The sequence below is a fragment of the Pseudomonas sp. DW-iso17 genome, assembly GCF_058725345.1.
On the sequence record NZ_JBZXEA010000021.1, the window covers coordinates 443360 to 558702 of the forward strand.

The window sequence follows — 115343 nt, forward strand, 5'->3', positions numbered from 1 at the left end:
CCGGCTCCCACCTTTGGAATGCATTACCCTGTGGGAGCCGGGCTTGCCCGCGATGGCGCCGTAACGGGCAGCGTTATTTCACCTGATACACCACCGGCTCCTCCCCCTCCACAAGTACCGTCACACTGCGCCCGGCATACCCCTGTTTATCCACCGCCGAGAAATTCGCCACCAACCGCGTCCCGTCTGCGAAGGTGGTTTGCTGCAGCTGCTTGTCCACCGTCAGCCAGCGGAAATCCGTCATTTCCTGGGTTGCCAGGCGCTGGTGCAATGGCCGGAAAAAGCGGTCCTGGCGCTGAATAATCGGCAGCCGCGCCTTGAGCGTCGCCGCACTGAGGTGGTACAGCGGCGGCACGTTGTAGAGCAGTTGGGTCAGCTCATTGTCGCCCTGCACATTGCTCAGTTTGAGGCTGTCGAACAGCCAATGATGGGTGGTGATCACCGAGCCGTGGAACACCGCCTGATACAACGGCACGCGCATCGTCGGTTCGAAATACAGCGTGCGAAACGGCTCCTTCAACGGCACCGATTTGAAGAACACCGCCGGTTGCTCCGTGGGATACCAGTTGCCTACGAAGTACGGCGACTGCGGGTCCTGGGTCATCTCGCGGTCACCCCAGCCGATCACCGGGGTCTGCATGCCGTGGGCAAACAGGATGCCTTGGGCAGTGATCGCGTTGCCGTCTTCGGAGCCTGTGACCAGCTTCGGCACGGTGTTGATCCAGCGGGAAGCATCGATATTGCCTTCGGCGTTTTGTGCCTGAGTCATGCTGGCGTTGCTGCGATAGCTGTCGAACAACATGCTGGTGGCGTAGGCATCGAGAAACCAGGCATTGAAGCCAGCCTTGGCGTGTACTGCCTTCACCCGTGCCTCCAGCAGCGGCCGCACACAACGTGGATCCGTGTAGTGGCCGGATTTCTGGAAACCGGTTTTCAGCTTGCCGTCTTTCAACACGATCGCGCAGTCGCGGTAGGCCTTGGCGCCCAGGTGGGCAGTGGTCCAATCGGGGTTTTCGGTGGAGGACAGGGCCGTTTCGTAGGAGTCGTAAGGCGCCATCAGAAAACCGGCTTCCACCCCCGCGCGAATCGCTTCGGGATGCCAGAGGCCACCCTCCCAACCTTCGCCCAAGGTCAGCAGCAGACGCTGCAGCCCGGCGTCGCGCAGGGTTTGAATGGTGCTACTGCCCCAGGTCTGCGGGCTGTCACTCAAGGCTCCCGCAAAGTCCACGGCCAGTTCACTGCGCAGCTCACCATAACGGGCGGCAAGGCGGGTCATGTCTGGCTCTTGCACTTGCCAGGCCTGCCGGGCCTTGGTGTTGATCGCCGCGTTGAGGCCGCGCAGGAGCACGGTTTGTTCATAGCGATTCAGTGCAGCGGACTGCGCCAGCAGCTGTGCGCTCTCTTTGTCCATCAGGCTCTTGAGTTCATGGCTGCGCAGCCGTTGGATCAGTCTTGGCCAATCACGCACATCGCCCAAAGCCAGCAGGCCGTTGTCCCAGAGGTACACATGGCTGGCGCCCAGCAGTTTCTGGGCTTCGGGTGTTTGCCGCAGTTTGTCCGCCAACGGCTCATAGCGGCCCTGCTCCACCAGCCACTGGCGGTAGCGCTTGGCACCAGCCAATGGGTCGGCATCGCCCAGGTACAGCCGCAGCGTCATCGGCGCATCAGGCGCCAGCGAGGTGAATTCATGGGCCGCGGAGAGCGCCAGGCCGTTGCCGTCGGCTTGCCATTGCAGGCGGTTGTTGTAGGGGTTGGTCAACAGCCAGCTCAAGGTGAAGCCACCGTGATCCACGCCCCACAGCGGCAGGCTCAGGTCCTGGGTGGTATTGAACTCGCCCCGCTCCAGCAGAAACGTCTTCCAGATGGCATTGCCGGCAGGCACGTAATGCCCCTCGGCCAAGGGCCAGATCAACCCTCGCCCCATGGCCTCGGCAGGCTGACGCAGCAGGGCCAGCTCACCGGGCTCGCGGGCGTTGATGGTCAAGGCCAGGTCGCGCTGTTGCAGGCGGGCGGTCAGGCGATAGGCGCCGTTGTCCCATTGCCAAGTGGCTTGATCAGGCGTGTTCTGCAATTGGCTGACGGCATGCGAGGCCACACCACTGGATGCCTGCACTGAAGCCTGGCCTGCGGGTGTCACGCGCAGCGCCAGGGTGGCGGGGTCGAGTTCGACGCGCCACAAGGCATTTTCCAGTACGGTGGCGGCGAAGGCAGACGGTGCAAGGAGCAACGCGCAAAACAGCAAGGTGAAACGCAGGCACTGCATGAGGATCGACCTGGGTTTGGAATGAGGACCAGAGGGTACAACATGCAGTAGCGAGCCAGGACGACATGGGGATTTTTCAGAAACTTCACACAGTCTCAACCAGAATGAAGATCCAAATGTGGGAGCTGGCTTGCCTGCGAAAGCGACAGTTGAGTCACAGATGCAGCGACTGATACACCGCCTTCGCGGGCAAGCCCGCTCCCACAGGGGGTTTGCGCTTAACCGGCAGCCCCCTCTCTCAGTGTTAATCCTGTTGTGGCTGATGTTCGTGTTTCGGCTCGCGGATCTTGTACCAGGCCACATACAGCGCCGGCAGAAACAGCAACGTCAGTAACGTCGCAATGATGATCCCGCCAATCATCGCGTAGGCCATCGGCCCCCAGAACACTTCCCGCGCAATCGGGATCATGCCCAGGCTCGCGGCGGCGGCCGTCAGCAGAATCGGCCGACGCCGGTGTTCGGTCGCTTCCACCACCGCGTCCCACGGCGTGTAGCCGGCCTCTTCGTACTCGTGGATCTGTGTGACCAGAATCACCGAGTTGCGGATGATGATGCCGATCAGCGCCAGGATCCCCAGGATCGCCACAAAGCCCATGGGCGTGCCCGTGGGGATCAACGCCAGCACCACGCCGATCAGCCCCAGTGGCGCAACGCTGGCCACCAGGAACATCTTCTGCACGCTGTGCAACTGAATCATCAGGAACGTGGCCATCAGGAACAACATCAACGGCACCACGCTGGCAATCGGGCCCTGGGCCTTGCCACTTTCTTCCACGGTACCGCCGGTGGCGACTTTGTAGCCCACCGGCAAGCCTTCGCTGAATTTCTCGATGGTCGGCGCCAACTGCTTGACCAGGTCGGTCGGCTGCATCTCATCGCGCACCGCGGCCTTGATGGTAATCGTCGGCTTGCGGTCACGACGCCACACCAGCGGCTGCTCCAGTTCGTAACGCACCGTGGCAAAGGCCAGCAATGGAATCGAGGTGCCATTGGGCGTAACAATCTGCAGATTCTGCAAGGTTTCCGGCGTACCGCGCTCGGCATCCTCGGCGCGGCCGACCACGTTGATCAGGTAGATATCGTCGTGCACCTGGGTCACCGCCGCGCCGCTGACCACGCTGTTCATCAACTGCGCCACGTCTTCCGACGAAAGCCCCAGTTGCCGCGCCTTGTCCTGGGCGATGTCGACGCGCAGCACTTTGCCCGGCTCGTTCCAGTCGTAGATGATCTCGCCCAGGTGGGTGTTCTGATCCAGCAAGGTCGCCAGTTCAATGGCGTGCTTGCGCACCTGATCGGTGTCTTTACCAGAGACGCGGTACTGGATCGGCCGCCCGACCGGCGGGCCCATTTCCAGCGGCTGCACGTAGCTGCCGATACCGACAAAATCATCGCGCAAGCGTTTCTGCAATCGAGCGATCAGGGCGCCACGCTCTTCCAGGCCCTTGCTCACAATCACCAGCTGCGCGTAGTACGGGTTCTCCAGTTGCTGGTCCAGCGGCAGGTAGAAACGAATCGCGCCCTGGCCGATGTAGGTGCTCCAACGGGCGATATCCGGGTCGTCCTTGATGATCGCTTCGAGGCGGTCTACCGCCTTGCGCGTCTCGTTGATCGAGGCGTTTTGCGGCAGGTTCAGGTCGACGAGAATTTCCGGACGGTCCGACGACGGGAAGAACTGGTTCTGCACAAATTGCATGGAAAATACCGAGGCCACGAACAGCGCCACGGTGATGCCAATCGCCCACCAGCGGTTGCGCATGGCCCACAGCATGCCGCCATTGAAGGCACGGCCAATGCGCCCTGGCTCGGCGTTGTGCGGTTTCACATTGGCGCTGAGGATATGCACGCCGATCACCGGCGCAAACAGCACCGCCACCACCCACGACACCAGCATCGCCACGGCAATCACCGCGAACAGGGTAAAGGTGTACTCGCCTGCCGAACTGGCGTTGAGGCCAATCGGTACGAAACCGGCCACGGTCACCAGCGTGCCGGTGAGCATCGGGAACGCCGTGGAGGTATAGGCGTAAGTCGCCGCCTGTTCCTTGGTTTCGCCTTTTTCCAGGCGCGTGATCATCATCTCCACCGTGATCATCGCGTCATCCACCAGCAGGCCGAGGGCGATGATCAACGCGCCCAGCGACACGCGCTGCATGGTGATGCCGCTGTATTCCATGAACACGAATACCAGCGCCAGCACCAACGGAATCGAGCACGCCACCACCAACCCGGCGCGCATGCCGAGGCTGATAAAGCTCACCACCAGCACGATGATCACCGCCTCGAACAATGCGCTGGTGAAGCCGCCGACCGCCTCTTCCACCACTTCGGCCTGGTCGGACACCTTGTGCACGCCGACGCCCACCGGCAGGTCGGCGGTCAGCTCGTCCATGCGCCCGTGCAGGGCCTTACCGAACGACTGGATATTGCCGCCCTTCTGCATGGCGATGGCCAAGCCAATCGCCGGTTTGCCGTTGAAGCGAAACATCGGCCGCGCCGGGTCCACATAACCACGGCTGATGTCGGCAATATCCGCCAGCCGGTAGAAGCGGTCATTGAGGCGCAGGTTGACGTTGGCCAGGTCTTTCTCCGAGGCGAACTGCCCGGAGGTGCGCACGGAGATGCGTTCCGGCCCGGCCTCGATCACCCCGGCGGGGGTCACGGCGTTTTGCGATTGCAGGCTTTGCACGACCTGGCGCTGATCAATCCCCAGGGCCGCGAGTTTGCGCGTGGAGAAATTCAGGTAAATCACTTCGTCCTGCTGGCCGATCATCTCGACCTTGCCCAGCCCTGGCACCGAGCGGATTTCGGCGCGCACCTGTTCCACGTAGTCACGCAACTGGCGCATCGACAGGCCATCGCCGGTAAAGGCATACACCGAGCCGAACACGTCACCGAACTCATCGTTGAACGATGGCCCCTGCAAGCCCTGGGGGAAGGTCCCACGAATGTCATCGATCTTTTTGCGGACCTGGTACCAGATCTCCGGGATGGCCTTGGCACTGGTGGTGTCCTTGAGGAACACGAACACCGTGGACTCGCCGGGCCGGGTGTAGCTTTTCACATAGTCGAGAGAGTCGAGTTCCTCGAGTTTTTTCTCGATACGGTCGGTGACCTGCTTGAGGGTTTCTTCCTGGGTCGCGCCCGGCCAGCGGGTCTGGATCACCATGGTCTTGATGGTGAACGACGGGTCTTCTTCACGGCCCAGGTTCATGTACGAGAACACGCCCATCAGCAGCGCGACGAACATCAGGTACCAGACGAAGGACTGATGCTTGAGGGCCCAGTCGGATAAGTTGAAGCTCCCTTTCATCGCGGGCTGTCCTCGTCGATTTTGACTTTTTGCCCAGGTTTCAGGCTGTTCACGCCGGCGGTGACAATGCGCTCGCCGGGTTTGACGCTGCCATTGAGCAAGGCGCTGCGGGCATCACGGCTGATAACCGTGACCTCGCGGGGTTGCACGGTCTGGCTCTGGGTGTCGAGCAGCCAGATACGGGTCTTGCCGTCCACTTCCTGCAAGGCGCTCAGGGGCAGTTCGATACGCGGGGCGATGGCGGTGCTCAACGTCACGCTGATTGCCGTGCCCAGGCGGAACGCGGGCGGGGTTTCGGCCAGGCTCAGGCGTGCGCGACGGGTGCGCGTGGCGCTTTGGGCCTGAGGCTCGATCTCACGCACCACGGCGGTGGTGTGCACGCTGGGGTCCAGTTGCCCGGCGACCAGGAACACCACATCGGCAGGCAAGCGTTCAGCCAGGCCGGCGGGCAGGTCGATCACCGCTTCCTTGATGTCCGGACGGGCCAGGGTCACCACCTGCTGGCCGGCGCTGACCACTTGGCCAGCCTCAGCGTTCCAGGCAGTGACGATGCCGGCATGGTCGGTGCGCAGTTCGGCGTAGTTGAGTTGGTCCTTGGCCTGGTTGACCGAGGCACGGGCCTGGTCAAGGGTCGCCTGGGTGGTTTTCAGGTCGGTCTGGGCCACATCCAACTGAGCCTGGGCGCCGACGCCACGGTTGAACAGCTCCTGTTGCCGCCGAGCGTTGGCCTGGGCGTTGATGAACTGCGCCTGTACGCGCGCCAGGTCGCCCTGGGCAGCGCGTAATTGGTTCTGCTGGTCGGTGGGGTCAAGCACGGCGAGCAAGGCGCCCTTCTCCACCTCGGCGCCGACATCCACGGCGCGACGGGCGATGCGGCCAGGCACACGGAAACCCAGGTTGCTTTCATAGCGGGCCTGGATGGTGCCGGCGAAACGACCGAGGTTTTCCTGGTCTTCAGCCTTCACTTCCATGGACAGCACCGGGCGTATGGGTTCGGGCGGCGCCTCTTCCTTGGAGCAGGCCATCAGCAACAGGCTGGCGGCGACAATCAGCGTCAATTGCTTCATGGCTGCGCTCCGGGTTGGGCGATCTCGACGACCATGCCGGGGTGCAGCAATTGCCCACCGGCTATCACGACTTTTTCACCGCCTTTGAGGCCCTCGCCGATGATCACTTTGCCGGTGAGGTAGCGCGCCACGGTGACCTTGTGCAACTGCGCCTTGCCTTCACCGTCCACCAGCCACACGGCTGGCTCGTTGAGGTCTTTGGTCAGCGCTGACCAAGGCAGCTCGATGCTCGCCTTGGCCGGGCCATTGGCGGTGGCACTCACCACCGACCCCAGCTCCATACCCTTGGGCAGGCTTTGCAGGGCGATCTTCACTTGGACGGTGCCGGTATTGGCGGCCACGGCGGGCGTGACTTCGCGGACTTTGCCCACGGCCTTGATGCTCGGGTTGTCCAGCAGGCTCACCGTAATCGGCGCGTCGGGGGGCGGCTCCACCAGCAGGGACTCATACACGTTGAACACGGCGTCACGCTCGCCATCGCGGGCCAGGCTGAAGATCGGCACGGTGGCTTGTACCACTTGGCCGACTTCGGCCTGGCGCGCCGTGATGATCCCCGGGGCATCGGCGATCAACGCGGTGTAGCCCAACTGTTCGCGTGCATTGGCCAACTGCGCCTGGGCAGCGGCCAGGGCACTTTGACTGCTGCGCAGCGCGGCCTGGGCGGCGTCGTATTCGCTGCGGCTGGTATAGCCTTTGGGCAAGAGTTTTTCCTGGCGCACGAAGGCGGCGGCGGTCTGCTTGACCCGCGCCTGCTCGGCCACAACCTGGGCCTGGGCCGAATCGACGTTGGTTTGCAGGTCCTTGGGGTCGAGCTTGGCCAAGACTTGCCTGGCCGTGACGCGGTCGCCTACGTCGACCATGCGCTGGATGATCTTGCCACCCACGCGAAAGGACAGATCGGTTTGCACGCGCGCCTGGATATCGCCGGTCAGCGTGACCGCCGCGGCAAAATCCGCTGACTGCACGGTTTGCACGAATACCCGCGAATGCTGCTTGGGCTCGGCTTTGTCCTGGCCACAGCCGCTGAGCAGCGCCAGGAGGCCAAGGCTGAAAATAAATGTCGAGGTGCGACCGCCCATGCAGGCTCCTTTTGCGTGATGCCGACGTTCAAGTGTGTATGCGACTGTGAGCTTAGATCAGGGTTCCTTATCTGCATGGAGGATCCCATACTCCAATGGTTCCCATGCTGACTAATTACACATGCTTAAAACCCTCGCGGTGGCCAATTACCGCTCGATCAACAAATTGGTGGTGCCCCTGGACCGGCTGAACCTGGTGACCGGGCCCAATGGCAGCGGCAAATCCAACCTGTATCGCGCCCTGCGCCTATTGGCCGAAACCGCCCAGGGCGGGGTGATCAATGCGCTGGCCCGCGAAGGCGGGCTGGATTCGACCTTCTGGGCCGGGCCGGAAACCATCAGCCGGCGCATGCGCAATGGCGAAGTACCGGTCGAATCTACTGTGCGCCAGGGCGTCAAACGCCTGCGCCTGGGGTTTGCCGCAGAGGATTTCAGCTACGCGATCTCTTTGGGCTTACCCGAAAAAACCCTCTCGGCCTTCAAACTGGACCCCGAAGTAAAAAAGGAGTGCATCTGGGCCGGCCACGTCTACCGTCCGGCCAGCCTGCTGGTGCAGCGCTCAGGGCCGATGGTGCGTGCCCGCGAAGGCCGTGCGTGGGATGTGCTGGCGCATCACACACCGAACTACCACAGCCTGTTCGATCAGGTCGGCAGCCTGCGTGGCTCGCCGGAAGTGCTGCTGTTGCGTGAAAGCATTCGTGGCTGGCGCTTTTACGATCACTTTCGCAGCGACGTGGACGCGCCAGTGCGCCAGCCACAGTTGGGCACGCGCACGCCGGTGTTGCACCACGACGGCCGCGATCTGGCGGCCGCGTTGCAGACCATCCGCGAGATTGGCGATCCCGAGGCGCTACAACGCGCCGTGAGCGATGCATTTCCGGGCGCGCGTCTGCACATTGAACCGTTGCAGGGCGGACGCTTTGCCATCGAGTTCTATCAGGAAGGCTTGCTACGCCCATTGTCGGCGGCGGAGCTGTCGGACGGCACCTTGCGCTACCTGCTGCTGATCGCCGCGCTGCTGACCCCTCGGCCACCGACCATGATGGTGCTGAACGAGCCGGAGACCAGCTTGCATCCCGACCTGTTGCCGGCACTGGCCCGCTTGATTATCCAGGCGTCGAAGCAGTGCCAGGTATGGGTGGTGAGCCATGCCAGCCGCTTGATTGCGGCGTTGCAGCAGGATGAGGGGTGTAACTCGATTGTGTTGGAGAAGGTGTTGGGGGAAACGCGAATTGTGGGGCAAGGGATGCTGGATGGGCCGGCCTGGCATTGGCCGGAGTAGGCGGTGACTGCACTGGCGTCACCGGGGGCAAGCCCCCTCCCACATTTTGATGTGTGAATACATTCAAAGGTGGGAGCTGGCTTGCCTGCGATAGCTATCTCAGCCCTGCCACTTACCGCCTTCAACAATCACACTCTCAGGCTTGGTGTCATCGCTCAGCTCTTTACGCACATATTGGTCATAGAGCTTGAGCAGGAATTTCTCCTCCCCCAACTTCGCCAGCTCAGCGTTCACCCAGTCACGCAGCTCGATATTGCCCTTCTTCACCGCCGGGGCAATGGGTGCTTCATCACCGAGCTTCTCTTCCAGCACGCGGTAGCCAGGGTTCTGCTTGGCCCAACTGAACAGCACCAGGTTGTCTTGCGCATAGGCATCCCCACGGCCAGCCGACAGCGCCTGCAGCGACTCGGAGTTCTTCTCGAACTTGAGCAGCTTCCAGTCCGGATGGTTCTTGGTCAGCCAGATATCCGCCGTGGTGCCGGTGGTGACGATGGTCGTGCGGGTTGCCAGGTCATCCAGGCTTTTGACGGCGCTGTCATTCGGCACCAGAGCCTGCACCGCCACTTTCAGGTTGGGGTTGGTGAAGTCCACTGCTTCCTTGCGTTCAGGCGTCACGGTCATGTTGGCGAGAATCAGGTCGACCTTGTCGCTTTGCAGGAAGGGAATGCGGCTGGCCGGTTCCACGGCGACAAACTCCACCTTGTTTTCATCGCCCAGCAGGTCCTTGGCGAATTGCCGGCCGATGTCGGTATCGAAGCCGACATAACGACCCGCTTCGTCCACAAAGCCGAATGGCGGTTTATCGGTAAACACGCCGACAATCAGCTTGTCCCGCGCTTTGATTTTGTCGATGTAGCTCACAGCCGCAGGTTTTACCGGCTCTTCGGCCTTTTTATCGCAGCCGGCCAGCAAGGCGACGGCAAACAGTGGCAGCAGTAACTTTTTCATATCAGCTCCAGTTCCTTGATCTTTTTGGGCAGTGTTGAAACAAAGGAGAACTTCTCCAGGAACTGCTGCGCGCGTGCGGTCTGCGGGTTCGTAAAGAATGCCTCGGGGGTGTTGTGTTCGAGGATGCGACCGGCCTCCATGAACACCACGCGGTCGGCGACGGCGCGGGCGAAGGCCATTTCGTGGGTGACGATCAGCAGGGTCATGCCATCGCGGGCCAAGTCCTGGATCACTTCCAGCACTTCCTTGACCATCTCCGGGTCGAGGGCCGCGGTGACTTCGTCAAACAGCATGACCTGAGGGTTCATGCACAACGAGCGGACGATGGCGATGCGTTGTTGCTGGCCACCGGAAAGCTGGCGTGGGAAGGCGTCGCGCTTGTCGGCAAGGCCCACGCGCTCCAGCAATTTTTCCGCCTGCTCACGGGCTCCACGCGGGTCGCGCTTTTGCACTTTCAGCGGGCCGAGCAGGATGTTGTCGAGCACGCTCATGTGCGGGAACAGGTGGTAGCTCTGGAACACCATGCCAATGTCCTGGCGTACCTGGCGCCAGTCGGTGGTTTTATCCAGCAGCTCTTTGCCGGCAAAGCGCAGGCTGCCGCTGTGCGCGACTTCCAGCCCATTGAGGCAGCGCAACAAGGTGCTTTTGCCACAGCCGCTGGGGCCTAAGATCACCACCACTTCGCCGCGCTGCACGCTCAGGTCGATGCCCTTGAGCACCTGCGCCTCGCCGAAGAATTTGTTGAAACCCTGGAACTCGATCAATGCGCTCATGCTTGGGCCCAGCGCCGTTCCAGCAGCTTGGAGGCGGCCGACAACGGGTAGCAGATAAAGAAGAAAAACAGGAACAGCGCACCGTAGATCAATACCGACTCGTAGGTGCGCTCGATGATTTGCTGGCCGACCTTGATCACATCCACCACGCCGATCAGCACCGCCAGGGAGCTGGTCTTGATGATGCGCGTGTACACGTTGATGGTCGGCGGCGTCATGCGCCTGAGGGCCTGGGGCAGCAGTACGTAGCCGTACAACTGTAGGTCGGACAGGCCAATCGACAAGCCTGCTTCGCGTTGGCCACGGGGCAGCGAATGCAGCGCGCCACGCACCACTTCGCCCACCTCGCTGGCGCCCCACAACGACAGCACCAGCACCGCGCACCAGAAACTCGGGATGCTCAGGCCGAAGAAGATCGGCACGCCAAAAAACAGCAGGTACAACCACACCAGCACCGGAATGGCGCGGAACAGTTCCAGGTAGACCCGCAACACGCCGTTGATCGCCTTGTTATTCAAAGTGCGCAGCACGCCGTAGAGCACGCCGCCAACCGTACTGAAGCCGATGCTCAAAAACGAAATTGACAGGGTTTGCGCAGCGCCCTTGCCCAGTTGCGGCAACGACACCCAGAGCAACTCAAGACCCGAACTGGCCATGCTGGAGCCTCCTTTCCAGGCGGCTGAGCAACAGCGACAACGGCAAGAACAACAGCACGCAAATCAGCGTCAGCACGGCGAGCATTTCGTAGGTTTTATAGTAGAGGGCGATATAGCTCTTGGTGGTATAGAGAATCTCCGGCACCGCCACCGCCGACACCAGGGTGGTTTCCTTGAGTAGAAAAATGAAGTTGGCGAACAGCGCCGGCAGGCTGAGGATGCCGGCCTGGGGCAGGATCACATGGCGCAACAGTTGCCAGTCGGACAGGCCAATGGACTTGCCCGACTCGATTTGCGCTTGCGGCACCGCTTCCACGCCGGCGCGCAGCACCTCGGTGAGGTAGGCGCCGCCCAGAAAGGTCATGGTGATGATCGCCGCCCAGAACCCGGAAATATTGAAACCCAGGGCCGGCAGCGCGAAGTAGACGAAGAACAGTTGGATCAACAGCGGCGTGTTACGCGCCAGCTCCACATAGAGCGCCACCAGGCGCGACAGGTAAGGCGTACGAAACACCAGCAGCGCAGCGTTGATCAGCGCCACCAGCAAGGACGTGGCAATGGCGATCAGGCCGACTTGCAGCGTCACACCCACGGCCTTGAGAAACGCCGGCAGGGTGCTGAGGATAAAAGCGAAATCGAAGGTCATGTGCAGTCCATATCGCCGCATGGGTAATGCCGCGAGCGCAGTCCGTGCCGACGTGGATAACGTCAGCTAGCGCGAACTTTAAAGGTATAAAAATCAAAGTTTAAATACCGAAATAGCATATTGATATCACCCAAAAACCTAACCTCTGTGGGAGCTGTCGATCGTTCCCACGCTCTGCGTGGGAATGCAGCCCAGGACGCTCTGCGTCCGCTCTAAAGTCGTGACGCAGAGCGTCACAGGAGACGTTCCCACGCGGAGCGTGGGAACGAGCAAGCCAGCTCCCACAGTTTTGACTGTATTTCAGATAAAAAAACGCCGACGCTGTAGGAGCCGTCGGCGTTGAAACCTTGAAGGGGGTTTTGGCTTACATCAGAACGCTGGCACCACCGCGCCGTTGTACTTCTTCTCGATGAAAGCTTTGACTTCCGGGCTGGTCAGGGCCTTGGCCAACTTCTGGATAGCATCGCTGTCCTTGTTGTCCGGGCGCGCCACCAGGAAGTTCACGTACGGCGACTTGGCGTCTTCGATGATCAGCGCGTCTTTGGCCGGGTTCAGGCCAGCTTCCAGGGCGTAGTTGGTGTTGATCAGGTCGAGGTCAACCTGGTCCAGCACCCGTGGCAGCAGGGCCGATTCCAGCTCTTTGAACTTCAGGTTCTTCGGGTTGCTGGCGATGTCTTTCGGCGTGGCCAGGGCGTTTGTCGGGTCTTTGAGGGTGATCACACCAGCCTTTTGCAGCAACAACAAAGCGCGGCCGCTGTTGGAGCCTTCGTTCGGGATAGCCACGGTGGCGCCGTCTTTCAGATCTTCGATTTTCTTGATCTTTTTCGAATAGCCGCCGAAGGGTTCAACGTGCACGCCCACCACGGTAATCAGGTTGGTGCCCTTGCCCTTGTTGAAGTTTTCCAGGTACGGCAGGGTCTGGAAATAGTTGGCGTCCAAGCGTTTCTCAGCGACCTGCACGTTCGGCTGTACGTAGTCGGTAAAGACTTTGATCTGCAGGTCCACACCTTCCTTGGCCAGGGTCGGCTTGATCAGCTCGAGGATTTCGGCGTGCGGGATCGGCGTAGCGGCCACCACCAGTTTCTCGTTGGCCTGGGCAAAGCCAGCAGTCAGGGCAGCCGCCAGAGCGGTAAACAACAGAACCTTTTTCATGCAATGTCCTTCTAACGACCGTTTTTATGTGAGGTGCCAGCGAAGTGCTATCGCGGCGTGGAAGGGACAATACCTAGATTTTTTATTCCCGAACAATATCTTTTATTCACGTTGATATTCCATTTTGTTCATACAGGAATTTACGCACCGATTCCGTCTCGGCCGGGCTGGCGCTGGCCAAAATTCGTCGTACTTGCTCCAGCGGTGAGCCTGCCGTCGGTAGGTTCAAATGCTCGGGCAAGATTTCATCGCCGCTGCTCACCAGCAAGGCAAAGTGAATGACGTTTTCCAATTCTCGCGTATTGCCCGGCCACGTGTGGTGTTCCAGCACCTGCTGGGCGGCGTCGCTGATCAGTGGCACCGGAAGGTCCAGGCGCTGGCTGTAGATGCCGAGGAAATATTCGGCCAGAGACAAGATATCCCCCACCCGCTCGCGCAACGCCGGCAGGTCCAACCGGCCCTCACTCAAATAATGGAACAGACGCTCATGAAACTTGCCCACGGCCACGGCCTGGGCCAGGTCGATGCTGGTCGCGGCCACTAGGCGCACATCCACCGGGCTGGGCTGGTGGGCACCGACGCGGGTGACTTCGTGGTTTTCCAGGGCCGCGAGCAATTTCACCTGGATCGGCAGCGGCAAGTCACCAATTTCATCCAGGTACAAGGTGCCGCCATTGGCCGAGCCAAACCAGCCCGCGCGGCTGCTCGCCGCGCCACTGTGACTGCCGGCGGCATAGCCAAACAACTCGGCATCCGCATAGGTGGGGCTGATGGCGCCACAGTTGACCGAGACAAACAGGCCTGTACGGTCACTGCCACGGTGGATGTGCCGCGCCAGCAACTCTTTACCGCTGCCGGTTTCTCCTCGAATCAATACGGGTAAGGCGCGCGGCGCAAGGCTTTCCAACTCTTCACGCAGTTGGCGTGAGCGTGGGTCGACGAACACCAGCGCCTTGGCGCGGATGCTCAACGGGCTTTTTTCAGCATCTGGAAAGGTCAGCAGCGGCTGGCCGAAGGTTTCATGCAGACTCATGGCAGGCTCCCGCCCCAATCCACACAGGGACGGGGCGTTGAAAAAATATTAGGCGCTGCGCCGAGCATGGTGCTCGAGGCGATGTTGCAGGCGATAGAGGTAAGCAAACCCTTGCTCCCAGCGGCGGTGGCCGGACTTCACATTGATATGCCCGGCGCCCGCCAAGATGCCGGCTTCGGCGCCCCACTGACGCGCCAGTTCCAGAGCCCTGGGGGCGCTCACGGCACTATCGTTGTCGGAGCTGACCACCTGGCTGGGAAATGGCAGCAGGTCAGTTGGAATAGGTGCGAAATTGCGCAGTGCAGGGGCACACGCAGGGCGCTCGACATCCGCCGGTGCCACCAGCAACGCGCCGCGTACCTGCCGCAAGAAGTGCACGGGGGCAGTGGCGGCCCAGTGGGCCACGGTGATGCAACCCAAGCTATGAGCGATCAGGATGACCGGCGTGCTGTCGGCAGCGATGGCCTCGGCCAGTGCGGCGACCCAATCCTCGCGACGCGGTGTCAGCCAATCGGCCTGTTCCACGCGGGCGCTGTTGGGCAGGCTGTTCTGCCAATGGGTTTGCCAATGATCTTCTGGCGATCCTTGCCAGCCCGGCACGATCAGATAACGAATCGACTCGCTGTGCATGGGTGTGCCCTCCTGCAGCGTTTAACGTTGCTGACCAGTATAGAGGCGACCCAACAATCAAATAAGGAATAAAAAGGAATTTATTAATAACCAAATTGCATTTTCGACATCAGGTCACGTTATCCTCATCCGAGGCGATCGCCGTCACTGAAGCCAGTCGCTGAGGCGGATAAACCCGCTCCTCAGCGACTGCAATCGACACCAGGTTTGTTTTACCAATCAGCGAGAATGATGCATAGACTGCTCTGAGCCAATGGAGACCCCGAACTTATGATTCATCGGCATGTAATAATCTCGCGCGCTCATATAGTTGGCACCATAGTCCTTGGGAAGTAAAAGACAAGCGTTCAACAGTTCTGTCACCTCTTCAACTACCGCGAAAAACCCATACTCCTTTTTTGCCAATACATCCCCAAACATTTTCGGCCCGGTGATTTCAAAAATTTTCTTCTCGTATTCTTTATAAGCGTGCTGTTCGGCGGCTGTCGAACTGTCACTCAGGAAAGCACGATTACTTTTCAACCACTCCTCATTGGCCTTATAGCGCTCATAGGCCTCTTCCAGGATCTCATCCAGCAAAGGATTATCGGCATGACTGGCGAAATTACTGGTATTGAAACCACTGAAGTCTGCTGGTTCATAAGTCACTGGCGAATTCATCAGGATATCGTTCGGTGTGGCTTTCAACGTGACGTTTCCCACATTGAAAGTCAGTGTATCGTCCGCATCCAGATATATTCCACCGTACTTCTTAAGCAATGCAACGCGCATCACATCCGATGAGGCCGCTAGATTTTGCCCTTGGCCGGCACGAAAGTACTGATACATTTCCCCATACTTGCCAGCCTTCAGCTCCCTGAAAGCCTCATCTGCCTGCAAATCATGCACTTCCAGACCGCCTACTTTGTGATCCAATGCAGACTTTATCTTTTGAAAAACACTCGCATTATTGGCATCCACATGAACGATCGACTTATAGCCCGGACTTTTCCTGGAGTTCTCAACAATATTGTTGAGCAAGTTCTCTGGCATCTCATTGCCAGCCCAAAAATAGTGGATAACCTTGGGCACCTCAGTGGCGCCGGAGGGTAACGATGGCAGTCTCGGTAACTTCAATGTCTTATTTATCATTGAAGCCGGTGCATTTTTATTCCCTTCGATCGCTTCAGCTTTTGTACCACTCATCCAGTTTTCTTGGCCTTTACGCCAATAAAACACGTCATTCACTCGACCGTTTTCGCTGACCCCACGCCATAGGCGGGCCTCTACGTCATACGTCACTTTAGTGCCGTATCGATCGACGAAAATCATGTAGTCTTTCGAGACCATTTGATGGACATCGTCCATGGGGACTGTGAACGCCTCATGGAGTTTCGGGGGCGAAACAGGGCTCATCGGATAACCAATCTGCCCATTGATTCGCCGTGGCGGATTGAAGAATGGGCGCCCTTGTTCAGTCACTTGAGTAGAGGCCTGGGCTGCAGCATCCGCTCCGGCTGCGACGCCCCCGCTGGCAAACCTTTCTGTTATCACTTTCGCCAGCGGCGCCCCCGCATGAGTGGCTAACGGCGGAGCAGCGTTCAATACCCCAAAAACAATTCGGTCCGCACCGGTCGATTTTCCTTTGATGGCATCATCAATACCAATACCGGCCTCGGCGCCCCCGGCTGCCAGGAAGAAAACATCCAGGCCTATTGCGACTTCCGGCATGACCAGGGCCAGGGGCGTCATGAACATGGCGACTTTGGTGGCCTCTTCCACCCCTTGCAGCACTTTGTTCTTGGTGTAGTCCCCATCACTGACGATCGCATTATCCGCGTCCGAATAAGACCGGGCCTTTTGTCGAACCTTGACTGCTTCGAAAGGGTCGCCCTGCAGCTGATCCACTGTGATAAACCGGTCCGGCACCCAGCCGTTGAGCCCTTTAAGGAAAGCATTACCCGACGCCTGCGCGTCCGACCAATTTCCCATCCCTTCCAGAGACTGACGTACACCGTCTGAAAACGACTTGTCAGCTTGATCCTTGAGAGAAAAGTGCGTCAGCAGCGATTCGCGCTTAACGGGGTCTGACGCCTGCCCCGCCAGCCACGTTTTCATTTGCTGCGGATTATCGAACCGATGAATGGGTGAGGAATTGCCAGGGATGTATAGCAACGTCAGCTGGGTTTTCCGATCGGTCACACACATCAAGTCGGTCGACTGCAAGCCATTGATGCTCAGCAAGCCGATCTCCAGATTCGGATCCTTGACGGCAGGCTTGGTAAAATCCTGAACCGTCAGCTCGGACCAATCCTTTTGCGCAACCGCCCCCAACGCACGCTGAGCGAGTGCCGCCTCAACCGGTCCAAGTGTTCCTTCCAGACGCTGTAGATTGATCGCTTTAACAAAGGATATTTTACTCAACGATGCATACGAGGCGCTGTGTTTGTCCCAAAATCCATCAAGCGTATTCTTGTAAAGTTGGGTGCGGTCTGTATCCCAGACCAAGGCTTTGAAATCTTCAACCGGAATGGGCACCTCAGTGGCCGCACTGTAGAGCGCAGAGCCCGGAGAACTCGGTTCCCGGTAAATAGCTTGGCGACTGCCTGCTTCCTGCACCCAGCCGTCAATTTTGTTGTAAACATACACTGCCGGCGAAAAATATTTGGCGATTTTTCGAAACCAGCCCTCATTATCTTCAATCGTAACATCTTGCCTGTTTTTCAAAGCCGCCTGGGTCAGCGTTATTTTTTCCACAACATCCTTTTCGTCATCGCCATTATCCTTGAACGTCACCAGATACGTTTTATCAGGATCAACTTCAATGCCCCACTGTTGTTTTATCTTCGCGGACAAAATAGTGGCAATCTCTTTTTCAGGAGACATAAAATCAGACGCATGCGTACTGATATAAGCATCTATTACAGGATTTGGCTTCAATACCTTGGGCCCGGCATTGGGTGCGTTAATGTGCTGATAACCGGCGCGATTCAAAGATAAACTTTGCCCTAACGGATGCCGTGGGCCAGGCCTATCGGACGGCCCAGAAAAAGCGACAGGTTTTTTTTCATCGGGCTGAGAAACCGGTTGTTGCGGGCTGACGAATGTATCTACCAAACGAATCGGAAAACGTACCATTCTATAAATTCTCCATTTATCGAAACTTTCCATGCGCCAGCCAGAATAATCATACGGTCATGAATTGCACGCTCAGAAACATTTAAAAACGTGTGAATTCTTTTCCTTTACTAACGCTATACCCTTCCAATAAAAAAAGGGCCGCACCCTGCCAAGGAAACGGCCCAAAAACGTGTCGCGGCTCTTTGAAACTAACGTGCAGTAATCACCGACAATTTGGTAATGCCTGCGCGCTCGATCGACGCCATGGCTCGCGCCACTTCGCCGTAGTTCACTCCATCGTCGGCCTGCAATTGCACCCGCACGTCGGGGTCCTTGGCCTTGGCCGCCTGCAGGTTGAATTCCAACAGGTCCGGCTGGATTGCGTCCTTGTTGATAAACAGTTTGCCCGCGCCGTCGATGCTCACCACCAACGGGTCTTTCTGCTCAACCGGCGCTACGGCCTGGGTTTTGGGCAGGTTGATCGGGATGGAGTTGGTCAATAGCGGCGCGGTGACGATAAACACCACCAGCAGCACCAGCATCACATCCACCAGCGGCGTGACATTGATCTCGCTCAGCACCTCATCGCTGTCTTGCGTGGAGAAGGCCATTCAGGATGCCTCCTTCACTTTCTGCGGGCTGCCGGTGCTGGCCTTGGCCAACGTCGGGTGCAGCAGCACGCGGAACGCGTTTTTCTGCGCCAGGCTGTAGAAGTCGTGGGCAAAGTCATCCAGGTCTGCCGCCGTCAGCTTCAGGCGACGCAGGAAGTAGTTGTAAACCAGCACCGCAGGCACCGCGACGGCGATCCCCACGCCGGTCGCCACCAGTGCCGCGCCGATGGGCCCCGCCACGGTTTCCAGGCTGGCGGACCCGGCAGCACTGATCCCCTTGAGCGCTTCCATGATCCCCCACACGGTGCCAAACAGGCCGATAAACGGCGAGGTGCTGCCGATACTGGCGACCACAGCCAGGCCGGTTTCCAGGGAGCGACGCTCACGCACGATTTGCTGGCGCAGGGCGCGTTCGAGGCGGTCCTGGTGATTGATCGCCTGGCTCAAATCCGCAGCGTGGGGGGTATCGCCCACCTGGATCGCGGCATAGCCGGCCTGGGCTACACGGGCGGCGGCGCCAGGCTGGGTTTCGGCGAGTTCGGCGGCCGAGTCGAGGCTCGATGCCGCCCAGAACTGTTTGTGAAACTTGCGATCCTGGGCCTTGAGGCGACCGAACTGCACGCCCTTGAGCAAGGCCAGGCCCCAAGTGGCGACCGAAAAGGCCACCAGCAGCCAGATCACCGCGCTTTCGATGGATTCAAGTGGAGATGCCAATGCCATGATGTTTTCCCTCTGCGCCGCTGAATAATTAATGAATCTTGAAATCGATGGGCACGCTCACCCAGCCGTTCTGGGCCACATCGCCCTGTTTGGCAGGCACGAAACTCCAGCGCTTCACCGCCGCCAATGCCGCGTCATCCAACTGCTGGCGACCACTGCTTTTTTGCACCTGGATCTCACCCGGTTTACCACTGGCCAGCACCTGCACCCGCAGCAACACCGTACCTTCCCAACCGCGACGCTGAGCCAGTGACGGGTATTCCGGCGCCGGGTTCTTCAGGTACGCGGCGTTGGCCGAAGCAGGCGTCACCGGCGCTGGCGCCGCGGGTGCGGGCGGTGCAGGTGGCGCTGGCGTCGGTGGTGCAGGTGGCTGCTCGACGGCCTTGGGGGCCGGCTTAGGCTCAGGTTTAGGCACGGGCTTGGGTTTGGGTTTCGCAATGGGTTTGGGCGGCGCCGGCTTGGCCGCCAACTCATCCACCACCGGCGGCGGTGGTTCGACCACAGGCGGAGGCGGTGGTGGCGGTACAGGCGGTGGCGGTTCAACCACCGGCGGCGCCGGCTGGGAAAATTCGATGGTCATCGGTGGAATTTCCGGCGGCACAATCGGCAGCACCGGCGTGGGTTTCTGGCTCACCCAATAGATCACTGCACCGTGCAGCGCCAACACCAGCAACCCGAGCAAAACCCCCTCGCGGCGGCTGGAAAAACGCTTCGGGGTCTTCTGCAGGCGCAATTGCCCCAACGGCGCGTGATGCGGCCGGCCAAGGTCGACCAACTCACCACTCGGTGCCGGGCGCCACTGCGCCTCGGGTGCACTGGCGGCGGTCTGGACATTGCCCATTGATTCACTCCCTACGGTTTTGAAAAACCGACGGGCCAGCGAAGGCCCGTCGTGGGCTGAATCATCGGGGCCAGACACTTATCTCTTAAAGTAATCTTTAAAGTTATACATAGAACAAAAACACATAAACAAAACAGCCGATCACGCCAAAGCCACGTGGCCCGTGGCCTGGCTTCAAGTCGTTGTCTTTCAATGCCTTAAAGGCATACAAAATATTCGGCAAAGGTATGGGCTCAGTGCGGGTTTCCACTGCACAAGGCCAGCAATTCACCCAGCAAACTCTGGCCCGCTGCGCCCAGACCACTGCGGCCATACAGGGCCAATCGCACGCCATGAACAGGCGGCAAGCCACTCTCTGGACCGAGTATGCGATGGCCCGGTTGCAATACCCGTTCGGGCAATAAACTGATGCCCAAGCCTGCCGCCACCGCCGAACAAACGCTGGCCAGGCTGGCGCTGGAATAGCCGATGCGCCAACGCCAGCCGGCCCGTTCCAGATGGTGCAGCATGTCGTTGCGATACAGGCCGCCTACGGGGAAAGCCACCAGCGGCAGCGGGTCGCGGCCCAGGGCCGGAGTGCTCAGGCTGTCGACCCAGTACAAGGGCTCCGGCCACGACGCCACACAGTCGTCGCTGTCGCCCATCTGCTTGACCAGCAACACATCGAACTCACCGCCCCGGTACTGGCGCTGCAATTCAGGGCCCAGCCCGCTGGTGACTTCCAGTCGCACCCGTGGATAAGCAACGACAAATGCCGAAAGCAGCGGCATCAGGCGCTCGGCGGCAAAGTCCTCCGGCACGCCGAGGCGCAACACGCCGTCGCTTTGCTGGTTGATCAGCACATCGGCGGCTTCTTCGTGCAGCGCGAGGATGCGGCGCGCATACGCGAGCAGGCGCTCACCCTCGGCGGTGGCCACTATCCGGCGCTGGTCGCGGTCGAGTAACTGACACGCCACTGCGTCTTCCAGGCGGCGGATTTGTTGGCTGACGGTGGACTGGGTCAAGTGCAGTCGCTCGGCGGCGCGGGTGAAATTGCCGCAGTCCACCACGGCGACAAAGCTGCGCAACAACACGGGATCGAACAACGTCATCACCATTGTGTTTGCCACTGATTGGCATGTTTATATTTAATTTCAGAATACCTTGCTGGCTGCCCATACTTCACACCTTTCATCGCATCCGGGGGCCTTGTATGACCAACGATCAAGCACACCTGCAACGCGCTATCGCCTTGGCCCGCGCCAACGTCGCCCAAGGTGGCCGCCCCTTCGGTGCTGTGCTGACGCGCAACGGTGAAGTGCTGGTGGAAGCCGCGAATGAGATACACCTGACCCAGGACCCCACCGCCCACGCCGAGCTGCTGGCAATTCGCGCAGCGAGCCGGCAGCTGGGTGCACGCCTGGAAGGGTGCGTGATCTACGCCAGCGGCCAGCCTTGCCCGATGTGCCTGAGTGCCATGTACCTGTGCGGCGTCGAGCGCGTAGTGTTTGCCGCCAGCAACGAAATGGCCGAGCCGTTCGGCCTGTCGACGGCAGCCATCAGCCAGCAGGTTGGCTTGCCCATCGACGCGCAATGCCTGCCCATTCAGCACCTGCCCGATGCCGCAATGACTGCGCTGTATCACCAGTGGAAAACCCTGCATGACCCTGAATAAATCCCTCGCCGGCTGGGGCCTGCTGGTGGTGCTCGGCCTGAACCTGCGCCCCATCCTCAGTTCCATCAGCCCGCTGCTCGGCGAGATTCGCCAGGCCACCGGCCTGAGCTTTCAGAGCAGCGCCCTGCTCACCAGCCTGCCGGTGATCTGCATGGGGTTGGTGGCACTGGTGGGCGTGCGCGTGGAGGCGCGCTTGGGCGAGCGTCGCGGCATCGCCCTGGGCTTGTTGATGATTTTGCTGGCGTGCCTGGCGCGCTGGCTGATGGGCCAGGCTTCGGCACTGCTGGTTACCGCGCTGCTCGGCGGTGCGGGCGTGGCGCTGATCCAGGCGCTGGTGCCGGCGATGATCAAGCGCGAATTCCGTCACCGCGTGCCGGTGGCGATGGGCGTGTATTCGGCCTCGCTGATGGCCGGTGGCGGCCTGGCGGCGCTGCTCAGTCCGGTGGTGGCCACGCATTTCCAGCAATGGCAAGCAGGCCTGGGTGTGTGGCTCTTGCCGGCGCTGGGGGCGTTGTTGCTGTGGGCCTGGCTGCCGCTGGGCGCGGCGCGAAACCCACAACAGGCGCCTGCGTTCAAAGGGTTGCGTAACCGCCGCGCCTGGCTGCTGGCGCTGTATTTCGGCCTGGTCAACTGCGGCTACATGAGCATGGTCGCGTGGCTGCCCGCCTACTATCAGCAACTGGGTTGGGGCGTGCTGCCCAGCGGGTCATTGCTGGCGTTCATGACGATTTTTCAGGTGACGGCCGCTCTGTTGATGCCAGTGCTGGCGCAACGCGGTATCGACCGCCGCCCATTGCTCAGCATCAGCCTGCTGGCGCAAACCATCGGCTACCTGGGCCTGATCATTGCGCCGCTGGAATATCCCCACCTGTGGGTGGCCTTGTGCGGCTTCGGGTTAGGGACGTGCTTTGCCCTGAGCCTGCTGCTGACCCTCGACCACCATCGCGACCCACGCCAAGCGGGGCAACTGGCGGCGTTCGTGCAAGGCGTGGGCTTTTTGATCAATGCGATTTCGCCGTGGCTGACCGGCTGGCTGCGCGAGCTTACCGGCAACTTTGTCAGTGCCTGGGTGGTGCTGACGGTGACGGTGGTGGCGATGCTGCTGGTGACGCGGGTGTTCAGCCCGGCCACCTATCGCACCGACCTAGAAATCGTAGCGCCCAGTCACGCCTAGGGTGCGCGGCGTGCCCAACAGGCCCTCGTAACCGCCATTACCACCGGTCCACAGGGTGGTGTAGTAGGTTTTGTCGAAGGCGTTTTTCAGCCACAGCGACACATCCCACTGCCCTTGGTCATAGTCGCCGCGCAAACCGGTAGACAGGTTGACCACCGCATACGCCGGGATCTGCCCGTAGTCGGAATCTTCCACCGTGCCCACCGCCTTGGAACGGAACGCGTAACTGGCGGTGACATAGGGTTCGAAGCCGTTCGCCAGGTTCCACTTGTACTCGCCGTTGGCGTTGGCGATCCACTTGGAGGCGCCCACTACCTGATGGCCGCTCAGGTCGCAGGACGCCGGCGCACCGGGACGCAGGCTGGTTTCCGGCGGGCACGGCGCGTCCTTGTAAGACAAGTACGTCACGTCATTGAAGGAGCCGTTGATGTTCAGGGTCAGGCCCTTGATCGGCACCAAGGTGCTTTCCACCTCCACGCCTCGCGAGCGTACCGAGCCGGCGTTGGTCAGGTACTGCACGCGGTTGTCCTGGTCGTAGGCGTTGGTCTGGTAGCCGTTGACCTGGGTCCAGAACAGGTTGGCATTGAGCTGCAGGCGGCGGTCCCACAACGTGCTCTTGAAGCCTAGCTCGGCGTTGTTGGCGCGCTCGGTGCCGATCAGCAACGAGTCGGCTCCGGCCGTCGGCGCAGACCCCACCGCCAGGTTCACACCGCCGGACTTCTCGCCATGGGACAGCGTCGCGTAGCCCAGCAGGTTTTCATTGAAGTGATAACTGAGGTTGAGCAGCCCCGACGGCGTGGCGCTGTATTGCGACAGGTCGCCCGAGTCATAGGCCCCGGTACGCCCACGCCGCGCCGTGGCAGCAGCCCCGCTGACCGCCGCGCCACCGACGGGCGCATTGCGCGTGACCCAGGCGCTTTTTTCTTCGTAGGTGCCGCGTACACCGGCGGTGAAGTCCAGGCGTTCGGTCAGGTGCCAGGTGCCTTGGGCGAACAGCGCGAAGCTGTCGGTGCGGATATGCCCGTTGCCCACACTGCTCACGTTGCTCAACGCACCGGCAGGTGTGCCGTTCCAGATATCGGCCTTGGGCCCGTAGTAGGCAAAGGATTTGTTATCCAGGTCGGAGCCGAAATAGTAGGCGCCCAGCACGTAATCGAAGAAACCACCGCTGGGCGACGCCAGGCGAAATTCCTGGGACCACTGCTTATCTTCCACCGAAACCCCGGCGTTATACGACGCCGGTACGTTGAGGCCGTCATCGTTGCGCGGGGTGAAATTCCACCAGCGATAAGCACTCACCGAGGTCAGGGTGAAGTCGCTGGGCAGCGTCCAATTGGCTTCCAGCGACGTACCGCCCTGGAACACCGTGACGTGCTGGTCGTTGTCGAGGTTGACCTTGCGATGGGTGCCGTCCACCAAAGTTGCGCCCGCCGCGTTGGCCCGGGATTGATACAGGTTGGTGCCATTGATGGTCGGGCCGGTGCTGTACAGCACGCGGGTGCCGGCGCTGGAATCCTCTTCGTTGTAGTCGCCGATCCAGCGCAGGTTGAACGCTTCGTTGGGCTTGTACAGCAGTTGCCCGCGAAAGCCCTGGCGTGAACCGCCGTTCAGATCATGGCCGTCGTACTCGTTCTTGATATCGCCGTCGCTGCGCGTGCGATAGGCCGAGAAACGCCCTGCCAAGTCCTCGGTGAGCGGGCCGGAAATCGTGCCCTTGGTCTGGAAATAACCGTCCTCGCCCAGGGAGGTTTCGATGCTGCGCTCGGGAGTAAAACTCGGCGCGCGCGTACTGATATTGATCACGCCAGCGGTGGTGTTCTTGCCGAACAACGTGCCCTGGGGGCCGCGCAAAACCTCAAGCTGCTCAATGTCCATCAGGTCGAACACCGCCATGCCCGGGCGCCCGAGGTAGACGTTGTCGATATACAGCCCCACGCTGCCTTCCAGGCCATCGCTGGCCGGGTTGTTGCCCAGGCCGCGGATCGACACGCTGGACTGGCGCGCATGCATATAGGCGACGTTGACGCTGGGCACCAGTTGCTGCAAATCCTGGATGCGGTACACCCGCTGGGTTTCCAGGACCTGGCCGCCGAGCACGCTCATGGGCGTCGGCACGGCCTGGGCACTTTCGGTACGCCGCCGGGCAGTGACCGTGACAGTTTCCAGTTGGCCACTGGCGCTTTCGCCCTTGCCGGCAGGCGTGGGTGTTTCAGCGGCCTGGGCCGGCGACCAACTGCTGCTACCGGCCACTAGAACAGCCAGGGGCAAGGACTTGAACAGACTCATAAGCGGCTCCAAAACCCCGGAATACTCGTCGCCTCATATTCCTAAAGGTTATTTATTTATGTTTTTACGAACATTTACTGCATAAGAGATAGCCTTTATAAGGAGTCGACCTAATGCATAGCCAATGCATTTCCCGGATATTTTTGATGTGAAAAATGCATATCGACCTGCGCCAGCTTCGCCACTTCATCGCGCTCGCCGAACAGCGCAGTTTCGTCGCGGCAGCAACGGCGGTGAACCTGTCGCAGTCGGCGTTCAGCCGCAGCATCCAGGCCCTGGAACACAGTGCCGGCTGCCAACTGGTCGACCGTGGCCGCAAAGACCTGGCGCCCACCAAGCAAGGCCAGGTGCTGCTCGAACATGCACGGCGCCTGGTCAGCGGCGCACAACAACTGGCCAATGAAATCAGCCAGTTCAACGGCCTGGAAGCCGGTGAACTGCGTTTCGGTTGCGGCCCCGCGCCGGCAGCTGGGTTAGTCCCACGTGCCATCGGCAGTTTTATCGGGCGCTACCCCAAGGCCCGCGTGCAGTTCCAAGTGGATGACTGGCAAAGCCTGGGCAAGCGGCTGCTCAGCGAAGAGTTCGAATTCTTCGTCGCCGACACCCGCCACTTCGAAGCCAACCCCGACTACCACACCCACCGCCTGCGCCCGCGCCGTTGGCACTTCTGCTGCCGCGCCGGGCATCCCCTGGCCGCACGCAACAGCGTCAGCGCCGCCGAGCTGATGAGCTACCCGCTGGCAGTGACCATCCGCCCGCCGAACCTGCGCAAAGTCATCGTCGACCTCAGCGGCCGGCCGGATTACCAGCCCAATGTGGAATGCGAAAACGGCTACAGCCTCATGGGCGTGGTATTGCGCTCGGACGCCATCGGCATCGTCAGCGCCAACAGCGACGTGCTGCACATGGCGCGGGGCGAACTGGTGTGTTTGCAGATTGAGGGGTTGGACGAAAACCTGGAGGAGCGCTACACCCGCTACGGGATCGTCAGCCGTGCAGGGTATCGGTTGTCGCCGCTGGCGCAGGCGATGATTGAGCAGATCAAGGAGATTGACGAGAGGGACGAGGATGTTTATGCGTTGGAAAATATTGCGGTCTGACTAAGCGGTGAACAGCGGCTCGCAACGTCAGTGAAGTCATCGTTAGATAACAAAGATCACATACAAGAGGGTCTACCTTTTGACTCGCACGAGGAAGCGCGTTTGATGGACTGTATTTTTTGCAGCATTGCCCGCCGTACTGCACCCTGCCACCTCCTATGGGAAGACCAGACCCACATGGCCTTTCTCTCCATATTTCCCAACACCCCGGGGTTCAGTGTGGTTATCCCCAAAGCCCATCAGGGCAGCTATGCGTTTGCCGAACCGGACACCGTGCTGTGTGACTTGGTCATCGCAGCCAAGAAGACGGCAAAGCTTTTGGACAAAGCGCTAAAAGGTGTGGCTAGAACGGGCATGATTCTGGAGGGTTATGGCGTCGATCATCTGCACGCCAAATTATTCCCGATGCACGGGACCGGGGAAGATAGCGCCTTCAAAAAAATCAGTTCGACCCAGGACAAATATTTTGAGCGTTATGAAGGCTATGTCTCCTCCCATGACGCGGCCAGGGCAGATGATAAAGCGCTGGCAGGACTGGCCGCTCACATCAGGTCCTTCGCCGGGTAAGCCTGCTCCCCACAATTGGATCGCGGGTGTGCCAGGTAGATATGTATCTGCTGTCAGGCCGTCATCGCAGGCAAGCCAGCTCCCACAGGGGAATGCATTTCAACTGTGGGAGCTGGCTTGCCTGCGATGACGCCAGCAGCCACACCCATGCACTCAATGCATAGAACCCAGTCCCCAAATGCACTTGCCAGAGCGCCCCTCGAACGGCGAAAAACCCCACCTGTCCTCCGTTCGGTAAATTCCCATGTCTGACCCCAAACCCGTGCGCAACGTGCTCTACATCATGTGCGACCAACTGCGCCGCGACTACCTGTCCTGCTACGGCCATGCCCATTTGCACACCCCGAATATCGACCGCCTGGCCGCCGCCGGCGTGCGTTTCAGTCGGGCCTATACACAAGGCACCATCTGCGGCCCGTCGCGCATGTCGGCCTACACCGGGCGCTATGTCAGCAGCCATCAGGTGGCGTGGAATGCAGTGCCGCTGCCGCTCGAAGAACTGACAATCGGCGACTACCTGCGCCCCCACGGCATCCGCACCGCCCTGGTGGGCAAGACCCACGCCACGCCGAACCTTGAGGCCTTGCAGCGCCTGCAGATAGACCCCGACAGTGCCCAGGCCGAGCCGCTCAATGAGGTTGGCTTCGATGCGTATCTGCGTCACGACGGCATCTACCCCGACAGCCCGCTGTTCGAGGATAAGCGCGAGTCCGCGCCCTACACCCAATACTTGCGTGATCACGGCTACCACGGCAGCAACCCTTGGCACGAATGGGCCAACGCCGCCGAAGGTGAGAACGGCGAAGTGCTCAGCGGCTGGCATATGCGCAACGCCGGCAAACCCGCACGGGTGGCCGAAGAACATTCGGAGACCGTCTACACCACCGACCGCGCCATCGACTTTATCGACGAACAAGGTGAACAGCCCTGGTGCCTGCACCTGTCGTATATCAAGCCGCACTGGCCCTACATCGCGCCGGCGCCGTATCACGCGCTGTACGGTACCGAGCATGTGCAGGCGCCGATTCAACCTGAACACACCAGCGATCACCCGGTGTACCAGGCATTTCGCCAACACCAGGAGAGCCAGAATTTCTCCCGTGACGAGGTGCGCCTCACGGTGATTCCGACCTACATGGGCCTGATCAAACAGATTGACGATCAACTCGGGCGGCTGTTTGATTTTCTGCAAAGCACTGGCCGTTGGGATGACACGCTGATCGTGTTCACCAGCGACCACGGCGACTTCCTCGGCGATCACTTCCTTGGCGAAAAAGAGTTTTTGCTGGAGCCTGCGGTGGGCATTCCGTTGATCGTGCGCGACCCGCGTGCCGGCGCCGATGTCAGCCGCGGCACCGTAGACGAGCGCCTGGTGGAAACCATCGACGCCCTGCCCACCTTCCTCGACGCCTTGGGCTTGCCCGCCGCCGACCATCGCCTGGAAGGCCGCTCATTGATTCCATTGCTGCAGGGCGCACAACCCACCTGGCGCCGCTATGCCATTGCCGAATACGACTACGCCTTCCAGGCTCCCGCTCGTGAGCGCCTGGAGCAACCCATCGACCGTTGCCGCATGACCATGGTGCGCAGCGAGCGCTGGAAGTACCTGGCCTACGACGGCTTTCGCCCGCAACTGTTCGACCTGGAAAACGACCCGCAAGAACTGCACGACCTGGGCAGCGATCCCGCCTATGCCGAGGTACGCGAGACGCACCTGGGTTATCTGTTCGACTGGCTGCGCGGTTTGAAGCGGCGCACCACCATCAGCCACACGGAGGTTGAACTGCGTGGGCAATGGTTTCGTTATGGTGAGCCAGAGGCAGAGAAAGTGGTGAAGATCGGAGTCTGGTAAACACCACATTTTTTAATCTTCACTCAGATTAAAGACCTTTAGTGGTTTTGCTTGATTGCCCCTGCACCCCCACCGGCACATCCCCCTTGAGCGTAACCCGGCGCACGATGCGCTCCTGGGTGCCGTAGTCGTCCACCGCGTAATGCTGGGTGGCACGGTTATCCCAGATCGCCACGTCGCCGGTGTTCCAGCGCCAGCGCACGGTGTTTTCCAGGCGAGTGACGTGGCCTTGCAGCAGGTTGAACAACTGCGCCGACTCTGCCTGGGAGTAGCCTTTCAGGCGTTTGACGAAGTGCCCCAACAGCAGCGTTTTCTCACCACTGACCGGGTGCACGCGCACCACCGGGTGTTCGGTTTCGTACACCGTGGAGGTGAACACCTTGCGGTATTCCTCCAGCTTCTCCACCGCCACATCCGGCTTGCGGGCGGCATAGTCGTATTCGTTGCTGTGCACTGCCCACAGGTGGTCAGCCAATGCGCGCAGCTCCACGCTGAGGTCGTTGTAGGCAGCGGCTGTGTTGGCCCATACGGTATCGCCGCCGGAAGCAGGCGCCAGCACCGAACGCAGGATCGAGGCCTTAGGGTAGGCATCCACAAAGGTCACGTCGGTGTGCCAGGAATTGGCGCGCTGGCCACGGGTGCCATCCAACTCCATCAAGAACCGCGTGCCGTCCCGCACCGGCACCGTCGGGTGGGCAATCGGCTCGCCGAGCAGGTGAGCAAAGGCTTCCTGGCTCTGGTCATCGAGGTGGGTCTGCTCGCGAAAGAAAATCACCTTGTACTGCACCAGCGCCTGCTGGATGGCCTCGACGGTGGCGGCATCCAGCTCACCGGACAATTTGATGCCACGGATTTCGGCGCCGATCCGCCCGGCTACCGGGTGAATATCGAGTGGTTGGGCGACGGATTGAACGGCTAATGCGGCGTTGCTCATTGTGATGACCCTCATGTGCCTGCGAAACGGTGGGGGGACGCTTCCAGCAACGCTCTATCCATATGCAATTTAGGTCTAGCAAATGAATGAATGCTTCGTTGACGGAATAAGAGCTTGCATTTAAAACCTCAGCTTGCTCGGTCGCAAATGCCTTCGACCTATTTTTAAAATGCCGGGAAAGCATATGGATCTTCGCCAACTGCGCTACTTCATCGCCCTCAACGAACACCGCAGTTTCGTGCGTGCCGCGGACGCTATGGGCATCACCCAACCAGCGTTCAGCCGCAGTATCCAGGGGCTGGAACAGGAGTTCGGTTGCGTGTTGGTAGACCGTGGCCACAAGGACTTGCGCCCCACGCCGGAAGGCCAGGTGGTGTTGCAGCACGCCCTGAGCCTGGTGCATGGTGCAGCGCTGCTGAGCAGTGAAGTGACGCGCATGACCAAGCTCGACGCCGGCGACCTGCGTTTCGGCTGCGGCCCGGCGCCAGCCGTGAAACTGGTGCCGGATGCGGTGGCGCGGTTTATCAACGCCCACCCGAAAATCCGTACCACGTTTCAGGTGGATAACTGGGAAACCCTCAGCCGCCGCCTGAGCCGTGAAGAGATCGAATTTTTTATCGCTGACATCCGTCAGTTCGAGGCCGACCCGAATTTCCAGACCCGCGCACTCACCCCCAAACGCGGGGTGTTTTTCTGCCGACCCGGCCACCCTTTGCTGGCCAAGGACAGCCTGTCCACCAACGATATGTTCGACTACCCGCTGGCGGCGCCGCTGATCTCCCAAGGCATTCGCAAACTGCTGGCGAACCTGAGTGGGCGTATGGATTTTTCACCCAGTATTCAGACCGAGCACTTCCCGGCACTGGTGAGCATCGTGCTGCAAACCAATGCCATCGGCGTCGGCACTGAAGAAGCCTTTGCCGAGGACATTGCCAGGGGGGCGCTGGTGCTGCTGCACTGGCGCAACTTGCCGCAGCACATGGACACCCTGAGCGCACGCTGCGGGATCGTCAGCCGCACGGGGTCGCGGTTGTCGCCGGCGGCGAAGGCGATGATCGAGACCTTGGTGGAGGTGGATAGCCAGCAGGTCAGTGTGGCGGTTTGAAGGGCCTCATCGCAGGCAAGCCCGCTCCCACATTTGAGCGTTGAACACATTCAAGTGTGGGAGCTGGCTTGCCTGCGATAGCGATAGCCCAGGCACCGACAAGCTCAGAGCCCTGCCGCCACCAGCCCAGGCGCCACCCAATCACTCACCTGAAACGACTTGCGAATCAACTTCTCCCTGGACGCCAAGTCCACCGCATCCTGCAATTTGCCAAGGAACACCGGGTCCAGCGTGGAGGGGAAAACTTCGCTGAGTTTCTGGTCTTTCAAATCATTGGTGAGGATCACCGGCGGGTAACTGGCCAGCCCTGACACCAGTGCGATGTACGCCTGTTTGTTGTTGTCATCGGTCAACCACTGCACCGCTTGCTGCTGGGCCTTGAGCAACGTGGCCACGGCGTCTGGGTGTTCATCGACGAATTTGGAGCTGCCCACCAGCACGGCCTGGATGCTGCCGGCATCGCCCAGGTCCTTGGTGGTCAGCGGTATTTCTGCCAAACCTTTGGCCTGCAACGCCGTCAGGGTGGACCCGCCCCAGGTGGCGTCAATCTGCTTGGCGGCCAGGGCAGCAGCGGCCGCGTTGAAGTCCAGGTTGATCACCTTAAGGTCCTTCTCGCTCAAGCCCTGGCTGGCCAATGCGCTGTCGAACGACAACTGGCTGGCCGTGCCTCGGAACACCGCCACGCGCTTGCCCTTGAGGTCTTGCAGGGTCTTGATGCCGGAGCCCGGCACCACGCCGAGGTAGTGTTTCACTCCCCGTGCAGAGGCGCTGAGCAGCCGCGTATCCAGGCCATTGGAGCGGCCGATGATCGCTGCCAGGTCGCCCAGATAGGCCAGGTCCACCTGGCCGTTGGCGAACGCTTCATTGATCACCGGACCGGCGCCCTTGAAGTAATTCCACTGGATCTTGATGCCTTGGTCGGCAAAGGCTTTTTCAAAGATCTGCTGTTCACGCAACACGTCGGTGATGCCACCGCCGCTGTGCTGGCTGCCGGCACTGAGGTCGGGCACTGCGATGCGGATTTCCTTGAGGTCGGCGGCATGCACCAACCCGGCCAGGGCGGTGCCGGCGAACAGGCTGATCAGACGTTTAAAGGGCAGTTTCATAAGCGCAGCTCCTGGTGGGCGACGGTCGCCTGGGGAGCAAAAAGTAGGCATAGACTGAACAAAACTTTAAATACTATAAATTCACAATTTAATAGCATTTAGAAATATGCAAGCTAACCCGCTGCCTCCAGAGGCATATGCATAAACAGCATCGAAAATATTCTTCGAATGCATTGGATGCGTGGCGGCGTGAGGCTTTAAATGACTTTTCTTATCTCACAATCATCTTGATCACGCTTTTGTAAGATCGAAATCACATAACGCATTCGGAGGTCTTCCATGGCCCGGATTTCACTTCTGAGCCTGCCGCTGGCGGCCCCGTCTAAAGGCATCGCGCCGCGCTGGGCGCAGCTGGGCCAGCGTTTATTGCCGTGGCTGCTGCCGCTCACGCTGTTTGCCTTATGGTGGCTGGCCAGCCGCAATCATTGGATGAGCGAGCAGATTCTGCCCACCCCCGCCCTGGTGTGGAACAGCGCGGTGGAGTTGGCCGCTGGCGAGTTATGGAGCCATCTGGCGATCAGCTTGCAGCGCTTGTTCTGGGGCCTGCTGGCCGGTGTCAGTGCCGGCGCGATACTGGGCGCGTCCCTGGGTTTCAGTGCGCGCGCCGAGCGCTTGGTGTTCCCGACGTTCAGCGCGCTGGCGCAAGTGCCGACCCTCGCCTGGATCCCGCTGTTCATGGTGTTTTTCGGCATTGGCGAAACCCTCAAGCTGGTGGTGCTGGTCAAGGCCATCGTGGTGCCCGTGACCCTGCATACCCTGGTGGGCGTGCGCGACGCCCAGCCCAACCTGCGCGAAGCCGCCCGTGTACTGCGCCTGCCTGGCCACTTGCTGATCCGCCGCCTGGTCCTGCCCGCCGCACTGCCTGCGTTCATGGCCGGCGTACGCCTGGCCCTGGCCGCCGGCTGGACCTCCCTGCTGGCCGTGGAGCTGCTGGCCTCCAGCGAAGGCATCGGCTACCTGATGGTGTGGGCGCGCCAGTTGTTCATGCTCGATATCGTCTTCGTGTGCATCGTGGTCATTGGCGTGCTGGGTGTAGTGATGGACCGCGGCATCGGCTGGCTGGATCGCAAGTGGGTGCACTGGCCCCATCCGGCCACTGCGCAGATTCGACGCGGGCCACGCTATGAAGGCTGGCAACGCCTGCAGCCCTGGTTGTTACCTTTGCTGTTGTTGGCGCTGTGGCAGGCCGCGACGCAACAGGGCTGGGTAGACCCGAACATTCTGGTCAGCCCCTGGGCCGTGCTGCAAACCATCCTGGCCGGCGTGCTGGATGGCAGCTTGACCACCGCCCTGGGCAAAAGCCTGGGACGGGCCCTGGGCGGCTTGTTGCTCGGCGGCAGCCTGGGCTTTGCCGTGGGCTTGTGGCTGGGGTTGTCGCGGCGCAGTGAACGACTGCTCGGCCCAACCTTGTCCGCGTTGCGCCAGATTGCCATTTTCGCCTGGGTGCCACTGTTGACCGCCTGGTTCGGCCTGGGTGAGTTGGCCAAGTGGGTGTTTATCGCGCTCGCCGCCTTCTTCCCGTTGTTTATTGCCACCCAGCGCAGCGTGCTCAACCTGTCACCCCAGCTGCGCGAAGCCGCGCAGGTGCTGCGGCTGAACCTCTGGCAACGCCTGCGCCGCCTGGTGCTGCCGGGTGCCGCGTCGGGGATTTTCGCCGGCCTGCGCCTGAGCCTGATCTACGCGTGGATGGGCACCCTCGGCGCCGAATATTTCATGCCCTCCAATGGCGGCATCGGCAGCCTGATGATCGGCGCCCAACAGTTGCTGCGCATGGATTTGATCATGAGCGGCATGCTGCTGGTCGGCCTCACCGGCGCCGTTCTCAACCTGATCGGCCAACGCATCGAAACCCGTGCCACCCGCTGGAGACACGCATGAACGCACCGATTGTCAGCTTCAACCACGTGGGTAAGTCCTTCGACGTCGATGGCTTCGAACTGGAAGCCATCCGTGAATTCAACCTGGAGGTGGCCGAAGGGGAATTTGTTGCGATTGTCGGCTCCAGTGGATGCGGGAAATCCACACTGCTGCGCTTGCTGGTGGGCTTGGATACGCAGTTTCGCGGCGAGATCCAGGTCGATGGCAAAGCCGTCAGCGGTATCGGTGGCGAGCGCGGCATCGTGTTCCAGGAGCACCGCCTGTTCCCGTGGCTGACCGTGGCGCAAAACATTGGCCTGGGGCTGGTCAACGAGCCCCTGAGCGAGGCCGAGCGCAACCGGCGCATCAGTGACTTTATCGAGCTGGTGGGCCTCACCGACTTCACCCGCGCCTACCCCCACCAACTCTCCGGCGGCATGGCGCAACGGGTGGCGATTGCCCGCGGCCTGGTGGCCAGCCCGCGCATCCTGTTGCTGGACGAACCCTTCGGCGCCCTGGATGCACTGACGCGCCAGCAGATGCAGGACGAACTGCTGGCGATTCGTGCCCGCGCCAGGATCACCACGGTACTGGTGACCCACGATGTGGAAGAGGCGATTTTCCTCGCCGATCGCGTGGTGGTGATGGAGCCGCGTCCGGGGCGAATCAAGCAGGTCGTCGAGATCGCCCTGCCTCATCCGCGCCAGCGCAGCAGTTTTGAATTCCACCAGCTACGCGAAGAGCTGTTGCACGAATTAACCAGCGACGACCATTACCAACCGCCAGTGCGCGAACAGATCCGTGACCTGCCATTGGCGTTCATTGCTTGCTGAAAGAAAGCTCAGTGCGCGGGTGTTCCTGGGGCTCCAGGCGATTGGCTCGCGCAAACGTGCCCAAATCATTGAAGCGCACCCCCATCTCGGCCATGACCTTGTGCGCCACCTTGGCGGTCATCTGGCGGATGTAGAACGGTTCTTTCACCACAAAGTGATGGATGCCGTGGGTGCTGCCGAAGTTGAAGCAGAACGCCTGCAACGGCCATAGCCACCAAGGGTTCAGCACTTGGGTTTGCTGAATCACATTGCCCAGTTCCACATCGCCGTAGTAATGCATGTTGGAGCTGACAAAGTGCAGGCAGAAGGTGCGCAACACGTTCGGGCCGATGATCACCACCGCAGCGATATCGATCACCTGCATCACCTGCAAGGTACCGGCTGACCACTGAATGGGCGCGCCCATCAAACTGGCAATGCCATTGGCGACATGAAAGCCCAGGAAGACGTACCACGCGCCCCAATGCAGCAAGGCCAGCGGTGCGTACACCAGCAGCACGCGCTTGAGGATGCTAGCCCTGTGCGGCCAGGTCTTGGCGCGCAACAGACGGATCAAGGCTGACATCATGTTGTCCCCCACCATCAGCAACCGCGCGATGCCCCAGGGTTCGCCATTGGTGATCGCGCGCTCTTCCATGTCGGCTTCGGTGCCCGAGACCTTGTGATGGTTGAGGTGCAGGTGCCGGCGTATCCATGGGTTGATGGTGCTTGGCCGCGCCAGCCATACCAGGCCCATCATCAGGTTGTGGGGCACGCGTTGCTTGCGAAAGTACATGCTGTGGATCAGGTCGTGTTCCAACTCATGGGTGAGCGAGGCGAAAAAGGCATTGAGCAGCAGACACACCCACCAGGCCATATGACCGCTGATATAAAGCGCTGCCGAGCCGAGCATGCCCAGCAGGGCAAAGGCCAGGATGCCCGCGCCCAGCGCGTCCTGATGCAACAACCAGGGGTGCCGCTGGCGCAAGCGCACGCCTTCGGCCATCACCACCTCGCGGATATGCGCCGAACGCTGTTGCGCGTTCAACGGCTGGGGGCTTGCAGAAGTACCGTCCATGCTTCCATTCTCTTGTGAAGTGATGCCTGAATCCTGCACCTAACCCTAGCGCAGGACGCTAGCCGCGCACGCCAATCTGTTGACCACAAGCGCCAATTGCCATGACCGAACCCACTTCCCTCGCCAGCTGGACCCGTGCCCTGCGCAAGCAGCTCGACGCCCTGGGCCTCGACAGCGCCGCCCTGTGCGCCGAAGCCGGGCTGGACCCGCAGCAGATGGACGACCCCAACGCCCGCTATCGGTTGTCGGCCACCACGCGCCTATGGGCGCTGGCGGTACAGGCCAGTGGCGACCCTGCGATCGGGCTGCGGGTGTCGCGGTTTGTCAGCCCCACCACCTTTCATGCGCTGGGTTACGCACTAGTGGCCAGCGGCAGCTTGCGCGAGGTGTTCGAGCGCATCGTGCGCTATCACCAGGTGGTCAGTGATGCCCTGGACCTGGAGCTGAGCCGCCACGGCGACATCTACCGTTTTCGCCTGCTCCAACCTCCAGGCAGCCCCGCGCCCGCGCCGGAAGCGATTGATGCCTTTGCGGCGATCTACGTACGCACCTGTCGCAACCGCCTGGGTCGCGACTATGCGCCGTTGGCCGTTTACCTGCGGCGCCCGGAACCCGCCGACCCCGAGCCGTGGCACAGGGTATTTCGCGCGCCGGTATGGTTTGCCGCCGACGAAGACCGCCTGGAATTCGCCGCCAGCGACTTCGACAGCCACCTGGACGACGCCAACCCGGAGCTGGCCGAGCACAACGAAACCGTGCTCAAACGCACCCTCGCCCAACTGCAACCGCTGACCTGGGAACGCAAGGTGCGCGCCGCCATCGAGGCGCAATTGCCGGACGGCGAGCCAGGCGCCGAACGCATTGCACAAGCGCTGCACTTGAGCCTGCGCAGCTTGCAGCGGCACTTGGCCGATGAAGGGTGTCGGTTTGACGCCTTGCTCAATGAATGCCGGCAAAACCTGGCGTTATTGCACCTGCGCGACCCGCAGTGCTCATTGGCCGAGATCAGCCATTTGCTGGGGTTTGCCGATACCAGCAGTTTCAATCGTGCGTTCAAGCGCTGGACGGGGATGACGCCGGGGCAGTTTCGCGAGGATTTGCAGTAGTCATCCAAGTACCCGCTGCCTTCCCTCAAGGACGACTACTTACCCAGGCCAGAAAACATCCGCTCACTTCACCGTAAATCTGATAACCGATGTCCATGCGGAACGCTCCAGCGTTGTTTCCTGCCAGCCGAAAACACCGACCTCACCTGGCTCCAGAGAATGTGTGAATTCCCATGATCCATCCGGCTTGACTTTAGCGCCGCCAAATTTATCCCCATTTGCCGGAGTAAGGGAGAAGTAGACGTCCCACTCGGGAAGACCCGTGCCTTTGAACGTCACTGGGCTCGCATAACTTCCACCTTGAACCGGTAGTTCTACAACCGGTGGGGCTTCTGCACGCTTTCCTGGCCTCGGTATTGGAGGGAAAAAATCACAAGAATTTTCTGCCATGAGCCTTAACTCCTCGATTGTCACGATTGACAATCAAAGTCTGCGCCCTCTGAAACATCGCATCTACTGTCAACGTTGACAGGTACAAAACCCACTCAGCCAGTTTGATTACAAACCTGTCATCCAATTGTGCGGCTTTTGTCCGCGTCCGCTGGTTACCGTGACGGCCTGCTTTCTGGAGCCCTCACTATGTACCGCACTGCCTTGTTCCTGAGCCTCGCCGTGGCCACCGTCGCCCAGGCGGCACCACAATTACCACGCCATGCCGAGCTGGATCTGCACGCCGCTCGCCAACTGGCCGACGCCAGCCTGGCCCACTGCACCGCGGCGCTGACCGTACTCGACCGCGGTGGCAACCTGTTGCTGGGCCTGCGCGCTGACGGTGTCGGCCCGCACAACAGCCTCGCCAGCCAACGCAAGGCGTACACGGCGCTGTCGACAAAAACCCCGACCCGGCTGTTTGCCGAACGGGCGCGTAATAACCCCGAGGCCGCCAACCTCAACAGCGTGCCCGAGCTGCTGTTGCTCGGCGGCGGCGTGCCGCTGTTTGCCGATGCCGAACTGGTCGGTGCGCTGGGCATCGCCGGTGCCGGTGGCGCCGCGCAGGATGAAGCCTGCGCCGTACAAGCCGCCGAGCAACTGGGCTTGAAAATCACCCCTTGATTCCACTTCCCTCAAAAGGACTTCGCGATGAAAACCTTGAGCATGACCCTTGCCGCACTGAGCTTGAGTGGCCTGTGCAACCTGGCCCTGGCCGACGGCAACCCCCTGAGCGTGCACGTACTCAACCTGGAAAACGGCCTGCCAAGCGCCGGTGTCAACGTGACCCTGGAACAGCACGTGGGCGATAAATGGCAGTCGCTGTCTGAAGGTGTGACCAACCAGCAAGGCCGCATCGCCGAGCTGTTCCCGGCCAACCGCAGCATGCAGCCGGGCGAGTACCGCGTGGTGTTCAAGACCGGCGATTACTACAAGAAGGCGAACCGCGAGACGTTCTTCCCCGAGGTGCCGGTGATTTTCCAGGTCAAGCAGGCCGACCAGCACTACCACATCCCGCTGCTGCTCAGCCCTTACGGCTTCTCCACCTATCGCGGTTCATAGGCCCGCGGCCAGCCGCAGCCCATTGAGGTCGCGTATCTCGATGGCGCCGTAACTCAAGCCGATAATGCCCTGTTGCTCCAGCGCCTTGAGCAGACTGTTGATGGTCTGGCGCGACAGGCCCAGCATTGCCGCCAGATCCTCCTGGGGCAGTTGCAGCACGCGGCGCGCATGCTCAACTTCGCCATAGCCTTGGGCGATCATCAGCAGCCGATGGGCCAGGCGCTTTGAAGCGGGCATCAGGCTCATCTGTTCGATATTGATCAACGACAGCCTCAGTTTATGGCTCATCAACAGTGCCATCTCCCGCCAGAACAGCGGATGCTGTTCGAGAATGCCGAGCATCGCCGCCTGCGGCACCTGCAGCAGTCTGCAAGCACCCGTGGCCAAGGCATCGTGGGTGCGCGGCAGGTTGTCGAACAGGCAGATCTCGCCGAACCAGTAGGGCGTTTCCACCAGGCTCAACACCGCTTCCTTGCCCTGAGCACTGACCGCACTGATGCGCACCGTGCCTTCCAGCACCGCATACACGCCGCACGGCGGGTCACCGCGCTTGAACAGGTACTGCCCCGCCGTCAGCACACGCAACCGCGCCGCCCCCAGCAGGCTACGCTGCAAGTCAGGCGGCAAATGGCTGAACCAATGACCGCGAGCCAATTGCGCGTGCCATGTCCCTGTGTCCATGCGAACTCCGAAGATTGTCGCCCAATTGACAGTTAGGCACCGACTGACAGGGCATGATCAAACATCCTACAGGAGGAACAACAATGAAAAGCCTCGTCGACCACCTCAGTCAATACGCCGCATACCACCGCGACCCACGCAACATCGCCAGCCACTTCATCGGTATTCCGTTGATTGTGGTGGCGGTGGCCGTGCTGTTGTCGCGCCCCGAATGGTCGATGGGCGGGCTGTGGCTATCACCTGCGGTACTGCTGGCGTTGTTTTCGGCGTGGTTTTATCTGCGCCTGGAACTGGCCTTGGGCGTGTTGATGACGGTGCTGATGGGCTTGTCGGTGTGGGCCGGGCATGTGCTGGCGGCGCAAAGCACGGCGGTGTGGCTGAGCAGCGGCGTGGGGATGTTTGTGGTGGGCTGGGTGATTCAGTTCGTCGGGCATTACTACGAAGGCAGGAAGCCTGCGTTTGTGGATGATGTGTCGGGGCTGATCGTGGGGCCGTTGTTTGTGGTGGCGGAGTTGGCGTTTTTGCTGGGGTTGCGGCAGGACCTCAAGCGCCAGATTGAAGAGCGCTCTGGGCCGGTGGGAGTACGCGGGAAAAACGCCACGGTCTAACAAGTACTGAACATCCAATGTGGGAGCCGGGGTTGCCCGCGATGGCGGTGGATCAGTTGGCATAACTGTCGACTGACACACCGCCATCGCGGGCAAGCCCGGCTCCCACAAGGGTTTTGCAGTGTTATTAGGCTTTTTGCCAGACCTTGGGTTTGAAGAACAAGGTCTCGCCCCGCGCCAACCCGGTGAGGCTGTCATGGTCTTTCACCACTTCGGCCTCGATCAACTCGCTTTGGCCTTCGACCTTCAAGGTCACGCGAGTAGTCGCGCCCAACGGCCGAATATCCCGCACTTGCGCCGCATGGTGATCTTCCAGTTCATGGCGTGACAACGACACTTCGTGGGGACGGAACAGCAGGTGCTTGTCTTCGCCCAAATGCAGGCGGTTGGAGTCCCCCAGGAAGTGATAGACAAAGTCGCTGGCCGGGTTTTCGTAGACGTCGCCCGGTGAACCGATCTGCTCGATCACGCCCTTGTTCATCACCACGATACGGTCGGCGACTTCCATGGCCTCTTCCTGGTCGTGGGTCACGAAGACCGAGGTCAGGTTGATGTCCTCGTGCAGGCGCGCCAGCCAGCGGCGCAGTTCTTTACGCACCTTGGCATCAAGGGCGCCGAACGGCTCGTCGAGCAGCAGAACCTTGGGCTCCACCGCCAAGGCGCGGGCCAGGGCGATACGCTGGCGCTGGCCACCGGAAAGTTGTTCCGGGTAGCGGTCGGACAACCAATCGAGCTGCACCATGTTCAGCAGCTCGTGAACCTTGCTCGCGATCTGGCTTTCGGTGGGGCGTTGGTTTTTCGGCTTCATGCGCAGGCCGAAAGCGACGTTGTCGAACACGGTCATGTGGCGGAACAGCGCGTAGTGCTGGAACACAAAGCCCACGTTGCGATCACGCACATCGTGGCCGGAGACGTCTTCACCATGGAACACGATGCTGCCGGCGTCCGGGGTTTCCAGGCCGGCGATGATGCGCAGCAACGTGGTCTTGCCGCAGCCGGACGGGCCCAGCAACGCCACCAGCTCGCCACTCTGGATATCCAGGTTGATGCTGTCCAGGGCCTTGAAGGCGTTGAAGTTCTTGCTGACATTACGGACTTCGATCGACATGACTTATTCCTCACCCGCGCTGTTGCGCAGGCGGTTGATTCGGTTCTCGCTCCACTGCTTGAGCAGCAGGATGAAGAGCGCCAGGATCAGCAACAGGCTGGCCACCGCAAACGCGGCAACGTGGTTGTATTCGTTGTAGAGAATCTCGACATGCAGCGGCAGGGTGTTGGTGACGCCGCGAATGTGGCCGGACACCACCGACACCGCGCCGAACTCACCCATGGCCCGCGCCGTACACAGCACCACGCCGTAGATCAGGCCCCACTTGATGTTCGGCACGGTGACATGCCAGAACATCTGCCAGCCATTGGCGCCCAGCAGGCGCGCGGCTTCTTCTTCCTGGGTGCCCTGCTCCTGCATCAGCGGGATCAACTCACGGGCCACGAACGGCACGGTGACGAAGATGGTCGCCAGCACGATGCCCGGCAGGGCGAACACGATCTGGATGTCATGCTCTTGCAGCCACGGCCCGAAGAAGCCCTGGGCGCCGAACATCAACACGTACACCAGGCCGGCGATCACCGGCGAGACCGAGAACGGCAGGTCGATCAGCGTGACCAGGATGCTCTTGCCACGGAACGAGTACTTGCTCACGCACCAGGCGGCGCTGACGCCGAACACCAGGTTGAGCGGCACCGAAATCAGCACGGCGATCACCGTGAGTTTCAGCGCCGACAGCGCGTCTGGCTCAAGGATTGCCGTGAAGAACGTGCCGAGGCCGTTCTTCAAGCCCTGGGACACCACCACCAGCAATGGCAGCAGCAGAAACAGGACGAATACCAGCCAGCCAAGGCCGATCAGGATACGTCGCGAGGTCGCACTGCCACGCCGGGCGGCGTTGGCCGAGGACGCGGCGGAAATAGACGATTGGGACATGTTCCGCGCCTCCTTATGGACGTTCGATGCGCCGCTGCAACAGATTGATCAGCAGCAGCAAGACAAAGGACACCACCAGCATCAGCACACCAATGGAGGTGGCGCCGCGGTAGTCGTATTGGTCGAGCTTGACCATGATCAGCAATGGCAGGATTTCGGTTTTCATCGGCATGTTGCCGGCAATGAAGATCACCGAACCGTACTCACCCACGCCTCGGGCAAACGCCAGGGCGAAGCCGGTCAGCCAGGCGGGCAACAATGCCGGCACGAGGATGTAGCGGAACACCTGCAACGGCTTGGCGCCGAGGCAGGCGGCGGCCTCTTCGATTTCCCGGGGGATATCGGCCAGCACCGGCTGCACCGTGCGCACCACGAAGGGCAACGTGACGAAGGTCAGCGCCAGGGTGATACCCAGGGGGGTGTAGGCGATCTTGAAACCCAGGTCGGCGGCAAACTGGCCGACCAGGCCGTTGGGCGCGTACAGCGCCGTCAGCGCGATACCGGCGACGGCGGTGGGCAGGGCGAACGGCAGGTCGATCATCGCGTCGATGACCTTGCGCCCGGGGAAGGTGTAGCGCACCAGCACCCAGGCCAACAAAGTGCCAATCACACCGTTGATGAGTGCGGCGTACAGCGCGGTACTGAAGCTCAGCTTCAAGGCCGCCAGCACGCGAGGCGCGGAGATGATGTTCCAGAACTGATCCCAGGTGAGTTGAGCGGCGTGTACAAACATCGCCGCCAGGGGGATGAGTACGATCAGGCTGAGGTACACCACGGTGTAGCCCAGCGTCAGCCCGAAGCCGGGTATGACGGGGGAGATACGACGCGACATAAGAGTCCTTGGTTAAAGGGTAGAAACCACTGTAGGAGCGTGCGTTCTGTGGCAGCTGGCTTTTCTGTGGGAGCCGGGCTTGCCCGCGATGCAGGCACCTCGGTGTATCAGCCACACCATGGTGATGCTATCGCAGGCAAGCCAGCTCCCACACCAGCCCAGTCCCTACAGAAAGTCAGGCCCCTACAGGTACTTTGGCTTATTGCGCCGTGTAGATCTGGTCGAACACGCCACCGTCATTGAAGAATTTCGGTTGGGCAGTTTTCCAGCCGCCGAAGTCTTTGTCGATAGTCACCAGGTCCAGTTTCGGGAACTGCTGGGCGTATTTGGCGGCGACTTTTTCATCCCGTGGACGGTAGAAGTTCTTCGCCGCAATCTCCTGGCCCGCCGGGCTGTACAGGTGGTTGAGGTACGCGGTGGCGATCTCGGTGTTGCCCTTTTTCTCGGCGTTCTTGTCCACAACGGCCACAGGCGGTTCCGCCAGGATCGACAGGGAAGGCACGACGATGTCGAACTTGTCGGCGCCGCCGTCTTCCTTCAAGGCCAGGAACGCCTCGTTTTCCCACGCCAGCAGCACGTCACCCTGGCCGTTGTTGACGAAGGTAATGGTAGAACCGCGCGCGCCGGTGTCCAGTATCGGCACGTGCTTGAACAGCTCTTTGACGTATTCCTGGGCCTTGGCTTCGCTGCCGCCAGCCTTGAGGCCGTAGGCCCAGGCGGCGAGGAAGTTCCAGCGTGCACCGCCGGAGGTTTTCGGGTTGGGCGTGATCACCGACACGTCTTTCTTGATCAGGTCGCCCCAGTCCTTGATGCCTTTGGGGTTGCCCTTGCGCACCAGGAACACGATGGTGGAGGTGTATGGGGTGCTGGCGTCCGGCAGGCGGGTCTGCCAGTTCTCCGGCAGGGTCTTGCCCAGCTTGGCGACTTCATCAATGTCACCGGCCAGGGCCAGGGTCACTACGTCGGCGCGCAGGCCGTCAATCACTGCGCGTGCTTGCTTGCCCGAGCCACCGTGGGACTGCTGGATCTTGACGTTGTCGCCGGGGTGGGACTGTTTCCAGAAGCTGGTGAACTCAGCGTTGTAATCCTGGTACAGCTCACGGGTGGGGTCGTACGAGACGTTGAGCAACTCGTAGTCCTTGGCAACGGCGGAACCGGCAAACACGGCACTGGCCAATGCGGCCAAGGCATAACGGCGAATCGACGACATAGAAGCTCCTGAAATTCTTGAGTGTTGGCTTTTCTTGTAATTGCGGGTCTATCGCCGTTCTTGCTCAGCTCGGTTTGTTACCGGGGTTCTGCAGACGGAATTTTTCCTTGCGTTCGATCTGTACCACTTGGGCGTTGTGTACGGTGATTTCCACCGCGCCAAACCGCAGGTCGCGCAGGGCGCTCTGGATTTCACGCAAAATGGCTGCTTCGTCCTGGCCGTCAACGCTACGTAGAGATGCGCTCATGGTCTCGCTCCTGAAAATGAGTAGTGCCTGGCAGTGGCGGCACTGCTTGCGGCGTGAGGGCGATAGTAGATAAGCGCGGATATTCTTAAAAATACTATTTAAGAATGTTTATATAACCAGAAAGAATTTTCTGATAGGGCATGGGGTTGCAAGGGTTTCCACAGAAAAAACGCTCATGCACAGTCGCCGCAGAACCCTGTGGGAGCTGGCTTGCCTGCGAAAGCGGTGGTGCAGTAACACATGCAGCGACTGACACACCGCCTTCGCGGGCAAGCCCGACTCCCACATTGACCGCGTCAGTCCTGGCGGATCAGAGGTGCTCGGGTCCAGTCGATTTCATCAGCCGGCATGGGCCGTCCAAACCAGTACCCCTGGCCCATGTCGCATTCCTGATCCAGTAGGAACCGCGCCTGTTCCACCTGCTCAATTCCTTCGGCGTGCACCTGCATGCCCATGCTTTTGGCCAGGGCGATCACCACGCGCACAATCGCCGCGTCGTCTTCGTCCCACGGCAAGCCCGCCACAAAGCCCTGGTCGATCTTGAGCTTCTGCACCGGCAGACGCTTGAGGCGCAGCAACGAGGAATAGCCGGTGCCAAAGTCGTCGATCGCCAGGCGCAGGCCCAGTTCGCGCAGGCGGTGCAGTTGCTCCAACGCGACTTCCGGGTCGTCCATCACGGCGCTCTCGGTGACTTCCAGCTCCAGGAAGGCCGGATCCAGCCCAGTGGTGTGCAGCACTTGGGCCACTTGCTCATACAGCTCGCGCCGGGCAAACAGGCGGCTGGAGACATTGATTGCGATAAAGCTCAGCGGCGCGCCGTCGGCCAGCCATTGGCACATCTGGCGGCAGGCCTGGTCCATCACCCACGCATCGATGTCGGCAATCAGCCCGGTGCGCTCGGCGATGGGGATGAACTCGCCCGGCGGTACCAGGCCGCGTTCCGGGTGCTGCCAGCGCACCAGTGCTTCAACGCCGACCAAGCGGCTGTCGTGCAGGTCGTGCACCGGCTGGTAATACACGCGCAGCTCATGTTGGTCGAGGGCGCGACGCAGCTCGCCGGCGATTTCCACCCGGTGTTGGGCGTGGGCGGTCAGCTCTTCGGTATACAACGCGTAGCCTTCGCGCCCGGCACTCTTGGCCTTGAACAACGCGGAATCGGCGTTGCGCAGCAATTGCTCGGCGCTCAGGGCGTCACTGGGGAACAGGCTGATACCGATACTGGCGCTGATAAACAGCTGGTTGCCGTCAAAAATGAACGGATCCTTCATGGCGTTGAGCATGCGCTGCGCCAAGGCCGCCGCTTGCACCACCTGCGGGCAACTTTCTGCCAGCACGGCAAACTCGTCGCCCCCCAGGCGCGCCAGGGTAACCCCCGGCCCAAACAGGCCGCTGAGGCGTTCGGCCACCAACTTGAGCAACTGATCGCCAACGTTATGGCCGAGGCTGTCGTTGATGATCTTGAAGTGATCCAAGTCCATCAACAGCAGAGCGCAGCCTCGCTTGTGCACCTGCGCGGAAGCCAGGGCCTGCTCGGCGCGATCGGTGAACAGCAGGCGATTGGGCAGGTCGGTGAGCGGGTCATGGTGTGCCAGGTGCGCCAATTCGTGCTCGGAGTCCTTGATGGCGCTGATGTCCGAAAACACCGCCACGTAGTGGCTGACCTGGCCCTGGTCATCGTGAATCACGCGGATGGTTTGCCACTGGGGGTAAACCTCGCCGCTTTTACGTCGGTTCCAGATTTCGCCGCTCCATTCGCCGGTGCTTTCCAGGGCCTGGAACATCTGCTGGTAGAAATGCGCCGAGTGGCGCCCGGACTTGAACAGGCTTGGCCGTTGGCCCATCACGTCGTCGCGCTGGTAGCCGGTGATCTCCATAAACGCGCGGTTGACGTGCACGATCAGCCCCTGGGTATCGGTGACCAGCACCCCTTCGCGGGTGCAATCGAACACCGCAGCGGCCTGACGCAGGCGCTCGCGGTTCTCTTTCAGGGGTTGTTGCAACGCATGGGCACGGGCAAAACGCCAGCCTATCCAGTAAATGAGCAAGGCGCTGAGGCTGACCCACACATAACCGCGCGCTTGCAGCCAGCGTCCCAGCTCCAAGGGTTCATCGATAAAGTTGATTAATAGGTAATGGCTGAGCTGGAGCCAAAGGATGGAAACCAGCAGGTACACCAACCCCGCACGTAGGGCACCTCGGTATGAAAACAGCATATGCTTAGTAATCCTTACTAAATAACCAGAATCGCCCTACAAAGGATCAGGATTATAGAGGAGGAAACACTTTGTAAGTCTTATCTGAAACGGTGACTGGTTTTATCTGCAAAGGAAGTGATAATGCGGGTGCTGTTTTTTTCTTTATCTGAGGGCCATACAGCCTATGTGGTACAACGGTTTTCTTGATCTGTCCGCCTGGCAACTGGTGGCAGTCACGCTGTTGATGACCCACGTGACCATTATTGGGGTCACTGTCTATCTGCACCGTTATTCGGCCCATCGCTCGCTCGAGCTCAATGCCGGCCTTAAACACTTCTTCCGCTTCTGGCTGTGGCTGACCACGGCGCAGAACACTCGCGAGTGGACCGCCATCCACCGCAAGCACCACGCCAAATGCGAAACCGTCGATGACCCGCACAGCCCGGTGATCAAGGGCTTGTCCACCGTGCTGCGCAAAGGTGCCGAGCTGTACCGCGCCGAGGCGGAAAACCCCGAGACCCTGCGTATCTACGGCAAAAACTGCCCGGACGACTGGATCGAACGCAATCTCTACACGCGCTACCCGCTGTTGGGCGTGGCGCTCATGGGCGTGATCGACCTGCTGCTGTTCGGCACCATCGGTATCACTATCTGGGCGATCCAGATGATGTGGATCCCGTTCTGGGCCGCCGGCGTGATCAACGGCCTGGGGCATGCCGTGGGCTATCGCAACTTCGAATGCCGTGACGCCGCCACCAACCTGGTGCCGTGGGGCATCATCGTCGGCGGCGAAGAGCTGCACAACAACCACCACACCTACCCTAACTCGGCCAAGCTGTCGGTGAAGAAGTGGGAGTTCGACCTGGGCTGGGCCTGGATCAAGGTGTTCAGCTTCCTGCGCCTGGCCAAGGTGCAGCGTGTAGCGCCCATCGCCCACCGCGTCGAAGGCAAGGGCAGCCTGGACATGGACACCGCCATGGCGATCCTCAACAACCGCTTCCAGATCATGGCCCAATACCGCAAGTTGGTGATTGGCCCGCTGGTCAAGCAGGAGCTGGAGAAGGTCGATCATTCGGTACGCCACCAGTTCCACCGCGCCAAGCGCCTGCTGTCGCGGGAAACCAGCTTGCTGGAAGACCGCCATCACCTGCGCATCCAGAGCATGCTGGAACACAGCCATGCCCTGACCGTGATCTACGAAAAGCGCCTGGCGCTGCAGCAGATCTGGCTCAAGACCAGTTCCAACGGCCACGACATGCTGGCGGCGATCAAGGAATGGGTGCATGAAGCCGAGGCCAGTGGCATCCAATCCCTGCGCGATTTTGCCCACCAGTTGAAGACTTACTCGTTGCGTCCTACAGCAGCGTGAGGGCCCCGTGGGAGGGTTCGCCCTCCCACGCACTGGCTTTTTGGCGTCATTTTCCGGGCACCGTCAATCCACGCCGTTCACGGAACTTCACCGCAATTCCCCTCTCTCAAAGAACACTTCGCCATCATGGTGACCCCTTGTAGTGACCGCTTTTGCACCTGCGGCGCGCCCAGAGAGAGTTGTACCGATGGTTCACGAAAAGCCCAGCCTGCCCGATGTGCCCACCGCAGAGCCGCCGCGCCCGGCCGCGGCGGCGACCCTGTTGGCGCTTATGCATGCTCAAGGTGAAGTCGAGCGGCTGAGTGAGCGTGAGCAACTGCTCAGTTCCCTGCTGGTCAGCGTGAACGCCGTGCTGTGGGCCATCGATTGGGAAACACGCCGCGTGCTGTATGTGAGCCCGGCCTACGAGCGCCTGTTTGGCCGCTCTGCCGGCCTGCTGCTGGCCGACCACCGTGAATGGCGCAACAGCGTTCACCCCGAAGACCTCGACTACGCCGAACACAGCCTGGCCCGCGTGCTGGAACAGGGCGCCGTGGAGGACCGCGAGTACCGCATCATCACCGCTGACGGGCAGATCCGCTGGTTGAGCGACAAGTGCTACATCAACCAGCAGGTGGTGCCCGGTGAAGCGCTGATCGTGGTGGGCATCGCCGAAGACATCACCGAAAAGAAGCAACTTGAGCTGGAACTGCATCGCCTCGCCACCACCGACGTACTGACCCAAAGCAGCAACCGGCGACACTTCTTCGAACTCGCCAACCAGGCGTTCGACAATGCCTGCGCGCAGGGCACGCCGCTGGCGTTCCTGTTGCTGGACATCGATGATTTCAAAGACATCAACGACACCTACGGCCATCTGGAGGGCGACCAGGTGCTGCGGCGCATCGCTGAGAGTGGTCGCGGGGTATTGCGCCGTGGCGACCTGTTCGGACGCGTTGGCGGCGAAGAATTTGCTGCTGTGCTGCCGGGTTGCCCACCGGAGATGGCCCTGCAGGTTGCCGAGCGGTTGGGCAAGGAAATCCAGGCATTGGTGTTCAGCTACGAAGGGCACGAATTCAATGTGACCGTCAGCCAAGGCCTGGCCGGCCTGCGCGAAGATGACTCCACCCTCGACAGCCTGTTTGCGCGAGCGGATGCGGCGATGTACGAGGCCAAGCGCCAGGGCAAGAACCGCGTTATCGCCGGTTAACACCGACCCACTGTGGGAGCTGGCTTGCCTGCGATGGCGTCTTGACTGACCCACCGCTATCGCAGGCAAGCCAGCTCCCACAGTGGGTCGGTGTGTGTTTCAGGTTTTGCGCACTCGGGTCAGTTCCGACAAGCCTACCTTGAGCAGCCGCGCGGTCTTGCTGCCTGCCAGTTCTTCCAGCCCTTCGTGCTCGGTCAGCCGCGCCATTTGCACCGCCAGGTTCACCACCAGGGCTTCGCGCGAATACACCCCGCCTTCAAGTGAATAGATCCCCGCGATCAACTGCCGCAACTCCAGCGGCAAGCGCCAACGCGTGCGCAACGCCGAACCGTAGGCGGCGCCAAAGGCGTCAAGGGATTCGCCTATGGCTTCGTCATCCAGGGCACCGCCGCCCTGGCGCCAGTCTTCCAGGCAGCGCAACAAAGCCAAGTCGCCCAAGCGATGCAGGATGCAGGCGCTGTAGCAACGCTGGTGGTCTAGCTCCAGCATGCGCGCCAGGCGCCGGGCGTAGTCGGCGCTGTCCTGGGACAGTTGCCAGTGCCGCTCGGCGTAGGCCACCAGCCCAGGGTCACCCAACACCACGTTGTGCTTGAGCGCCAGGCCCAGGATGAGATTCATGCTCTGGCCGGGCACCAACTTATGCAGGGCCTCTGACAGGGTCTGCACCGGCGTGCCGTGGTAGCCGGCGCTGTTGGCGGCGGCGATGAGTACGGCGGTGATTTGCGGGTCGCTGTGCACCTGGTCTTCCAACTGCTTGAGGTCCAGGCCTTCGGGGCCGAGGCTGTGTTGCACGGCGGCTTTCACATCCACGCGCAACGGCGCGCCATCGCAGACCTCGCGGCGCCGCTCAAGGAAGGCTGGCAAGGTCATGCCCGGCGCCAGCGGTGGGATTTCGCAGTACACGCTTTCGCCTTCGTTGAGCAGCAGGTCTTGCAGGCGCTGGGTCAGGCTTTCCATGTTCAGCGGGCGGGTCAGGTAGGCGGTGGGCGCCAAGGGCAAGGCTTCGCGCACGCTGGCACTGTCGTTGCGACTGCTCAGCAAGATAAACGGCAGCGAACGGCGTTTCTGGCGCACGCTGCGCAGCAGGCTCAGGCCATCCACGCCCGGCAGCTCCCAATCGGCCAAGATCAGGTCATAGGTTTTTTCGCCCAACAGCGTGGCGGCGTGTTGCCCATCGGCGCACACATCCAGCCGTGCGTCACAGCGCACATTCAACAGCACTTGCTTGAGCAGGTCCCGCGACCAAGGGTCTGCTTCGGCGATTAACACTCGGGGTACAGCGGGTAAATCAACAGCAGTCATCCAGCACGCTCCATCGGCAATGCTTGCACCTTAGACAATGCAGGCGCGTGCGTACAATGAAGCAGGCACAAAAAAACCGCCGAAGCGGTTTTTTTGTACGGGCTGTAACCTGTGGCGAGGGAGCTTGCTCCCGCTGGACTGCGCAGCAGTCCCAAATCAAAGAGCGGGGCCGCTTCGCGCCCCAGCGGGAGCAAGCTCCCTCGCCACAGTGACTAAGGTTGGTCAGAGTTCGGAGAAGCACTCTTCGATGATCGCCAGGCCCTTGTCCAACTGCTCGTCCGGCGAGGTCAGGGGCACCAGTACGCGCAATACGTTGCCGTAGGTACCGCAGGACAGCAGGATCAGGCCCTTGTCACGTGCCTTGGCCACCACGGAGGCAACGGCGGCAGCGTTTGGCTTGTGGGTGTCGCCGTCTTCGAACAGCTCGACCGCGATCATCGCGCCCAAGGCACGCACTTCGCCGATCACCGGGTACTTGGCCTGAATGGCCTTGAGGCCAGTCACCAGGCGCTCGCCCACGGCCTTGCAGCGGTCCAGCAGGTGCTCTTCTTCGAACACTTCCATCACGGCCAGGGCCGCGGCGCAGGCAATCGGGCTACCGGCATAGGTGCCGCCCAAGCCGCCTGGGGCGATGGCGTCCATGTACTCAGCCTTGCCGCACACACCAGCCAGCGGGAAGCCGCCCGCGATGGATTTGGCGAAGGTGGTCAGGTCGGCGGCAACGCCCATCTGTTCCATGGCGAAGAAGGTGCCGGTACGCCCGGCACCGGTTTGCACTTCGTCGGCGATCAGCAGGATGCCGTGCTTGTCGCACAGTTCGCGCAGGCGCTTCATGAAGGCTTTCGGCGCGACGTAGAAACCGCCCTCGCCCTGTACCGGCTCGATGATGATTGCAGCGATATCACGCGGCTCGGCATCGTTTTTGAAGATGCGCTCGATGCTGGCGATGGAGTCGTCGACGCTCACACCGTGCAGTTCGTTGGGGTACAGCGCACGGAACACGCCGCCCGGCATCAGGCCCATGCCGGCCGAGTAAGGCACGACCTTACCGGTGAGGCCCAGGGTCATCATGGTGCGGCCGTGGTAAGCGCCGGTGAAGGCGATCACACCGGCACGGCCGGTGGCGGCGCGGGCGATTTTCACGGCGTTCTCCACCGCTTCGGAACCGGTGGTGACCAGCAGGGTTTTCTTGGCGAAATCACCTGGCACCTTGGCGGCGACTTTTTCGCACACTTCTACGTAGGGCTCGTAGGCCAATACCTGGAAGCAGGTGTGGGTCAGCTTGTTGAGCTGCTCGGTCACGGCCGCGATGATTTTCGGGTGCACGTGGCCGGTGTTCAGCACGGCGATACCGCCGGCGAAGTCGATGAACTCGCGACCTTCAACGTCGGTCACGGTGGCGTTCTTCGCGGAGTCAGCGAAGATCGGGTGAATCTGGCCAACACCGCGCGGTACAGCGGCTTCGCGGCGTTTCATCAGGGAAGCGTTGGTCTTGCTCATAAAGTCCTCATTCGCCGCTCATCGGGCGGCGTGGCTCAAGGATAGGTGGCGGGGAGGCAACTACGGCAGCATGCGATGATCGACTGCCACAGCTTTCCCGGCCACTGCGAATAACCATGTGAAACACGCAAAGGGGCAGCGCTCTCGTGCCCTCTGCGTTTGCTGCAATCCCGTGCCTTAGATGCCCAGGCAGAGGTATTTGATTTCCAGGTAGTCCTCGATCCCGTACTTGGAGCCTTCACGGCCCAGGCCCGAGGCCTTGATGCCGCCGAACGGCGCCACTTCGTTGGAGATCAACCCGGTGTTGACGCCGACCATACCGTATTCCAGGGCCTCGGCCACACGGAACACCCGGCCCAGGTCGCGGGCGTAGAAGTAGGAGGCCAGGCCGAACTCGGTGTCGTTGGACATGGCGATCACTTCGGCTTCGTCTTTGAAGCGGAACAGTGGCGCCAGCGGGCCGAAGGTTTCTTCCTTGGCCACGGCGGCGTTTTTCGGCACGTCAACCAGGATGGTCGGTTCGAAGAAGTTGCCTTCCATCACCTTGCCACCGGCCAACAGCTTGGCGCCTTTGCTCAGGGCATCAGCGATATGTTCCTGCACCTTGGCCACGGCTTTTTCGTCGATCAGCGGGCCGGTGGTGGTGCCGTCTTCCAGGCCGTTACCGATCTTCAGTTTGGTCACCGCCACCTTGAGCTTTTCAGCGAAGGCGTCGTACACCGAATCCTGGATGTACAGGCGGTTGGCGCAGACGCAGGTCTGGCCGTTGTTGCGGTACTTGGAGATGATCGCGCCTTCGACGGCCTTATCCAGGTCGGCGTCGTCGAACACGATGAACGGTGCGTTACCGCCCAGCTCCAGGGAGACTTTCTTGATGTCCTTGGCGCATTCGGCCATCAGCTGGCGACCAATTTCGGTCGAGCCGGTGAAGGACAATTTACGCACGATGGGGTTGCAGGTCAGCTCGCCGCCGATGTCGCCAGCACTGCCGGTGACCACACTGAGCACGCCTTTGGGGATACCGGCGCGGTGCGCCAGCTCAACCAGGGCCAGGGCCGAAAACGGGGTTTGCGAGGCCGGCTTGATCACCATGGTGCAACCGGCGGCCAGGGCCGGGCCGGCTTTGCGGGTGATCATCGCCGCAGGGAAGTTCCACGGGGTGATGGCTGCGGTCACGCCGATGGGCTGCTTGATCACGATCAGGCGCTTGTCGGGCTGGTGGCCGGGGATCACGTCGCCATAGATGCGCTTGGCTTCTTCAGCGAACCACTCGATAAACGAGGCGGCGTAGACGATTTCGCCCTTGGCTTCGGCCAGCGGCTTGCCTTGTTCGAGGGTCATCAGGCGGCCGAGGTCGTCCTGGTTTTCGATCAGCAGTTCGAACCAGCGGCGCAGCTTGTTGGCGCGCTCCTTGGCAGTGAGTGCACGCCAGGCTGGCAGGGCCTTGTCGGCGGCTTCGATGGCGCGGCGGGTTTCCGCGGCGCCCATCTTCGGCACGGTGCCGAGAATCTCGCCCGTGGCCGGGTTGTTGACCTTGATGGTTTGACCATTGTCCGCATCGACCCAAGCGCCATCGATAAAGGCTTGCTGGCGGAACAACTGGGTGTCTTTAAGCTGCATGTCGGCTTTCCTTAACAGCACCGCGCGCACGCGGAGCGAATTAGAGTTGTTGAAAGGCGCCTTGTGGGCTGCCGTCAGGGAAATCAGCCCCAGCGCGCAGAAGAAATGAAAGAGCGCACGGGAGACAGAGCGTTTGAAATCTCAAACGAATCCTAGGATCAATGGGGGTACAGGGCAATAGGATGTTCGAAAAAAAGAACGAATATGGCGCATCCGGCTCATCTTTCGGATCAAGTGCCCACACGACAACAGCCCCGGAGCCTTGTGGGCGCCGGGGCTGTTGGGGGCCTTGCAGCTTAAGGTTGGAACGACTTGAGCACGGCCAGCAGGCTGGTCAAGTTGTCGGCCACGCCGCCCTGGGCGACTTTCTCGGTGGCGGCGGCGCCAGCGGTGGTGTCGACGCTGTAGATCTGCATCACGCCCTGGTTGGTAGCCGCCTGAGCCAGGGTGTTTTGTTGCTGTTGGGCCGAGACCGAGTTCTGGAACAGAATCGCCGTGGCCTGGCCCATGGATTGGTAAATAGTGCTCATGGCCATCGCGGGTGATTCGGCAACCACCTTGACGTTGGTCTGGGTGACGGCATCGGTGATTTGCGGGCTGACTGTACTCATGGTTGAAACTCCTGGGTTGAGAAAGAACAACATCCGTTATTGCTCAGTGCTTAAGGCTGGAACGACTTGAGCACGGTCAACAGGCTGGTGAGGTTATCCGACACGCCGCCCTGGGCGACTTTCTCGGTGGCCGCCGCACCTGCGGTGGTATCGACGCTGTAGATCTGCATCACGCCCTGGTTGGTGGCCGCCTGGGCCAGGGTGTTTTGCTGCTGCTGGGCCGACACCGCGTTCTGGAACAGAATCGCCGTGGCCTGCGCCATGGATTGATAGATAGTGCTCATCGCCATCGCAGGCGATTCGGCCACCACTTTGACGTTGGTCTGGGTGACCGCGTCGGTAATTTGCTCGTTGACTAATGGCATGATCAATTTCCTTATTTAGTACACGGTGCATTCCGTGTTCATCAATGAACGTTGCGAAACAGGCGCTGTGAAACCTGGTTTAGGGTTTCGCTGCGGGGCCCAGCGCCGCTTCAATCTGGGCGATCAACCCTTGGATCAGTGCCTGCACTTCCTTGCGTTGCGCGTCCTGGTCCGAGGCCGCGCCGTTCAGCATTTGGCGTAGCGCCGCTTCACGCTGCTGGGCAGCCGTCTTGAGCGCTTGTTCGTTGGCCTTCGATTGCTCAAGCACCTGGGTGGCACGCTTGAGGGTTTCGTCGACGATGGCCTGGGGCGTGCCGGCGAATACCTGCGGGTTGCGCAGCATCGCTTCGAGCCGCTGGCGGTCGTCGGTGGACAGGACCGAGGGTTGCATATCGAGCTCCTTAGGGGCTGCCTTGGCGGCGACACGCCCGCTAAAGCCGCACCTCAACGTTGTCCTGCCAGAAACCGGCAAAGTAAAAATGCGGCGACGAATCACAGAAGGTCGCCAACTCCGCAGGCGTTATGGCGCTGGGCTGGTTGGGAAAAATGGCCGGCGGAGGCGGCAGCAGATTCGCCTCGTTGTAGAGGTTGCCGACCTCATAGCAGTTGGCCGCGAACTGCGAACAAAAGGACCCGCTGCCGATGTCGATGGACTCGTTGATCCGCGTCACCAGGCTGGTATCGGAAGTCCAGCGCCGAAAGGCTGAAATCATCGCGTTCCACACGCTGTAGCGGCCCCGGATATCACCGCCGATCTTGTCGAAGTAGAACTGCTTGGCAGCCACCGTCGCTGCCTCGCCCAGTTCGGTATCCACGCAGGAAAACACCATCGCCGAGCGTGGCGGTTTTTCCAGGCTCAGGTCGGTCAGGGCCAGGCCACTGCCGACACTTTCGATCACCAGGGTGTCGCTCACCGCAATCGCCGGGTGAACCACATTCAAGTAGGTCGTGTCCTGCGAGAACACCTTGGCCTTGACCAGTTGACCGGCTTTGATAAACGCCCGCGTTGCGCTGTCGTCATCTTGTTTGACAGAAAAAATAATATCTCCAGGCTGCATGATGTCGCTCCTCACTCAAGAAAAGTTGCTTTCAAGTTGCTGTTGCACCGCCCCAGCAGAACGCTGGAGCGCTGTGCTCGGTTCAGGCCGCTGGCGCGGCCCGGTTGGCCAGGGTGTCGGCGTACTTGGCGATGCTCTGGTCGATCTTGTCGATGGCCACGCTGGCGGCTTCGGCCTCCATCGCACCGGCAGCGGCAGCCACGGCGGCAGCGGCGCCCACCAGCAGGTCGGTGGCCAGGGCGCCCAAGGCATCTTCGGCAGCGGCCGGCAGGTTGTCCTTGACGATGTTCTCGGTCATTTGCTGGAGCAGCACGGCCTGGGCCGCCAGGGCGATCTTGCTGACCCCATCGAAGTACCCCGCCGCCGCTTGCGCCACCAGCCCGGCCGCCTGGCTGATCATCATGTCGGCCGGCACCGCGATCTGCGCCGGCGCATAGGCAAAGTTCTGCGAATTGGTGAACTGCACCGCCTGCACGATCTGGCTATTGAGCGCCGCCGTGCTGTCGGATGACGGTGCGCTCACCTGATTGAGCAAGTGCTCGTTCATGCGCGCCATGATCGAGCGCGAGGCCGGTGCGGCGGGCGCCGACGCAGGTGGATCGGCGGCGGGCGTTGCTTGGGCGGCGGTGGGTTTCTTTCTGCTGAACCACGACATAATCGATCTCCCGAGGCCTCAGCCCTTCTCGCCAATCTGCATAATCAGCGCCACGGCCTTGGAGATCACCGCGTTGGAAATCTGGTTCATCGCCTGCTGGCTGTTGACCGCGTTCTGCAACGACAGGCCCGCCGCGCTGCTGGCCACCTGGTACAGCGACGCGATGGCCTGGGCCGGCGCCTCTGCCACCACCTTGACGTTGGTTTGAGTGACCGCGTCGGTGATCTGGCTGTTGACCTCTGTCATACATCTCTCCTTGATGGCATTCACCCAGGTTTGGGTGTGGATAGCGGCGGCGTGCTGCGCTCATACCACTAGAACGCCCCACGCCAACGTTTGTGAATCACCTTCAGCGCAAGGCACTGCGCAGCAGTTGCACACGCTTGCGCACCAGCGGCAGCTTCACGTGCAGCTCGGCGGCAATTTGCGGGTAAGGCAGGTCGTCGACGAAACGCATCTCGAACAAGCGCTGCTGCAACAGCGGTAACCGTGCGACGTGCGCCTCGATCTGCTCCAGGCGCTCATAACATTCCACCCGCTCCAGCACCGAGGCGCAGGGCGCGGCGAGTGCGGCCAGGTGATCGTGTTCAAGGTCCACCGAATCATCGAACAACCGCCCCTCGCGCTTGCTGCGCCGCACGCTGTCGAGAAACACATGATCAAGCACCAGAAACAGAAACCCCTCAGGGTCACGAATGCGCTCGGGCGAGCGCCGAAAGAACAACAGGGCCTTGATCGCCGTCGCCGCCAACCACTCCTGGCCCTGATCCAGATTGCCCTTGGCCCGCCGCAACGCCCGGCGCCTGAGCTCGCCGTGCACAGCGCGCCAACTTGCTTCGAACAAACGGTCATCGGCGGCCCATTGATCCTTGAACTGAACAGTCATCCCCATCGCCAGCACTCCTGTGCATCCTTGATGAAGGGCCAGTCTGCGAGGGCTCGACGGGGGTACGCTGTTACCTGGGGAACACCACCACAACTAATTCAGCGCAAAAGCCTTGCGCCGCAACTGCTCGACATCATTGATCACCATGCGCTCCAGACCGCCGCTGATCACCCCACTGCGCCGCCACACTTGCAGCTGCACATTCAGCTTGGGCCGACTGGTGTTCAGCATCGACGCCAACACCCCCTGGCTTGCGGGCAACGACACACTGGGCAAAGCCAACGCCAGGTCGATCTCACCCAGGTTGGCCAACAAAAACCGCGCCAACCGCGACTCCAGCCGATGCAGGCACACCAACTCCAACAACTCGATGGCGTGCAGCAAGCGCAGCATCATCAGCATCAACAAACGCCGCAGAAACACCGGCTCCTCAAACAACACAGCAAAATGCCGGCTACCCAACTGCAACAAACGCGTGGGCCCGCTGGCGAAGGTGGAAGACTCGCGCCCATGATCCTTGATCAACGCCGTCTCCCCCACCACCTGCCCGACCCCAGTGCTGCCGATAATCTGCTCGCGCCCATCCGGCCCATGCACCACCGAATAAATCCGCCCCTCCACCACCAACGCAATGAATTCGAGGGTGTCGTCCTTGAAATACAACAGCTCACGATCATCCAGCGTGCGCTCCACCATATGGGTGGCGACGTAGCGCAAGAGATGCTCCGGCATACCTCGAAACAAATCGGAGCGAGCCAGCAGGGTTTGTCTGAGCGGGAGATCGAGCATCACGGTTCCTTTGGAATGCATGCGTTCACCTGGGGAATTGCGGCGTGGAAGCGGGTTAAAGCCACAAGAGCAAAGCAAACAAAGGGACGTGCGGCGCGTGGAGTTGTGAATGAGGGTGGCGATTAGCCATTTTTTGTCGGAAATGGACGACAGGGGGCGGGGAAAACGCTGGAATGGACGCATCAGGTCGACATGGGTATGATGTCGCCCGCACAAGCATCCGTAGCTCAGCTGGATAGAGTACTGCCCTCCGAAGGCAGTGATCATCGAGTTGAGAAGGGTGAAGGCTAGTGGTCAAATAGTTCGCCGCAACACATACGCACCTGTAGCTCAGCTGGATAGAGTATTGCCCTCCGAAGGCAAGGGTCGTGGGTTCGAATCCCGCCAGGTGCGCCATATCCTCTTGATTCAATGGCCTTTTTCTAAGGCTTCGCCGCTTCCGCTGCTGAATCGGCGCCCTCCAGCAAAATTCCCTTGATGCCAGCTCTCAGGCTGCGATGAGCACTGCCCTCAGTGTCATCTAGCGGCGGCTTTTCAGGCTGTGCCAATTCTGTGCCCAAAGCGTGCCGCACGGTGAGATGGCATGCCGGTTACTTCGCAGAGATTGAGTATTAGCCACAATCAGGCACAACTCCCAACCCATCTGAAAGCACCTAAGCAGAAGGGGCCTTTCGGCCCCTTCGTTACTTTAGTTGTTGAGCATGCTCTCCAGCTTTTCGATCAGGAAGTCCAGCGGGCTGCGCCCCTCCAACCGTTTCTCGAAGACCTCATTACGGTGATAGGCGACCCAGGTATCGAGCGCCTGGCGGTTGTTCTTCTCGTAGCCGGAGCCAAGGATGCAGACCAGTTCATTGCCGTTGGGGCTCTCGAGGTAGTGGCTCATGGCAGAAGCCAAATGCTTCAAGTACTGGTGTTCACGAGCCTCCATCGCCGGATGCAGGTACGTGACGTTGCTGCGGTTGATCAATTTCATGTGAGTACTCCTCAGTCCTTCAAATTGGCTTGGATCAGATTGTCGAAGGCGCTTCCGTCACGTCGGGTCAAGTTAGGCACGTAGCGCGAGTAGACGCGGAACAGCATCTCTGTAGTTGTGTGGCCCATCTGCCGGGCAATCCACTCCGGGTTTTCGCCTGCAGCCAGCCAAAGGGTCGCAGCCGTATGGCGGGTCTGGTAAGGGCGTCGCTGGCGCAGCCCCAGATGACGCAGCAGCGGAAACCAAACCCTGTTGTTGATGTTGCGGTACGAAAAAGGCGTACCTTCCCGAGAACAGAAGACGAACTGACCACTCCCCGTCTTCTTCTGCTGATCGAGCAGGGCCTTGTACACCGGGCCAGACATGTCGATTTCGCGTTGCGAGCCGTCATTCTTCGTGTAGTCGAGCCGGCCACCGACCCAAGTTTCGCGGATAAGGATTTGCCGCCTCTGAAAGTCGACGAATTTCCACTGCAGGCCGTCGACTTCTCCCGTGCGCATCCCGGTGAAGAAGCGCACCGTGTAGTAGTTGCGGAAGTCCTCGCGCACGGCACCGAGAATCTGCAGCACTTCATCCAGAGTGAACGGCTCCACATCGGTCTTGGGAACCTTCAGCGATTTGATGTTGAGGTACGGTGAAGTAAACTCAAACCGGTCAGCCGCCTCACTAAGGATCATGCGCAATGGCGTCATGATGTGGTTGATTCGCGTCGCTGACAGAGCCTGCCCCTTCAGCCCGGGAACTTTGCCGAGTGCCGAGCGGAAGGACAGGATTTCTGCCTTGGTGATGGCGCTGACTTCTTGTCTGCCGAATGTTGGTAGCAGGTATTTATCAAGGGTCTGACGTACCGTCGTTGTATGTGTGTCGCGCCACTCCACACGCTTTTCGTCGAACCAGCGTTCGGCGAAGTCCCTAAATGGTGGAGTCTTCAATATCGCGCAGCCAGCCCGCAGTCTTGCGAACTCCTGAACCTTGCTGCTTTGCGGAAAGTAAGTGGCATAGTCGAAGCTTCCCAGCGTGATTTCTGCCTCAATACGCTCAAGGATTTTCTCCAGCTTTTTTCGATTGGCCGGCGTATCAGGCAACGTGGTTTGCTCACGGCAGCGTTTGTCCAGATAAGTGAAGTCGAAGAACAACTTCTCGTTGTCGGCACGGGCACGAATCTTACCCATGGCAAATGCCTCCGCCGGCCATAGGTATCAAACTGGAGGTGCGGGAATGCTTCTGCATGTCCTTTTCGATGGCCTCCCAAATGAACAGGATCTTTCGACCACCAAACGGGCGGAAGTAATGGATGCCTTCGAGCAGTACCGAGTCCTTCAGGCGGTTACGGATGGTGCGCACGTCGTACTTCATACGAGTGGCCAGCTCCTCGGTGGTCAGATAGGTGTGAGACATAGCAATGCCCTCTCTGCTAAATTGAACGACAGCGGATTCTTATGAGCTCCTGATAGCTCATAATGATCTCCTGAAGATCAATATAACGCTCATTTTGGGCTTTGCAAGTACAAAATGATCTCTAGAAGATCATTTTTTGGAGATTGAGATGGTCAAGTGCCATTTATCTCGCCTACTCGGTGAGCGGAAATTGAAGATAAGTGACGTGGTTAGGGACACGGGGATCAACCGCGGAACCCTCACGCGGCTCTATCACGAGACCGCGCAACGGGTGGAGCTCAAGGACCTGGAGACGATCTGCCAGTACCTGAACTGTGAGGTGGGTGAGTTGCTGGAACTGCAGGATGATCCGGAGGGCTGAATGCCCTCCGGACTTGGTCAGGCACGGAAATGCCAGTCGATGGAAGCCATCAGCATCAGGTAGCGCAGGGCGGCGCCGGAGTGATGGTTCTGCCTTGCCTCACCCTTCAGCTCAAGCTTCGCCCTTATACCCAAATGTAGATTCGCTACATCGTTACTCTCCGGCGCGTGCTGACTGAACGACCGGCGAGTGCTCCCGAGCTGCTGACGCCAGTAGGACTTGGTCGTCTTCGGCTTGTTAGCGTCGTAGACGATCAGCTCGATAGATCGAGCCGGAATACCTATAGCACTCAGCAGCCACAGATAGTCCTGTGCATGGTCCTCGTCACGGTTACGCTGGAATCGCAGCGTGGTTTCAGTCATCCAACAGCGCTCAACAAAATCATCAATCACGCGCTGGGCGCGTTCGCTGTCGGGGCCTTCGAGCAGGTCGTAGAGGCGCTGCGCATACTCGGCCACAGCCTCACGCCCACCATGCTTTGGAGGCGAGGGCAACAGCGACAGATACGACGAACCTTCTGCATACAGAGCAGGTTGCAGCCTGTGTTTAGGGCTTGAGCTGCTTGCTCCCGGTCGCTGTTGCATATCGCGGATACAGCGTGCCCGCTCAAGCATCATTTCACGCGCCTCGGCAGAAAACTCGACCCAGTCGAGATTGACCGCTCGACCTGTCTGCTCGGCATATGAGGCATACGCCAGCATCGACTCGATAGCCAGAATTCGCCCAATCGCCCAGTTCTGCTCCACCTGTTCAGCCTGGCCTCGACTCGCCTTCTTCCGAGCACGCTTACGCTCCTTCAGGGGTCTAATGCGACCGATGATGTCGAGTAGCACGCCGCACTCAGCTGAAATGCCTTCACGGGGCTCAGTGCTCATGGTGGGTTGGCTTACCTCGGCTATCTTGGCGACGTTTGCGGCGTTGAATATCCAGTTCTGGGGATTCCATTGCCACATCATTGCCATGATCTGAGGCAGGCTATGGACGTAGTGCAACAGTGTGGTTTTTGGGCTGCCATGCCCGAGGATGGCACTGACAATATGGACGATTCGCCGGGTGGGGCCCTCTACAGGCAACATCGCCTTACGCAACCTGAGGTCATCTCTGAGCCAGCGAGTGGTAAGGGGCAGATCTTTGAAAACCAGCTCTGGTGATAGCGCATTCTGCGCACCCATCAACTTGAGCAAAAACCACGTGGCGCAGGAATGGCGCAGGTGATGGTAATGCAGGAACTCGGAACCCGTGACTGCTCGCATGCAGTCATGTAGAGCTGGGAACAGGCAGCTCTCGCTGACCCACTGAGTTCTCAGCTGTGGGATGCAGAACAGGAATTCCGACGTTGAATTTTGGCTTTCTTCCTGCTGCCGCTCTCGATACCAGTCGATCAGCAATGTGAGCTCATCGGGCTCAAGCAGCTCACGCAGCGGCAAACTCCGAACCGCATTCTGGGTTTTCAACCCACGCTGTGCATGGGGGCGAATGAGCAGGTCAACGGGCAGCTCTATTCTGGCCTGTTCATCTTTAGATAGCCTGCGCATATGCGATTGCCGAGCTTGAATATGCGCGCACTCCGCTGCTGAAAATTCGGGCAGATGCAAATCACGTAGGCGAAGCTTTAGAGCCTCGTTACGCCGCAATCCCAACCGGAACCCCAAGATCAACAAAAGCCTCGCAGCCGTCACCAGACGTGGCGTTCGCAGCTCAAGCCCGCATGTGCCGAGCGCCTGCATAACCAATTGGTACTGCTCCTCGCTGATAATGCGAGCATCTACCCTGGTCACACCTTTGCCGATGCCTAGGATTGAGTAGGGGCTGATTGTCGGGTAGTTGTAACGACGCTGCAGAAACGTGTGAAACTCCTGGACTGCCTTGGCCAGGGTGCGCCGTTTGCTATCTGTGGCCTGAGCATCCAGTGCGGATTCATACACAAGTTCGAGCGCGTCAATTTCGAGCTCGAAGATGCTTATGCCATCTAACCGAGAGGAAAGTGCTGCGCCTAGTACTTGGGTATATCGCTTTATCGTGCTTCGCCCAATACTGTGGCCGTATGCGGAGGCGCCACCCAGCATGTAGGCAAGCCAACTCTGGATTAGGCCGGGAAGTTCTCCATGAGACTCCGCTTGCAAAGGGCTCTCTATGGGCAGGTTGTCCCGGATCCGATCGCGCAGTTCCTCCAGCCATGCGGGTGGGTCAGGGTTATCCTCAGTTACATCCGAAACAGATTCATCGTCATAAGTCCCCGCAGGGTCCTCGAGATCATCTAGGCCGAGAATATTGCCCCAAGATGAGGGGCGCAGTGACTGCGAGACAAAACCCTTGCGGCATGCAAAATTCACCAGCACCTGCGGCAGCCGCAACTGCATTTGCATCCTTAGAAAATCAAACAGGTCGCTGGGATTCTCTGGATGATACTGTTCAGGTACCTCAACCTTCTTCAGGAATGCACAGACACAGCGCATGTGCCAATTTCTACGCTTTAGTTTGCCGGTGCTTTTTTGAACATCATCCACGCAGCGTATCAACAGAGCCAGCGTTGCCGGATCAGGGAACCACTGCCGAAATTCAGCGACGGCATTGCCGCGGATCGATAGCGGCAGACGTATCTCGGGAATTCCCGCTACCCACTCGATGCTGTCTGGCGTCGTACTGAGCATGGCATTCAGCTGAGCCACATCGAGCAATCCGCCGTTGTAGGCCGCACTCATTAGTAGCAGACCAATGCGCTCATCCGTGCTGAGCGCATCGATATCCAGTTTCAGACCCTGCTGCAGGGCGTGAATCAGTTGGCTGCTGCGTTGAATTCGCTCAGCCGTGTAGACGTCAGGATTGATCGGGTTTGCTGCACGCCTGACGGCAATGGCTATTCGTGCCAGCGGAAATCCCGGGATTTGGTCCCGAACTCGCTGAGTGATGCTGCGCAGTACGTTGCGCAACGTGTGATTTTTGCCGAGCTGTGCCTCCAGTTCGCGGACGTGTGTCGTCGAGATCCCGTATATGGCACATTCACCCAACAGCCATTTGCCGAACGCCGTACCGGACTTCTCGGCAATCGACTTCAGAAGCGCTCGCATCTCGGGCATCCATTCCGGCTCATGAGGCCGAGCCGACCAGATAACACTGCCCTGTTGATTGTTTAGACGGGGCAGGTTCATTCTGTCACCCACTGGCTGCTCAGAGCCGACCAGCCAAGCTCCCTGAGTAGTGGGGTAATCCACTCATCTAGAACCTTGGCGTATACCGCAGGGCAGAACGTCGAATAGGCGTCCTGAGGCTCCTCACCCCTGAGCCAGTGCCCCATGAACGCAGCCAGCGCTTCTGAAGGACAGCCCCGCTCCGTGAGTTCCGTGCGGGTGAATTTCCGGTGGGCATTGACTCGATGCGTGGTGTAACCAGAGACCAGCTCCATCTGGTCGTAGATATTGCTCGGGGCAATCTCAACGCGGCGTATTCCAGCCTGGTTAATCTGTAGGAAAAACCCTCGCGACCACTGATGATCCTCCTCATCCTGTGGCAGATAACCAATCAATTGTCGGCTGATAGACGCGCAATGCGCGAAGTAGCTTGTTATTTGCCGCCTCAACATCGGCGGCATGCAAATCAGCCGACTCATATGACGATCGTCAGAATCCTTGTCTGACAGCGCGCCCATGCCCAACACAGAATCAAATTCGTCGATGAGCATCAGAGGGTTGCGGACCGCCCTACAGGACGTGACCAACATAAACATCTGCACTGTCCAGAGGGTGAAACAGTTGTGCCAAGCGACCATCTCGCTGAGACGCCCGTTCGCTTTCCTCCTCAAGACCCTGGCCATTGCACTGATATTGCTCGCAATGGTTGCAGGCAGCAGGCAATGAGTTGCACCCACCCCACCCTGTTGGTCCGGATTTAGGTCGACATATTCATATGCGAGACCAGCACAGGCATAAACCTGCGTCAGCACTCTCACCAGTGAGGTGGTGTAAATTTTGCGAAGGTGACAGGCATCGAGCTGCAAGTAGTAGCGCGGGGTTTGCGCCGAGGGGATTTCAACGCCAGACAGCATGGATGCTGCTGCTACATCCTGAGTATCAGCGACTATCTGGTGGAACAAATAACTGCGCAATTTGGTTCGCGTATAGCGGCGATCCCCCCCACCCAATTCCAGCAGCAGTGCCCTGATCTCGGCGTCCAGCTGCTCAGTTTGATAAGTGAACACCTGGTTGGCTGAGTGAGGAAATGTCCTGATCAGTTGCTTTACCAACTGGGCACTACCGGCTAGATCGGGCAATAGAATTCGCAGCAACGATAGTCGGACACCAGAAGAGGCCTGCCAACGATCGTCGCCAGCCAAATCTGGGCGCTTAACTACCATACTGAACTGCGCCGAATCCCCTAGGATCAATGCCAGACCATCGGCGTCATCTGTCTCGTCATCAACGATGGATAACTGGATAATCTGCGTCGTCGACTGCCCCAACCACAGACTGATATGCAGAGCAACAATCGCCTCCATTCGGAGCTGGATCGGAGTTGGGTCTTTTGTGTAGGAAAGCTCTTGCAGATACGAGTGGAATAGGTCGCTGGCACCAAACAATAAATTCCGCAACTCCATTAGCGTGAGCTGGTTATATGAAAATGGCAGGAACTGTCGGCTACGGACAATATGCGCCTCGACATTTTGTTGGCCTAGCAGATCAGCAACATATGGCCGCTCACAGCCCTCATCGTCCAGTACCCAAATTTCGGTTGCTGGACTCATTTCTCCGGGGGCCAGATCACCCCCAGCAGTATCGGTATGTCCAACGATGACGTCGTAATGACCTGGCAGCTGATCAGGATCATCGGGATCCCCCAGCACAAACCCTCGAACATCCTCACTGATATAGTGGTTCAGCTCAGGCAAACTCTGCCTTTTACGCTTACCTCTATGACCGCCTCCGCCGCCACCCACGCGTGGCAACTCGCCGTTGCAGTAACGAACAAATCTGGCGATAGCAGCAAAACTATCGGCATTCTCTGATCTTGACTTACTATGTAAAAAACCTCTGCAACTCGCCACGAACTCCTCAGTACTCCCCCAAATATTTAGTTCGGAAGCGATTGAGACGGTTTGCAGCTTGCATAGATGGCCGATGGCCTTGTAAACATCATAACGCTGGTCTAGCAAGCGATTAGTAGCGGTTTTCTGAGATGCAACAAGCAACTGTGCGAGCAGTCGCTCATAGTTCTGTTTATTTCCGTGGTCTCTGAATATGTGCAGGAACGTGGCGTATGGAAATCCGAATATTTTTACGCCTTTATGTAAAACAGGATTGTTCGCCGACCCTTTATCTCCTAGCCAAAATTGCTCACCTAGACGCTCTCGGATATTTGGTTGACGGGCCAGGGAAACGATCCATCCGCACGCCTCACGCCACACGACCACATCAGAATTCTCGAAACCAATCGGCATGCCAACATTGCATGCGCGGAGCACTCGTAGAAGCTGATCAATGGCGCGTGGCAGGTCAATGAGCCCAGGATGAGCGCCTAGCAGATTGAGGATTTCGCCAATAATTCGTGGTGACTGCCTCTGCTCCGAGGCGAGGAGCAACAGAGCCGAGTGCTTACTCATTTTTCGCCCTCCCGCCCCTTGAGCGTTTTTACCCCAACCAGCCGAGATAGGTGGGCGTGACTGCGATACTCGTGAGGCCACTGCTCTGCGGCATATCCTATATGCGTAAATAAATCACGTACCTGTTGTGGCGTAATTTGAGCTAGGGCAGGCGCAACTAGGCGCTCAATCAGAACAAGCTGGTAGGCACAATCCTTGATTCGCCCCCCCGTCCATTCAATGCACAGCACCGGCGTTTCTGGATCCATATATGTTTTTAGCCATCGATACAGCGTCGTTTGGCCGATACAGAGCGCATCCGGCCTACTGATGACCAACGGGTAGAGCATATTGATGCGCAAGGCCATAGCCCTGGGGATCAGAGCCTGATCTGGAACCCCTACAGGAGCTAGATCCAGATCTCGCTCAATACGAGAAAATTCGGGATGCACTCCTTGGATGTCGCGTAATTTGATCGTCAACATGACGCCTCTCTCTAGTGATATGACTACTAGACAATGCGAGGCGCGAGCCCCCGATTAAGGGGAGTGAATTGGACTGTGACGAAATTTTTTGTTCGCTAATTGACGTGGTGACTGACCTCTTTGCCAACGGCCGCTTTTGCTAATTCCGCGCATGCGCGGAAAATCGCCGAACACACTGCAACGATGCCATCAAAGAAAGCACTGAAATTTCCGCGCATGCGCGGGTTTAACTAGCAAATGGGCTTCGCTGAGCCCGTAATCAGAAGGGCGCCGTACACGCCGAAGAAATGGAGCGATATCAAATCCCGACTGCATCAACCTGAAAATCAGGGGTAGCCCGACCGCACTCTGAATACGAGGTCAGGCAAAACTGTCTGGCTACATCTCGTTTTAGGAGCACGCATATGGGTGATTGGAAGGCATGCATCGGAAAGATGAGCGACCGCGAAGTAGCGCGGCGCTTTGGCCTTGGAGCGAGCACTGTCCGGCGTTACCGCCACTCAATTGGCATTCCTGAGTTTCACCCAGAAGACATTGAGCTGCCGACTGAGCTGATTGAGCAACTCGCTACAAGAACGAACTATCAACTGGCACAAGAATTCGGAGTTTCCATCAAGCGCATCAAGCGAAAGCGAGGTGAGCTGAGAATCCAGGAGCCCAAGACTGCCCGCGAACGCTTCAAACCCCTTGAGGACATCTGGACCAATGAAGCCATTGCCATGCTCGGGAAGATGCCGGATACCGAGGTCGCTGATCGTCTGGATATCAGCAACTTTCCAGTCAAAAAGAAACGTCACGAGCTTGGAATACAGGCATACAAACGTCCGTTACCAAAAATAACACCTGAAATTGCATCTGCGTTTGGTGTCGTTTCCGACGCCGAGCTTGCACGCCAGCTGGGTGTATCAGTGAATTACATCCGCAAAGCGCGGATCAAGGCGAGCCAGCAATAAAACGCAGACTCGCTTCAAAGCAGATAACACGGGCAGTCAGATCAGATGGCTGACTGCCAACTAACCACGAAGTTAGACTTTAAACCGAGTACGGACGGCCTCACCACCTGATGCGCAGGGCTCATTCAGCTAGCGCCACGCGCATCCATTTGGGCATATTGCAGTACAACAAGGTGGCCAGCTCTCCGGGGTGGAGTGCTGCTTTAATCGCATCGATGCACTCCTGAGTAGCGCCATCTTTTCCGAGATAATAAAGAGCACTGATAGCCATCCCGACCCTTGTTCCGGAGCACTGCATAACCATCGGAGCAGCATGCACGAGCCTGATCTCGGCCTTCTCTATAAACAGAGATCGACTGGGGCCGCTGGTGTAATAGATAGGTATGACGGGCACCTGTGTGCTCAGCCCGAATTGCCTCACTGCATCAGCACCGTGAATCTGCAGCTTCCAGCGACTCTGCCTGGCAATCAGACTCAGCAAGTCCCAAGGCCCAGGACGACGAACCCGGCCGGTGTATTGGCTGGTTTTCGGCCGCATGTAGATGCCACGGTACACACGCACAAGCTCACCGCCACGAACTAGCTGGGCGACTGCCTTGGAGATGGCCGAGCTCGAACCAAGCTCAGCAAGACACCTGATGCTGAAAGGCCTCCCCCTGCGCAGACGCTTAACACGCTGCGTGACGAGGTGAGATACCGACTGTTCAGAATGGGAGCGGGGCATCGCTATTGTGTCGAATCCAGCGAAGAGCAGAGCAATGGCTGGTGGAAGGCGATCACTCGTTGTCGGTATTCGACTTCAAGCGCTTCATTCACCAGGCATTCCTCAAGGCGTCCCAGCGAGAAAACCTGGGCCGCAGAGGGATAGTGCCTGAGCAGGCTTTTCGCATAGCTGCGGATATCCTGCGGTAATCCCGTATGACGGGATAGCTCACGCAGGAATTCCTCGGTTTTGACAATGGCGCGGGTTCTTTCATAAGGAAGGGTCAATCTCGCTATCTCCTGGCCATAAACGTAAAGTCCCGGGCCGCTGGCTCGCCAGCGCCCGCCACCTAGCGCGCAGTTAGGGTGCAATGCCAACCAGTGTTTGCCGAGCAGGAAGCTGCAAAGCCTGCAGTCTTGGGAGATCCCATGCAGACCAATCCGGGTCAGTGTGCACGATCATGGCTGCGCTCCGTCTTGGCCTCCTGCCGTTCCATCCACTTGGCCAGGCCCCATATCGTGGTTCCCAGCGCCAGCAGCAGCCAAAGCAACCATTGCGGTACTTGATATTGGGCGCTTAGCAAGAGACCTGCACCACCGCAAAGCATCACCACGAAAAACCATCTCATCAGCGTGCGCTCCCAATTACTTACGAGGCACACGTTAACTCGATGTTTCGCTGCGCTAACGCAGATGCTGCAAATTTCGTCAGATCCCAGACTGGGAAATGAGGACGGCACGCTTGCGAGTATGGCGCTGCTTTGCGTGCCCCGAGTCAGCTCGCTGTGGGTGAGGGGGATCGGGCCGCACGCTAACGGCTAGGTCAGACGAGGCGACGGCAAAAGCGGAAAGAAGAGGACGCACCGCTGACCCCAAGCAAGAACTCCATAGAGATCCTACTGCATAAAAATATTGACGGCAGCAGCAAGCTAGGCGATATTGATCTCGCCTCACCTCAGTACGAGCTGTACGGAGATAAAAATGAGGTGCGGCAGGTGGCAGCCTGCCGCGATTGCAATAACTGACCCGTTAGGAGAGCTAAAGCTATGAAACTGTACCAAATCGCCTATGACCTGCGTAAGCAGCGTAACTACCAAGCCCTGTATGACCGCATCAAAGCCTATGGCACCTGGTGTCGGCCGCTGGAGTCCACTTGGATTGTTGCCACGAGCCAGAGCGCCACTCAGGTAAGGGATAACCTCAAAGCAGCAATGGATGCTGATGACGGCTTACTGGTAACCCGGCTGCAGGGAGACGCCGCCTGGTTTGGGCTGGACGCCGAAAAAACTCAGTGGTTACAAAATCAGTATCAGCGTTGCGAAGCCTGATGAACGCCTGCGCCAAGGATGGCGCTTCTACCCAGAGTTACTTATGCCAAACCCGTCATTCAAATTGAGCGATGTGGCCGATGTCCGTTCTGGATACACCTTCCGCGGCGCGTTGGAGCATGACCCTGCTGGTGATATCCGTGTTCTACAGATCAAGGATCTGCGTCAAAGCTCGGCCATTGAGCCGGACACGCTAACGGCCATCAGCTGGGATGCGCGCACCTCACCGCCGCTGCTCCAATCAGGCGACATCGCGGTGATCGCCCGTGGCGACAACAACAAGGCTGCTCTCTTCACGGGGCAGCAACCGGTTGTTGCCACCAGCCAGTTCTTTATTGTCAGCACAAAAAAACAGGATGTCTTACCCGAATACCTGTGCTGGCTCATCAATCTGCCTCAAAGCCAGCGAAGCCTTGAGCGCAGCGGCAGTGCGATTCAGGCCATCAGCAAAGCGTCCTTGCTGGATATGAGGATTCCCCTTCCGCCACTCGCCACTCAGCAGAAGCTGATTGCTCTGCAAGCGCTATGGGACGAAGAGGATGAGCTGATCGCACGCCTGCAAACCAACAGAGAGCAAATGCTGCAAGGCATTTACCAGCACCTTATTAAGGATTGAACCATGAGCGACAAAGTAAACCAGGACGACATCAACAAGGCGCTGTGGGCTGCCTGCGATACCTTCCGCGGCACCATCAGTGCGGACACCTATAAAGATTTCATCCTCACCATGCTGTTCCTCAAGTACATCAGCGATGTCTGGCAGGACCACTACGACAGCTACAGGATGGAATACGGCGATGAGCCGGAACTGATCGAGGAGATGCTCAAGAACGAGCGTTTCGTGTTACCGCGCAATGCCAACTTCTATGCCCTTTACGATCGACGTTATGAGCCGGGCAATGGCGAGCGCATCGATCAGGCACTGCATGCCATCGAGGAAGCTAATGGCACCAAGCTCAAGGATGCCGGCAAGAGCGTGTTCCAGGACATCTCCTTCAACACCGACAAGCTGGGCGAGGAGAAGCAGAAGAACACCATCCTGCGCCACCTGCTCGAAGACTTCGCCCGTGAAGAGCTCGACCTCAAACCATCCCGCGTCGGCAGCCTGGACGTGATTGGCAACGCCTACGAGTACCTGATCAAAAACTTCGCCGCCAGCGGCGGGCAGAAAGCTGGTGAGTTCTACACCCCACCGGAAGTTTCCGAGCTGATCGCCGAACTGCTCGACCCGCAACCGGGCGACAGCATCTGCGACCCGGCCTGCGGCTCGGCCTCGCTGCTGATGAAGTGCGGGCGCAAGGTGCGCGAGCACCACAACAGCAAGCAATACGCCCTCTATGGCCAGGAAGCGATCGGCTCCACCTGGTCGCTGGCCAAGATGAACATGTTTCTCCATGGCGAGGACAACCACAAGATTGAGTGGGGCGACACCCTGCGCAACCCCAAGCTGCTCGATACCAATGGGCAATTGCTGAAGTTCGATATCGTCACCGCTAACCCGCCGTTCTCGCTGGACAAGTGGGGCCATGACGAAGCCGAGCACGATCAGTTTGGGCGCTTCAAACGCGGTATTCCGCCGAAAACCAAAGGTGACTTCGCCTTTATCCTGCACATGGTCGAAACCCTGAAAGCCAAGACCGGGCGCATGGCGGTGATCGTGCCTCACGGTGTGCTGTTCCGCGGCTCCAGCGAAGGCAAGATTCGCCAGCAGTTGATCGAGGAAAACCTTCTGGATGCCGTGATCGGCCTACCGGAGAAGCTTTTCTACGGCACCGGCATCCCCGCTGCAATCTTGGTCTTCAGCAAAGCCAAGACCGATGAAACCGTACTGTTTATCGACGCGAGCCGAGACTTCAAGTCAGGTAAAAACCAGAACGTGCTGGGGGATGAGCAGATCAAAAACATCCTAGTAACTTATCGCCACCGCATTAACTCGGATAAGTACAGCCACCGTGCCAGCCTGCAGGAAATTCGCGACAACGATTACAATCTAAATATCCCTCGCTATGTGGATACCTTTGAAGAAGAGGAAACAGTCGACTTGCTGCTTGTGCGCAAAGAGCGGGAGAAGCTGAAGGCGAAGCTGGCTGAGCTGGAAGTGCAGATGGATGTGTACTTAAAGGAGCTAGGCTATGGTGCGTAGCGCTCAAGAAAGCAACATACCTACTGACTGGAAGTATGACCTCCTCGATAATTTTACTGTTCGCGGCAGTGGCCATACGCCTAACAAAGAGAAATCCAATTATTGGAACGGGGGCATAAAATGGGTTTCGCTTGCCGACTCTTTTAATTTAGACAAAGGACTCATTTTTAATACTGATAAGGAGATCTCAGAAGAAGGCATCCAGAACTCATCTGCTGTTCTGCACCCAGCAGGAACCGTAATTTTGTCCCGTGATGCGGGTGTTGGAAAAAGTGCCATTCTGGCTAGCCCTATGGCAGTCAGCCAGCATTTTATCGCATGGCGCTGTGACAATAGCCAAAAAATGAATAGCTGGTTTCTATATAACTGGCTACAAATGATGAAACCAGAGTTTGAGCGTCAGGCGGTGGGCTCAACCATAAAAACCATTGGCCTGCCATATTTCAAAAAACTAAAAATTGCCGTACCACCCCATCACGAGCAAGAAAAAATCGCCAAGATTCTCTCCACTTGGGATCAGGCCATCGCTACTGCCGAGCAACTTCTGGAAAACAGCCTGCAGCAGAAAAAGGCTTTGATGCAGCAGCTGCTTGGCAGTCATGAAAGCGCTGAGGAAGATGGGGAGCAGGACTTCAAGCGTATATCCGAAATTGCAGAGCGCATTCAAAGAAAGTCTGATGGCGGCGATCACCCAGTGCTTACCATATCATCCCTCAGCGGATTTGTTCGGCAGGATGAAAAATATAATCGCTTTATGGCTGGCAAGAGCGTCGAGAGCTATATCCTGCTCAAGCGTGGCGAGTTTGCTTACAACAAAGGAAACTCCAAGACCTATGAATTTGGCTGCATATTTGATCTAGATTCTTTTGACGCCGGCCTAGTGCCTCATGTTTATGTCTGCTTTAAGCTAAAGCCGGGTCTTAGTCACCGCTATTTCAAGTATCTATTTGAGGCTGACTACCTGAAGCCTCAGCTTGGCCAGCTGGTCAATACTGGTGTTCGCAACAATGGCCTGCTCAACATCAAGCCTAGTGAGTTCATGAACACTAAGGTTCCGGTGCCTTCTCTGGAGGAACAAGAGCGGATTGCAGATATCCTGCATGTCGCCAGCAAGCAGGTTATTGCGCTAGAGCAGAAGCTCGCTTGCCTAAAGCAGGAGAAAAAAGCCCTGATGCAGCAGCTACTTACCGGCAAGCGTAGAGTCACTGTTGATGCCAAGGGGGCTATGTGAAGGATCGCACTATTAATTTTCGGCTGACCGATTGCGCTGGGCATGTAACGAATTTTCTAAGCTTGCGTTCCTTTCTGACGTTCTGTGAGGCAGAAGCAAGCTTTTGGAAGGAGCGTAAACAGATAGTCCAGACCGATAGAAATAGCGCTAACCATACACATCTGAATGCAGGCGATGTATTCACCCGAGCGGCAGATACGATTCAGGGTTGGAAGGACAACATAGAGGTCTGGAGCGACGATGATCTAAGCCGTCAGCTACAGCAGCTTCAGCAAAGCTATTTTCAGCGATTACAGCGAGACTGGCTTTGGCGTGGTCATCCTTTTGTTGAACCATTCGTCCAGTGCCTCAAAGAACATGGCGATAATACAGCTAATGCATTCTTGGACTTTTCGATTCGAAAATCCGTACAGAATATTAGCAATATCGAGCATTTCAAAGGCTACATGTATGCTTATGAATTTGCCAATCAGGACTCTCAAATAGTAAAGCGCCGCCATGGTGAGAAATTGTCTCTTGGGCATCTGCGCACGCAGTTCGCCGACGCCCAAGACAAACTATTCACTGAGTTTGGCGAGCTGAAATCTGAAATTACAGATTGGGATACACAGAATAGGGCTTCTAGCAGCAAACTTGCTAAAGTACAAAAAGCATTAGGCCGCCGAAAGATAAAGTCGCAATCCAATGCATTTGAACGACAATTAGCCGAATGGACTGAGAAAGTCACGACCCTTGAAAGCACTTATGAAGAAAAGCTGAAACTGAAAAAACCTGCCGAATATTGGGCAAAATCGGCGCGTAAGTATGGAATACAAGGCGGGCTTTGGACGCTAGCTATTGTTGCTTTGGTTATCGTCGCAGCGATAAATTTTCAAGAAATCTTTGTCACGTGGCTGCAAGGCCGCGAGACTCCCGTTCAGCTCAACACGATACAAGGGGTTATCCTTTTCGGTTCCCTTGCGGGTGTGTATGCGTTCTTGCTGAGGGTATTGTCGAGGCTGGCGTTTAGTTCGTTCCACCTTATGCGCGATGCCGAAGAGCGTGAGCAGCTAACCTACCTATATTTGTCACTCACTAACGAAGCAGAGATCGACAAGGAATCGAGAGATATTGTCTTGCAGGCCCTATTCAGCCGCAGCGAAACCGGCTTACTGGCGCAGGAGCATGGACCGACCATGCCCGGAGCATCAGAGATGCTGCGCTCAACGCTAAGAGGTAGAGGCCAATAACATGGATGCTAATGACCTGATCCTTTACACCAGTGACGACGGCGAAGCTCAACTAGTGCTCCGCGTACTGGATGGCCAAGTATGGCTGACGCAACTAGAAATGGCCGAGCTGTACCAAACCAGCAAACAGAACATCAGCTTGCATGTGCAGAACGTCCTCGCTGAGGGCGAGTTGACAGAGGAGGCAACCGTCAAGGAAAACTTGACAGTTCAAGCCGAGGGCTCGCGCCAAGTCAGGCGCAACCTAGCGTACTACGCTCTGCCGATGATCATCGCCGTGGGCTACCGGGTGCGCTCAACTCGTGGCACCCAGTTTCGTCAGTGGGCCACCCGCACCTTGGGTGAGTACCTGCAGAAGGGCTTCGTGATGGACGACGCCCGCTTGAAGGAGCCCCGCTGGGACTACTTCGATGAGCTGCTCAAGCGCATCCGTGACATACGGGCCTCGGAGAAGCGCTTCTACCAAAAGGTACGTGATCTCTTCACTCTGGCCGAGGATTACCGCGCCAATGAGCAGGACACCGCCCGCTTGTTTGCCGAAGTGCAGAACAAGCTGTTCTTCGCCGTTACCGGCCACACCGCCGCCGAGCTGATAGTGCAGCGCGCCGATGCCAGCGCACCCAATATGAACCTGCTTAGTTTCAAGGGCGACCGGGTGCGCAAAGCCGATGTTGTGGTGGCCAAGAACTACCTGAATGCCGAGGAACTAGACCAGCTCAATCGCCTGGTCGGCATGTTCCTCGACTTCGCTGAGCTACGCGCCGAGCAGCGTAAGCACTTGATGCTCGCCGATTGGCGGCAATACATCGACAGCTTTATGGCCTTCAACGAGCAACCGCTGCTACGCACTGCCGGCAGCATCAGCCACGAGCAGATGAAGCAGGTGGCACATGAGCGTTATGAGACGTTTGACCAACACCGCCGCAGCGCCGAGGCTTTGGCCGCCGATGCTCAAGAGCTGGCAGAGCTTGAACGTCTGGAAAAGCGCCTGAGTGCAAAGAAGAAATCCAAGTGACCGAATTGCCCGCTCACTCGATCAGGGAGTTACACCATGGATTTGGAACAACTGCGCGCACTGCTGGCGAAGGCCGAGCGCTTTTATCAGCCTGAGCGAGAGCCGAGCATTTTTGCCTTGGGTGGGCGCGGCTATTACGAAAACCCCACCACGGATTTGCTGGCGTTCTTCCTCAACCCAGCGCAGGTGCATGGATTGGAGGAGTGCTTCCTCACTGCGCTGCTGAATTGCCTGCCCAATACCTCAACGCTGACGCCTAGTTTGCGAGCGGCACCCCAGCGCGAGGTGGTCACCCACAACAGCAACCGAATCGACCTAGTGCTCCCCGGTGATGGATGGGATCTGCTCTTGGAAAACAAGATTTTCCACGGACAAGTGAACCCCTTTGCCGACTATGAAGCCTTCGCTCAGCGCAAACTCAACGATGGTGAGCGCCCGCTGTTTTATGCCGTGCTCTCACCATCAGGCAAAAGCGTGCGGGCCGCATGGCATGGCCTGAGTTATGCGAAATTTATTGACGCTGCACGTCAGCAACTGGCTCAGCGCATGCTGACTCATCCTGTAGATAAGTGGCAGGTGTTTGCCCGCGACTTCCTGCTGCATCTGGAAAACATCACTGTGGAGAAGGCCATGGACGCCAAAGCCGTCAACTTTGTTATCGAGCACCTGCATCAAATCAACAAGCTGACGCGCCTCAAGGACCAGGTCATTGATGCCCTCGACGCTAAGGTGCTCGACAAGCTCGATGCCGAGGTGCCCGGCTATGCGCGTTATACCCGGCGGCACAATTGGAAGAATGGCCCCGCACTGCGTTATGCCTCCGACAACTGGAAAACGTGGTCTGACGTTGTGCTCTACCTGAGCGGTGCCAACAGCACGATGAAGCCATCGGTACGGGTATACCTGTGTGATGTTGATGAGACGCTGCAAGAGCAGGGCCGAAAGCTCTTCACGGGAAACGAAACCAAGGTATGGAGTGAGGGGAAGAACAACAGCATCCTGGGTTTTAGCTGGGTGCTGGATCACTTTGATGAAGAGGAAGTGCTTGGCCTGATCGTTGAGAAAATGAAGCTGCTGATGACTTTCGAAAACGGAATACGTGCGCAAGTCGGTCAGCACACTGAGGCTTAGTTACATTGTCTGTCAGATTACCTGGCGGCTTTTGACCATGTGGTAGCCATGAGGGCTGCCGAGTGATTGCAAGGAGTTGGATGTGGGTTTGCAAAAGCGTATCGGGGATTTGGTCGCCAGCGTAAGCGCGGGCATGTTTGAGCGTGAAGAGATCATCGCGGTATCCCTGCTGGGAGCACTCTGCGGGCAGAATACATTTTTATACGGGCCACCCGGCACGGCCAAGAGTCTGATTTCTCGCCGTATAGCCTGCGCCTTTGAGCAGCCAACCTATTTCGAATACCTGATGAACCGCTTCAGCACACCTGAAGAGGTGTTTGGCCCTGTGTCCATAAAAGCGCTGAAAGAAGATCGCTACATTCGCAAAACAGATAGTTATCTGCCCAAGGCCGATTTCGCCTTCCTTGATGAAATCTGGAAGTCCAGCCCAGCTATTTTGAATACCCTGCTGACGTTGATTAACGAGCATGTGTTCCGTAATGGTGAAGCCATTGAGAAAGCCCCACTCAAGGCCCTGATTGCTGCATCCAACGAAACGCCAGATGCCAATCAAGGCCTAGAAGCCTTGTATGACCGCTTTATTGTGAGGCTGATGGTGGGGCCCATTCGTGAAGCCCAGCACTTCGATCAGCTACTTAATAGCAAACCGACCGAAGCCAAAATCGATATCCCCTCGGCTCAACAGGTGAAGTCCAGCGAATGGGCTGAGTGGATGGCGCAATTGCATCAGGTCAAGCTGTCTGCTGAGACGCTAACCATCATTCACTTGATCCGCGAACAGCTGGAGCAGCAATACGAAACGCTCAAGGTTTATGTCTCCGACCGCCGCTGGCAGCGCGCAGCGATGCTTATGAAGGCAGCAGCCTTTTTTAATGATCGCAAGGAAACCAACCATAGTGACGCCTTGCTGCTGCAGCACTGCCTGTGGACTCATGAAGAAAATCGTCAGGCTGTCTGGGATATCGTTGCGGAGGCGGTAAAGGCCTGTGGGTTTGATAGTGGTATAGATTTGGCTGCACTGGATAAAGAGAAAGACGCACTAGACAAGGAGATAAAGAAGGAGCTTTTCCATTCTGCTGATATTTACAAAACGGTAAAGCTCTCCAACAAGGATTTCTTTCAATGCAAAGGCACCTTCAAGCCCAAAAACAGCTACTACAGCAACTACGAAAAAGCATTTGAGATATTCATCGCAAAAGATAGACTCAAGACAAAAGACGAGTTCCACCCGCTAGACAGTAAAGGTAATGAACAGAAAAGTGTTAAGTGCAAATTTGACGGACAAGGAACCTGTCAGATCACCTTATCTAACGGCCACGTGGATTACCTGAGCATTAAGTTCACGCCTGAAGTTCTTTTTCACAAAGGCGACAGAAAGGAGGATATTAATATACGATTAATCACCTCCCTTTCCTCTTCGGTGAGTGAAATTCGCGAGAAGCTCTCTTTCACTCTGAAAAAAGTAGAGAAAAAATTTAAAGCCTACGAGACTAAGCTGAGCTCGCCTTTTGTGCCGGCAGATAAGATTTCTCTAGCAATTTCGGGAATAGCACTACAAATCGAAGGTTTGCAACTTCGTATCAAAGACTGCGAACGGCTGGAAGAATTATGCCGCTAGATCTACTGGCTAGTGCTGCCAAGGATGTTAGCGATAATGCTCAGCGTATCTTCGCGTCGCTATTAAGAGACTCTGATTCGATTGCAGGTCACGTAGCAGAGAGGATTCGGCTGTGGCAGCTGGCCTCGGCTGAAGAGCTGAAAGCTGAGTTCCCCTTTGCGCTATATGAGCAGCAGCTATCGAACTGGAAAACCCGGAACCAGTCTTCCCCTGTTTCGAGTGCAGAACTGGCAGCAGCTGTTGCGGAGTATGTTGCGCTCTGTCGTGTAGCCAAACTGCCGGACAATCAATCTTTTTGGCAGCGTGAGCTAGCAGCGGTGACGGCCTCTCAAACAGTTACCAAAAAACGTCAGGCCGATAGCACCGTAAGTGCCCGCCTTTTGCGAGATGAATGGCAAAAGGCGCTAGATAAAGCGCGGGCCGAGTGGGAGCTTGAGCGCATATCCATGCTGCGCCGGCAGTTCATGGAGGAGCTCGAGGTATTTCTGCAGTTACTGCAACAGCTTCAACAGCAGTTGGAAATGCTGGGGTTGGACCCGGGTATATTCCTTGACCTGTCCAAAGGCAATTTCTCTGCACAAGAGATCGAGCGCTTTAAGCGGTGGGCTAACTACTTGGCCAATGATCCGGGTGTTCGGTCGCTATGTGATTTGCTGGGCAAGCTACGCCAGCTGGAGTTATCCGAGCGTATCGAGCGAGCCCAGGTGCGCTATACGCAAGACATTGAGTTACCGGATATCAATTCGCGAGAAGAGATCATCGGCATTCGCCTAGGGCGTGACATCGAGCATGTGCTGCCCAGCGAGTTGGCACTTCTGGCTGACCCCGAAACGTCCATTCTTTTCGACCTCAAGTATGTCGAGTCACGCCTGATGTGTTTTGACATGCAGGGCATTCAGCGCGTGCAGCAACATCACCAAAAAGAAGAGCTGCGTAGCGTTGAAGAGGCAGCTAAACAAGGGCCAATGGTGATCTGTGTCGACACCAGCGGCTCTATGAGCGGTATGCCTGAGACGGTTGCCAAAGCCGTGGCGCTCTTCATTGCAGGCAAGGCCAGGCAGCAAAAGCGAGCATGCTATTTGATTAATTTTTCCACCGGCATCGAGACGCTTGATCTTGGCGACGACTTTGGTATGGAGGCATTGATCAAGTTTCTGGGCATGTCCTTTCACGGCGGTACGGATGCGATCCCGGCATTGGATCATGCGTTGGGTGTGATGAAAAGCGAAGCCTATGAACGAGCAGACCTGTTGATGATTTCAGACTTCATCATGGCTAGCTTGCCAGAGCATTTACGCCAGCAAATTGAGCAGCAGCGTACTCATGGCAACCGCTTCTATTCCCTGGTCGTAGGCGATTGCTTTATGACTCAGCGTTTAACCAGCCTTTTTGATCATGAATGGGTCTATGACCCACACAGCAGCCAGATTCATGAGCTGATTGGTTTTCAGCGAAAACTGGATGGCCGCCCGGAGAATCACAGCGCATGACACCAACACCGAAATTTCAGGAGGAGTACAGCGCAAAGCTTCCTGCTCTGGCGCTGCTCTGCAACCTCGGCTGGGAATTCATGTCACCCGAGCACGCTCTGGCTGCGCGGGCCGGTAAGAGCGATGACGTGGTGCTGCGTGATGTGCTGCGTGAGCAGCTGAGTAAGCGGCGCTTCCTGTTTGGAGGCGGTGAGTACCCGCTTTCCGCAAAAGCTATCGACAACCTGATCAGTGAAGTGTGCAGCCCTGCACTCAATGAAGGATTGATGGCTGCAAACGAACGGCTCTATAACCATCTGCTGTATGGCATCTCGGTGACGGAGTTCGTGGATGGTAAAAAGGCCAGCCCAACCGTGGCGCTGATCGACTGGCACAATCCAGCCAACAACAGTTTTATCTTCACTGAAGAATTTCGCGTGCTCCGCAGCGGCGGTGTGGAAGCGCGCAGGCCGGATATCGTTTGCTTCGTCAATGGCATTCCTCTGGTCGTAATCGAGGCCAAGCGCCCGGATGGCAATGCACAAAAAGGCCCGACAATCGACGAAGGCGTTTCGCAAAGCCTGCGCAACCAGCGCCATGACGAAATTCCCAAACTGTTCGCCTATAGCCAGCTACTGCTGTCGATCAATGGCAGCGATGGGCGCTATGCCACCTGCGGCACGCCAGCTAAGTTCTGGGCGGCCTGGCGCGAAGAGGATATCTCTACCTCTGAGTTGTACACGCTAAAGAATCGCCAACTGACTGGTGTGCAGAAGGCGGCAATTTTCAGCCATCGCCCAGCGGCTGATCTGCACTGGTACGAAAACCTGATCGCTGGCGGCGAGCTCGCACTGACAGGCCAAGATCAGTTGCTCATTAGCCTATTGTCCCCAGCCAGGCTGCTGGAGATGACTCGTTTCTTCACCTTGTTCGACAAGAAGGCCGGCAAGATCGTCGCGCGTTACCAACAGGTTTTCGGCATCAAACGGCTGATTGAACGGATCAATCAGAAACGCAAAGACGGCGGTCGTGAAGGTGGTGTCATCTGGCATACAACCGGCTCGGGCAAATCATTCACCATGGTTTTTCTGAGCAAGGCGCTGATCCTGCATGACTCTCTCAAGCAGTGCCGCATTGTGATGGTCACCGACCGGGTTGACCTGGAAAGCCAGCTGAGCAAAACGTTTGCCTCGGGCGGCGAACTGGCTGGCAAGAAGGATCGCGAGGCTGCCATGGCCACTTCCGGCACGCGCTTGGCTGAGCAAATCGGTAAGGGCAACGAGCGCATCATTTTCTCGCTGATCCAGAAGTTCAACAGCGCTACCAAGCTGCCACAGTGCGTGAACACCAGTGCCAACATCATCGTGCTTATCGATGAGGGTCACCGTAGCCAAGGTGGTGAAAACCATATCCGCATGAAGCAGGCACTGCCCAATGCGGCCTTTGTCGCGTTTACCGGCACACCGCTGCTCAAGGACGATAAGACGACGAACAAGTTTGGCCCCATCGTGCATGCCTACACCATGCAGCGCGCAGTGGAGGATCAGGCTGTGACACCGTTGCTCTATGAAGAGCGCATACCTGATCTGGATGTAAATGCGCGCGCCATCGACAGTTGGTTTGAGCGAATCACTGAAGGGCTAAACGAGCAGCAGAAAGCCGACCTCAAGCGCAAGTTCGCCAAGAAGGGGCAAATCTATAGCGCGGATGACCGTATTCGCCTGATAGCTCTAGATATTGCTAACCACTTCGTGAAGAACATCGACGAGGGGCTGAAGGGTCAATTGGCCTGCGACAGCAAGGCCTCGGCAATCAAATACAAGCAGTATCTGGATGAGGCAGGCTTGTTCGAGAGCGCCGTTGTGATGAGCCCGCCGGATAGCCGTGAGGGCAACACCGATGTGGATGAATCGGCCTCACCCGAGGTAACCCAGTGGTGGAAGAAAAACGTCGGCAGTACGGATGAGCAGATCTACACCAAGCAATTGATCGAGCGATTCGACAAGGATGACTCTCTCAAGCTCCTGATAGTGGTGGACAAGCTGCTGACGGGATTCGATGAGCCGAAAAATACCGTGCTCTACATCGACAAGCCACTTAAGGAGCACAACCTGATCCAGGCGATTGCTCGGGTAAACCGCCTGCACCCACTGAAGAAGTTCGGCCTGCTGATCGACTACAGGGGCATCCTTTCCGAGCTGGATACCACGATCCAAAAGTATCAGGATCTGGCCTCCCGCACTCAGGGCGGCTATGACATCAATGACATCGCTGGCCTCTACAACCAGATGAGCAGCGAGTACAAACGGCTACCCCAGCTGCATAAGAACCTCTGGGCGATCTTCTCCGATGTGAAAAACAAAGGTGATATCGAACAGCTACGCCAAGTGCTGGTGCCCAGGATGCAAGAGCGCGATGGGGAGCTGGTTGATGTGAATCTCAAGGTACGCGACGACTTCTACGAAGCGCTGACCGAGTTCGCTACCTGCCTAAAGGTCGCTTTGCAGTCAGCATCCTTCTTCGAGGACACCAGCTTCAGCAATGCCGACCGCGCTCATTACAAGGAAACCCTTAAACAGTTCTCCAGTCTGCGCCAACTCGCCAAACAAGATGCCGGTGAAACGGTGAACTACGACCAGTATGCCGAGCAGGTACGTAAGCTGCTGGATAAGCATGTGGTAGGCGTCGAGGTGAAAGACCCCGGCGGAGTTTATGAAGTCGGCAAGATGGGGCAGCAAAAGCCTGAACAGTGGAGCGAGGAAAAGACACGCAACGAAACAGACATCATCAAGACCCGCGTCAGCAAGATGATTGAGCAGGAGTTGCGTGATGACCCCTACGCCCAAGAAGCGTTCTCCAAACTGCTGCGCCAGGCCATCGAAGAGGCAGCAAAGCTATTTGACCACCCGCTTAAGCAATACCTGCTATTCCACGAATTTGAGCAGAAGGTGCAGGCCCGCAAGCTCGATGAGCTGCCCGATGTGTTTGCGGGTAACCGGCATGCCCAGGCGTACTTCGGCATTTTCAAGAAGAGCCTTCCTGAGGCCTTGGTTTCAGCTGATGAACAGGCACAGGAGCACTGGGTAAAACTAGCTTTCAGCCTGGATGAAATGGTCACGACCTCAGTGGCTGAGCATTCAATCAACCCACAAAATATTGAGAGCGATATTCGCAAGAAGCTACTGCCGCTGCTCTTCAAGGAGTGCAAAGCGGTGGGCGCTGGCATGGATCAGGCGAAGGCCATGGTTGAGTGGGTGGTGCAAATCACGCGAGTAGGCTTGTCCGGCTTATGAGTGTACCCATCGTCATGAGCGCTCCACCTGCCTCCGCAGTGTCGAGCTGGCTGAGCTTCCACTATGCCGATGAGTTGATACAGGTTGAAAGGACGCGAAGGGCTCGCGATGTTTCACGCATTCTGATCAAAGTCGATCCGGACTGCCGCGTGCGCGTCAGTGCGCCGGATGGGGCCAGCGATGAACAGGTATTGGCCGCGCTGAAACGACGCGGTCGCTGGATCTATGAGCAGCTTCGTGAGTTCCGTGCTCAGCTAACCCACGTTCGCCCGCGGCAGTACGTCAGCGGGGAAAGCCACTACTACTTAGGCAAGCAGTATGTGCTCAAGGTGATTGAGGCGCCTGATGAGCTACAGCAGGTGCGTTTGTTGCGGGGCAAGCTGGAGGTTTCTGTTCGGGTCAAGTCGGCAGACAAGATCCGCGCACTCCTTTACGCCTGGTACAAAGCTCGCGCCCGTGAGGTGTTTGATCGACGTCTAGACGCTGTCTTGCAACAAGCCCTTTGGGTTGCAGCCAAGCCACCACTGCGCATCCTAAGCATGCAGACACAGTGGGGCAGTTGTTCACCTGCGGGCCGTATCACGCTCAATCCCCACTTGGTTAAAGCATCCCGCGAGTGCATCGACTATGTGATCTTGCATGAGCTTTGCCACATCGCCGAACACAACCACAGTGAGCGGTTCTACCGCCTTATGCAGCAGGTCATGCCGCAATGGGAAAAGACAAAAAAACGACTGGACGGTATGGCGGCTGCCTTGCTGAACGGAGGCTGAGCATCTCTTGATTCACGTGCATCCATCAATGCACTTCATCTCCAGCCCCCACAAGCCGGATGAATCCGTCGCCTTGTTTTAAGACTGAAAAAAGGACACGATCCAAGGACAGCCTTTGAGGCAGCTCACTCGTTCACAAAAAAGGAATTATGTGTGCCGCTTGTCCAATGGATTTCAGATTTTTTATCTAGGCGTGGACTGCAAGAGCCGGATGGTCGTCCCCTATTCGCCTATAAGACCTCATCAGAAGAATTCGAGACACTGCGCCAGCTCTTGCATGGGCTCAACCTAGGGCAACACGCGCACCCCGAATATGCTCAGGCCTGGCTACTTTTTGCGGCCGAATGGTGGAAGCGCGAATATCCAGGGGGAGCATGGCGCTGGGGACCACTGTGCGAGGCAGCCGGCCAGAGAAAGGTAGCTCATGAGAAGACCCGCAGCCTGGTAATTGATGGGCGTCGTCAGTGGCGTCTGCAAACCACTATAAAAAGTGAAGGCAAACGTTTCATCGGCCTGGTCGCGGTGAATGGCGGCCTGCCCATGCGCCTTGTCGAGTCGGCACAGGGCGGGTTATCCCGCCTGCTACGCATGGTCACTGAGCAGGCACTGGAATACCGCCTGCAGGATGAGCATCTGCGCCAGGCCATCGAGGCCCAGGCCGAGCTTTTGCCCGCCTGCTACCAGCAGGCGCCGGTCTACGAACTGCTCGACAGCTTGGTCAAGGCGGTGCTGCACATCCGCAAGGCCTATGCCCTGCAGGGCGCCCAAGACCCAATCGCCCGGCTGCAGGAAGAGTGCCCTCACTGGGAAGAGCTCTTCCCCATCGCCCTCGATTCCCAGGCCGCCGCCAGCCTGATCAAGGGTCTGGTCCGGGATACAGTCAGCATCACGCCCCAGTCGCGGCGGCCTCCTTTCCAGATCCAGCGCGGCCTGCGCTTCAGTTCCGATGGCTCCATACCCGTCTACGAGCAGTCCTTCGTGATGCAGGCTCAGGCCAGGCGCGATCAGGTTGCCGAGGCGCTGGGGATGGCCGTGGATGCGCTGCCGCCACACTTCCAGCTCCTGCTGCGCATCGGCGAGCGGGAATACCTGGTCGGCGAAGCCCTGCTTAGAGACGAGGAATACCAGCTGATCGCCAGGCCGCTGCCGGCCATCCACAGCCTGCACAATGCCGCGCAGCTGATCGTCAGCCGCTGGGGCGCCACCCTGCACATTGCCAACCTACCGGGCGGCGAAGCCTTGAGCCATGACGAGCCGCTGATCTTCGAGAATACCTACCCCTTTGCCCGCCTGCTCGCCCAGGGCGATGCGCTGGTCAAGGGCGAGTCGGCACTGGCGGCCATGCCGGCAAGAACCATCGTGTATGCCGAAGAAGGCGAGGCTCGCGAGCTGCATGACTGCCTGGCCGACGGGCAAATGCTGATGGAACTTCCCGCCGGTACCACCCGGCTCACGTACAAACAACAGCCCTTCGTTGTCACCATCAGCGCCAGCGCTACCCGCCACCCGGAAGCCTACTGGCATGGCAACAGTCTGGAGGCGCTCTCCGTGCCGGGGCTGCTGTTCCGTGGCACGCCGCGCCTACGCATTGAGCAGGGAACGGGCTTTTCCAGCTATGCGCCCGCCCATGAGCTGTTTGTCCGCACGCAGGGCAAGGAGCTGCCGCTCGCCCAAGCCCGGGCGCCGGGGCTGTGCCGGCTGATCTGGCGCAAGGATGGCCAGCGCCTGCTGAACACCCGCGCCGTGCTTCTCCCGGACGAAGCCTCCATCACCTACGCGCCGGGCGCCACTACCCTCGAGGGCAGCATTCGCCTTCACCACTGGCCTGATGTGCCCGTGCGCTGCGAGAGCGAACAGATCGCGCTGGAGCGCCGCCATGATGGAACAGGCCTGGCCCTGCGGCTGAAGAGCACCGGCAGCCGGCCGGCCACCACGGTTCCGCTGTGCCTGCAGTGGCCCGACGGCGAGCAGAAGCTCACTCTGCCCTTCCCCGGCTATGGCGTCACGCTGCTGCGCAACGACACTCCTCTCAAGCTGAATCAGGCCCTGACCATCGAAGAGCTGATCGGATGCCGTGCGGTATTGATGTCGACACAGGGCGCCGAGAACTGGCAGATTCGCCTGACCTCCGGCGGCACCGACTCACGCTCCACCCTGTCGCAGGAAATTCGCTACACCGGGATCCGCGAAATCCGTCTGTTCGAGCTGATTCCGGCAATCCAGCAGATGATGTCCTGCCACCCCGGACTCGATCATACCGTGCAGCTGGAGCTGATCCACGCCCACCAGACCCACGCCCGCCTGCAGGTGGGCCGCTACTCGACGCGCATCCGCCTGCACAGCCAAAAAGAAATGGCCTCCCTGAGCGATGGCGCTCGTGATCTCCTGCCCGAGCAGTCCCAGGCCGAGGGCCTGATACTGGCCCTGCCTCTGGCCGAGCCGGAACATGACCCAGTCAGCCTGCCGCTGCATTTCTCCGAGCAGGTGTTCACCGGCAACTGGCTGGTCAGCCTGCCGACCGATGCGGTTGGTCCCTGGCTGCTGTACACCCCCGACGACTCCAAACTGCACAGCCGTCCGACCGTCGTGCCGCCGACCGTGAGACAACTGTCGAAGCCCCTGACCCCGCTGCGCGACGCGCTCTGCGAAGCCGATGGTGAAGAGCGCATGCGCCTGCTCCGAGCCGCGCTGCGCGCCATGGCCGCGGATCCGGAAGCCGAGGACTGGCAGACGCTGGAGCTGCTGCTGGACCGGCTGCACCATCTGCCGCTGGCCAGCCTGGATATCTGCCAGGCACTGATCCGCGAGCCGCAAGCGCTGGCCATGGCCACCCTGCGGCTGGACGATTTCTCCAGCCGCCTGGCCGAGCGCCTGCCCTGCGAGCTGCCCTTCGAGTGGCTGCTGATTGCCCCGGAGCACTGGTTCGACACCTTTGCGACATTGCGCCAACAGCTGGCCGTCGACAATCCCCGGCTACTGTCGCTGATCCGCACCGACATCCAGAGTAAGAGCCAGTTCCTGTCTCGCTGGCAGCCCGCGCTGCGCTTTATCTTCGATCAGGGCCTGCACCACTCCTTCGATCTGCAAAGCCCGGATGTGGGGTTCTTCCTGAAAAACCCGGCGATGCTCACCGCCTCCTGGCAGTCGCACCTGTTTGATGGCGAGCACTCGGCCATGCAGCAGATGTTCCGGCGGAACCCTGCCGAAACCCATCAATACCCCGGCAGCGGCAATACGGATATAGGAGCCTTCCTGAAAACGCCCCACGGGCAAATGCTCCTCCGCTGCAGCAAGCTCCCTGCCAACGACTTCAAGTTGGCCACGGTCATGCTGCCCTTCATGGCCGCCTTCGATACCTACGCTGGCCGCGGGCAGCAATGGCAAGCCGACCCGGCACGCCTGTTCAGCCTCAGAAATGCTCGCCAGTTCGATAGCGTCTGGTTTGACTCGGCCTATCAACTCGGCCTGGCCATGGCGCAAGCCGCCTCGATGCAGAAGTGAATCCCATGCTCTATCAGAAGAACTATTTCTCCGCCCTCACCGGCAACCTGAGCACCCGCAGCGAGCGGGCCGCCCAGGGCCTGCTCAGCCTCGGCAATCCGCAGCTGCGGCAGTTCCTGCATGATCAGCTGACCGCTGCCCCCGGCACTCCGGGCGCCTGGCTGGCCGACCCAGTCTTCGAGCCGACCTTCGGCTGGCAGGAAAGCTCTGAAACCATGAGTTCGCTGGCCGGCGGTAACCTACTACACCGACGCCTTGCCGAAGCCATGGCGGCCCCGCCCAAGGAGCCCCATGATCTTGCAGAGGAATATGCCTTCCCCAGCAATCGCCATCCTTTCACCCACCAGTTGGCGGCCTGGGAGATTCTCAACCGTCCCGAGCCGCAATCACTGGTGGTGACCAGCGGCACCGGCTCGGGCAAAACCGAGTGTTTCCTGGTACCGGTCCTCAGCCAGCTGGCCAAGGAAATCGACGCTGGCGAAGACCCGGAGGGTGTCCGCGCCCTGTTCATCTACCCTTTAAACGCCCTGATCAACTCGCAACAGAACCGCCTGGATGCCTGGACCCACGGATTCGGCGGACAGATTCGCCATTGTCTATACACCGGTGCCCTGGAGAACGAACGCAGGAATAGAGACCAGCAGTACGATGGCCAGGTGATCGACCGCAAGAGCCTGCGCGCCAGCCCGCCGCAACTGCTGGTGACCAACGCGACCATGCTGGAGTACATGCTCATCCGCAAGGATGACGAGCCGATCCTGCAGAAGTCGGCCGGCAAGCTGCGCTGGATCATTCTGGACGAGGCGCACACCCACATCGGCTCCCAGGCCGCGGAGATGGCGCTGCTGCTGCGCCGGGTGATGCTGGCCTTCCAGGTCAAGCCGCAGGATGTGCGCTTCGTGGCAACCTCGGCCACCTTCGGCTCGGATACCCAGACCATCGAGAGCCTGCGCACCTTCCTCGCCGATATCGGCGGAGTGGATCCGCAGCAGGTGCATGTCGTGCAGGGACATCGGGATATCCCGGCGCTGCTGAACGCCACCCTGGTTGCCGAGCAGGACACCCCTGAAGCCATCGGCGCCATCGAGGCGGACCAGGAACAGTCGGCGCTGCGCTACCAGCGTCTGGAGGCCAGCCCCACCGCTCGGCGGCTGCGCGCCCTGTTCATGCCTAATGGCCAGGTGAAACCACAAAGCCTGCAAGGGCTGATCCGTGAGTCCGGTCTACCCTCGGCGCAGGTGCTCGCCTGGCTGGATCTGCTGTCCGGCACCAAGAGTGCCGAAGGGCTGTCCTTCCTGCCGCTGCGCGCACACCTGTTCCATAACGTGATTCCGGCAATCCGCGCCTGCGTGGACCGCAACTGCAGCCACAAGGCCGGCACCGCGCTGGCACATGCCGACTGGCCGTTCGGCATGGTCTATCTGGAGGAGCGGACTCACTGCCGCTGCGGCGCGCCGCTGATGCCACTGGTGTCCTGCGAGGAGTGCAACGAGAGCTTCCTGCAGGCGGCCACCAAAAGCAGTAGCAGTGCTCTGGTCGATCCGACACAGCAACAGGACGACGAGTTCGCTCTCGAAGATGAAGCCACGGAGGCCGATGATCAGACCAAGGATAAGGATACTGTGTCATCCATCCAGATCCTGATCACCAATCGCGCCGTCAAGAAAGGCAGTGCCGACTTCCTCGATCGCGCCACTCACCGACTGACGCCCAATCGTCCGGCGGATGGTGGCATCGAGCTGCAGCTCTTCCGCACTGCCAAGAACGAATGCCCCTGCTGTGGCGCCAATATCCAGGGCCGCAGCCTGCTGCGCCCCGCGCGCATCGGTACGCCCTTCACCCTCAGCACGGTGATCGGCACCCTGCTGGAGTTCTGCCCGCCGGATCCGATGCCGACCGGCAAGCCGTTCCAGGGCCGCAAGCTGATCTCCTTCACCGACAGCCGCCAGGGCACCGCACGGATTGCCGTCAAGCTGCAGCAGGACTCCGAGCGCAACCGGATTCGCGGGCTGATCTATCAGCGCCTGCTGCAGGCACAACCCGTCAATGGACTGTCCGCAGAGGACTTGCAGGACCTGCAAGACCTTCAAACAGCAGAGCGATTGAGTCGTATCGAGCAAAAGCACTTGCAATCCTTGCTGGACATGCAAGCTGAAGCGGCCAAAGGCGCGGAAATCAGCTGGACCGACATGGCCAACCATCTGGGCGGCACGCCGGAGCTGCAGATGGGTATGCTCGACTACTACAACAACCTCGCACCGAACACCTTCGGCCCGCAGGGTAGTGTCGCCCTGGCCAACATGCTGCTGGCCCGCGAGTTCTATCGCCGCCCGAAGCGTGCCAACAGCCTGGAAACCCTCGGCCTGGTACAGGTCTGCTATCCCAAGCTGGACAGCATCACCAGCAAGCCCATGGCCTGGCCCAAACATCTGGATGTCGACACTTGGCGCACCTACCTGAAGGTGCTGCTGGACTTCTTCGTCCGCGAAAACACCCTCCTGAACATCGACAAACGCTGGCAGTCGCTGATCGGCGCACGCATCAGCCCCAAATGGGTCGTGGCGCCGGTCCTGGGGGAAAAGCCTGAAAAGCTGCAAAGTCGCTTTGCCCGCTGGCCATCCGTCAATACCGTCAGCAGCCTCCAGTCACGGGCCATCCTGCTGCTCTGCAAGGCATTCAACTGGTCAACCGCGGCCCATCAGGACCAGATCGACTCGATCCTGAGCGAAGCCTGGCGGGTACTGACCCAGCAGGCAAAGCTGCTGATTTCGTCAGGCGACGGCTATCAGCTCGACCTCAAGGACCTGAGCTTCCGGCTGCCCGAAACGGTCTACCTGTGCCCGGTATCGCGGCGCTTCATCAACACCCCGTTCGAGCAGCTCAGTCCCTATACGCCACGTACCGACCGCGAGATGGTCGTCAAGGTGACGCCCTACACCCTGCCGCGTCCGCCCGAGGCGCTCCTGCATGTGCCGGGTGATGAGGGCCTGCTGGCGATCCGCGCTTGGCTGAACAGCGAGCCGCAGATCCAGCAGCTGCGCAAGGACGCGCTCTGGTCGGACGTCATGGACCGGATCATCGAGGGGGGCCACTACTTCCGTGCCGCCGAGCACTCGGCACAGCAGCCGAAGAGCAAGCTGGACAGCTACGAAGGCCTGTTCAAGACCGGCAGGCTGAACCTGCTGAGCTGCTCGACCACCATGGAAATGGGCGTGGACATCGGCGGCATCAGCGTGGTGGCGATGAACAACGTGCCCCCGCACCCGGCCAACTATCTGCAGCGTGCCGGCCGTGCCGGGCGCCGCCGCGAGGGACGCTCGCTGGCCCTGGCCGTCTGCAAGAACACCCCGCACGACCAGAGCGTGTTCAACAACCCGCTCTGGCCGTTCAACACGCCCATGCGCATGCCCAAGGTGTCCCTGCAGAGCCCCGATCTGGTACAGCGCCACGTCAATGCCTGGCTGCTGTCGCACTGGCTCAAGCACGTGGTCGCCGCCCAGGAAATCAAGTCGATGACCGCCGGTGCCTTCTTCCTCGACGGCGAACTGCCTATGTCGCTGGCCGCGCGATTCTGCCTGTGGTGCGACAACCAGGCGGTCGATACCGAAACGCTGGTGGGACAGGCCCTCAAGGACATCACCCGCCGCAGCTTCCTCGATACCACCCCGCAGCCCGAGCTGTTCAAGCACGCCAGCCGCCGCATGAAAGAGATCATGCAGGCATGGCAGCAGGAATACTCGGCCAGCGAAGCCCAACTGCAGCAGATTGCCGACAAGAAGGCCGCTGCCTACCGAGCCATGGAGGCACAGCTCAGCCGCATCGAGAAGGAGTACCTGCTGAGCGAGCTGGCCGACCGGCGCTTCCTGCCTGGCTACGGCTTCCCGACCGATATCGTCAGCTTCGACAACCGCTGCATGCAGACCCTGAAGCAGGAGGAAGGCGACAAGCGCGAGGACAACCGTGCACGCTACCGCTCGCTGGCTTCCCGCGACCGTATCACCGGCCTGCGCGAATATGCGCCGGGCGCCGAACTGGTCATGGATGGGCTGGTCTACAAGTCCTCCGGCATCACCCTGAACTGGCACGCTCCCGCCTCTGCCGAAAACGTCAAGGAGCTGCAGCTGTTCAAGAAAGCTTGGCACTGCAATAAGTGCGGTGCCAGCAACACGGCCATCAACCCCGGACGGGAGATCAACTGCCAGGCGTGCGGTGAGCCGATCAAAGATGAAAATATTCGCGAATATCTGGTGCCCTCCGGCTTTGCCGTGGACTTCTTCGACGAGCCGCACAACGACATCAGCCGCCTGCAGTATGTGCCGGTCAATGCGCCCTGGCTGAACGTACCGGCCAGCTGGGTCTGCCTGGCCAACCCGGCACTCGGCCAGTTCCGCGCCAGCCAGCAGGCGCAGCTGTTCAACTACACATCGGGCGCCAACCAGAAGGGCTTTGCCATCTGCCTGGAGTGCGGCAAGGCCGAGCCGATGCTCAGCCACCCTGACGGCTCTGCGCCAGCGAATGAACAATATCTGCCGGCTGCCTTCCGCCAGAAGGCGCAGCACCGCCGCCTGCGTGGCGGCAGGAGCGACGACAGGGACAACATCTGCCCCGGCAGCCACAACAGCTGGAAGATCAAGCAGAACGTCCACTTGGGCCATGACAGCCTGACCGATGCGCTGGAACTGGTGCTGCGCAACCCTTCCAGCGGCGAACTGCTCAACGACGACGTCACCGCCTATTCGATTGCCGTGGCGCTGCGCGAAGCGATTGCCGCCGATCTGGGCATACAGAGCGAGGAGCTGGGCTGCGACAGCCACCCGATCAAGGTCGATGGCCAGCCAACCCGCGCCATCCGGGTGTTCGACCTGCGCAGCGGTGGCTACACCACCCAGGCCGCGGAGCGGCTGAATGAAGCCAGCCTGTGGCGAAAGGTCATCGCCCGTCTGGACAGCTGCAACTGCTCGCATGCCTGCCAGAACTGCCTGCTCAGCTTCGATACCCGCTTCGAGGCCGAGCGCCTCAATCGTCATGTCGCGCTGGAGTGGATCAATCAGACTTGGCTTGCCGGCCTGGCGCTGCCCGCCGAGCTCGCTGTCTTTGGTCCGAAAAGCCAGGCAGAAATCGCCACTCTACAGGAAGCGGTCGAAAGAGCGATTACTAGGGACGACAACGCGAAGACCGTAGCCATTTACTTCACTGCACCCGCCGAAGAGTGGGATCTTGCTGTCGCACGCCGCCTGAGGCATCAACTGCATAGTTGGGAAAGCGTCGGACACCTAGTGCAATTACATTTACTGGAAAGTACCGTTTCCAGCCTGCCAAGAGACCAAAAGGAATGGTTGGCAAAGCTAGCCTTCAACGGAGTACAGATATGCCTACACAATTCCATACCGGATCTCGGGGCGCTGGCACTCAATGTCTCACTGCAAGGCCCACAAGGCTGCATTGCCTGGGCTAGCGACAATACGAACCTGGCCGCACCTGGCCACACATGGGATCTAGCGGAGGCCGGTGCACGGATCATCCGAGGCACCCCCTCCGACCTCAAGGCAGAGCGCATCTTGAATGCTGCCGATCTCATGCCGGCCCCACCCCCTGGCTTGATCAAGATCGAGATCGGCAATCAGCTGGATGGCTCGCTCGACAACTTTGCTCGTCGGTTCTGGGAGCACCTAGGTACTGAGGCCAATGGCCTGATTAATGATGCCCTCACAGGCAAGGATCCAATTACAGAACTGGTTTACAGCGACCGTTACGTATGCAGCCCGCTAGTTGTGAATCTGCTGGTCAGCGTGATCCACGAGCTCGGACGGCTGAGTGATGCAGATTTCTCTATCCGAATCCTAGGCCGACAATATCAGCGGGAAGACAATCGCTCGCCTTGGCAGTGCCGGCATGACTGGCACTCAGCTCGCGAGCGCGATGAGGCCCTCCGCCAGGCTCTGGCGTACTGCGGCCGCGAGGGAGAGGTGCTAAGCCTGCCTACCTTGCCGCACTACCGCCGGCTACAGCTTAAGCTGCGCTCCGGTAATCAACTGACCATCCAGTTTGATCAGGGGCTTTCGTATTGGGAAGCCGAGCGCAGCGAAAAGTCTTACCAGCTCAGGTTCGACTTTACATCACGCGAGCTTGGAGAAGAAATCATGGAGCGCATCAGGTGTAAAGTTTCGGCGGCTGGGGAGGAAAACACTCAGATATTCCTCTCTTCCTCTTGAAAGCGGCTCAACTGGTATAAGTATCGGAGGCAATTGCCCAAATTTCAGAACTCCGATACGCACAGTAGCGAAATAAGCCCCTGTTCAATGCAAATTTGGACAGGGTCTCTTACGATTTACGGATTACCAGCCATCTGTCGAGCGTAATGGCGATCGCTTAGGTCTTTCTTGTGGTCAGCCTTGACCCAGCGCTCAGGCCTATTGCAGTTAGCGCAGGTCAATATCTGCTTATCAGGGCTGAGGTTGTATAGGCGGCTCTCAGAGCCAACTTTGACCTTCAATCCAACATCTGAGACCTCGAACCCTGGTACTTCCTGTCCTATGCGATCCATGGATTCAAATCGGAACGACCAGCGTTTAATCTGACTTTTGCGCCAGATAGTCATGATGATCAAGGGGTCTTGTTTCGTTGTCCTCTGATAAACCCAATCCCCTTCATAGGGACCTAGTTTGGCGGCTTCTTCGTCTCGCTTGGCCTGCTCATAAATTTGCTCCTGCATCTTGAGCAGTTCGGCATTTAATGCTTCTTCATCCTTGAGTGCTTGGTCTTTCAGCATCTGCTCTACGTCATAGGGCCCTTGAGGGTCATACTTCCAAACCGATGCGTCATTGATGCCAAGCACCTTGCAGTTGAGACAATCGACACTCTGCTCATCTACATTTCGCGTGAGGGCCAAGCGCTCGGAACTATTAACATCATCAAGGAGTAACTTTTTATTTTTTACTGAAATATTCATTTTAACCAGCGGCTTGATGCGACCGTCGTTCACATCCTCTCCAAATATCTCGGCCTCATCACCGTGAACGTTGAGAACCATTACCCTCTCGCTACCGGGTATCTTATAACGATACGCACCTGTGAAATCCTCACTGCCGCAACCAGCAAGAATAGAGCCAGCAAGAGCTAATGAAACAAACCTAGGAAAGTTCCGCATAAAATCCTTTACGGTAAATCACATAATCAATTACGTACGCCTAGACTGACGACTGTGGGAAAGCTAATCAGCCACATTGCCCTGCTATTAATCGAACCTTAATGCTGTAGTCCATATGGCGTTCAGTTTCATGTAGATCCTTTGGCTTAAAGTCTCGTCGAGAAAAATTAACAATCTCCGAATCAGTGAACCCATACTCCTGCATTCTTTCCAACGTGCACGAACAGAGCGCAGGTGAGGACCCGCGAGCCTTGGAAGCAGCCTCGCATCTTTTAACAAGTTGCTGAACCCCAGTTTCGCCAGCGAAGGCTCCTGATTGCAAAAAAAATGCAAATGACACATAAGCAGCTATGCCAATAATCCTCATATACTTTTAACATCCTTCTATTTAACTGCTTATTTATCGAAAATTAATTGTTTGCACTGAATTACAGCCGATTACGAAGACGGCATGTAGGAAGGCAGCCCTGCAGTTCGCTGGGGTGACGTCATGCCATGAGGTCACGTTTTACCAAATTCACAATATACTGTGAAGACCAGAGATGGCGCCGCCCAGATAGTCCTCCCTTTTGGGGAGTCATCTGTGGAAGTCGGATTGGCGTTCGGAAAGGTCCTGCGCAGACGGCGTGTCGAAGCAGGATTAACCCAGGAGCAATTGGCCCATGAGGCGGAATTGCAGCGTAACTACGTCAGCCTGATGGAACGGGGCATCAACCAGCCAACGATCACCACCCTGATCAAGCTAGCTAACCCCCTGGGCTGCACCGCAGCAGAGATCGTCGCCGAGGTAGAACAACTCGTTGTCCCAGCCAGGGACATGAGCCAAAAGCCATCCGTCCAGCATCGGCAGGTCACGCCAAGCGCCAGAGTTTTCCACCAGCAAGACCGCTCGCAAGGGACCTTCCAAGGTGAGGCCATCCAGGAAGGCCCGCTCCGGGATCGGTGCTTCACCAAGAAAACGGGCAAGCTTCCATAGATCCAGGACACCCTGCTCGGTCTGTGCCACCAATCCACGCGGTGGCCGCAAGCGTAACAATCCGTCGTGGGCATTGATCAGCGTGGCATCGACGATCGTGCCTTGGCGCAGCGACAGCCCTCGGTCGCCCAGATAGCCATTGATGACAGCCAAGATGCCGGCGGCTAGTTCGTGCTTCTCCAGCAAACGACGGAAGTTGAGGATGGTGGTTTCATCGGGGATACGCTCCAAGCTCAGCCCCGCGAACTGGCGCAGGATGGTGGTCTCGTACAGCGCCTCTTCCATCGCTGGATCGCTGTAACCGAACCAGTTTTGCATCAGGTGCACGCGCAGCATCGCCATCAGCGGATAGGCCGGACGACCGCCTTCACCCTTGGGATAATGCGGCTCGATCAAGGCAATCAAACCCTTCCACGGCACCACCCGATCCATCTCGATCAGGAACAACTCTTTGCGGGTTTGTTTGCGCTTACCGGCGTACTCGGCGTCAGCGAAGGTCATCTGCTTCATGGGGAAACTCAGCGGGTGGAATCCGGGTCTTTTGCCAAAATCTGGAAGTCTTCTTCAGAGTTTCCCTAGCATTAAGCTGGGCGCGACAACAGACGTCTAGTTGGGCGGCACCTGAAGGTTTCGACCAGCCACATAACGGCCTAGGTCAATCGACGGGCAAGAATAGAATGTCTCCTATAGTCCGCTAGTGTGCGCTCTCTTGCTTGGATGGCATTACGTTCTGGCCCAACGTTACTGTAGCGAATCCGCAGCAGTATCAATCAAAGCCTCCTGTATCCCGCGTGAAGAAAGACGCTACGTTGCGCCCGTTCTTCCACGGCTTCGCTTGCCGCCCCGCTACGGCAGATTCGAAGTATTCATCGAAATGTCATCCTTTAGAAGCAGTGCGTTAACAAGGAATTTCTACCCTTTGCATCGCGAACCGCAATTGTGCGGCCAGCAATATTGCGAAAGGTGATCAAATGACGCCCCATCCGATACAGGACGCCGTGCTGCGGGTCGACCGGTTGAGCGTCGTCTATCCAGGCGGCGTGACAGCCCTACGCGATACCTCGATTGCATTTCGGCGTGGTGAGTTCACCGTGCTGCTTGGTCTCTCGGGCGCAGGCAAGTCGACCTTGCTCCGTAGTCTCAATCGACTCGTCACGCCCACTGGCGGCAGTGTCACCAGCGAACTCGGTGAGCTCGGCAGCGGCTCGGCCTTGCGTCAGCATCGTCGGCGTACCGCCATGATCTTTCAGCACCACCAGCTAATCGAACGTCAAAGCGCACTGGCTAATGTGCTTACCGGTCGGCTGGCCTTTCACAACACGCTCCGCTCGCTGTTTCCTCTGCCGCGTGCCGATCAGGAGATTGCGCTCAGTTGCCTCGCTCGGGTCGGTCTGGCAGACAAGGCGCTAAGCCGGGTGGACAAACTGTCCGGTGGCCAGCAGCAGCGGGTAGGCATCGCGCGTGCGCTAGCGCAACAGCCGGCGATCATTCTGGCCGATGAGCCGGTAGCCAGTCTCGACCCGGCCACTTCGGTCCGTGTTCTCGGATTGCTGCGCGACATCTGCAAGGAAGACGGCATCACCGCCATCGTTTCGCTGCATCAACTCGAATATGCCCGCCGCTTCGCCGATCGCGTCGTCGGGCTGGCCGATTCTCAGATCGTTTTCGATGCCGCGCCCTCGGAACTCACCGATGCGCAGCTTGAGCGCATCTATGCAGGCCGCTCTACGACTCAGCCAGCGAATGCTCCGGCTGAACCACCTGTCATGCTCGAATCTTCACTGGAGATGTCCCGATGAAACGCTTATCCGCGCTCTTATTGACTTGCTTGCTGTCCGCTGTTTCAAGTTTGTCCGCCCTAGCGGCCGATGCCGATCCGGATGTGCTAAAGGTTGCCCTGCTTCCGGACGAAAACGCCTCCGAGCTGATCAAGCGTAACCAGCCGCTGAAGGATTATCTGGAAGAGCATCTGGACAAGAAGGTGCAGCTGATCGTAACCACCGACTATTCCTCGATGATTGAGGCGATGCGCTTTGGCCGTATCGACCTGGCGTATTTCGGTCCGCTGTCCTACGTCATGGCCAAAAGCAAAAGCGACATCGAGCCCTTCGCTGCCATGGTCATCGACGGCAAGCCGACCTATCGCTCGGTGATTATCGCCAATGTGGCGTCAGGCGTGAATGAGTATGCCGACCTTAAGGGCAAGAAGATGGCCTATGGTGACCGGGCATCGACGTCCAGCCATTTGATTCCCAAAACCGTGCTTCTTGAGACGGCCGATTTGACGGGTGGGCAGGACTACGAACAACATTTTGTGGGCACGCATGACGCCGTTGCCGTCAACGTGGCGAACGGCAACGCCGATGCGGGTGGGCTGTCGGAGGTAATTTTCAATCACGTAGCCGAAAGTGGCCTAATCGATCCGAGCAAGGTGAAAGTACTTGGTTACAGCGGCGAATACCCCCAGTACCCCTGGGCGATGCGCTCGAACCTGAGCCCCGAGCTGAAAACCAAGGTGCGGGATGTATTCGTCGGTATCGACGATCCCGAAGTGCTGCGCAACTTCAAGGCCGAGGCCTTCGCGCCAATCACCGACGCCGACTACGATGTGATCCGCAACATGGGATCGCTGCTCGGCCTCGACTTCGCCACGATGTGAGCACCGATATGTCTACTCATTACGACGTGCAGGCGCTGCCTGCAGAGCAACGCGAGCACATCCTTCGAGGCTTCGGCCTCGGTTGGTGGCGCCAGCTGGGGCAGGTGGCGATTGTATTCGGAGTGGTGCTGTTGGCCTGCTGGTACGTGGGGCTGCTCGATGCCACCACGCTGCTGAACGGGCTGCCCTCCATCGCGACCCTGGCAGGCGAGGCCATGCCGCCAGACTTTTCGGGCTATCGAAGCTGGATTCGCCCCTTGATCGACACCTTGGCGATGAGCATCGCCGGTACGGCCATCGCAGTGGTGTTCTCGCTGGTGGTGGCCTTCGTTGCAGCGCGCAATACGGCGCCGCACCCCCTTGTGTTCGGTGTTGCCCGGGTGCTGCTCAATGCCCTGCGGTCGGTGCCGGAGCTGATCATGGGCATCATCTTCGTTGCAGCCGTAGGGTTCGGCGCCTTGCCGGGCGTGCTTGCCCTGGGTCTGCATTCGGTCGGCATGGTCGGCAAGTTCTTCGCCGAGGCCATCGAGCACGTCGACGAAGCGCCGGTGGAAGCCGCTCGGGCGGCGGGGGCTACGCCGATGCAAGTGCTGCTGCACGCGGTTTTGCCACAGGTGACGCCGCAGTTCGCCGACGTGGCGATCTACCGCTGGGAATACAACTTTCGCGCCTCCACCGTGATGGGCATGGTTGGCGCTGGCGGTATCGGCTTCGAACTCATGGGCTCGCTGCGCATCATGCAGTACCAGGAGGTTGCAGCAATCCTGCTGGTCATCCTGGCCATGGTCACGCTAGTAGACGCCTTCAGTGGCGTGCTGCGCAAACGTTTCAAATAGGACAAACCATGCTGCCGAAACTCGTTATAACTCACCGAGTACACGATGAGATCCTGCAACTGCTGGCGCCACATTGCGAGCTGATGACCAACCAGACCGACAGCACGCTGACGCGCGAGGAAATTCTGCGCCGCTGCCGCGATGCTCAGGCGATGATGGCGTTCATGCCCGATCGGGTCGATGCAGACTTTCTTCAAGCCTGCCCTGAGCTGCGTGTAGTCGGCTGCGCGCTCAAGGGCTTCGACAATTTCGATGTGGACGCCTGTACTGCCCGCGGGGTCTGGCTGACCTTCGTGCCTGATCTGTTGACGGTCCCGACTGCCGAGCTGGCGATCGGACTGGCGGTGGGGCTGGGGCGGCATCTGCGGGCAGCAGATGCGTTCGTCCGCTCTGGCGAGTTCCAGGGCTGGCAACCACAGTTCTACGGCACGGGGCTGGATAACGCTACGGTCGGCATCCTTGGCATGGGCGCCATCGGACTGGCCATGGCTGATCGCTTGCAGGGATGGGGCGCGACCCTGCAGTACCACGAGGCGAAGGCTCTGGATACACAAACCGAGCAACGGCTCGGCCTGCGCCAGGTGGCGTGCAGCGAACTCTTCGCCAGCTCGGACTTCATCCTGCTGGCGCTTCCCTTGAATGCCGATACCCAGCATCTGGTCAACGCCGAGCTGCTTGCCCTCGTACGGCCGGGCGCTCTGCTTGTAAACCCCTGTCGTGGTTCGGTAGTGGATGAAGCCGCCGTGCTCGCGGCGCTTGAGCGAGGCCAGCTCGGAGGGTATGCGGCGGATGTATTCGAAATGGAAGACTGGGCTCGCGCGGACCGGCCGCGGCTGATCGATCCTGCGCTGCTCGCGCATCCGAATACGCTGTTCACTCCGCACATAGGGTCGGCAGTGCGCGCGGTGCGCCTGGAGATTGAACGTTGTGCAGCGCAGAACATCATCCAGGTATTGGCAGGTGCGCGCCCAATCAACGCTGCGAACCGTCTGCCCAAGGCCGAGCCTGCCGCATGTTGAATCCGGTCTGGCTGAAGAGCCTGGTAGCGATCGTTCAAACAGGCAGTTTTCAGAGCGCGGCGAGGGCGTTGGGGCTGGCCCAGCCGACGGTGTCGCAGCACTTGCAGAAGCTTGAAGAGCAGGTCGGCGTAACGCTGGTGCAGCGCAGTCGTAGCGGCTGCCAGCCTACCACACGGGCGCTGGCCTTCATGCCGCATGCGACCGCCTTGCTCGACATGCACGCCCGGGCGCTAGAAGCCCTGCATGGCAATCGTGAGCGCGTCGGGGCCAGCTCCAACATCGGCACCTACCTTCTCCAGCCATTCGTGCGCAACTATCTGACGACCGCAAATGAGAGGGGCGAGGTGGATCTGCGCATCGCCGCCAACCCGGATGTGGCCGACCAGCTACTGGCGGGCCAGCTCGACGCCGCGATCATGGAATGGTGGCTACCTCACCCCGACTTCGAACACCGCCTCTGGCGGGTCGAGCCGCTGGTGCTTATCGTCAGCCCCGACCATGCGCTGGCTGAAGCAGGGTGCATAGAACGTGATCGTCTGGTGGACCTGCCGATGCTGGGAGGTGAACCGGGTAGCGGTACCGGACGGCTTCTGACCGAATACTTTGGCGAACTGGGCGTGCCTCGCAGCGGTATGCAGCTAGGCAGCACCGAGGCAGTCAAACAAGCAGTGAGGGCGGGACTCGGCGTGTCGTTGGTGATGGCTTCCGCAGTACAAGACGAAGTTCGCAGTGGCGCGCTGGTAGCTCTTCCCATCCCGGGGCTTGAAAAGCGTCTCCAACTGATCTGGCGCAAACCTCCCGGAAATCTGCACCCGCCGGGATTTGTGCGGCACTTATTGGAGGAGGCAGATCTAGCTGGATAAGGTGATGGATGGTTGCGATCCAGCGCTTGGCTTGTCAGCCTAGGGAAACTCTGAAAAAGACTTTCTGATTTGGCAAAATACCGCGACCCCACCCACCGAGTTTCCCGATGAAGCAGATGACCTTCGCCGACGCCGAGTACGCTGGCAAGCGCAAGCAAACCCGCAAGGAGTTGTTCCTGATCGAGATGGATCGGGTGGTGCCGTGGAAAGGCTTGATTGCTTTGATCGAGCCACATTATCCGAAGGGTGAAGGTGGCCGTCCGGCCTACCCGTTGATGGCGATGCTGCGTGTGCATCTGCTGCAGAACTGGTTCGGCTACAGCGATCCAGCGATGGAGGAAGCGCTGTACGAAACCACGATCCTGCGCCAGTTTGCCGGGCTGAACCTGGAGCGCATCCCCGACGAAACCACCATTTGTTGGCGCGAAACGGCAACAGACCCTAGCAGCCTGTTGAAATTCGCCGCGATGATTACGTCCACTGCTTCTGGCAGCAGCGGTCGCGCTCGTTTACTTCCCGTTTAGGGCGCCAATCGATGGAAATAGCCCGATTTGGTGTGCTCCAGGCGCACCTTCCCCGTCAACGCGCTCATGCCATTGAGCCTGTAGCCAGCAACTTCGGCAGACGCACCAGGTTGCTTGCCGCCATGGCCAGCTGGAACAGCGCGTCGACACGCTCAAGTCCGCGTTGCTTCACCTGGCGCAGGCCTGCCGCCGCCTTGAGCCAGCCGAAGTGGGTTTCGATCCAGGCGCGAATCTTCAGGCTCAGACCATAGCCGGCGTGGCGCGTGGTACGGCCATCGATGGCGCTGCGACGACCATTGGTGTTCTGCGCAACATGGGGTGTCACGCCGAGGGCACGACAGGCGGCCACGAAGTCTGCCGTGTCGTAAGCCTTGTCCGCAGCCAAGGTGCGTCGACGGCGACCACCCAGCTTGCTCAGCATCGCCAGCGCGGCTTCGCGTTCGCCACGACCACCGGCCAGAGTCACATGAGCACTGCGCACCAGGCCACTGCGGTGTTCCATCAGCACATGCCCCATGTAACTCAGCTGCGCGCCGGTGTTGTGGCTCTTGCGGTACAGCCGGGCATCCGGATCGCTGGTCGAGGCGTGGGTGTCGTTGCTGCGCTTGTGCCCCTTGAAGTCCGGCTGGGCATTGCGCGGGCCGGGGCCCGGGTCGTCTGGCGTATCGTCCTTGGGACGGAAACTCTTCTGAGAGGCCCAGGCTTGCAGCAATGTGCCGTCGACCGAGAAGTGCTCATCCGAGATCAGCCCCTGCTTCTCCGCCAGGCGTACCACCTCGCTCAGAAACTCGGCGGCCACTGCCTGGGCATTGAGGCGGTCACGATTCTTCGAGAAGACCGAGTGATCCCACACCGGATCATCAATGGCCAGGCCGACGAACCAGCGGAACCGCAGGTTGTAGCCCAGCTGTTCCATCAGCATCCGCTCGCTGCGCAGCGAGTAGAACAACTGCAGCAACTGCGCCCGCATCAGCTTCTCGGGGGCGATCGAGGCGCGGCCGGTGTCGGCATACAATGTGTCGAACAGGGCGCTCATCCGCTGCAGAGCGGTGTCTGCCAGCTTGCGGATGGCGCGCAGGGGGTGAGTCGCTGGCACGAAGTCATCGAGCTTGGCGACAGTGAACAAGGATTCCTGAGTGATATCGGCGCCACGCATGGAAATCGGGGCTCCCGGCAGATTGGAGCCGATATCGTAAACCTTACACGGCAAAGTCAGACAGACCGTAGGCGAATTTCAATGCGCTGCGCGAAGCGGTGCTTGCCCAGCGCGTGATCCATGCCGACGAAACCCCGGTTTCGATGCTCGCGCCCGGCGAGAAGAAGACCCACCGTGCCTACGTCTGGGCCTACAGCACCACGCCCTTCGCCGATCTGAAGGCCGTGGTCTACGACTTCAGCCCCAGCCGTGCCGGCGAGCATGCGCGCAATTTTCTTGGCCAGTGGAATGGCAAGCTGGTCTGCGACGACTTCGCTGGCTACAAGGCCAGCTTCGAGCAAGGCATCACCGAAATCGGCTGCATGGCTCACGCCCGCCGCAAGTTCTTCGATCTGCACGCGGCGAACAAAAGCCAACTGGCCGAACAGGCGCTGCACTCTATCGCTGGGCTGTACGAAGTCGAACGCCAAGTGCGCGACATGAGCAATGAAGAACGCTGGCGAATACGGCAGGAAAAGGCTTCACTGCTCCTCGACGCACTACATGACTGGATGCTGGCCCAGCGTGATCTTGTGCCCAACGGCTCAGCCACGGCGAAAGCTTTGGATTACAGCCTCAAACGCTGGGTAGCGCTGACGCGCTATCTGGACGACGGCGCCGTGCCCATCGACAACAACCAAGTCGAGAACCAGATCCGCCCGTGGGCTCTAGGTCGCTCCAATTGGCTGTTTGCCGGGTCGCTACGCAGCGGCAAACGGGCGGCGGCAATCATGAGCCTGATCCAGTCGGCGCGGATGAATGGGCATGATCCGTATGCCTATCTCAAGGATGTGCTAACGCGACTGCCGACACAGAAGGCCAGCGCTCTGGCCGAGCTGCTGCCGCACAACTGGGTATCCGTCGGCAAGGTGTAATGCCCGTTCGCTTACAAAGCGCAAAAGCCGAAATCTAAGCCACTGCCTGAGTAATCAGGCGATTAACCAAATACACATCCAAGCCTTCACTGCCGCCTTCACGCCCGTAACCGCTTTCACCCACACCGCCAAAAGGTGTTTCAGCAAAGGCCAACGCAAAGTGATTAATGGCAAGCATGCCGGTGATGAGCTCGTCGCTTAGCCGATGACAGACTGCGAGGTTGTGGCTAAAGGCGTAGGCAGCAAGACCAAAGGTTGTGTTGTTGGCCAGCTCAATTGCCTCATCCACCGAGTTAAACGGCGCCAGCAGCGCTAGTGGACCAAAAGGTTCTTCCATCCACGCGCGGGCGTTTTCTGGAACGTTGGTTAACACGGTTGGCGCAAAAAAATAGCCGGAGTCTCTTAGCGGCCCTCCACCGGTTAGGACGGTAGCGCCTTTGACCTTGGCATCGGCGACTAAGTCGGCGATTTGCGCGCAGCGCCGTTGGTTGATTAGTGGGCCCATTTGTGTGGTTGGCTCTTGGGCTGCGCCAATGGTTATACGTTGTACGGCCTCGACAAATGCCTGGGTGAATTCGGCAAAAACACTTTGCTGGATATAAAAGCGGGTAGGCGAGACGCATACCTGCCCTGCGTTACGGAACTTGGCCTGTGCCAGCTTTTGTGCGCAGTCGAGGATATCCACATCCTCGAATACCAGAACCGGAGCATGTCCGCCGAGTTCTAGAGTGCAGGGTTTGACGTTCTGTGCCGCTTGGGTGGCGATCAGCTTGCCAACCGGCACGGAGCCTGTGAACGAGACTTTGCGAATAATCGGTGAGGCAATCAAATGCGCAGAAATCTCAGCCGGCCGGCCAAACACCAACGCCAGCACTCCGTCAGGCAGGCCGGCGTCTACCAGTGCCTGCACCACCCCAATCAGCGCGCCCGGCGCTTCTTCTGGCCCTTTCAAGATAATCGAACAGCCAGCCGCGAGGGCCGGCGCGAGTTTGCGTACAGCTTGCGAGGCTGGAAAGTTCCACGGCGAAAATGCGGCCACCGGCCCTACCGGATCACGCCGAACCATGTTGATCACTTTGCTGTCGCGTGCCGGCACCAGACGACCACAAGCGCGTCGCCCTTCTTCGGCGTACCACTGTAAAAGCTCGGCGCAGGAATTTATTTCCATGCGTGCCTCAGGCAGGGGTTTTCCTTGCTCAAGGCTTAAGGTCTGCGCTAGCGACTCAAGGCGCTCACGGATCAGTCGCGCCGCCTCAAGCAGTACATCCGCGCGCTTTATTGCGGGAGTTTTGCGCCAAACGGAAAAGCCCCTGGCGCAGGCGTTTAGGGCTATATCCAAGTCTTCGATTTCGGCAACAGCCACTTCATTTACCGTTTGGCTGGTTGCGGGGTTATCCACTGCCAGCCATGCATCTTTTTGGCCTGAGCACCAATGGCCGTCAATAAACAAAAGATGCTTGTGCGAAGACTCAGGCATAGCAGCTACTCCTTGGGTACGTTTATCGCGTTAGAGCGGTTCAGGGCGTAATCCATACGCACCCCAGAGATATGGTGGCGCAGTAGGTCGGCTACGGTTTGCGCATCGCGCATGGCGAGAGCATCCAGAATGGCTTCGTGTTCGCGCTGGAACACCAGCCAGCGCTCGCGGTTAAAACGATGAGCTTTAAGACGCAGCCAGGCCGGGTTGTTGCGCATGCGCGCAACCTTGCGTCCGGACTCGATGAACATGGCGTTTTGTGTGGCGCTGTAGAGCATTAGGTGGAAGTCGCGGTCGATCCTTTCCACTTCATCCCAGCTGGTGGCATGTCGGCCTGCTAACAGCTCACCGCGAATCCTGTCAATTTCAGCATCGCTCAATTTGAGCACCAGCAAATCAGCCAGGGCCGGTTCCACTGTCAGCCGAAACTCAATCAGCTCAGCGGGCGTAACCAGGGATTCGTTCCCCGGCTCTCCAAGCGGCTCATGCCCGGGAAGGGCGATCAGAAAAGTACCGCGTCCGACGCGCCGCTCTAGCAGCCCTTGCTTCTCAAGGGTGTTAAGGACATCGCGCACGGTGGACCGCGAAAGGGTTGAAAATTCAGCCAGGTCACGCTCATTTAAAAGCCTGTCTCCGACTTTTAATCTGCCGGTGCGCATCGCCCCCAAAAGCTGGCTCAGCAGCTGCTCTTTGGAGTTGACTGCGGTGATGCCTAAGACATTGTTTCCACCTGAACCATTTGCACCAATTAAGATTTCAGGCAAACCATTCATACCAATGTGCTCTTGTGAATTTTTTCAGTGGAGCCAGCATATAAGTGGTTGCCAGCAAGAGCAAGGCAAGGCAAGATCAAATCCAGGTCTAAATGCTGAATAAAAAAACAAACCAATAAGACCAATTGATTGCCTTAACGCTGCCCAATCGTCTTCATGCTTATCCTGACTTTGGAGAATGCTTATGTTGAAACGACTGGCTCTGAGTTCTTTGGCCGCTCTTCCCTTGATCAGTACGCAGGTGGCTGCTGAGGAAGTTAAAATTGGCTTTACCGCAGCCCTGTCAGGGGATTTTGCGGCATTTGGTTTGAACATCCGCAAGGGGCTAGAGATTGCCCTGACTGAACTCAATCAGACTTCGGACACCACCTTCAGTCTGACTTCGGCTGATGACCGTGGTGAGGCTCGCGAAGGTGTTTTGATTGCACAACGCTTTTGCTCGGATGAGTCCATTGATGTAGTGATGGGCTACTCGTTCAGCTCTATTGCACTGGCTGCAGTTCCGGTGTTTGACCGCTGCAAATTGCCGGTGCTGGCCTCTGCTGTCACCAGTCCTGATTTAACTGGTGCCAGTGCGTACTTCCGCCGCAACGTGATGACCGATGCAACCCAAGGGCAAACCATGGGGCGTTACGCCACGGAAAAGCTGGGCTTTAAGCGCGTTTATATCCTCAACCAGCAAGATGACTATGGTATCGGCCTATCAAGCGCCTTCAGTGATGCTGCGGCGAAAAACGCTGAGATTGTTGGTCAGGAAAGCTACCTGCTGGGCACCAAAGACTTTAAAACCCTGCTGATCAAGGCGCGTGCTGCCAAGCCGGACGCGATCTTTATCGGTGGTTTTTATTCTGAAGCAGCAAAAATTGCCGAACAGGCACGCGCCTTGGGAATCAAGGTTCAGCTCCTAGGCAGTGACGGATCGCTCAACCCTGATTTGATCAGTCTGGGCCGCAGCGCGGTGGAGGGCATGATCGCCTACGGAATGTTTGATCCGTCGGTTTCCACCGAGACCACGGCCCCCTTTATCGACGCCTACCAAAGCGCCTATGGCGAGCAGCCCAATGCTTGGGCGGCCCTTGGCTATGACGCCGGTAAAACTCTGGCCGCAGCGGTGACTCAAGCCAAGAGCCAGGGCGCACTCACCCGTGAGTCGCTTAATGAGGCCTTCTCCACCATCAAAGATATTCCGGGCGTTACTGGTCCAACGACCTTTGAGGCTAGCGGCGATCGCGTGGGGTCTTTGTACTTCTTGCAAGTCAAAGACGGCGCGTTTCGCTTAGCCGACACCCAGTAAACCTCAGGGCGGTCTAGCCGCCCCATTTGCCGTGCGGCTGCGCCGCTGCTTTCGTGCAACACAGATGGGTTTGCCATGGAATACTTTGCTCAGCTTTTGCTTAACGGCCTGACCATTGGTGCGATATACGCACTGGCGGCCGTAGCCTTCAGTCTCGTCTACGGGGTGGTGCGCATGGTGAACTTCGCCTTTGGCGAGTTCTTCATGTTGGGCGCCTTTATTACCGTGAGCTTGATGCTCGACCAGATCAGCCTGTTTGGAGTTTCGGTGGCGATGCCGCACTTCGCGCTACCGTTGGCAGCTGCTTTCGGAATTGTTCTGGCTGGAATATTAGGCGTTGTGGTGGATCGTTTGGCCTACCGGCCACTGCGCAACGCCCCGCGGTTGGCGCCTTTAATTACCTCTATCGCAATCTCTGTGCTGCTGCAAAGCGGGGCGCAAAGTATCTGGGGTGCTGAAGAGCTGCGCTTCCCGGAAAACCCGCTTTCAGAGATGGAAGTGATCGTCTTGTTCAACTCGCTCTATCTCACTGTGCCAGAAGCATTAACCATTATCGTGGCGGTTGTGGCGATGCTGGGGTTGCACCAGTTCGTGGCGCGCAGCCGCCTTGGTCGGGCGATGCGGGCTACGGCTGACAACAGCACGGCTTCAACCTTAATTGGCATCCCGGTAAACCGCATTATCGCCATCGCCTTTTTACTTGGCTCAGGTTTTGCCGCTCTGGCGGGGATTCTTTACGCGCAAACCTACGGCTTTGCCCACGCCACTATGGGCTTTATACCTGCGCTTAAAGCGCTGACCGCAGCGGTTTTGGGCGGCATTGGCAGCATTCCGGGTGCTGCGTTGGGCGGGTTGTTGCTGGGGATGATGGAAACCTTGGGTGGTGGTTACTTGCCGAACGGCAACGCCTGGAAAGACGCCATCAGTTTCAGTGTGCTGATTTTGCTCCTGTACTTCCGCCCGCAAGGCCTGCTCGGCCGGCCGGAAACCGTTGCTGGTGAGCGTGGAAGTTTGTTGGGCAACAGCCCGCAAAGCGGCTGGTTGATGGCTCGCGTTGAGCACCTGCTAGGTAAATTCGCCAGCCCAAGTCCTTGGCTGATGATCGCTCTGGTGGCTGTTGCAGCTAGTCTTGCCTTCGTCGTGACCAGCGACTACTGGCTGCGGATTTTAATCTTCGTGCTGATCTACGGGATGCTCGCCAGCGGTCTGAACGTGGTGGTGGGCTTTGCCGGTTTGCTGGATCTGGGCTATGTCGCCTTCTGGGCGGTGGGCTCCTATTTCACCTCAATCATCTTCATTCTGGTGATGCGCCAGGGCTTCGGCATTGAATCTGCTGAGGTTTGGTGGCTGATGTACGCCAACTTCATCGTCGGCGGTGTACTCGCAGCGCTGGCTGCAATGTGTATCGGCTACCCGACGCTAAAGCTGCGCGGCGATTACCTGGCCATCATGACCCTGGGCTTTGGCGAGATTATTCGCATCGTGGCTATCAACTGGGTGGATCTGACCCGGGGGCCGATGGGCATTCGCGATATCCCGTTGCCAAACCTGTTTGGTTACGAGTTGGCCAGCGCTCAGGCCCAATACCTTTATGCGTTGGCGCTGGCGGCCTTGGTGGTGTTCGTGATTGCTCGCATTGTGCGCTCCCATGTTGGTCGGGCATGGGTGGCCATACGTGAAGATGAAGACGCTGCCGAAGCCATGGGCATCCCGACCTCGCGCTACAAGCTATATGCCTACGCCTTCGGTGGCTTTATTGGTGGACTGGTTGGCACCTTTTATGCCCACAGCCAGCAGTACATCAGCCCTTTCAACTTCAGTCTGTTTGAAAACATTCTGCTGCTGATGCTGGTTGTTCTGGGCGGGTTGGGTACTTTGATTGGTCCCTTTATCGGCGCGTTGATTTGGGTGGTGTTCCTGCAGCTGGCGCTGGATTTGCCCTTTGTTGAAGCCTTCCCTGAAGCGCGTTTTGCCCTTCTGGGCCTGTTGTTGATCCTTTTGATGCTGTACCGACCTCAAGGACTTGCCGCCAAAGCGCGGGTCAAGCTGGTGGCGCAATGAACGCCCTGCTAAATGCTCAAGGTTTAAGCGTGACATTTGGTGGCTTGAAGGCGGTGGACGGGCTGGATATCAGTATCCGGGAGGGCCATATACATGCGCTTATCGGTCCCAATGGTGCGGGTAAAAGCACTGTGGTCAATGCCCTGTCTGGTTTCGTTAAACCGACAGCGGGGTCATTGACCATCAGCGGGAGTGAAGTCTGTGGGCGTGAAGCCCATGTGATCGCCCAGGCAGGGCTGGCCCGCACCTTTCAAAACATCCGTTTGTTTGGTGCGATGAGTGTCTTGGAAACCGTGTTGGTCGGTGCCCACCGGCACTTTGACGCAAACCTCTGGCACCTGCTGTTTTTACGTCGGGCGCTGCGCGTGCATGAGGCACAGATGGTTGAGCAAGCCAAAGCACTTCTGCGCTTTGTCGGTCTGGATGAAAGCTTTGATGAGCGTGCCCCCACCACCCTTGCCTACGGCCATCAGCGCCGGGTAGAGATTGCCCGCGCGCTGATCTCACGCCCCCGTCTTCTGCTGCTGGATGAGCCCTTGGCGGGTATGAACCTGGCCGAAAAGGAAGAGCTGTCGGCCCTGATTAAACGCATCCGTGACGACGGCACCAGTGTTCTTTTGGTCGAACACGATATGAGCATCATCCATGGTCTAGCCGACCGGATCACGGTGCTCTACCACGGGCAAAAACTGGCTGAAGGCAGCGTGACCGAAGTCTTCGCCAATGAAGCCGTGCAAAGCGCCTACTTCGGCAAACAAAAGGTGAAAGGAGGCAAAGCATGACTGCGCCATTAATTCAGGTCGATAACCTGTGCGTGCGTTATGGCGCCGTTGAAGCGTTGACCGATATCAGTCTGGCGGTGATGCCCGGTACGATCACCAGTCTGGTCGGCAGTAATGGTGCAGGTAAAAGCACCACTCTGAAAGCCATTTCAGGGCTGGTGAAACCGGTCAGCGGCAGCATCCGCTATATCACTCACGACCTTTTGAAGTTACGCGCTGAAAGCCGCTCCGAACTGGGCATTGCCCATGTACCGGAAGGCCGGCTGGTGTTTGCCAGCATGACGGTCACCGAGAACTTACTGCTGGGCGCCTACATTCAGCGCGACAAGCGCGCCATCGACCGTGATATCGACGAGCTGCACGAGCTGTTTCCGATCCTGAAAACCCGCGCCAAACAACTCGCCGGCACCCTCTCCGGAGGAGAGCAGCAAATGCTTGCGATTGGCCGGGCGCTAATGTCGCGCCCGCAATGCCTGATCCTGGACGAGCCAACCATGGGGCTGGCGCCGCAGATGATTGACCGGGTGCTGGAAGCGGTAGCCAGTATTCGCGACAAGGGCATCACGGTGCTGATGGTTGAGCAGAACGCCCTTGAAGCAATTGCCATTGCTGACAGCGCGTACGTGCTGCGGCAGGGCCGTCTTGTCTACCAAGGCTCCGGTGCAAGTCTGGATGCCGACCTTTTAAAACAACTGTATCTGGGCGGCGGTGCCGCTACACCTGTGACTGGAGTTGCATGATGACGATCCACTCTGCGAAGTACCTCTGGAGCGGCACTGAACTGGGCGAGGCCCGTGCTCTTGCACCGCACTACTACACCAGTGAAGAAATCTTCAAACAGGAAGTGGAGCATATCCATTTAAAGAACTGGTTCTTTGCCGCGCGTACCGATGAGCTTGCCAGCTCGGGCGACTACCGCTCCATTGATACCGTGGGCGGGCCGGTGCTGCTGACCCGTGATGAGCAAGGCGAGCTGCACGCCTTTGCCAACTTTTGCCGTCACCGTGGCTCGATTCTGCTGGAAGGCTGCGGTAACCGTCGCAACATCCTCTGCCCCTATCACGCCTGGAGCTACAAGTTGGATGGCAGCATGATGCGGGCGCCCGGGATGGCTGATGTTCCGGGCTTTGATCCGGAACATAACGCGCTGGTGCCGATTCGCATGAGCGTGTGGCGCGGCAATATCTTTTTAAATTTCGACGACAACGCGCCGGATTTAATGACCCATCTAGGTGACTTTGATGAGCTGGTCGGGACCAACAAATTAGAGGATATGGTCTGCGTTTGGCGCAAAGACATCATCGCCGAATGCAACTGGAAGCTGCTTTTGGAAAACGCAATGGAGACCTATCACACCGGGATCGTCCATGCCAAAACCGTAGGCGCGCAAAATAGCCTGACCTTTGCAGCCAAAGGCGAATGGCACGCCATTCAAGTGCAGTCGTTGATGACGAGCGCAGTCCTCGACAAAACCCAGGACGCGCCTTTTCCGCAAATTGAAGGCCTGAGCGAACAGGCTAAACAAGGCACTTTCTTCACTCTGGTCGAGCCCACTACCCAATTCTGCTGCGCTCAAGATTGCATGTGGTGGCTGGTAGTAAGGCCGATTGCGGTGGATCGTACGCACTTGTCGGTGGGCGGCTGCTTCCCCAAACACTTGCTGGAGCTGCCCGACTTTGAAGAGCGCGCTCAGCCTTACTACCACCGCTGGGGCACAGTAGCTCTGGAAGATGTTGGCATCCTGGAAAAACAGCAAAAAGGCCTGAGTTCGGTTCGTTATACCCCGGGGCACTTGTCGTGGCGTGATGATGTGGTGCATGACATGAACAACTGGCTGTTGCGTCATCTGCCAATTGCCAAGGGATAAAGATGAATATCCTGATTACCCATAACCGCGACTTATTGAAAAACTTCTTCAGTGCCCGCGCGGTAACTACCCTGCAGGGGCTTGGCAATGTACGGCTAAACGATAGTGACGAGCCCTTGCGGGGCGATGCGCTAGTAGCAGCAGCCAAAGATTGTCAGGTGATTATTTCTGATCGCCTGGCGCCGGGCGAGGCCTTGGTGTTTGCGGGTCTGCCGAACCTGCTGGCTTTTTTGCGCTGCGCGGTGGATGCGCGCAATGTCGATGTGTCAGCAGCCAGTGCTGCAGGCATCTTGGCGGTGCGTTGCAGCGCAGGTTACGCCGAGGCCTGTAGTGAGCTGGCCTTGGGTTTGATGATTGATCTGGGCCGCGGTATTACCCAGGCTGCCACACTTTATCATCAGGGCGTGCATCAGCAGCCGATGGTCTTTGGTCGCCAGCTTTATGGAGCCAGTGTAGGCATTGTCGGCTATGGCGCGATTGGTAAGCGCATCGCGGCCCTTTGTCTGTGTGCGGGCATGCAGGTGTCAGTCTATGACCCTTACGCAGAGATCACCGAACAGGGCATTGAAAAGGTGCGTTTTGAGGAGCTGCTGGCCTCCTCTGATTATGTGGTTGCCGCAGCCTACGCCACGCCCGAAACCATAGAGATGTTTAACGCTAGGGCGTTTGGCCAAATGCGCAAAGACAGCTTTTTTATCAATATCGCCCGAGGCATTCTGGTTGATGAGGAAGCGCTTTATCACGCACTCACCCGCGGTCAGATTCAAGGCGCAGGCCTTGATGTGGGGCGCGGCCTTGATGAGCAGCCGAATCCAAAAATTGCCGTGCTCGCCAATGTTATTGCTACCCCTCATGTTGCCGGGCTGACACCCGAGGCCAGTGATTACCAAGCCATGGAATGTGTGGCACAAGTCCAGGACTTGTTAGCCGGGCGTGTCCCTGCCTTGGCCTTAAATCCAGAACATGCCAGCCGTTTGCGGAGTTTTCACCATGCGTAACTTACATCTACCTGGCCGTTCCCCGGTACGTGCCCAGCGCGGCATGATTTCCACTTCTCACCCGCTGGCCAGCCAAGCCGGCCTGGATATTTTGCGCCGTGGGGGCAGTGCGATGGATGCTGCCGTAGCCGCTGCTGCGGTATTGGCGGTGGTTGAGCCGCAAGCCACCGGTATTGGCGGTGACTGCTTTGTGCTGTTGGCAGGTAAAGATCAAAAGGTGCGCGCCTTTAACGGCTCGGGCCGCTCGCCAAAGGCCGCCACCCTTGATTGGTATCTGCAGCAGGGCCTTGATGCCATTCCCGGTCGCGGTGCGCATAGCGTGACGGTGCCGGGTGCGATTGATGCCTGGTGTCAGCTTTTGGATGAGCACGGCGTTCTGGCACGTGAAGAAGTCCTTAAAGACGCGATCTTCTTCGCCCGCGAAGGTTATGTGGTGGCCGACAGAGTGGCGGGAGACTGGGCGCAAAACGAGCCGTGGCTGAAAGAAATCGACAATGCGCGTCGGGTGTTTTTACCTGAAGGCCGCGCCCCCAAGGCTGGCGAAATTCATCGTCAGCCCGAACTAGCCAATACCTTGGAGGCGATTGCCAAATTTGGTCGCGATGCCTTCTACACCGGCGCTATCGCCGAGGATATGGTGGAGGCGCTGCAAGCTGGTGGCGGGCTGCACACGCTGGCAGATTTTGCCGAGTGCCGGGGCAATTATGTCGACCCTATTAAAGGTAGTTACCGTGGCTTTGATTTGTATCAGGTGCCACCCAATAACCAAGGCTTAACAGCCCTACTGATGCTGAATACCCTGAGCCACTTCGATTTGAAAGAGTTGCATCCTGAGAGTGCCGCACGCCTTCATTTGGAAGTTGAAGCCTCGCGTCTGGCCTACCGTGAGCGTGATCTGCGCCTTGCCGATCAGGCGTCTATGAACACATCGGTGGAGCAACTGCTGGCGCCTGAAGTGGGCGAAAAAATGGCCCGGGGTATTAACCTTAAAGCGACAGGCGAGCTGCCTGACTCGGTGCTGGATCACTCGGATACGGTGTATCTGTGTGTGGTGGATGAAAACCGCAACGTGGTGAGTTTTATCAATTCAATCTACAACGAGTTTGGAAGTGGTGTGGTTGCTCCAAAATCCGGTGTGCTGTTGCAAAACCGTGGCAAAAGTTTTCGCCTGAGTCCTGAACATCCGAACGTTATCGCCCCGACTAAACGGCCCATGCATACCATTATGCCGGGTATGCTCTGTAAGGACGGTCAGGTGATTGCACCACTTGGCGTGATGGGTGGAGACTACCAGCCGGTGGGGCAGGTACATGTTCTGACCAACATCATCGACTACGGCATGGATGCGCAAGAGGCAATCGATGCGCCACGAGTGTTCTTCGAGAACGGTGTGGTACAGGTGGAGGCGGGAGTCAGTGCTGATACCCGTCAGGGCCTTGAGGCGCTTGGGCATAAGCTGGTCGATTCACCCAGCTATAAGCCGCTGGGCGGCGGTCAAATTATTCTCATCGATCCTCAAACCGGCACCCTGACTGCCGGTTCTGATCCGCGTAAAGATGGTTCTGCCATCGGCTACTAGCAGTAGTGACTCACGGTGGGCTACCCCGCACTATTAACCCGGCAATCAAATACACCAAATCATGCCGCGTAGGCGATACGTGGATGCCGGAAATAAGAACGGATTCTTTGGGGGTGTAATTGCAATCGTCTCATGACCGAGCGAACACGCCCTTCCAGTTCGTCCTGATTACGCGCTGGCAAGCCCGTACGGTGTTTCCATCAACCGAATCAAGCGTGCGAGAGCGGAGCTGAAGATCCCAGAGTCAAAGATCAGTCGTGAGCGTTTCAAACCACTGGAGGACATTTGGACCAGCGAAGCCATAGCTCTACTGGGGATGATGCCGGATACAGAAGTCGCTGACCGTTTAGGCGTCAGTAATTTTCCGGTCAAAAAAATGCGTAGGGAGCTTGGAATACAAGCGTACAAGCGACCGTTGCCCGAAATGACACCCGAAATTATCTCGGAGTTCGGGGGCCTTTCCGACGCCGAGATCGCCCGCCGGCTCAGCGTGTCGGTGAGCTATATCCGCAGAGCGCGGATAAATATGCAGAAGGGCAGCCAGCAATAGATGCAGGTCCGACTCTGATAGAGGGATAGGCAGCCAAACGGAGTGTCTGGCTGCTTCTTACCGGCTCATGTTGTCTCCAGCGCTGCGCGCATCCATTTCGGCATTCTGCAGGCCACTATTTTGCTCAGGTCTTCAGGGCTGAGAGCTTTTTTCATTACAGCAACACACTCCGGCGTAGTACCACCTTTGCCGAGATAAAACAGAGCGCTGATGGTCATCCCCACTTTGGTTCCTGCGCACTGTATCACCATCGGAGCGGCATGCACGAGCCTGATCTCGGCCTTCCCCACGAATAGAGATCGACTGGAGCCGCTCGTGTAATAGATCGGGATGACCGGCATCTGTGTACTCAGCCCGAAATGTCTCACGGCATCAGCGCCGTGGATCTGCAGCTTCCAACGGTTCTGCCTGGCAATCAGATTCACCAAGTCCCAAGGCCCAGGACGATGAACCCGACCAGTGTACTGACTGTATTTCGGCCGCATGTAGATGCCACGATACACACGCTCAAGCTCGCCACGGCGAACAAGCTGGGCGACTGCCTTGGAGATGGCCGAGCTCGAACCAAGCCCTGCAAGACACCTGATGCTGAAAGGCCTCCCCTTGCGCAGAAACTTAACCCGCTGCCTGACGAGGTGAGACACCGGCGGCTCAGAATGAGGGCAGGACATTGCTATCGTGTCGACTCCAGCGACGAGCAGAGCAACGGCTGGTGGAAGGCGATTACCCGCCGTCGGTATTCATCTTCAAGCGCTTCGTTTACCAGACATTCCTCAAGGCGCCCCAGCGAGAAAATTTGATCGGCAGATGGATAGTGCCTGAGCAGGCTTTTCGCATAGCTGCGGATATCCTGCGGTAACCCCGAATGACGGGAGAGTTCACGCAGGAACTCCTCTGTTTTGAGGATGGCGCGTGTTCTTTCGTAAGGGAGGGTCAATCTCGTTATCTCCTGGTCATGAACTCAAAGCCCCGGGTAGCTGGCTCGCCAGCGCCCGCCACCCAGCGCGCAGTTAAGCGCCGCGGCCATTGAGGCGAACGTACCAGCACGCCCTTGATTAGCTCCAGAGGGTAGAACAGCAGTCCATCAACCTGGAATTCCTGCAGGCCTTCCCGCCCACTGTGAAACCGCTCCAGATAAGGTGCAATGCCAACTAGTGTTTGCCGTGCAGAAAGCTGCAAAGCCTGCAGTATTGGGCATGCAGACCAACCCGGATCTGTGTGCTCAATCATGACTGCACTCCGTCTTGGCCTCCTGCCGCTCCATCCACTTGGCCAGGCCCCACATCGTGGTTCCCAGCGCCAGCAGGAGCCAAAGCAACCATTGAGGAACTTGATATTGGGCGCTTAGCCAGAGACCTGC

At 58.7% G+C, this 115343-nt stretch carries 98 protein-coding genes, 1 tRNA gene and 4 pseudogenes; 46 read left to right on the forward strand and 57 right to left on the reverse strand.

The features are described 5' to 3' along the window. Nucleotides 1-73: 73 nt before the first annotated feature. The 4 genes from AC4PS6_RS16400 to AC4PS6_RS16415 all read right to left on the reverse strand — a co-directional run bounded on the left by AC4PS6_RS16400 (nt 74) and on the right by AC4PS6_RS16415 (nt 7719). Nucleotides 74-2263: a glycoside hydrolase gene (locus tag AC4PS6_RS16400; RefSeq protein WP_336827228.1), complete on the reverse strand. Its 2190-nt coding sequence runs from the start codon at nt 2261-2263 to the stop codon at nt 74-76. A gap of 244 nt (nt 2264-2507) precedes the next feature. Beyond that, on the reverse strand, nt 2508-5573 hold the full coding sequence (locus AC4PS6_RS16405; RefSeq protein ID WP_019819880.1) for an efflux RND transporter permease subunit: 3066 nt from the start codon (nt 5571-5573) through the stop codon (nt 2508-2510). Then, nucleotides 5570-6640: an efflux RND transporter periplasmic adaptor subunit gene (locus tag AC4PS6_RS16410; protein ID WP_032901770.1), complete on the reverse strand. Its 1071-nt coding sequence runs from the start codon at nt 6638-6640 to the stop codon at nt 5570-5572. Before AC4PS6_RS16410 ends, AC4PS6_RS16405 begins: the two co-directional genes overlap by 4 nt. After that, nucleotides 6637-7719 (reverse strand): efflux RND transporter periplasmic adaptor subunit, encoded by a 1083-nt coding sequence (locus AC4PS6_RS16415; RefSeq protein ID WP_020302227.1) that lies wholly within the window; start codon nt 7717-7719, stop codon nt 6637-6639. The genes AC4PS6_RS16410 and AC4PS6_RS16415 overlap by 4 nt, the downstream gene beginning before the upstream one ends. A 121-nt stretch (nt 7720-7840) precedes the next feature. On the opposite strand from AC4PS6_RS16415, the gene AC4PS6_RS16420 reads away from it, so the two are divergent. Further along, entirely contained in the window at nt 7841-9001 is a 1161-nt protein-coding gene (locus AC4PS6_RS16420; RefSeq protein ID WP_032901767.1) for an AAA family ATPase, read from the forward strand. A gap of 99 nt (nt 9002-9100) precedes the next feature. Here the strand turns inward: AC4PS6_RS16420 and AC4PS6_RS16425 are convergent, their stop codons facing one another. The 12 genes from AC4PS6_RS16425 to AC4PS6_RS16480 form a co-directional block, all read right to left on the reverse strand. Next, on the reverse strand, nt 9101-9949 hold the full coding sequence (locus tag AC4PS6_RS16425; protein ID WP_020302225.1) for a transporter substrate-binding domain-containing protein: 849 nt from the start codon (nt 9947-9949) through the stop codon (nt 9101-9103). After that, the gene (locus tag AC4PS6_RS16430; protein ID WP_198833797.1) at nt 9946-10722 is read right to left on the reverse strand and encodes an ATP-binding cassette domain-containing protein; all 777 of its coding nucleotides are present in this window, start codon (nt 10720-10722) and stop codon (nt 9946-9948) included. Before AC4PS6_RS16430 ends, AC4PS6_RS16425 begins: the two co-directional genes overlap by 4 nt. Continuing rightward, nucleotides 10719-11378, reverse strand: a complete 660-nt coding sequence (locus AC4PS6_RS16435) for an ABC transporter permease subunit (protein ID WP_198833796.1) — start codon at nt 11376-11378, stop codon at nt 10719-10721. Before AC4PS6_RS16435 ends, AC4PS6_RS16430 begins: the two co-directional genes overlap by 4 nt. Next, nucleotides 11359-12024 carry an ABC transporter permease subunit gene (locus AC4PS6_RS16440; RefSeq protein ID WP_198833795.1) on the reverse strand — a complete coding sequence of 222 codons (666 nt, stop codon included), beginning with the start codon at nt 12022-12024 and terminating at the stop codon, nt 11359-11361. Before AC4PS6_RS16440 ends, AC4PS6_RS16435 begins: the two co-directional genes overlap by 20 nt. Before the next feature lie 369 nt (nt 12025-12393). Then, nucleotides 12394-13176 (reverse strand): MetQ/NlpA family ABC transporter substrate-binding protein, encoded by a 783-nt coding sequence (locus AC4PS6_RS16445; RefSeq protein ID WP_003187613.1) that lies wholly within the window; start codon nt 13174-13176, stop codon nt 12394-12396. Nucleotides 13177-13282: 106 nt separating this feature from the next. After that, complete coding sequence (locus AC4PS6_RS16450) at nt 13283-14209, reverse strand: sigma 54-interacting transcriptional regulator (protein WP_014716443.1); 927 nt, start codon at nt 14207-14209, stop codon at nt 13283-13285. Nucleotides 14210-14257: 48 nt separating this feature from the next. Further along, the gene (locus AC4PS6_RS16455; protein WP_014716442.1) at nt 14258-14839 is read right to left on the reverse strand and encodes an alpha/beta hydrolase; all 582 of its coding nucleotides are present in this window, start codon (nt 14837-14839) and stop codon (nt 14258-14260) included. 219 nt (nt 14840-15058) lie between these two features. Continuing rightward, nucleotides 15059-17956 carry a glycosyltransferase family 32 protein gene (locus AC4PS6_RS16460; RefSeq protein WP_014716441.1) on the reverse strand — a complete coding sequence of 966 codons (2898 nt, stop codon included), beginning with the start codon at nt 17954-17956 and terminating at the stop codon, nt 15059-15061. A gap of 191 nt (nt 17957-18147) precedes the next feature. Further along, nucleotides 18148-18549, reverse strand: a complete 402-nt coding sequence (locus tag AC4PS6_RS16465) for an ExbD/TolR family protein (RefSeq protein WP_014716440.1) — start codon at nt 18547-18549, stop codon at nt 18148-18150. Further along, on the reverse strand, nt 18550-19272 hold the full coding sequence (locus tag AC4PS6_RS16470; RefSeq protein ID WP_093114384.1) for a MotA/TolQ/ExbB proton channel family protein: 723 nt from the start codon (nt 19270-19272) through the stop codon (nt 18550-18552). It lies immediately after the preceding gene. A gap of 25 nt (nt 19273-19297) precedes the next feature. Further along, nucleotides 19298-20110 (reverse strand): energy transducer TonB, encoded by an 813-nt coding sequence (locus tag AC4PS6_RS16475; RefSeq protein WP_014716438.1) that lies wholly within the window; start codon nt 20108-20110, stop codon nt 19298-19300. 233 nt (nt 20111-20343) lie between these two features. Then, nucleotides 20344-21195, reverse strand: coding sequence for a LysR family transcriptional regulator (locus tag AC4PS6_RS16480; protein ID WP_336827225.1), 852 nt, complete (start codon nt 21193-21195; stop codon nt 20344-20346). A gap of 107 nt (nt 21196-21302) precedes the next feature. Here AC4PS6_RS16480 and AC4PS6_RS16485 point away from each other — a divergent pair, with 107 nt between their 5' ends. Together AC4PS6_RS16485 and AC4PS6_RS16490 are read left to right on the forward strand one after the other, a co-directional pair. Continuing rightward, entirely contained in the window at nt 21303-21764 is a 462-nt protein-coding gene (locus tag AC4PS6_RS16485) for a nucleoside deaminase (protein WP_106111754.1), read from the forward strand. Beyond that, nucleotides 21751-22938: a CynX/NimT family MFS transporter gene (locus tag AC4PS6_RS16490; protein WP_492180880.1), complete on the forward strand. Its 1188-nt coding sequence runs from the start codon at nt 21751-21753 to the stop codon at nt 22936-22938. The genes AC4PS6_RS16485 and AC4PS6_RS16490 overlap by 14 nt, the downstream gene beginning before the upstream one ends. Here the strand turns inward: AC4PS6_RS16490 and AC4PS6_RS16495 are convergent. Continuing rightward, entirely contained in the window at nt 22909-25224 is a 2316-nt protein-coding gene (locus AC4PS6_RS16495) for a TonB-dependent receptor (RefSeq protein ID WP_492180881.1), read from the reverse strand. The two genes, AC4PS6_RS16490 and AC4PS6_RS16495, sit on opposite strands and share 30 nt — an antisense overlap. Before the next feature lie 155 nt (nt 25225-25379). Here AC4PS6_RS16495 and AC4PS6_RS16500 point away from each other — a divergent pair, with 155 nt between their 5' ends. From AC4PS6_RS16500 to AC4PS6_RS16510, 3 genes are all read left to right on the forward strand, one after another. After that, nucleotides 25380-26324 (forward strand): LysR family transcriptional regulator, encoded by a 945-nt coding sequence (locus AC4PS6_RS16500; RefSeq protein ID WP_032901761.1) that lies wholly within the window; start codon nt 25380-25382, stop codon nt 26322-26324. Nucleotides 26325-26429: 105 nt separating this feature from the next. Further along, nucleotides 26430-26891, forward strand: coding sequence for an HIT family protein (locus AC4PS6_RS16505; protein ID WP_336827230.1), 462 nt, complete (start codon nt 26430-26432; stop codon nt 26889-26891). Between the two features lie 244 nt (nt 26892-27135). After that, a complete protein-coding gene (locus AC4PS6_RS16510) occupies nt 27136-28743 on the forward strand; it encodes an alkaline phosphatase family protein (protein ID WP_103452556.1) in 1608 nt (535 codons plus the stop codon). A 28-nt stretch (nt 28744-28771) separates the two neighbouring features. Here AC4PS6_RS16510 and AC4PS6_RS16515 read toward each other — a convergent pair whose 3' ends face one another. Next, on the reverse strand, nt 28772-29677 hold the full coding sequence (locus tag AC4PS6_RS16515; RefSeq protein WP_019819893.1) for a TauD/TfdA dioxygenase family protein: 906 nt from the start codon (nt 29675-29677) through the stop codon (nt 28772-28774). A 184-nt stretch (nt 29678-29861) separates the two neighbouring features. Here AC4PS6_RS16515 and AC4PS6_RS16520 point away from each other — a divergent pair, with 184 nt between their 5' ends. Beyond that, on the forward strand, nt 29862-30782 hold the full coding sequence (locus AC4PS6_RS16520) for a LysR family transcriptional regulator (RefSeq protein ID WP_003187586.1): 921 nt from the start codon (nt 29862-29864) through the stop codon (nt 30780-30782). A gap of 104 nt (nt 30783-30886) precedes the next feature. On the opposite strand, the gene AC4PS6_RS16525 is transcribed toward AC4PS6_RS16520, so the two are convergent. Then, nucleotides 30887-31888 carry an ABC transporter substrate-binding protein gene (locus AC4PS6_RS16525; protein ID WP_020302215.1) on the reverse strand — a complete coding sequence of 334 codons (1002 nt, stop codon included), beginning with the start codon at nt 31886-31888 and terminating at the stop codon, nt 30887-30889. Nucleotides 31889-32167: 279 nt separating this feature from the next. On the opposite strand from AC4PS6_RS16525, the gene AC4PS6_RS16530 reads away from it, so the two are divergent. Further along, a complete protein-coding gene (locus AC4PS6_RS16530) occupies nt 32168-33766 on the forward strand; it encodes an ABC transporter permease (protein WP_336827223.1) in 1599 nt (532 codons plus the stop codon). Further along, on the forward strand, nt 33763-34578 hold the full coding sequence (locus tag AC4PS6_RS16535) for an ABC transporter ATP-binding protein (RefSeq protein WP_105225374.1): 816 nt from the start codon (nt 33763-33765) through the stop codon (nt 34576-34578). The genes AC4PS6_RS16530 and AC4PS6_RS16535 overlap by 4 nt, the downstream gene beginning before the upstream one ends. Here AC4PS6_RS16535 and AC4PS6_RS16540 read toward each other — a convergent pair. Beyond that, nucleotides 34565-35635: a fatty acid desaturase gene (locus tag AC4PS6_RS16540; RefSeq protein WP_336827222.1), complete on the reverse strand. Its 1071-nt coding sequence runs from the start codon at nt 35633-35635 to the stop codon at nt 34565-34567. The two genes, AC4PS6_RS16535 and AC4PS6_RS16540, sit on opposite strands and share 14 nt — an antisense overlap. A gap of 101 nt (nt 35636-35736) precedes the next feature. Here AC4PS6_RS16540 and AC4PS6_RS16545 point away from each other — a divergent pair, with 101 nt between their 5' ends. Next, entirely contained in the window at nt 35737-36741 is a 1005-nt protein-coding gene (locus AC4PS6_RS16545) for an AraC family transcriptional regulator (RefSeq protein ID WP_122301154.1), read from the forward strand. Nucleotides 36742-36804: 63 nt separating this feature from the next. Here the strand turns inward: AC4PS6_RS16545 and AC4PS6_RS16550 are convergent, their stop codons facing one another. Beyond that, the gene (locus AC4PS6_RS16550; protein ID WP_146051511.1) at nt 36805-37131 is read right to left on the reverse strand and encodes a hypothetical protein; all 327 of its coding nucleotides are present in this window, start codon (nt 37129-37131) and stop codon (nt 36805-36807) included. 189 nt (nt 37132-37320) lie between these two features. On the opposite strand from AC4PS6_RS16550, the gene AC4PS6_RS16555 reads away from it, so the two are divergent. Continuing rightward, entirely contained in the window at nt 37321-37794 is a 474-nt protein-coding gene (locus tag AC4PS6_RS16555; RefSeq protein WP_198833791.1) for a heme-binding protein, read from the forward strand. Nucleotides 37795-37821: 27 nt separating this feature from the next. Beyond that, nucleotides 37822-38232, forward strand: a complete 411-nt coding sequence (uraH, locus tag AC4PS6_RS16560) for a hydroxyisourate hydrolase (protein WP_014716425.1) — start codon at nt 37822-37824, stop codon at nt 38230-38232. On the opposite strand, the gene AC4PS6_RS16565 is transcribed toward uraH, so the two are convergent. After that, nucleotides 38227-38913, reverse strand: a complete 687-nt coding sequence (locus AC4PS6_RS16565; protein WP_336827221.1) for a Crp/Fnr family transcriptional regulator — start codon at nt 38911-38913, stop codon at nt 38227-38229. The two genes, uraH and AC4PS6_RS16565, sit on opposite strands and share 6 nt — an antisense overlap. An 83-nt stretch (nt 38914-38996) precedes the next feature. On the opposite strand from AC4PS6_RS16565, the gene AC4PS6_RS16570 reads away from it, so the two are divergent. Beyond that, nucleotides 38997-39521 (forward strand): Mpo1 family 2-hydroxy fatty acid dioxygenase, encoded by a 525-nt coding sequence (locus AC4PS6_RS16570; RefSeq protein ID WP_060767862.1) that lies wholly within the window; start codon nt 38997-38999, stop codon nt 39519-39521. A 127-nt stretch (nt 39522-39648) separates the two neighbouring features. Here the strand turns inward: AC4PS6_RS16570 and AC4PS6_RS16575 are convergent, their stop codons facing one another. The 6 genes from AC4PS6_RS16575 to dibA form a co-directional block, all read right to left on the reverse strand. Further along, nucleotides 39649-40629, reverse strand: coding sequence for a sulfate/molybdate ABC transporter ATP-binding protein (locus AC4PS6_RS16575; protein ID WP_014716422.1), 981 nt, complete (start codon nt 40627-40629; stop codon nt 39649-39651). Nucleotides 40630-40632: 3 nt separating this feature from the next. Beyond that, on the reverse strand, nt 40633-41505 hold the full coding sequence (gene cysW / locus AC4PS6_RS16580) for a sulfate ABC transporter permease subunit CysW (protein ID WP_014716421.1): 873 nt from the start codon (nt 41503-41505) through the stop codon (nt 40633-40635). A 13-nt stretch (nt 41506-41518) separates the two neighbouring features. Further along, entirely contained in the window at nt 41519-42337 is an 819-nt protein-coding gene (cysT, locus tag AC4PS6_RS16585; RefSeq protein ID WP_003187564.1) for a sulfate ABC transporter permease subunit CysT, read from the reverse strand. 199 nt (nt 42338-42536) lie between these two features. Then, nucleotides 42537-43547, reverse strand: coding sequence for a sulfate ABC transporter substrate-binding protein (locus AC4PS6_RS16590; RefSeq protein WP_014716420.1), 1011 nt, complete (start codon nt 43545-43547; stop codon nt 42537-42539). A 64-nt stretch (nt 43548-43611) separates the two neighbouring features. Further along, nucleotides 43612-43794 carry a sulfur starvation response protein OscA gene (gene oscA, locus AC4PS6_RS16595; protein ID WP_003170956.1) on the reverse strand — a complete coding sequence of 61 codons (183 nt, stop codon included), beginning with the start codon at nt 43792-43794 and terminating at the stop codon, nt 43612-43614. Between the two features lie 296 nt (nt 43795-44090). Next, nucleotides 44091-46007 carry a phosphodiesterase DibA gene (gene dibA, locus AC4PS6_RS16600; protein ID WP_336827220.1) on the reverse strand — a complete coding sequence of 639 codons (1917 nt, stop codon included), beginning with the start codon at nt 46005-46007 and terminating at the stop codon, nt 44091-44093. A gap of 166 nt (nt 46008-46173) precedes the next feature. On the opposite strand from dibA, the gene desA reads away from it, so the two are divergent. After that, nucleotides 46174-47358 carry a delta-9 fatty acid desaturase DesA gene (gene desA / locus AC4PS6_RS16605; RefSeq protein ID WP_003187559.1) on the forward strand — a complete coding sequence of 395 codons (1185 nt, stop codon included), beginning with the start codon at nt 46174-46176 and terminating at the stop codon, nt 47356-47358. A 187-nt stretch (nt 47359-47545) separates the two neighbouring features. Further along, on the forward strand, nt 47546-48547 hold the full coding sequence (locus AC4PS6_RS16610; protein ID WP_032894198.1) for a GGDEF domain-containing protein: 1002 nt from the start codon (nt 47546-47548) through the stop codon (nt 48545-48547). Between the two features lie 99 nt (nt 48548-48646). Here the strand turns inward: AC4PS6_RS16610 and AC4PS6_RS16615 are convergent, their stop codons facing one another. The 11 genes from AC4PS6_RS16615 to AC4PS6_RS16665 all read right to left on the reverse strand — a co-directional run bounded on the left by AC4PS6_RS16615 (nt 48647) and on the right by AC4PS6_RS16665 (nt 57354). After that, complete coding sequence (locus AC4PS6_RS16615; RefSeq protein ID WP_038448444.1) at nt 48647-49849, reverse strand: HDOD domain-containing protein; 1203 nt, start codon at nt 49847-49849, stop codon at nt 48647-48649. Nucleotides 49850-50071: 222 nt separating this feature from the next. Then, nucleotides 50072-51349 carry a 4-aminobutyrate--2-oxoglutarate transaminase gene (gabT, locus tag AC4PS6_RS16620; protein WP_014716416.1) on the reverse strand — a complete coding sequence of 426 codons (1278 nt, stop codon included), beginning with the start codon at nt 51347-51349 and terminating at the stop codon, nt 50072-50074. Nucleotides 51350-51526: 177 nt separating this feature from the next. Then, nucleotides 51527-52969, reverse strand: a complete 1443-nt coding sequence (gene gabD, locus AC4PS6_RS16625; RefSeq protein ID WP_336827219.1) for an NADP-dependent succinate-semialdehyde dehydrogenase — start codon at nt 52967-52969, stop codon at nt 51527-51529. A 296-nt stretch (nt 52970-53265) separates the two neighbouring features. Then, on the reverse strand, nt 53266-53580 hold the full coding sequence (locus AC4PS6_RS16630) for a RebB family R body protein (RefSeq protein WP_003187551.1): 315 nt from the start codon (nt 53578-53580) through the stop codon (nt 53266-53268). 50 nt (nt 53581-53630) lie between these two features. After that, entirely contained in the window at nt 53631-53945 is a 315-nt protein-coding gene (locus AC4PS6_RS16635) for a RebB family R body protein (RefSeq protein ID WP_003187550.1), read from the reverse strand. A 79-nt stretch (nt 53946-54024) separates the two neighbouring features. After that, nucleotides 54025-54336 (reverse strand): hypothetical protein, encoded by a 312-nt coding sequence (locus tag AC4PS6_RS16640; protein ID WP_014716415.1) that lies wholly within the window; start codon nt 54334-54336, stop codon nt 54025-54027. Between the two features lie 40 nt (nt 54337-54376). Then, entirely contained in the window at nt 54377-55003 is a 627-nt protein-coding gene (locus AC4PS6_RS16645) for a hypothetical protein (protein ID WP_014716414.1), read from the reverse strand. 82 nt (nt 55004-55085) lie between these two features. Then, a complete protein-coding gene (locus tag AC4PS6_RS16650) occupies nt 55086-55658 on the reverse strand; it encodes a hypothetical protein (protein ID WP_020302204.1) in 573 nt (190 codons plus the stop codon). A gap of 18 nt (nt 55659-55676) precedes the next feature. Further along, nucleotides 55677-55904, reverse strand: coding sequence for a RebB family R body protein (locus AC4PS6_RS16655; protein WP_003187543.1), 228 nt, complete (start codon nt 55902-55904; stop codon nt 55677-55679). Nucleotides 55905-56007: 103 nt separating this feature from the next. Then, nucleotides 56008-56550: an RNA polymerase sigma factor gene (locus AC4PS6_RS16660; protein WP_175563004.1), complete on the reverse strand. Its 543-nt coding sequence runs from the start codon at nt 56548-56550 to the stop codon at nt 56008-56010. Nucleotides 56551-56637: 87 nt separating this feature from the next. After that, nucleotides 56638-57354, reverse strand: a complete 717-nt coding sequence (locus tag AC4PS6_RS16665; RefSeq protein WP_032904913.1) for a Crp/Fnr family transcriptional regulator — start codon at nt 57352-57354, stop codon at nt 56638-56640. 298 nt (nt 57355-57652) lie between these two features. On the opposite strand from AC4PS6_RS16665, the gene AC4PS6_RS16670 reads away from it, so the two are divergent. Further along, a tRNA-Arg gene (locus AC4PS6_RS16670) sits at nt 57653-57729 on the forward strand. A 292-nt stretch (nt 57730-58021) separates the two neighbouring features. Here AC4PS6_RS16670 and AC4PS6_RS16675 read toward each other — a convergent pair. From AC4PS6_RS16675 to AC4PS6_RS16685, 3 genes are read right to left on the reverse strand one after another with little or no spacing between them, the layout of a single operon-like run. After that, the gene (locus tag AC4PS6_RS16675) at nt 58022-58306 is read right to left on the reverse strand and encodes a hypothetical protein (RefSeq protein ID WP_003282464.1); all 285 of its coding nucleotides are present in this window, start codon (nt 58304-58306) and stop codon (nt 58022-58024) included. 11 nt (nt 58307-58317) lie between these two features. Further along, the gene (locus tag AC4PS6_RS16680) at nt 58318-59478 is read right to left on the reverse strand and encodes an Arm DNA-binding domain-containing protein (RefSeq protein ID WP_003282465.1); all 1161 of its coding nucleotides are present in this window, start codon (nt 59476-59478) and stop codon (nt 58318-58320) included. Further along, a complete protein-coding gene (locus tag AC4PS6_RS16685) occupies nt 59471-59704 on the reverse strand; it encodes a hypothetical protein (protein WP_003282466.1) in 234 nt (77 codons plus the stop codon). Before AC4PS6_RS16685 ends, AC4PS6_RS16680 begins: the two co-directional genes overlap by 8 nt. 148 nt (nt 59705-59852) lie before the next feature. Here AC4PS6_RS16685 and AC4PS6_RS16690 point away from each other — a divergent pair, with 148 nt between their 5' ends. Continuing rightward, nucleotides 59853-60065: a helix-turn-helix domain-containing protein gene (locus AC4PS6_RS16690; RefSeq protein WP_003282467.1), complete on the forward strand. Its 213-nt coding sequence runs from the start codon at nt 59853-59855 to the stop codon at nt 60063-60065. 17 nt (nt 60066-60082) lie between these two features. Here the strand turns inward: AC4PS6_RS16690 and AC4PS6_RS16695 are convergent, their stop codons facing one another. The 3 genes from AC4PS6_RS16695 to AC4PS6_RS16705 all read right to left on the reverse strand — a co-directional run bounded on the left by AC4PS6_RS16695 (nt 60083) and on the right by AC4PS6_RS16705 (nt 66122). Then, nucleotides 60083-63142: a site-specific integrase gene (locus tag AC4PS6_RS16695; RefSeq protein ID WP_177337106.1), complete on the reverse strand. Its 3060-nt coding sequence runs from the start codon at nt 63140-63142 to the stop codon at nt 60083-60085. A 68-nt stretch (nt 63143-63210) separates the two neighbouring features. After that, entirely contained in the window at nt 63211-65658 is a 2448-nt protein-coding gene (locus tag AC4PS6_RS16700) for a hypothetical protein (protein WP_223656453.1), read from the reverse strand. After that, complete coding sequence (locus AC4PS6_RS16705; RefSeq protein WP_054881698.1) at nt 65655-66122, reverse strand: hypothetical protein; 468 nt, start codon at nt 66120-66122, stop codon at nt 65655-65657. The genes AC4PS6_RS16700 and AC4PS6_RS16705 overlap by 4 nt, the downstream gene beginning before the upstream one ends. Nucleotides 66123-66526: 404 nt before the next feature. Between AC4PS6_RS16705 and AC4PS6_RS16710 the strand changes: the two genes are divergently transcribed. After that, nucleotides 66527-67075 carry a MerR family transcriptional regulator gene (locus tag AC4PS6_RS16710; RefSeq protein ID WP_054881699.1) on the forward strand — a complete coding sequence of 183 codons (549 nt, stop codon included), beginning with the start codon at nt 66527-66529 and terminating at the stop codon, nt 67073-67075. A 121-nt stretch (nt 67076-67196) separates the two neighbouring features. Here AC4PS6_RS16710 and AC4PS6_RS16715 read toward each other — a convergent pair whose 3' ends face one another. From AC4PS6_RS16715 to AC4PS6_RS16725, 3 genes are all read right to left on the reverse strand, one after another. Further along, nucleotides 67197-67799 (reverse strand): DUF6088 family protein, encoded by a 603-nt coding sequence (locus AC4PS6_RS16715; protein WP_054881700.1) that lies wholly within the window; start codon nt 67797-67799, stop codon nt 67197-67199. Between the two features lie 2 nt (nt 67800-67801). Next, entirely contained in the window at nt 67802-68065 is a 264-nt protein-coding gene (locus tag AC4PS6_RS16720) for a BPSL0761 family protein (protein ID WP_021702831.1), read from the reverse strand. 158 nt (nt 68066-68223) lie between these two features. After that, a complete protein-coding gene (locus AC4PS6_RS16725; protein WP_043217148.1) occupies nt 68224-68406 on the reverse strand; it encodes a hypothetical protein in 183 nt (60 codons plus the stop codon). A 417-nt stretch (nt 68407-68823) separates the two neighbouring features. Here AC4PS6_RS16725 and AC4PS6_RS16730 point away from each other — a divergent pair, with 417 nt between their 5' ends. The 13 genes from AC4PS6_RS16730 (at nt 68824) to AC4PS6_RS16790 (ending at nt 92720) form a co-directional block, all read left to right on the forward strand. Next, nucleotides 68824-69105: a hypothetical protein gene (locus AC4PS6_RS16730; protein WP_033991388.1), complete on the forward strand. Its 282-nt coding sequence runs from the start codon at nt 68824-68826 to the stop codon at nt 69103-69105. Continuing rightward, nucleotides 69044-69721: a restriction endonuclease subunit S gene (locus tag AC4PS6_RS16735; protein WP_223656452.1), complete on the forward strand. Its 678-nt coding sequence runs from the start codon at nt 69044-69046 to the stop codon at nt 69719-69721. Before AC4PS6_RS16730 ends, AC4PS6_RS16735 begins: the two co-directional genes overlap by 62 nt. Nucleotides 69722-69724: 3 nt before the next feature. Next, on the forward strand, nt 69725-71248 hold the full coding sequence (locus AC4PS6_RS16740) for a type I restriction-modification system subunit M (protein WP_033991389.1): 1524 nt from the start codon (nt 69725-69727) through the stop codon (nt 71246-71248). Then, a complete protein-coding gene (locus AC4PS6_RS16745) occupies nt 71238-72479 on the forward strand; it encodes a restriction endonuclease subunit S (protein ID WP_071534856.1) in 1242 nt (413 codons plus the stop codon). The genes AC4PS6_RS16740 and AC4PS6_RS16745 overlap by 11 nt, the downstream gene beginning before the upstream one ends. Further along, on the forward strand, nt 72476-73708 hold the full coding sequence (locus tag AC4PS6_RS16750; protein WP_054881248.1) for a DUF6161 domain-containing protein: 1233 nt from the start codon (nt 72476-72478) through the stop codon (nt 73706-73708). The genes AC4PS6_RS16745 and AC4PS6_RS16750 overlap by 4 nt, the downstream gene beginning before the upstream one ends. Nucleotide 73709: 1 nt before the next feature. Then, nucleotides 73710-74723, forward strand: coding sequence for a virulence RhuM family protein (locus AC4PS6_RS16755; protein WP_003291346.1), 1014 nt, complete (start codon nt 73710-73712; stop codon nt 74721-74723). A gap of 36 nt (nt 74724-74759) precedes the next feature. Beyond that, complete coding sequence (locus AC4PS6_RS16760; RefSeq protein ID WP_054881249.1) at nt 74760-75854, forward strand: PD-(D/E)XK nuclease family protein; 1095 nt, start codon at nt 74760-74762, stop codon at nt 75852-75854. Nucleotides 75855-75936: 82 nt separating this feature from the next. Beyond that, complete coding sequence (locus tag AC4PS6_RS16765; protein ID WP_054881250.1) at nt 75937-77472, forward strand: AAA family ATPase; 1536 nt, start codon at nt 75937-75939, stop codon at nt 77470-77472. Continuing rightward, a complete protein-coding gene (locus AC4PS6_RS16770; RefSeq protein WP_054881251.1) occupies nt 77463-78962 on the forward strand; it encodes a VWA domain-containing protein in 1500 nt (499 codons plus the stop codon). Before AC4PS6_RS16765 ends, AC4PS6_RS16770 begins: the two co-directional genes overlap by 10 nt. Then, nucleotides 78959-82234: a type I restriction endonuclease subunit R gene (locus AC4PS6_RS16775; protein ID WP_054881252.1), complete on the forward strand. Its 3276-nt coding sequence runs from the start codon at nt 78959-78961 to the stop codon at nt 82232-82234. Before AC4PS6_RS16770 ends, AC4PS6_RS16775 begins: the two co-directional genes overlap by 4 nt. Next, nucleotides 82231-83007 (forward strand): M48 family metallopeptidase, encoded by a 777-nt coding sequence (locus AC4PS6_RS16780; RefSeq protein WP_054881253.1) that lies wholly within the window; start codon nt 82231-82233, stop codon nt 83005-83007. Before AC4PS6_RS16775 ends, AC4PS6_RS16780 begins: the two co-directional genes overlap by 4 nt. Before the next feature lie 153 nt (nt 83008-83160). After that, nucleotides 83161-86508, forward strand: a complete 3348-nt coding sequence (locus AC4PS6_RS16785) for an STY4851/ECs_5259 family protein (protein ID WP_223656451.1) — start codon at nt 83161-83163, stop codon at nt 86506-86508. 5 nt (nt 86509-86513) lie between these two features. Further along, nucleotides 86514-92720, forward strand: a complete 6207-nt coding sequence (locus AC4PS6_RS16790; RefSeq protein ID WP_054881254.1) for a DEAD/DEAH box helicase — start codon at nt 86514-86516, stop codon at nt 92718-92720. A gap of 116 nt (nt 92721-92836) precedes the next feature. Here the strand turns inward: AC4PS6_RS16790 and AC4PS6_RS16795 are convergent, their stop codons facing one another. Further along, complete coding sequence (locus AC4PS6_RS16795; RefSeq protein ID WP_082422839.1) at nt 92837-93538, reverse strand: hypothetical protein; 702 nt, start codon at nt 93536-93538, stop codon at nt 92837-92839. A 700-nt stretch (nt 93539-94238) separates the two neighbouring features. Between AC4PS6_RS16795 and AC4PS6_RS16800 the strand changes: the two genes are divergently transcribed. Then, a complete protein-coding gene (locus AC4PS6_RS16800) occupies nt 94239-94631 on the forward strand; it encodes a helix-turn-helix domain-containing protein (RefSeq protein ID WP_223656455.1) in 393 nt (130 codons plus the stop codon). 69 nt (nt 94632-94700) lie between these two features. Here AC4PS6_RS16800 and AC4PS6_RS16805 read toward each other — a convergent pair. After that, a pseudogene (locus AC4PS6_RS16805) lies at nt 94701-95141 on the reverse strand (IS5-like element ISPre1 family transposase); the annotation flags it as partial. Between the two features lie 461 nt (nt 95142-95602). Between AC4PS6_RS16805 and phnC the strand changes: the two are divergent. The 6 genes and pseudogenes from phnC to AC4PS6_RS16835 form a co-directional block, all read left to right on the forward strand. Beyond that, nucleotides 95603-96430, forward strand: coding sequence for a phosphonate ABC transporter ATP-binding protein (gene phnC, locus AC4PS6_RS16810; RefSeq protein ID WP_054881256.1), 828 nt, complete (start codon nt 95603-95605; stop codon nt 96428-96430). Further along, complete coding sequence (gene phnD, locus AC4PS6_RS16815) at nt 96427-97290, forward strand: phosphate/phosphite/phosphonate ABC transporter substrate-binding protein (RefSeq protein WP_054881257.1); 864 nt, start codon at nt 96427-96429, stop codon at nt 97288-97290. The genes phnC and phnD overlap by 4 nt, the downstream gene beginning before the upstream one ends. 8 nt (nt 97291-97298) lie before the next feature. Further along, on the forward strand, nt 97299-98126 hold the full coding sequence (gene phnE, locus AC4PS6_RS16820) for a phosphonate ABC transporter, permease protein PhnE (RefSeq protein WP_010466252.1): 828 nt from the start codon (nt 97299-97301) through the stop codon (nt 98124-98126). 8 nt (nt 98127-98134) lie between these two features. Then, nucleotides 98135-99145, forward strand: a complete 1011-nt coding sequence (gene ptxD / locus AC4PS6_RS16825) for a phosphonate dehydrogenase PtxD (RefSeq protein WP_003118429.1) — start codon at nt 98135-98137, stop codon at nt 99143-99145. Next, nucleotides 99139-100008, forward strand: a complete 870-nt coding sequence (locus AC4PS6_RS16830) for a LysR family transcriptional regulator (RefSeq protein WP_010466239.1) — start codon at nt 99139-99141, stop codon at nt 100006-100008. The genes ptxD and AC4PS6_RS16830 overlap by 7 nt, the downstream gene beginning before the upstream one ends. Nucleotides 100009-100115: 107 nt before the next feature. Further along, a pseudogene (locus tag AC4PS6_RS16835) lies at nt 100116-100424 on the forward strand (IS5/IS1182 family transposase); the annotation flags it as partial. Between the two features lie 172 nt (nt 100425-100596). Here the strand turns inward: AC4PS6_RS16835 and AC4PS6_RS16840 are convergent. Further along, entirely contained in the window at nt 100597-101688 is a 1092-nt protein-coding gene (locus AC4PS6_RS16840; protein ID WP_054881258.1) for an IS5-like element ISPa8 family transposase, read from the reverse strand. Between the two features lie 80 nt (nt 101689-101768). Between AC4PS6_RS16840 and tnpC the strand changes: the two are divergent. Then, a pseudogene (gene tnpC, locus AC4PS6_RS16845) lies at nt 101769-102602 on the forward strand (IS66 family transposase); the annotation flags it as partial. A gap of 34 nt (nt 102603-102636) precedes the next feature. On the opposite strand, the gene AC4PS6_RS16850 reads toward tnpC, so the two are convergent. Together AC4PS6_RS16850 and AC4PS6_RS16855 are read right to left on the reverse strand one after the other, a co-directional pair. Further along, nucleotides 102637-104079, reverse strand: a complete 1443-nt coding sequence (locus AC4PS6_RS16850; RefSeq protein WP_033982769.1) for an NAD-dependent succinate-semialdehyde dehydrogenase — start codon at nt 104077-104079, stop codon at nt 102637-102639. Nucleotides 104080-104084: 5 nt separating this feature from the next. Continuing rightward, complete coding sequence (locus AC4PS6_RS16855; RefSeq protein ID WP_033982767.1) at nt 104085-104852, reverse strand: FadR/GntR family transcriptional regulator; 768 nt, start codon at nt 104850-104852, stop codon at nt 104085-104087. A 184-nt stretch (nt 104853-105036) separates the two neighbouring features. On the opposite strand from AC4PS6_RS16855, the gene AC4PS6_RS16860 reads away from it, so the two are divergent. From AC4PS6_RS16860 to ggt, 7 genes are all read left to right on the forward strand, one after another. Then, complete coding sequence (locus AC4PS6_RS16860) at nt 105037-106146, forward strand: ABC transporter substrate-binding protein (RefSeq protein WP_033982765.1); 1110 nt, start codon at nt 105037-105039, stop codon at nt 106144-106146. A 75-nt stretch (nt 106147-106221) separates the two neighbouring features. Beyond that, complete coding sequence (locus AC4PS6_RS16865) at nt 106222-108207, forward strand: ABC transporter permease (RefSeq protein ID WP_033982764.1); 1986 nt, start codon at nt 106222-106224, stop codon at nt 108205-108207. Next, nucleotides 108204-108989 carry an ABC transporter ATP-binding protein gene (locus tag AC4PS6_RS16870; RefSeq protein ID WP_033982762.1) on the forward strand — a complete coding sequence of 262 codons (786 nt, stop codon included), beginning with the start codon at nt 108204-108206 and terminating at the stop codon, nt 108987-108989. The genes AC4PS6_RS16865 and AC4PS6_RS16870 overlap by 4 nt, the downstream gene beginning before the upstream one ends. After that, nucleotides 108986-109729 (forward strand): ABC transporter ATP-binding protein, encoded by a 744-nt coding sequence (locus tag AC4PS6_RS16875; protein WP_033982761.1) that lies wholly within the window; start codon nt 108986-108988, stop codon nt 109727-109729. Before AC4PS6_RS16870 ends, AC4PS6_RS16875 begins: the two co-directional genes overlap by 4 nt. After that, complete coding sequence (locus AC4PS6_RS16880) at nt 109726-110856, forward strand: aromatic ring-hydroxylating oxygenase subunit alpha (RefSeq protein WP_049878502.1); 1131 nt, start codon at nt 109726-109728, stop codon at nt 110854-110856. The genes AC4PS6_RS16875 and AC4PS6_RS16880 overlap by 4 nt, the downstream gene beginning before the upstream one ends. A gap of 2 nt (nt 110857-110858) precedes the next feature. Beyond that, nucleotides 110859-111854: an NAD(P)-dependent oxidoreductase gene (locus AC4PS6_RS16885; RefSeq protein ID WP_023083522.1), complete on the forward strand. Its 996-nt coding sequence runs from the start codon at nt 110859-110861 to the stop codon at nt 111852-111854. Next, nucleotides 111847-113433: a gamma-glutamyltransferase gene (gene ggt, locus AC4PS6_RS16890; protein ID WP_054881260.1), complete on the forward strand. Its 1587-nt coding sequence runs from the start codon at nt 111847-111849 to the stop codon at nt 113431-113433. Before AC4PS6_RS16885 ends, ggt begins: the two co-directional genes overlap by 8 nt. A 59-nt stretch (nt 113434-113492) precedes the next feature. On the opposite strand, the pseudogene AC4PS6_RS16895 reads toward ggt, so the two are convergent. From AC4PS6_RS16895 to AC4PS6_RS16910, 4 genes and pseudogenes are all read right to left on the reverse strand, one after another. Continuing rightward, nucleotides 113493-113624 (reverse strand): annotated as a pseudogene (locus AC4PS6_RS16895) (IS630-like element ISPa47 family transposase); the annotation flags it as partial. A gap of 424 nt (nt 113625-114048) precedes the next feature. Beyond that, complete coding sequence (locus AC4PS6_RS16900; protein ID WP_342674106.1) at nt 114049-114627, reverse strand: DUF6088 family protein; 579 nt, start codon at nt 114625-114627, stop codon at nt 114049-114051. Between the two features lie 29 nt (nt 114628-114656). Then, nucleotides 114657-114920: a BPSL0761 family protein gene (locus AC4PS6_RS16905; RefSeq protein ID WP_060499449.1), complete on the reverse strand. Its 264-nt coding sequence runs from the start codon at nt 114918-114920 to the stop codon at nt 114657-114659. A 5-nt stretch (nt 114921-114925) separates the two neighbouring features. Continuing rightward, nucleotides 114926-115213, reverse strand: a complete 288-nt coding sequence (locus AC4PS6_RS16910) for a hypothetical protein (protein WP_054881264.1) — start codon at nt 115211-115213, stop codon at nt 114926-114928. Between the last annotated feature and the right edge of the window lie 130 nt (nt 115214-115343).

What these genes read in the sequence shown, in the direction of transcription:
- AC4PS6_RS16400 (WP_336827228.1), bottom strand. Translation starts at nt 2,263, where the DNA reads ATGCAGTGCCTGCGTTTCACCTTGCTGTTTTGCGCGTTGCTCCTTGCA.
- AC4PS6_RS16405 (WP_019819880.1), bottom strand. Translation starts at nt 5,573, where the DNA reads ATGAAAGGGAGCTTCAACTTATCCGACTGGGCCCTCAAGCATCAGTCC.
- AC4PS6_RS16410 (WP_032901770.1), bottom strand. Translation starts at nt 6,640, where the DNA reads ATGAAGCAATTGACGCTGATTGTCGCCGCCAGCCTGTTGCTGATGGCC.
- AC4PS6_RS16415 (WP_020302227.1), bottom strand. Translation starts at nt 7,719, where the DNA reads ATGGGCGGTCGCACCTCGACATTTATTTTCAGCCTTGGCCTCCTGGCG.
- AC4PS6_RS16420 (WP_032901767.1), top strand. Translation starts at nt 7,841, where the DNA reads ATGCTTAAAACCCTCGCGGTGGCCAATTACCGCTCGATCAACAAATTG.
- AC4PS6_RS16425 (WP_020302225.1), bottom strand. Translation starts at nt 9,949, where the DNA reads ATGAAAAAGTTACTGCTGCCACTGTTTGCCGTCGCCTTGCTGGCCGGC.
- AC4PS6_RS16430 (WP_198833797.1), bottom strand. Translation starts at nt 10,722, where the DNA reads ATGAGCGCATTGATCGAGTTCCAGGGTTTCAACAAATTCTTCGGCGAG.
- AC4PS6_RS16435 (WP_198833796.1), bottom strand. Translation starts at nt 11,378, where the DNA reads ATGGCCAGTTCGGGTCTTGAGTTGCTCTGGGTGTCGTTGCCGCAACTG.
- AC4PS6_RS16440 (WP_198833795.1), bottom strand. Translation starts at nt 12,024, where the DNA reads ATGACCTTCGATTTCGCTTTTATCCTCAGCACCCTGCCGGCGTTTCTC.
- AC4PS6_RS16445 (WP_003187613.1), bottom strand. Translation starts at nt 13,176, where the DNA reads ATGAAAAAGGTTCTGTTGTTTACCGCTCTGGCGGCTGCCCTGACTGCT.
- AC4PS6_RS16450 (WP_014716443.1), bottom strand. Translation starts at nt 14,209, where the DNA reads ATGAGTCTGCATGAAACCTTCGGCCAGCCGCTGCTGACCTTTCCAGAT.
- AC4PS6_RS16455 (WP_014716442.1), bottom strand. Translation starts at nt 14,839, where the DNA reads ATGCACAGCGAGTCGATTCGTTATCTGATCGTGCCGGGCTGGCAAGGA.
- AC4PS6_RS16460 (WP_014716441.1), bottom strand. Translation starts at nt 17,956, where the DNA reads ATGGTACGTTTTCCGATTCGTTTGGTAGATACATTCGTCAGCCCGCAA.
- AC4PS6_RS16465 (WP_014716440.1), bottom strand. Translation starts at nt 18,549, where the DNA reads ATGGCCTTCTCCACGCAAGACAGCGATGAGGTGCTGAGCGAGATCAAT.
- AC4PS6_RS16475 (WP_014716438.1), bottom strand. Translation starts at nt 20,110, where the DNA reads ATGGGCAATGTCCAGACCGCCGCCAGTGCACCCGAGGCGCAGTGGCGC.
- AC4PS6_RS16485 (WP_106111754.1), top strand. Translation starts at nt 21,303, where the DNA reads ATGACCAACGATCAAGCACACCTGCAACGCGCTATCGCCTTGGCCCGC.
- AC4PS6_RS16490 (WP_492180880.1), top strand. Translation starts at nt 21,751, where the DNA reads ATGACCCTGAATAAATCCCTCGCCGGCTGGGGCCTGCTGGTGGTGCTC.
- AC4PS6_RS16495 (WP_492180881.1), bottom strand. Translation starts at nt 25,224, where the DNA reads ATGAGTCTGTTCAAGTCCTTGCCCCTGGCTGTTCTAGTGGCCGGTAGC.
- AC4PS6_RS16500 (WP_032901761.1), top strand. Translation starts at nt 25,380, where the DNA reads ATGCATATCGACCTGCGCCAGCTTCGCCACTTCATCGCGCTCGCCGAA.
- AC4PS6_RS16505 (WP_336827230.1), top strand. Translation starts at nt 26,430, where the DNA reads ATGGACTGTATTTTTTGCAGCATTGCCCGCCGTACTGCACCCTGCCAC.
- AC4PS6_RS16510 (WP_103452556.1), top strand. Translation starts at nt 27,136, where the DNA reads ATGTCTGACCCCAAACCCGTGCGCAACGTGCTCTACATCATGTGCGAC.
- AC4PS6_RS16515 (WP_019819893.1), bottom strand. Translation starts at nt 29,677, where the DNA reads ATGAGCAACGCCGCATTAGCCGTTCAATCCGTCGCCCAACCACTCGAT.
- AC4PS6_RS16520 (WP_003187586.1), top strand. Translation starts at nt 29,862, where the DNA reads ATGGATCTTCGCCAACTGCGCTACTTCATCGCCCTCAACGAACACCGC.
- AC4PS6_RS16525 (WP_020302215.1), bottom strand. Translation starts at nt 31,888, where the DNA reads ATGAAACTGCCCTTTAAACGTCTGATCAGCCTGTTCGCCGGCACCGCC.
- AC4PS6_RS16530 (WP_336827223.1), top strand. Translation starts at nt 32,168, where the DNA reads ATGGCCCGGATTTCACTTCTGAGCCTGCCGCTGGCGGCCCCGTCTAAA.
- AC4PS6_RS16535 (WP_105225374.1), top strand. Translation starts at nt 33,763, where the DNA reads ATGAACGCACCGATTGTCAGCTTCAACCACGTGGGTAAGTCCTTCGAC.
- AC4PS6_RS16540 (WP_336827222.1), bottom strand. Translation starts at nt 35,635, where the DNA reads ATGGACGGTACTTCTGCAAGCCCCCAGCCGTTGAACGCGCAACAGCGT.
- AC4PS6_RS16545 (WP_122301154.1), top strand. Translation starts at nt 35,737, where the DNA reads ATGACCGAACCCACTTCCCTCGCCAGCTGGACCCGTGCCCTGCGCAAG.
- AC4PS6_RS16550 (WP_146051511.1), bottom strand. Translation starts at nt 37,131, where the DNA reads ATGGCAGAAAATTCTTGTGATTTTTTCCCTCCAATACCGAGGCCAGGA.
- AC4PS6_RS16555 (WP_198833791.1), top strand. Translation starts at nt 37,321, where the DNA reads ATGTACCGCACTGCCTTGTTCCTGAGCCTCGCCGTGGCCACCGTCGCC.
- uraH (WP_014716425.1), top strand. Translation starts at nt 37,822, where the DNA reads ATGAAAACCTTGAGCATGACCCTTGCCGCACTGAGCTTGAGTGGCCTG.
- AC4PS6_RS16565 (WP_336827221.1), bottom strand. Translation starts at nt 38,913, where the DNA reads ATGGACACAGGGACATGGCACGCGCAATTGGCTCGCGGTCATTGGTTC.
- AC4PS6_RS16570 (WP_060767862.1), top strand. Translation starts at nt 38,997, where the DNA reads ATGAAAAGCCTCGTCGACCACCTCAGTCAATACGCCGCATACCACCGC.
- AC4PS6_RS16575 (WP_014716422.1), bottom strand. Translation starts at nt 40,629, where the DNA reads ATGTCGATCGAAGTCCGTAATGTCAGCAAGAACTTCAACGCCTTCAAG.
- cysW (WP_014716421.1), bottom strand. Translation starts at nt 41,505, where the DNA reads ATGTCCCAATCGTCTATTTCCGCCGCGTCCTCGGCCAACGCCGCCCGG.
- cysT (WP_003187564.1), bottom strand. Translation starts at nt 42,337, where the DNA reads ATGTCGCGTCGTATCTCCCCCGTCATACCCGGCTTCGGGCTGACGCTG.
- AC4PS6_RS16590 (WP_014716420.1), bottom strand. Translation starts at nt 43,547, where the DNA reads ATGTCGTCGATTCGCCGTTATGCCTTGGCCGCATTGGCCAGTGCCGTG.
- oscA (WP_003170956.1), bottom strand. Translation starts at nt 43,794, where the DNA reads ATGAGCGCATCTCTACGTAGCGTTGACGGCCAGGACGAAGCAGCCATT.
- dibA (WP_336827220.1), bottom strand. Translation starts at nt 46,007, where the DNA reads ATGCTGTTTTCATACCGAGGTGCCCTACGTGCGGGGTTGGTGTACCTG.
- desA (WP_003187559.1), top strand. Translation starts at nt 46,174, where the DNA reads ATGTGGTACAACGGTTTTCTTGATCTGTCCGCCTGGCAACTGGTGGCA.
- AC4PS6_RS16610 (WP_032894198.1), top strand. Translation starts at nt 47,546, where the DNA reads ATGGTTCACGAAAAGCCCAGCCTGCCCGATGTGCCCACCGCAGAGCCG.
- AC4PS6_RS16615 (WP_038448444.1), bottom strand. Translation starts at nt 49,849, where the DNA reads ATGACTGCTGTTGATTTACCCGCTGTACCCCGAGTGTTAATCGCCGAA.
- gabT (WP_014716416.1), bottom strand. Translation starts at nt 51,349, where the DNA reads ATGAGCAAGACCAACGCTTCCCTGATGAAACGCCGCGAAGCCGCTGTA.
- gabD (WP_336827219.1), bottom strand. Translation starts at nt 52,969, where the DNA reads ATGCAGCTTAAAGACACCCAGTTGTTCCGCCAGCAAGCCTTTATCGAT.
- AC4PS6_RS16630 (WP_003187551.1), bottom strand. Translation starts at nt 53,580, where the DNA reads ATGAGTACAGTCAGCCCGCAAATCACCGATGCCGTCACCCAGACCAAC.
- AC4PS6_RS16635 (WP_003187550.1), bottom strand. Translation starts at nt 53,945, where the DNA reads ATGCCATTAGTCAACGAGCAAATTACCGACGCGGTCACCCAGACCAAC.
- AC4PS6_RS16640 (WP_014716415.1), bottom strand. Translation starts at nt 54,336, where the DNA reads ATGCAACCCTCGGTCCTGTCCACCGACGACCGCCAGCGGCTCGAAGCG.
- AC4PS6_RS16645 (WP_014716414.1), bottom strand. Translation starts at nt 55,003, where the DNA reads ATGCAGCCTGGAGATATTATTTTTTCTGTCAAACAAGATGACGACAGC.
- AC4PS6_RS16650 (WP_020302204.1), bottom strand. Translation starts at nt 55,658, where the DNA reads ATGTCGTGGTTCAGCAGAAAGAAACCCACCGCCGCCCAAGCAACGCCC.
- AC4PS6_RS16655 (WP_003187543.1), bottom strand. Translation starts at nt 55,904, where the DNA reads ATGACAGAGGTCAACAGCCAGATCACCGACGCGGTCACTCAAACCAAC.
- AC4PS6_RS16660 (WP_175563004.1), bottom strand. Translation starts at nt 56,550, where the DNA reads ATGGGGATGACTGTTCAGTTCAAGGATCAATGGGCCGCCGATGACCGT.
- AC4PS6_RS16665 (WP_032904913.1), bottom strand. Translation starts at nt 57,354, where the DNA reads ATGCATTCCAAAGGAACCGTGATGCTCGATCTCCCGCTCAGACAAACC.
- AC4PS6_RS16675 (WP_003282464.1), bottom strand. Translation starts at nt 58,306, where the DNA reads ATGAAATTGATCAACCGCAGCAACGTCACGTACCTGCATCCGGCGATG.
- AC4PS6_RS16680 (WP_003282465.1), bottom strand. Translation starts at nt 59,478, where the DNA reads ATGGGTAAGATTCGTGCCCGTGCCGACAACGAGAAGTTGTTCTTCGAC.
- AC4PS6_RS16685 (WP_003282466.1), bottom strand. Translation starts at nt 59,704, where the DNA reads ATGTCTCACACCTATCTGACCACCGAGGAGCTGGCCACTCGTATGAAG.
- AC4PS6_RS16690 (WP_003282467.1), top strand. Translation starts at nt 59,853, where the DNA reads ATGGTCAAGTGCCATTTATCTCGCCTACTCGGTGAGCGGAAATTGAAG.
- AC4PS6_RS16695 (WP_177337106.1), bottom strand. Translation starts at nt 63,142, where the DNA reads ATGCCCGAGATGCGAGCGCTTCTGAAGTCGATTGCCGAGAAGTCCGGT.
- AC4PS6_RS16700 (WP_223656453.1), bottom strand. Translation starts at nt 65,658, where the DNA reads ATGAGTAAGCACTCGGCTCTGTTGCTCCTCGCCTCGGAGCAGAGGCAG.
- AC4PS6_RS16705 (WP_054881698.1), bottom strand. Translation starts at nt 66,122, where the DNA reads ATGTTGACGATCAAATTACGCGACATCCAAGGAGTGCATCCCGAATTT.
- AC4PS6_RS16710 (WP_054881699.1), top strand. Translation starts at nt 66,527, where the DNA reads ATGGGTGATTGGAAGGCATGCATCGGAAAGATGAGCGACCGCGAAGTA.
- AC4PS6_RS16715 (WP_054881700.1), bottom strand. Translation starts at nt 67,799, where the DNA reads ATGCCCCGCTCCCATTCTGAACAGTCGGTATCTCACCTCGTCACGCAG.
- AC4PS6_RS16725 (WP_043217148.1), bottom strand. Translation starts at nt 68,406, where the DNA reads ATGAGATGGTTTTTCGTGGTGATGCTTTGCGGTGGTGCAGGTCTCTTG.
- AC4PS6_RS16730 (WP_033991388.1), top strand. Translation starts at nt 68,824, where the DNA reads ATGAAACTGTACCAAATCGCCTATGACCTGCGTAAGCAGCGTAACTAC.
- AC4PS6_RS16740 (WP_033991389.1), top strand. Translation starts at nt 69,725, where the DNA reads ATGAGCGACAAAGTAAACCAGGACGACATCAACAAGGCGCTGTGGGCT.
- AC4PS6_RS16745 (WP_071534856.1), top strand. Translation starts at nt 71,238, where the DNA reads ATGGTGCGTAGCGCTCAAGAAAGCAACATACCTACTGACTGGAAGTAT.
- AC4PS6_RS16755 (WP_003291346.1), top strand. Translation starts at nt 73,710, where the DNA reads ATGGATGCTAATGACCTGATCCTTTACACCAGTGACGACGGCGAAGCT.
- AC4PS6_RS16760 (WP_054881249.1), top strand. Translation starts at nt 74,760, where the DNA reads ATGGATTTGGAACAACTGCGCGCACTGCTGGCGAAGGCCGAGCGCTTT.
- AC4PS6_RS16770 (WP_054881251.1), top strand. Translation starts at nt 77,463, where the DNA reads ATGCCGCTAGATCTACTGGCTAGTGCTGCCAAGGATGTTAGCGATAAT.
- AC4PS6_RS16775 (WP_054881252.1), top strand. Translation starts at nt 78,959, where the DNA reads ATGACACCAACACCGAAATTTCAGGAGGAGTACAGCGCAAAGCTTCCT.
- AC4PS6_RS16780 (WP_054881253.1), top strand. Translation starts at nt 82,231, where the DNA reads ATGAGTGTACCCATCGTCATGAGCGCTCCACCTGCCTCCGCAGTGTCG.
- AC4PS6_RS16790 (WP_054881254.1), top strand. Translation starts at nt 86,514, where the DNA reads ATGCTCTATCAGAAGAACTATTTCTCCGCCCTCACCGGCAACCTGAGC.
- AC4PS6_RS16795 (WP_082422839.1), bottom strand. Translation starts at nt 93,538, where the DNA reads ATGGTTCTCAACGTTCACGGTGATGAGGCCGAGATATTTGGAGAGGAT.
- phnC (WP_054881256.1), top strand. Translation starts at nt 95,603, where the DNA reads ATGACGCCCCATCCGATACAGGACGCCGTGCTGCGGGTCGACCGGTTG.
- phnD (WP_054881257.1), top strand. Translation starts at nt 96,427, where the DNA reads ATGAAACGCTTATCCGCGCTCTTATTGACTTGCTTGCTGTCCGCTGTT.
- phnE (WP_010466252.1), top strand. Translation starts at nt 97,299, where the DNA reads ATGTCTACTCATTACGACGTGCAGGCGCTGCCTGCAGAGCAACGCGAG.
- ptxD (WP_003118429.1), top strand. Translation starts at nt 98,135, where the DNA reads ATGCTGCCGAAACTCGTTATAACTCACCGAGTACACGATGAGATCCTG.
- AC4PS6_RS16830 (WP_010466239.1), top strand. Translation starts at nt 99,139, where the DNA reads ATGTTGAATCCGGTCTGGCTGAAGAGCCTGGTAGCGATCGTTCAAACA.
- AC4PS6_RS16840 (WP_054881258.1), bottom strand. Translation starts at nt 101,688, where the DNA reads ATGCGTGGCGCCGATATCACTCAGGAATCCTTGTTCACTGTCGCCAAG.
- AC4PS6_RS16850 (WP_033982769.1), bottom strand. Translation starts at nt 104,079, where the DNA reads ATGCCTGAGTCTTCGCACAAGCATCTTTTGTTTATTGACGGCCATTGG.
- AC4PS6_RS16855 (WP_033982767.1), bottom strand. Translation starts at nt 104,852, where the DNA reads ATGAATGGTTTGCCTGAAATCTTAATTGGTGCAAATGGTTCAGGTGGA.
- AC4PS6_RS16860 (WP_033982765.1), top strand. Translation starts at nt 105,037, where the DNA reads ATGTTGAAACGACTGGCTCTGAGTTCTTTGGCCGCTCTTCCCTTGATC.
- AC4PS6_RS16865 (WP_033982764.1), top strand. Translation starts at nt 106,222, where the DNA reads ATGGAATACTTTGCTCAGCTTTTGCTTAACGGCCTGACCATTGGTGCG.
- AC4PS6_RS16870 (WP_033982762.1), top strand. Translation starts at nt 108,204, where the DNA reads ATGAACGCCCTGCTAAATGCTCAAGGTTTAAGCGTGACATTTGGTGGC.
- AC4PS6_RS16875 (WP_033982761.1), top strand. Translation starts at nt 108,986, where the DNA reads ATGACTGCGCCATTAATTCAGGTCGATAACCTGTGCGTGCGTTATGGC.
- AC4PS6_RS16880 (WP_049878502.1), top strand. Translation starts at nt 109,726, where the DNA reads ATGATGACGATCCACTCTGCGAAGTACCTCTGGAGCGGCACTGAACTG.
- AC4PS6_RS16885 (WP_023083522.1), top strand. Translation starts at nt 110,859, where the DNA reads ATGAATATCCTGATTACCCATAACCGCGACTTATTGAAAAACTTCTTC.
- ggt (WP_054881260.1), top strand. Translation starts at nt 111,847, where the DNA reads ATGCGTAACTTACATCTACCTGGCCGTTCCCCGGTACGTGCCCAGCGC.
- AC4PS6_RS16910 (WP_054881264.1), bottom strand. Translation starts at nt 115,213, where the DNA reads ATGATTGAGCACACAGATCCGGGTTGGTCTGCATGCCCAATACTGCAG.